General features: G+C 55.0%; 112 protein-coding genes and 1 tRNA gene (1 of these 113 running past the window's edge). 45 read left to right on the plus strand and 68 right to left on the minus strand.

Translation table 11 applies throughout. From position 1 onward, the window contains the following. The coding region (locus WW58_RS13650; RefSeq protein ID WP_288143460.1) for a hypothetical protein at nt 1-289 on the plus strand (289 nt) is incomplete at its 5' end. Between the two features lie 26 nt (nt 290-315). On the opposite strand, the gene WW58_RS11415 is transcribed toward WW58_RS13650, so the two are convergent. Then, complete coding sequence (locus tag WW58_RS11415; RefSeq protein WP_046437814.1) at nt 316-2508, minus strand: redoxin domain-containing protein; 2193 nt, start codon at nt 2506-2508, stop codon at nt 316-318. Nucleotides 2509-2719: 211 nt separating this feature from the next. Between WW58_RS11415 and WW58_RS11425 the strand changes: the two genes are divergently transcribed. Continuing rightward, the gene (locus tag WW58_RS11425) at nt 2720-3166 is read left to right on the plus strand and encodes a hypothetical protein (protein WP_012419319.1); all 447 of its coding nucleotides are present in this window, start codon (nt 2720-2722) and stop codon (nt 3164-3166) included. A gap of 101 nt (nt 3167-3267) precedes the next feature. Continuing rightward, nucleotides 3268-3894 carry a helix-turn-helix domain-containing protein gene (locus tag WW58_RS11430; protein WP_012419320.1) on the plus strand — a complete coding sequence of 209 codons (627 nt, stop codon included), beginning with the start codon at nt 3268-3270 and terminating at the stop codon, nt 3892-3894. A gap of 437 nt (nt 3895-4331) precedes the next feature. Here WW58_RS11430 and WW58_RS11435 read toward each other — a convergent pair. The 8 genes from WW58_RS11435 to WW58_RS11470 all read right to left on the minus strand — a co-directional run bounded on the left by WW58_RS11435 (nt 4332) and on the right by WW58_RS11470 (nt 10184). After that, nucleotides 4332-4408 (minus strand) — tRNA-Arg (locus WW58_RS11435). Nucleotides 4409-4475: 67 nt separating this feature from the next. Beyond that, a complete protein-coding gene (gene ybeY, locus WW58_RS11440) occupies nt 4476-4973 on the minus strand; it encodes an rRNA maturation RNase YbeY (protein WP_161994078.1) in 498 nt (165 codons plus the stop codon). Continuing rightward, complete coding sequence (locus WW58_RS11445) at nt 4957-6717, minus strand: HD family phosphohydrolase (RefSeq protein ID WP_012419322.1); 1761 nt, start codon at nt 6715-6717, stop codon at nt 4957-4959. The genes ybeY and WW58_RS11445 overlap by 17 nt, the downstream gene beginning before the upstream one ends. A 5-nt stretch (nt 6718-6722) precedes the next feature. Then, nucleotides 6723-7772: a phosphate acyltransferase PlsX gene (plsX, locus tag WW58_RS11450; protein ID WP_012419323.1), complete on the minus strand. Its 1050-nt coding sequence runs from the start codon at nt 7770-7772 to the stop codon at nt 6723-6725. Between the two features lie 148 nt (nt 7773-7920). Further along, nucleotides 7921-8112, minus strand: a complete 192-nt coding sequence (gene rpmF / locus WW58_RS11455) for a 50S ribosomal protein L32 (RefSeq protein ID WP_012419324.1) — start codon at nt 8110-8112, stop codon at nt 7921-7923. A gap of 23 nt (nt 8113-8135) precedes the next feature. Continuing rightward, entirely contained in the window at nt 8136-8627 is a 492-nt protein-coding gene (locus tag WW58_RS11460) for a YceD family protein (RefSeq protein ID WP_022198325.1), read from the minus strand. Between the two features lie 110 nt (nt 8628-8737). Continuing rightward, nucleotides 8738-9082 (minus strand): histidine triad nucleotide-binding protein, encoded by a 345-nt coding sequence (locus WW58_RS11465; protein ID WP_022198326.1) that lies wholly within the window; start codon nt 9080-9082, stop codon nt 8738-8740. A 55-nt stretch (nt 9083-9137) separates the two neighbouring features. After that, on the minus strand, nt 9138-10184 hold the full coding sequence (locus tag WW58_RS11470; protein WP_102739202.1) for an L-threonylcarbamoyladenylate synthase: 1047 nt from the start codon (nt 10182-10184) through the stop codon (nt 9138-9140). Between the two features lie 261 nt (nt 10185-10445). Here WW58_RS11470 and WW58_RS11475 point away from each other — a divergent pair, with 261 nt between their 5' ends. Then, nucleotides 10446-10976 carry a shikimate kinase gene (locus tag WW58_RS11475; protein WP_180974312.1) on the plus strand — a complete coding sequence of 177 codons (531 nt, stop codon included), beginning with the start codon at nt 10446-10448 and terminating at the stop codon, nt 10974-10976. 164 nt (nt 10977-11140) lie between these two features. Here the strand turns inward: WW58_RS11475 and rpsP are convergent, their stop codons facing one another. The 8 genes from rpsP to WW58_RS11515 form a co-directional block, all read right to left on the minus strand. Then, entirely contained in the window at nt 11141-11383 is a 243-nt protein-coding gene (gene rpsP / locus WW58_RS11480) for a 30S ribosomal protein S16 (protein WP_012419329.1), read from the minus strand. Nucleotides 11384-11548: 165 nt separating this feature from the next. Continuing rightward, nucleotides 11549-11920, minus strand: a complete 372-nt coding sequence (locus WW58_RS11485) for a LysE family transporter (RefSeq protein WP_306670392.1) — start codon at nt 11918-11920, stop codon at nt 11549-11551. Nucleotides 11921-12190: 270 nt separating this feature from the next. Then, nucleotides 12191-13093, minus strand: a complete 903-nt coding sequence (locus tag WW58_RS11490; RefSeq protein WP_102739019.1) for a tyrosine recombinase XerC — start codon at nt 13091-13093, stop codon at nt 12191-12193. Nucleotides 13094-13103: 10 nt separating this feature from the next. Continuing rightward, nucleotides 13104-13955 (minus strand): EF-hand domain-containing protein, encoded by an 852-nt coding sequence (locus tag WW58_RS13655; RefSeq protein WP_180975832.1) that lies wholly within the window; start codon nt 13953-13955, stop codon nt 13104-13106. A 124-nt stretch (nt 13956-14079) separates the two neighbouring features. After that, nucleotides 14080-14400, minus strand: coding sequence for a preprotein translocase subunit YajC (yajC, locus tag WW58_RS11500; protein WP_157738216.1), 321 nt, complete (start codon nt 14398-14400; stop codon nt 14080-14082). An 8-nt stretch (nt 14401-14408) separates the two neighbouring features. Next, complete coding sequence (gene tgt / locus WW58_RS11505; RefSeq protein WP_046437824.1) at nt 14409-15542, minus strand: tRNA guanosine(34) transglycosylase Tgt; 1134 nt, start codon at nt 15540-15542, stop codon at nt 14409-14411. A gap of 5 nt (nt 15543-15547) precedes the next feature. Then, on the minus strand, nt 15548-16144 hold the full coding sequence (gene trmB, locus WW58_RS11510) for a tRNA (guanosine(46)-N7)-methyltransferase TrmB (protein ID WP_022198333.1): 597 nt from the start codon (nt 16142-16144) through the stop codon (nt 15548-15550). A gap of 128 nt (nt 16145-16272) precedes the next feature. Beyond that, a complete protein-coding gene (locus tag WW58_RS11515) occupies nt 16273-16995 on the minus strand; it encodes an NUDIX hydrolase (RefSeq protein ID WP_022198334.1) in 723 nt (240 codons plus the stop codon). A 216-nt stretch (nt 16996-17211) separates the two neighbouring features. Between WW58_RS11515 and WW58_RS11520 the strand changes: the two genes are divergently transcribed. After that, entirely contained in the window at nt 17212-17730 is a 519-nt protein-coding gene (locus WW58_RS11520) for a septal ring lytic transglycosylase RlpA family protein (protein WP_180975833.1), read from the plus strand. Nucleotides 17731-17734: 4 nt separating this feature from the next. On the opposite strand, the gene rnhC is transcribed toward WW58_RS11520, so the two are convergent. Continuing rightward, nucleotides 17735-18751 carry a ribonuclease HIII gene (rnhC, locus tag WW58_RS11525; protein WP_237970136.1) on the minus strand — a complete coding sequence of 339 codons (1017 nt, stop codon included), beginning with the start codon at nt 18749-18751 and terminating at the stop codon, nt 17735-17737. Nucleotides 18752-18808: 57 nt separating this feature from the next. Here rnhC and WW58_RS11530 point away from each other — a divergent pair, with 57 nt between their 5' ends. The 4 genes from WW58_RS11530 (at nt 18809) to WW58_RS11545 (ending at nt 20680) form a co-directional block, all read left to right on the plus strand. Further along, the gene (locus WW58_RS11530; RefSeq protein WP_256150996.1) at nt 18809-19141 is read left to right on the plus strand and encodes an HU family DNA-binding protein; all 333 of its coding nucleotides are present in this window, start codon (nt 18809-18811) and stop codon (nt 19139-19141) included. Nucleotides 19142-19247: 106 nt separating this feature from the next. Continuing rightward, nucleotides 19248-19880, plus strand: coding sequence for a hypothetical protein (locus WW58_RS11535; protein WP_046437828.1), 633 nt, complete (start codon nt 19248-19250; stop codon nt 19878-19880). A gap of 79 nt (nt 19881-19959) precedes the next feature. Next, nucleotides 19960-20223, plus strand: a complete 264-nt coding sequence (locus tag WW58_RS11540; RefSeq protein ID WP_012419340.1) for a hypothetical protein — start codon at nt 19960-19962, stop codon at nt 20221-20223. A gap of 13 nt (nt 20224-20236) precedes the next feature. Next, nucleotides 20237-20680 (plus strand): hypothetical protein, encoded by a 444-nt coding sequence (locus tag WW58_RS11545; protein WP_012419341.1) that lies wholly within the window; start codon nt 20237-20239, stop codon nt 20678-20680. Between the two features lie 263 nt (nt 20681-20943). Here the strand turns inward: WW58_RS11545 and WW58_RS11555 are convergent, their stop codons facing one another. From WW58_RS11555 to WW58_RS13660, 4 genes are read right to left on the minus strand one after another with little or no spacing between them, the layout of a single operon-like run. Then, a complete protein-coding gene (locus WW58_RS11555; protein WP_046437832.1) occupies nt 20944-21708 on the minus strand; it encodes an energy transducer TonB in 765 nt (254 codons plus the stop codon). Nucleotides 21709-21727: 19 nt separating this feature from the next. Continuing rightward, entirely contained in the window at nt 21728-22159 is a 432-nt protein-coding gene (locus WW58_RS11560; protein ID WP_012419343.1) for a hypothetical protein, read from the minus strand. Nucleotides 22160-22183: 24 nt separating this feature from the next. Beyond that, nucleotides 22184-22834 (minus strand): MotA/TolQ/ExbB proton channel family protein, encoded by a 651-nt coding sequence (locus WW58_RS11565; protein ID WP_012419344.1) that lies wholly within the window; start codon nt 22832-22834, stop codon nt 22184-22186. 55 nt (nt 22835-22889) lie between these two features. Then, the gene (locus tag WW58_RS13660; protein ID WP_180973519.1) at nt 22890-23615 is read right to left on the minus strand and encodes a UbiA family prenyltransferase; all 726 of its coding nucleotides are present in this window, start codon (nt 23613-23615) and stop codon (nt 22890-22892) included. A gap of 178 nt (nt 23616-23793) precedes the next feature. Here WW58_RS13660 and WW58_RS11575 point away from each other — a divergent pair, with 178 nt between their 5' ends. From WW58_RS11575 to WW58_RS11595, 4 genes are all read left to right on the plus strand, one after another. Beyond that, the gene (locus WW58_RS11575) at nt 23794-24912 is read left to right on the plus strand and encodes a peptidylprolyl isomerase (RefSeq protein ID WP_031930148.1); all 1119 of its coding nucleotides are present in this window, start codon (nt 23794-23796) and stop codon (nt 24910-24912) included. Nucleotides 24913-25208: 296 nt separating this feature from the next. Next, entirely contained in the window at nt 25209-28169 is a 2961-nt protein-coding gene (gene galB / locus WW58_RS11585; RefSeq protein ID WP_046437836.1) for a beta-galactosidase GalB, read from the plus strand. Nucleotides 28170-28323: 154 nt separating this feature from the next. Next, nucleotides 28324-30996, plus strand: a complete 2673-nt coding sequence (locus WW58_RS11590) for a valine--tRNA ligase (RefSeq protein WP_046437838.1) — start codon at nt 28324-28326, stop codon at nt 30994-30996. Between the two features lie 18 nt (nt 30997-31014). Then, nucleotides 31015-31857 (plus strand): DUF4332 domain-containing protein, encoded by an 843-nt coding sequence (locus tag WW58_RS11595; RefSeq protein WP_046437840.1) that lies wholly within the window; start codon nt 31015-31017, stop codon nt 31855-31857. A gap of 611 nt (nt 31858-32468) precedes the next feature. Here WW58_RS11595 and rplN read toward each other — a convergent pair. From rplN to WW58_RS13665, 18 genes are all read right to left on the minus strand, one after another. Then, nucleotides 32469-32834, minus strand: coding sequence for a 50S ribosomal protein L14 (gene rplN / locus WW58_RS11600; protein WP_012419350.1), 366 nt, complete (start codon nt 32832-32834; stop codon nt 32469-32471). A gap of 37 nt (nt 32835-32871) precedes the next feature. Next, nucleotides 32872-33144 carry a 30S ribosomal protein S17 gene (gene rpsQ, locus WW58_RS11605; RefSeq protein ID WP_012419351.1) on the minus strand — a complete coding sequence of 91 codons (273 nt, stop codon included), beginning with the start codon at nt 33142-33144 and terminating at the stop codon, nt 32872-32874. A gap of 48 nt (nt 33145-33192) precedes the next feature. Then, on the minus strand, nt 33193-33396 hold the full coding sequence (gene rpmC / locus WW58_RS11610) for a 50S ribosomal protein L29 (RefSeq protein WP_012419352.1): 204 nt from the start codon (nt 33394-33396) through the stop codon (nt 33193-33195). A gap of 14 nt (nt 33397-33410) precedes the next feature. Further along, nucleotides 33411-33833 (minus strand): 50S ribosomal protein L16, encoded by a 423-nt coding sequence (gene rplP / locus WW58_RS11615; protein ID WP_012419353.1) that lies wholly within the window; start codon nt 33831-33833, stop codon nt 33411-33413. Between the two features lie 52 nt (nt 33834-33885). Continuing rightward, a complete protein-coding gene (gene rpsC, locus WW58_RS11620; RefSeq protein WP_046437843.1) occupies nt 33886-34575 on the minus strand; it encodes a 30S ribosomal protein S3 in 690 nt (229 codons plus the stop codon). Between the two features lie 39 nt (nt 34576-34614). Then, on the minus strand, nt 34615-34953 hold the full coding sequence (rplV, locus tag WW58_RS11625; RefSeq protein ID WP_012419355.1) for a 50S ribosomal protein L22: 339 nt from the start codon (nt 34951-34953) through the stop codon (nt 34615-34617). Between the two features lie 38 nt (nt 34954-34991). After that, the gene (locus WW58_RS11630) at nt 34992-35702 is read right to left on the minus strand and encodes a hypothetical protein (protein WP_012419356.1); all 711 of its coding nucleotides are present in this window, start codon (nt 35700-35702) and stop codon (nt 34992-34994) included. A gap of 20 nt (nt 35703-35722) precedes the next feature. Next, on the minus strand, nt 35723-35992 hold the full coding sequence (gene rpsS / locus WW58_RS11635; RefSeq protein ID WP_012419357.1) for a 30S ribosomal protein S19: 270 nt from the start codon (nt 35990-35992) through the stop codon (nt 35723-35725). 35 nt (nt 35993-36027) lie between these two features. After that, nucleotides 36028-36864 carry a 50S ribosomal protein L2 gene (gene rplB, locus WW58_RS11640; protein WP_012419358.1) on the minus strand — a complete coding sequence of 279 codons (837 nt, stop codon included), beginning with the start codon at nt 36862-36864 and terminating at the stop codon, nt 36028-36030. Between the two features lie 26 nt (nt 36865-36890). After that, nucleotides 36891-37175, minus strand: coding sequence for a 50S ribosomal protein L23 (gene rplW / locus WW58_RS11645; protein WP_012419359.1), 285 nt, complete (start codon nt 37173-37175; stop codon nt 36891-36893). Between the two features lie 6 nt (nt 37176-37181). Beyond that, nucleotides 37182-37790, minus strand: coding sequence for a 50S ribosomal protein L4 (gene rplD / locus WW58_RS11650; protein ID WP_012419360.1), 609 nt, complete (start codon nt 37788-37790; stop codon nt 37182-37184). Nucleotides 37791-37831: 41 nt separating this feature from the next. Then, nucleotides 37832-38467, minus strand: coding sequence for a 50S ribosomal protein L3 (gene rplC, locus WW58_RS11655; RefSeq protein ID WP_022198349.1), 636 nt, complete (start codon nt 38465-38467; stop codon nt 37832-37834). Nucleotides 38468-38512: 45 nt separating this feature from the next. Beyond that, the gene (gene rpsJ / locus WW58_RS11660) at nt 38513-38821 is read right to left on the minus strand and encodes a 30S ribosomal protein S10 (RefSeq protein ID WP_012419362.1); all 309 of its coding nucleotides are present in this window, start codon (nt 38819-38821) and stop codon (nt 38513-38515) included. A 37-nt stretch (nt 38822-38858) separates the two neighbouring features. Then, complete coding sequence (gene fusA, locus WW58_RS11665) at nt 38859-41006, minus strand: elongation factor G (protein WP_012419363.1); 2148 nt, start codon at nt 41004-41006, stop codon at nt 38859-38861. Nucleotides 41007-41069: 63 nt separating this feature from the next. Then, nucleotides 41070-41543, minus strand: a complete 474-nt coding sequence (gene rpsG / locus WW58_RS11670; RefSeq protein ID WP_012419364.1) for a 30S ribosomal protein S7 — start codon at nt 41541-41543, stop codon at nt 41070-41072. Between the two features lie 26 nt (nt 41544-41569). Beyond that, on the minus strand, nt 41570-41953 hold the full coding sequence (gene rpsL / locus WW58_RS11675; RefSeq protein WP_012419365.1) for a 30S ribosomal protein S12: 384 nt from the start codon (nt 41951-41953) through the stop codon (nt 41570-41572). 574 nt (nt 41954-42527) lie between these two features. Then, a complete protein-coding gene (gene gpmI / locus WW58_RS11680) occupies nt 42528-44072 on the minus strand; it encodes a 2,3-bisphosphoglycerate-independent phosphoglycerate mutase (RefSeq protein WP_022198350.1) in 1545 nt (514 codons plus the stop codon). A gap of 5 nt (nt 44073-44077) precedes the next feature. Next, nucleotides 44078-44509, minus strand: a complete 432-nt coding sequence (locus tag WW58_RS13665; protein ID WP_065529601.1) for an acyl-CoA thioesterase — start codon at nt 44507-44509, stop codon at nt 44078-44080. 131 nt (nt 44510-44640) lie between these two features. On the opposite strand from WW58_RS13665, the gene WW58_RS11690 reads away from it, so the two are divergent. The 10 genes from WW58_RS11690 (at nt 44641) to WW58_RS11735 (ending at nt 56207) form a co-directional block, all read left to right on the plus strand. Further along, the gene (locus WW58_RS11690) at nt 44641-45792 is read left to right on the plus strand and encodes a two-component system sensor histidine kinase NtrB (RefSeq protein WP_046438004.1); all 1152 of its coding nucleotides are present in this window, start codon (nt 44641-44643) and stop codon (nt 45790-45792) included. After that, on the plus strand, nt 45789-47180 hold the full coding sequence (locus WW58_RS11695) for a sigma-54-dependent transcriptional regulator (protein WP_031930155.1): 1392 nt from the start codon (nt 45789-45791) through the stop codon (nt 47178-47180). Before WW58_RS11690 ends, WW58_RS11695 begins: the two co-directional genes overlap by 4 nt. Continuing rightward, nucleotides 47177-49054 carry an ArnT family glycosyltransferase gene (locus WW58_RS11700; RefSeq protein ID WP_046437847.1) on the plus strand — a complete coding sequence of 626 codons (1878 nt, stop codon included), beginning with the start codon at nt 47177-47179 and terminating at the stop codon, nt 49052-49054. The genes WW58_RS11695 and WW58_RS11700 overlap by 4 nt, the downstream gene beginning before the upstream one ends. An 8-nt stretch (nt 49055-49062) precedes the next feature. Next, complete coding sequence (xseB, locus tag WW58_RS11705; RefSeq protein ID WP_012419371.1) at nt 49063-49323, plus strand: exodeoxyribonuclease VII small subunit; 261 nt, start codon at nt 49063-49065, stop codon at nt 49321-49323. Then, a complete protein-coding gene (dxs, locus tag WW58_RS11710; RefSeq protein ID WP_046437849.1) occupies nt 49304-51190 on the plus strand; it encodes a 1-deoxy-D-xylulose-5-phosphate synthase in 1887 nt (628 codons plus the stop codon). The genes xseB and dxs overlap by 20 nt, the downstream gene beginning before the upstream one ends. Before the next feature lie 7 nt (nt 51191-51197). Then, a complete protein-coding gene (locus WW58_RS11715; RefSeq protein WP_046437850.1) occupies nt 51198-51971 on the plus strand; it encodes a tetratricopeptide repeat protein in 774 nt (257 codons plus the stop codon). Then, nucleotides 51971-52507 (plus strand): DNA repair protein RecO, encoded by a 537-nt coding sequence (gene recO, locus WW58_RS11720; protein ID WP_046437853.1) that lies wholly within the window; start codon nt 51971-51973, stop codon nt 52505-52507. Before WW58_RS11715 ends, recO begins: the two co-directional genes overlap by 1 nt. A 151-nt stretch (nt 52508-52658) precedes the next feature. Then, on the plus strand, nt 52659-53750 hold the full coding sequence (locus WW58_RS11725; RefSeq protein ID WP_046437855.1) for an LptF/LptG family permease: 1092 nt from the start codon (nt 52659-52661) through the stop codon (nt 53748-53750). Between the two features lie 75 nt (nt 53751-53825). Continuing rightward, nucleotides 53826-55220: a ribosome biogenesis GTPase Der gene (der, locus tag WW58_RS11730; protein WP_046438005.1), complete on the plus strand. Its 1395-nt coding sequence runs from the start codon at nt 53826-53828 to the stop codon at nt 55218-55220. An 18-nt stretch (nt 55221-55238) separates the two neighbouring features. Further along, nucleotides 55239-56207: an ABC transporter ATP-binding protein gene (locus WW58_RS11735; RefSeq protein WP_046437857.1), complete on the plus strand. Its 969-nt coding sequence runs from the start codon at nt 55239-55241 to the stop codon at nt 56205-56207. Between the two features lie 49 nt (nt 56208-56256). Here WW58_RS11735 and WW58_RS11740 read toward each other — a convergent pair whose 3' ends face one another. The 6 genes from WW58_RS11740 to WW58_RS11765 all read right to left on the minus strand — a co-directional run bounded on the left by WW58_RS11740 (nt 56257) and on the right by WW58_RS11765 (nt 64559). Beyond that, nucleotides 56257-56892, minus strand: coding sequence for a CatA-like O-acetyltransferase (locus tag WW58_RS11740; RefSeq protein ID WP_046437859.1), 636 nt, complete (start codon nt 56890-56892; stop codon nt 56257-56259). Nucleotides 56893-57104: 212 nt separating this feature from the next. Then, nucleotides 57105-59930, minus strand: coding sequence for an ABC transporter permease (locus WW58_RS11745; protein ID WP_046437860.1), 2826 nt, complete (start codon nt 59928-59930; stop codon nt 57105-57107). Then, nucleotides 59927-60673 (minus strand): ABC transporter ATP-binding protein, encoded by a 747-nt coding sequence (locus WW58_RS11750; RefSeq protein ID WP_046437862.1) that lies wholly within the window; start codon nt 60671-60673, stop codon nt 59927-59929. The genes WW58_RS11745 and WW58_RS11750 overlap by 4 nt, the downstream gene beginning before the upstream one ends. 15 nt (nt 60674-60688) lie before the next feature. After that, a complete protein-coding gene (locus WW58_RS11755; RefSeq protein ID WP_179219175.1) occupies nt 60689-62896 on the minus strand; it encodes a TonB-dependent receptor in 2208 nt (735 codons plus the stop codon). 134 nt (nt 62897-63030) lie between these two features. After that, nucleotides 63031-63918 (minus strand): prephenate dehydrogenase, encoded by an 888-nt coding sequence (locus WW58_RS11760; protein WP_046438006.1) that lies wholly within the window; start codon nt 63916-63918, stop codon nt 63031-63033. 80 nt (nt 63919-63998) lie between these two features. Beyond that, on the minus strand, nt 63999-64559 hold the full coding sequence (locus tag WW58_RS11765) for a hypothetical protein (protein WP_094139648.1): 561 nt from the start codon (nt 64557-64559) through the stop codon (nt 63999-64001). A gap of 476 nt (nt 64560-65035) precedes the next feature. Between WW58_RS11765 and WW58_RS11775 the strand changes: the two genes are divergently transcribed. Together WW58_RS11775 and WW58_RS11780 are read left to right on the plus strand one after the other, a co-directional pair. Next, the gene (locus tag WW58_RS11775; protein ID WP_046437870.1) at nt 65036-67702 is read left to right on the plus strand and encodes an MFS transporter; all 2667 of its coding nucleotides are present in this window, start codon (nt 65036-65038) and stop codon (nt 67700-67702) included. Next, nucleotides 67692-68159 carry a deoxycytidylate deaminase gene (locus tag WW58_RS11780; RefSeq protein ID WP_012419394.1) on the plus strand — a complete coding sequence of 156 codons (468 nt, stop codon included), beginning with the start codon at nt 67692-67694 and terminating at the stop codon, nt 68157-68159. The genes WW58_RS11775 and WW58_RS11780 overlap by 11 nt, the downstream gene beginning before the upstream one ends. Nucleotides 68160-68170: 11 nt before the next feature. On the opposite strand, the gene WW58_RS11785 is transcribed toward WW58_RS11780, so the two are convergent. Both WW58_RS11785 and WW58_RS11790 read right to left on the minus strand, forming a co-directional pair. Beyond that, the gene (locus WW58_RS11785) at nt 68171-68632 is read right to left on the minus strand and encodes a hypothetical protein (protein ID WP_128153726.1); all 462 of its coding nucleotides are present in this window, start codon (nt 68630-68632) and stop codon (nt 68171-68173) included. Between the two features lie 131 nt (nt 68633-68763). Continuing rightward, entirely contained in the window at nt 68764-69171 is a 408-nt protein-coding gene (locus tag WW58_RS11790) for an OsmC family protein (RefSeq protein ID WP_022198369.1), read from the minus strand. An 81-nt stretch (nt 69172-69252) separates the two neighbouring features. Here WW58_RS11790 and WW58_RS11795 point away from each other — a divergent pair, with 81 nt between their 5' ends. Further along, complete coding sequence (locus WW58_RS11795; RefSeq protein ID WP_046437874.1) at nt 69253-71568, plus strand: protein-disulfide reductase DsbD family protein; 2316 nt, start codon at nt 69253-69255, stop codon at nt 71566-71568. A 74-nt stretch (nt 71569-71642) separates the two neighbouring features. On the opposite strand, the gene WW58_RS11800 is transcribed toward WW58_RS11795, so the two are convergent. From WW58_RS11800 to WW58_RS11825, 5 genes are all read right to left on the minus strand, one after another. Continuing rightward, nucleotides 71643-72374 (minus strand): GDSL-type esterase/lipase family protein, encoded by a 732-nt coding sequence (locus tag WW58_RS11800; protein ID WP_022198371.1) that lies wholly within the window; start codon nt 72372-72374, stop codon nt 71643-71645. 51 nt (nt 72375-72425) lie between these two features. Further along, a complete protein-coding gene (locus WW58_RS11805; protein ID WP_022198372.1) occupies nt 72426-73019 on the minus strand; it encodes a 3'-5' exonuclease in 594 nt (197 codons plus the stop codon). A 1-nt stretch (nt 73020) separates the two neighbouring features. Further along, entirely contained in the window at nt 73021-75522 is a 2502-nt protein-coding gene (gene mutS / locus WW58_RS11810; protein ID WP_046437876.1) for a DNA mismatch repair protein MutS, read from the minus strand. Between the two features lie 120 nt (nt 75523-75642). Next, complete coding sequence (locus WW58_RS13670; RefSeq protein ID WP_094139653.1) at nt 75643-77202, minus strand: sigma 54-interacting transcriptional regulator; 1560 nt, start codon at nt 77200-77202, stop codon at nt 75643-75645. Nucleotides 77203-77665: 463 nt separating this feature from the next. Next, nucleotides 77666-77938: a helix-turn-helix domain-containing protein gene (locus WW58_RS11825; RefSeq protein WP_022198375.1), complete on the minus strand. Its 273-nt coding sequence runs from the start codon at nt 77936-77938 to the stop codon at nt 77666-77668. Between the two features lie 55 nt (nt 77939-77993). Here WW58_RS11825 and WW58_RS11830 point away from each other — a divergent pair, with 55 nt between their 5' ends. The 9 genes from WW58_RS11830 to WW58_RS11875 all read left to right on the plus strand — a co-directional run bounded on the left by WW58_RS11830 (nt 77994) and on the right by WW58_RS11875 (nt 87451). Next, entirely contained in the window at nt 77994-80057 is a 2064-nt protein-coding gene (locus tag WW58_RS11830) for an ankyrin repeat domain-containing protein (RefSeq protein WP_022198376.1), read from the plus strand. Nucleotides 80058-80151: 94 nt separating this feature from the next. Then, nucleotides 80152-82332: a DUF262 domain-containing protein gene (locus tag WW58_RS11835; RefSeq protein ID WP_094139655.1), complete on the plus strand. Its 2181-nt coding sequence runs from the start codon at nt 80152-80154 to the stop codon at nt 82330-82332. A gap of 316 nt (nt 82333-82648) precedes the next feature. Continuing rightward, a complete protein-coding gene (locus WW58_RS11845) occupies nt 82649-82876 on the plus strand; it encodes a DUF4236 domain-containing protein (RefSeq protein ID WP_046437885.1) in 228 nt (75 codons plus the stop codon). Nucleotides 82877-82899: 23 nt separating this feature from the next. Further along, on the plus strand, nt 82900-83868 hold the full coding sequence (locus tag WW58_RS11850; RefSeq protein ID WP_046437887.1) for a hypothetical protein: 969 nt from the start codon (nt 82900-82902) through the stop codon (nt 83866-83868). Nucleotides 83869-83878: 10 nt separating this feature from the next. After that, nucleotides 83879-84238, plus strand: a complete 360-nt coding sequence (locus WW58_RS11855) for a hypothetical protein (protein WP_143247021.1) — start codon at nt 83879-83881, stop codon at nt 84236-84238. A 258-nt stretch (nt 84239-84496) separates the two neighbouring features. Next, the gene (locus tag WW58_RS13675) at nt 84497-85012 is read left to right on the plus strand and encodes a hypothetical protein (RefSeq protein ID WP_143247023.1); all 516 of its coding nucleotides are present in this window, start codon (nt 84497-84499) and stop codon (nt 85010-85012) included. Nucleotides 85013-85267: 255 nt separating this feature from the next. Beyond that, nucleotides 85268-85969: a hypothetical protein gene (locus tag WW58_RS11865; RefSeq protein ID WP_046437892.1), complete on the plus strand. Its 702-nt coding sequence runs from the start codon at nt 85268-85270 to the stop codon at nt 85967-85969. A 204-nt stretch (nt 85970-86173) separates the two neighbouring features. Next, a complete protein-coding gene (locus tag WW58_RS11870) occupies nt 86174-86419 on the plus strand; it encodes a hypothetical protein (protein ID WP_094139657.1) in 246 nt (81 codons plus the stop codon). A gap of 21 nt (nt 86420-86440) precedes the next feature. After that, entirely contained in the window at nt 86441-87451 is a 1011-nt protein-coding gene (locus WW58_RS11875) for an FtsK/SpoIIIE domain-containing protein (protein ID WP_094139658.1), read from the plus strand. 106 nt (nt 87452-87557) lie between these two features. Here WW58_RS11875 and rsfS read toward each other — a convergent pair whose 3' ends face one another. The 4 genes from rsfS to WW58_RS11895 all read right to left on the minus strand — a co-directional run bounded on the left by rsfS (nt 87558) and on the right by WW58_RS11895 (nt 92408). Next, nucleotides 87558-87908 carry a ribosome silencing factor gene (rsfS, locus tag WW58_RS11880; protein ID WP_012419401.1) on the minus strand — a complete coding sequence of 117 codons (351 nt, stop codon included), beginning with the start codon at nt 87906-87908 and terminating at the stop codon, nt 87558-87560. Between the two features lie 21 nt (nt 87909-87929). Further along, on the minus strand, nt 87930-90380 hold the full coding sequence (gene ftsH, locus WW58_RS11885; protein WP_241652924.1) for an ATP-dependent zinc metalloprotease FtsH: 2451 nt from the start codon (nt 90378-90380) through the stop codon (nt 87930-87932). Nucleotides 90381-90544: 164 nt separating this feature from the next. Continuing rightward, nucleotides 90545-91342, minus strand: a complete 798-nt coding sequence (locus tag WW58_RS13680; protein WP_102734837.1) for a hypothetical protein — start codon at nt 91340-91342, stop codon at nt 90545-90547. Then, entirely contained in the window at nt 91332-92408 is a 1077-nt protein-coding gene (locus tag WW58_RS11895; RefSeq protein ID WP_046437896.1) for an AAA family ATPase, read from the minus strand. The genes WW58_RS13680 and WW58_RS11895 overlap by 11 nt, the downstream gene beginning before the upstream one ends. Nucleotides 92409-92618: 210 nt before the next feature. On the opposite strand from WW58_RS11895, the gene menB reads away from it, so the two are divergent. Further along, nucleotides 92619-93443: a 1,4-dihydroxy-2-naphthoyl-CoA synthase gene (gene menB, locus WW58_RS11900; RefSeq protein WP_046438010.1), complete on the plus strand. Its 825-nt coding sequence runs from the start codon at nt 92619-92621 to the stop codon at nt 93441-93443. A gap of 19 nt (nt 93444-93462) precedes the next feature. Further along, a complete protein-coding gene (locus tag WW58_RS11905; RefSeq protein ID WP_022198390.1) occupies nt 93463-94293 on the plus strand; it encodes a hypothetical protein in 831 nt (276 codons plus the stop codon). A 71-nt stretch (nt 94294-94364) separates the two neighbouring features. On the opposite strand, the gene WW58_RS11910 is transcribed toward WW58_RS11905, so the two are convergent. Then, on the minus strand, nt 94365-95294 hold the full coding sequence (locus tag WW58_RS11910) for a hypothetical protein (RefSeq protein WP_215836841.1): 930 nt from the start codon (nt 95292-95294) through the stop codon (nt 94365-94367). Between the two features lie 110 nt (nt 95295-95404). Further along, a complete protein-coding gene (locus WW58_RS11915) occupies nt 95405-96694 on the minus strand; it encodes a hypothetical protein (protein WP_215833604.1) in 1290 nt (429 codons plus the stop codon). 199 nt (nt 96695-96893) lie between these two features. On the opposite strand from WW58_RS11915, the gene WW58_RS11925 reads away from it, so the two are divergent. Further along, nucleotides 96894-97409, plus strand: coding sequence for a hypothetical protein (locus WW58_RS11925; RefSeq protein ID WP_046437903.1), 516 nt, complete (start codon nt 96894-96896; stop codon nt 97407-97409). Between the two features lie 28 nt (nt 97410-97437). Beyond that, nucleotides 97438-97920, plus strand: coding sequence for a hypothetical protein (locus tag WW58_RS11930; protein WP_046437905.1), 483 nt, complete (start codon nt 97438-97440; stop codon nt 97918-97920). 159 nt (nt 97921-98079) lie between these two features. Here the strand turns inward: WW58_RS11930 and WW58_RS11935 are convergent, their stop codons facing one another. The 4 genes from WW58_RS11935 to WW58_RS13685 are packed head-to-tail and all read right to left on the minus strand — an operon-like array spanning nt 98080 to nt 101363. Continuing rightward, complete coding sequence (locus tag WW58_RS11935; RefSeq protein ID WP_128804708.1) at nt 98080-99225, minus strand: ABC transporter permease; 1146 nt, start codon at nt 99223-99225, stop codon at nt 98080-98082. Beyond that, nucleotides 99188-99820: an ATP-binding cassette domain-containing protein gene (locus WW58_RS11940; protein WP_046437908.1), complete on the minus strand. Its 633-nt coding sequence runs from the start codon at nt 99818-99820 to the stop codon at nt 99188-99190. Before WW58_RS11940 ends, WW58_RS11935 begins: the two co-directional genes overlap by 38 nt. Further along, nucleotides 99817-100920 (minus strand): hypothetical protein, encoded by a 1104-nt coding sequence (locus WW58_RS11945; protein WP_128154952.1) that lies wholly within the window; start codon nt 100918-100920, stop codon nt 99817-99819. Before WW58_RS11945 ends, WW58_RS11940 begins: the two co-directional genes overlap by 4 nt. A 14-nt stretch (nt 100921-100934) precedes the next feature. Beyond that, nucleotides 100935-101363 (minus strand): hypothetical protein, encoded by a 429-nt coding sequence (locus WW58_RS13685; RefSeq protein WP_215833077.1) that lies wholly within the window; start codon nt 101361-101363, stop codon nt 100935-100937. Between WW58_RS13685 and WW58_RS13690 the strand changes: the two genes are divergently transcribed. Then, on the plus strand, nt 101362-101550 hold the full coding sequence (locus tag WW58_RS13690; RefSeq protein WP_215833076.1) for a hypothetical protein: 189 nt from the start codon (nt 101362-101364) through the stop codon (nt 101548-101550). The two genes, WW58_RS13685 and WW58_RS13690, sit on opposite strands and share 2 nt — an antisense overlap. A gap of 141 nt (nt 101551-101691) precedes the next feature. Here WW58_RS13690 and WW58_RS11955 read toward each other — a convergent pair whose 3' ends face one another. Continuing rightward, entirely contained in the window at nt 101692-105228 is a 3537-nt protein-coding gene (locus tag WW58_RS11955) for an ATP-binding cassette domain-containing protein (protein ID WP_046437915.1), read from the minus strand. A gap of 192 nt (nt 105229-105420) precedes the next feature. Here WW58_RS11955 and WW58_RS11960 point away from each other — a divergent pair, with 192 nt between their 5' ends. From WW58_RS11960 to WW58_RS11970, 3 genes are all read left to right on the plus strand, one after another. Next, nucleotides 105421-105843 (plus strand): DUF6941 family protein, encoded by a 423-nt coding sequence (locus tag WW58_RS11960; protein ID WP_012419416.1) that lies wholly within the window; start codon nt 105421-105423, stop codon nt 105841-105843. A gap of 233 nt (nt 105844-106076) precedes the next feature. Then, a complete protein-coding gene (locus WW58_RS11965; protein WP_046437917.1) occupies nt 106077-106922 on the plus strand; it encodes an SDR family NAD(P)-dependent oxidoreductase in 846 nt (281 codons plus the stop codon). Then, entirely contained in the window at nt 106919-108490 is a 1572-nt protein-coding gene (locus tag WW58_RS11970; RefSeq protein WP_046437919.1) for a glycoside hydrolase family 75 protein, read from the plus strand. Before WW58_RS11965 ends, WW58_RS11970 begins: the two co-directional genes overlap by 4 nt. A gap of 1 nt (nt 108491) precedes the next feature. Here WW58_RS11970 and WW58_RS11975 read toward each other — a convergent pair whose 3' ends face one another. Next, complete coding sequence (locus WW58_RS11975; protein WP_022198403.1) at nt 108492-109391, minus strand: phytoene/squalene synthase family protein; 900 nt, start codon at nt 109389-109391, stop codon at nt 108492-108494. Beyond that, entirely contained in the window at nt 109388-110914 is a 1527-nt protein-coding gene (locus WW58_RS11980; protein ID WP_022198404.1) for a sigma-54 interaction domain-containing protein, read from the minus strand. Before WW58_RS11980 ends, WW58_RS11975 begins: the two co-directional genes overlap by 4 nt. Between WW58_RS11980 and WW58_RS13695 the strand changes: the two genes are divergently transcribed. Further along, entirely contained in the window at nt 110913-111086 is a 174-nt protein-coding gene (locus tag WW58_RS13695; RefSeq protein WP_288143461.1) for a hypothetical protein, read from the plus strand. The genes WW58_RS11980 and WW58_RS13695 overlap by 2 nt on opposite strands. Before the next feature lie 25 nt (nt 111087-111111). Here WW58_RS13695 and WW58_RS11985 read toward each other — a convergent pair whose 3' ends face one another. Both WW58_RS11985 and WW58_RS11990 read right to left on the minus strand, forming a co-directional pair. Continuing rightward, on the minus strand, nt 111112-112899 hold the full coding sequence (locus tag WW58_RS11985) for a chloride channel protein (protein ID WP_022198405.1): 1788 nt from the start codon (nt 112897-112899) through the stop codon (nt 111112-111114). A gap of 169 nt (nt 112900-113068) precedes the next feature. Next, nucleotides 113069-113863, minus strand: coding sequence for a hypothetical protein (locus WW58_RS11990; RefSeq protein ID WP_022198406.1), 795 nt, complete (start codon nt 113861-113863; stop codon nt 113069-113071). A gap of 221 nt (nt 113864-114084) precedes the next feature. Between WW58_RS11990 and WW58_RS11995 the strand changes: the two genes are divergently transcribed. Continuing rightward, nucleotides 114085-115343: the 5' portion of a beta-N-acetylhexosaminidase gene (locus WW58_RS11995; RefSeq protein ID WP_102758705.1), read on the plus strand. 739 nt of this gene lie beyond the right edge of the window; the window shows 1259 of its 1998 coding nt (coding positions 1-1259); the start codon lies at nt 114085-114087; its stop codon lies off the right edge, out of view.

Consider the following 115343-nt stretch of genomic DNA (forward strand, 5'->3'; position numbering starts at 1 on the left):
AGTCATTCCCTTCAAATCTTCTTATCGCAACCCCTTCCGGGGGGTTCTCCGGGTGGCCGGCTCCAGCCGCCTCCAGCGCTCTTCCGAGCCCTTCAGCCGCCGGGCTTTTCATCCCGTCGCCGTGTTGGCGTGCCGAGAAATCTACCATACCACACCTTTTTGTCAATTTTTTTCGAGATGTTTTTTGCGATTTGTTGAGATCAAAATCAAAAAAATATCTGATTATCAACGTATTACATTTTTATTTTTTTCTAATAAAAAAGCCTCTTTCAGCACGAAAGAGGCCTAAACGTTTCAGAAGTCCTAAGTTTCTCTCTACTTTTTGCCTCCTCCACTCTTTTTCTTCATGACTGCGTATTGATGAACCAGAGGCAGTTCCCGGAGGGCGTTTGCAGCATCCTTCCTTGCCTGGTCATAATCTTTTTTCTCCATTGCCATATTCATCATCACTTCATAGCAGGCGGCATTGTATCCGCCATCATCCCTCGTATTAGAATCCCTCATAATCTGGAGAGCGCGCCGAGCCGCCTTATAGCTGTATTTACGCATTTCCTCCGAGCCGTTAAGGATTTTCAGGATATAGGAAGCAAGCGAATCTTCCCGGGGGAAACACTCCAAGACGTGGTCAAAGATATCAACCATTTTCCGATAATTTTTCTCCTTCCAAGCCTTTTCCGCCCGCACTTCCGCCACAGTAGACGCAAACCATCCGTTATCGGAAAACTGCCCTGCATTTTCCTCAATCAACTTCTGGTATTCATCAAATTTCTTTTCCCGCCTCAATTCAAAGGATTTTTTTATGACAGCATACATGGCCTGCTGGCGGGCCTTCCGTTTCGCATCTTCTTCCGCAAACCTGTTTTTGTCAAAAGAGTCCAATCTGGCAGTTTCCGCCACCCATTCGGGCATCTTCTTAATTTCTCCAGCCCACAGCAATGTTCCGTCACGAACGACGACCGCGGCGGGAAATGAGTCAAGTTTGAGCAAATCACAAAATTCAATGACCGAACGATCCGATGGAATACCGACAGGATAAGGAGTCCATCCTTCCGGCCCGGATAAATAGTCCCGCATCTGTTTTTCCGCCGACGGATTGAGTCCCAATACCACGGCTTTTACTCCCGGATGGTCTAAAAGCCCGTGTTTTTTAAGAACGGCATCAAGAGCTCTTCCAGGAGCTGTTTCTCCAAGTATATTATTGTGGCCTCTCCAGAAGCTGATGAATACGGTTTTGCCGACAGGAAGTCCTGTTAGACCGGGATGATTGAACCATTTTAATTTGCTGAACAGGGGAGTGTACTGTTTGTCTTCCTGCACTACTCCCATTTCCTGCATCTTCCTCGGAGGTTCCGGTTTTATTTCAGCAACCGCCTGATTTACAAGATTCTGAAAGGATTTCTTATTGCCTGAAAGCTGCTGCAACTTCGTCCAGGCTTTGCTGATGGACGTTAAGGAAAGCGCCTTTTCCATATCCTGCAACGCTTCTTCCATATTTCCCTGCCGTTCCCTAAGTTCCGCCATCAGTTTCCATGGCAAGGAAGCTTCCTTGTTATTCCTTCTGGAGATTTCAATACAACGGTTCAGACATCTTTCCACCAGGGCGGCATCCATTTTTCCGGCAGGCACGGATTTTCCATTTAGAAGCGTTCCCGCCACATCAATCTGTACACGGTAATTGTCCGGATACTCTTTGCACAGGTCATCCAGTACGGCCTGTGCTTCCTGGAATTTTTCCAATTCCGCCAAGACTCTGAATGGAACCATTTTCAGTTGAATGATCTGATCCTGCTGAAACTGTCCCGAATCCTGAATTTGCCTTAAAAAGGCCTGCGCTTCCCCCTTTCCTCCCTTCCGGGCAAGCTCTCCCGTTCTCTCAGAAACCTGGCGGTAGAGCTTCCATGCACGGGCGTTTGCGCCGGGATTATCCCCCGGAAGAGATGCTGCAGAAAAATCAGGCTTCAACATGGCCCGCATCATTTCTTCAGAAAGTTTTCCAGGATGCCCTCTCCAAATAAGCTTGCCGTTTTTAACGGCAAAAGCATGGGGGATGCCGTTAACCCCCATTGGAGACAGCCATTTATCCCTGGTTTTTTTCCCATCCACATCCACGGCCATGGCATAAGTAAGGGGCGATGGACGGTTTCTTAAAAATTCTTTCAGAGATTCCGGAGATTTCCTGTCCATGACGTTAACTCCGATAACCTGCATATGAGGATTATTCTTAAATGCCTGATGCAATTGTTCCATATGGGGCATAGCAGCCAGGCACGGGCCACACCAGGTAGCCCAAAATTCAAAAATGTACACTTTGTCCTTTTCCCATTCCTTTACCGGAGTTCCCTGTATCCATACATCCGGCAAACCATCCAGAGCAAGTGATGGAAGGGCATCCTCCGAAGCAACCGTTTTGTTTTCCTTTTTCTCAGAAGAAGCTGCGTGCAATGGCATTCCGGCAGACACCGCAAAGATCATGGAACACCCTAAAACCAACAGAGAGGAATTTAACATGGTAACACGGTACTATCGTAACCTTCTGTGTCAAGCCAATAGAAAAAGGAAAGGAAAGATAGAAAAGCCGTTATCGTGTTCTTTTCACCAGAACGAAATACAAAATATTCCCAAAAATAAAAAATATTAATCATGAAGTTTTTCATATGGAATAAGAAAACAAACACGCTCAGCATCCACACTTTTTTGAGTTTCATTGGATTTAGGAAAAATGATTTACCTTTTTGGATATACAAAGACAATATTATTTTCTAAAATAGAAAATATGCCAGAAATGGCTTGCCAGATTTTTCTGAATGCGAAAAATGCGCTCATGGATGAAATGAAGTCCAGTATCAGAAAGTTTCTCGCTCTTACGAAAATGACCCGGGACGAATTTGCCGACCTTTGCGGCGTCAGCAAAAGTCAGGTCGATAAATGGCTTTCCACTGTTCCAATTCCCCGTGCCAGACAACGCCTTATCATCAGAATCATGAAGGAAGAGTACGCCAAACAGGCACGCCTGGCTCAAACAAAAAATCCGAACAGCATCCACGTTCCCGTTACTCCTCAAAAGTATGAAAAGTTCAGGAATGAAGCTGAACGCCATGGCCTGACCGTTCCGGAATGGGCGAGTGAAGCACTGGATGCTCTTTCCAGCATCAAAAGCAGAAGCTGAAAAGAGGATGCGATATTCCGGATCGATTCCAGAGAAAGAGAAAATAGTGTTGTTATCGCCTCTTCCCTATCTTTTCTTTCATTACAAATCTGCACAAATTCATGTCTGACGACGATATACGCATTTTGGTGAAGGAGTGGCTACAAAGCCAAAACCGCAAGTCCTATCAATTGGCGGAGGAGATAGGCATCCGGCCGCAAACTTTTTACGCACAGATGAGCGTTCGTAAAATATCGGCCAATACCAAAAAAGCGCTTTCCCGCATCATTCCAGGCCTGGTTTCCGATTCAGATCTGAATCCACCTTCCAATACGGAAGAATGTGACCCGAAAAAACTCAGAATCAAGGAATGGCTCCGGGCTCACGGCAAAACACGCCGATGGCTTGCGGAACAATGCCGCGTTTCCGTCCGCACCGTACATACCTGGTTTACTGCACGCGGTAACATTCCTGTCACCCAATATCTCTTTATCGATAAGCTGATGAGTGAAGGCGAGTCGTGGAAAGTTCAGCTTCCCAATACCATTCCCGTGAATTTTCCTGAAACGGAAATGGAAATTGTTCACAAATTCCAGAAACTACATCCGGACATAGATCTTCCCATGTACGGCATGCATAAAATCCTGGAGTTATGCGTTAATGTACTCACTCAGGATGAATATTCAAAGACGTCTCCATACTCCCGTATTACCAATACCGGAGAGATTCGCCACCGCCGGATAAAATAAGAATTATTCAAAAGTTCAAATTTTCTTTTCCACGGGAGCATTTCTGAAAATGCACTGTTTGCATACCCATGCCGGTATTTTTCTAAAACATCGCAGGTTCTCCGCCAGCCTGGCCTTCCGGGCCATTCTTCTTAATCTTTCACGGAACCCTTTCATTTTTTTGTTCCTTTTATCACGACGGCCACAGACTATCCTATCTCTCAACACAGAGAAAAAATCTTCAGCCACATTACATCATCCCTCCAGTTTCAAAAATCAATCACTATTGATTGGAAAAACAGTCCGAACCATGCGTAATAGTGCTTCTATGCAGCCTGTTCACCAGAGTTAACCATACTTACCTTGCCTCTCCATTTTTAAGAAAGCCGGCTTTTGGTGAAAAAGCTCTTATCACATGAAAAACCCCGTATTCTTAAAAAGAATACGGGGTTAAAAAATGGCACGTCCAACTGGATTCGAACCAGTGACCCACTGCTTAGAAGGCAGTTGCTCTATCCAACTGAGCTATGGACGCATGATGCGGCAAAAGAGTAACAGAGTTCATCTCAACTTGGCAAGCCCGGATCTTTGAAAAGCGCGCTTTAAGCGCCGGAGCAGCGGTCATGCGTAAAAGGTATGTCCACCAGGGTCGCTCCAAACTTCCGCACCAGAGGCTCCTGACAGGAAAACATGCGTTCCCGTTCCTCCGGTTCCGTATCTATATATCCGTGCAGATGCAGAAGACCATGCACCATGTACCGGAAAAGTTCTCTGAAAACAGGTTCTCCGAATTCCGAAGCCTGCCGGATAGCGGTATCAAAGCTGACGATGATCTCTCCTATTCCGTCTCCATGCGGAAAAGTAATGACATCCGTCGCCGTCGGATCATTCAAAAAACGGGCATGCACATCCCGGATGACGTCATCGGAAACCACGCTGATTTCTACTTCATCCAATCCGGAAAGTACGGGGACAGGACCTTCAGGCAACGCCAACACGGACGGAAGACAACTCTCCAAGGCTCCAATCAGGGCATCCGTAACGGATGAACTGAGCCTCCCCTCCCCCAAATGATTGTAGAGTTCAAGATTCGGTTTCATTTTCCTCCGCATCCGCTCCGTTCTTCATCTCCGTTTCCGTGGATTTTCCCTCTTGAAGGGTTCCGGCATCGGGCAACTCCATGATTTCAGGAACGGCTTTGCCTTCACCTTCCTTTTTCACCGCTTTCTCTTCTTTTTCCCTGACGGACACATCAGAGAAAGCATTTTTTTCAATTTTTGCCTCCGGATTGTGGGAAGGATAGGCAATGCGGTTGTGGTGGATGCTTTTCAGCGTCTTAATGAAACTGTTGCGAATCTTTTTGAGATCTCCGAAGGTAAGGCCGCAATCGTCCAAATGGCCGTCCACCACCCGTTGCTTCAAAAGTTCATCCACCCTTTTCTGCATTTCCTCACAGGAAATTTTACCCATGGAGCGCGTGGCGCTTTCCACGATGTCCGCCAGGCTGACGATTCCCGTTTCCTTGCTCTGCGGGTTGGGCCCCTTGTAACGGAAGTTGGATTCCACCACCTCCGGGACGTCATCCGGAGACGCCAGGCCGCTTTCCACGCGGCTCAGAATCTCATCACGGTATTGAAGGGCTTTCCGGTAAAAGAAGTAAGCCAGTGACGTGCCGTGATGCTGCTCTATAACGTCCACCAAAGGACGCGGAAGGTTGTTCTCCCTGGCCAATGCCACCCCGTCCTGAACGTGGTCGATGATGATACGGGCGCTCATGCTGGGCGTCAGCTCATCATGGGGATTGGGGCCGTCCATGATATTTTCAATGAAATAAAGGGGGTTTTGCATCTTGCCAATGTCATGGTAGTAGGCCTCCACCCGGCATTCAATGGGATTGGCCCCAATGGCTTCCGCCGCAGCTTCCGCCAGCTGGGCAACCATCAGGCAATGGTGAAAGGTTCCCGGAGCTTCCATTTGCAGCCTTTTCATGAGAGGGCGGTTCATATCCGCCATTTCCAGCCAGGAAATGGGCGTAATGATTTTAAAAGCTCCTTCTATGATAGGCAGGACACCGCTGATCAGCACGCTGGTCAGCATGCTTACGCCAAAAGCCACGGCCAGGCAAACCAGAACTCCAGTAAGGTTGTAGTCCCATGCCTGGAGATTGATGACACCCATGATGCAACACAGCACCATGACAAGCAGCCCCACAAAGAAGCCCGCTCGCAGCAACTGAGCACGATTCCGCAGGTTATGGGTAAGCAACACGGTAAGCATGCCGGAGAGAGAGCTCAGAATCCAGAACTGGACCTGCTTTTCCGGAGCATATTGCTCCGGCAGAATGAAAAATCCGCCAAGCATGCAGATGGAAATAGTGGCAAACATGCCCAGAAGAGGTCCCAGCAGCACCGTGACAACCAACGGAGCCATCATATAGGGAAGGTACAAAAGTTCATTGCCTATGTCGGAAGTAATGTCAGCCGTTACATGCCGGATGAGACCAAAAAACAGGAGCTGGACCAGAACCGCCCCCCACGTGACGACAAAGGTTTTGTTTTTCCTGCGCAGGGAACCGGCGCATAACCAGTACATAGGCATCAGCGCCAGCGTCACGGAAAAAAGCAGAAAAGCTTCCGACACATGATGCCATATGGATTTTCCCCAGTGGGGACTGTAACTGCCCATCCATTGAAGCACGATGAAAACCAGCACGCACAACCCGACGGATACCGCCAGGCTGGAATCCAAACGGTCACCGGCTGAACGGGACACGGAGGCAGCCCCTTCCGGGGAGGCACTTTCTTTTGCCGCTGCGGCGGCATGCTTTTTCAGAAAATGAAACATGATAATTATTTGGGGTACACTTCGGCAACCTCCGGAATAGTGCCCAGCCGGGCCATCTCCTCTTCTATTAGGGGGTTGACGCCCTGCTGCACCATTTCCATGGAAACTCTCAGGGCATTGCGAATGGCTACAGGGGTAGAACTGCCATGCGCAATGATGGTCACGCCCCTGACGCCCAGAAGAGGGCTTCCCCCTACGGAGTCCGCAGAAAGGCGCGCTTTCATGGCACGGAATGCTCCGGAGGCGCAGGCAGCTCCAACCATACGGAACGGGTTTGCCTTAAGTTCCTCTTTCAGCCATTTGCTGAAAGCCTTGGCGGTAGCCTCGCATGTTTTCAACAGGACGTTTCCGGTAAAACCGTCTGTCAGAGCCACATCTATTTCATGTTCAAAAAGATCGTGGCCTTCCACATTTCCTACGAATTTAAAAGGGAGCGCACCGCGCTCCTCCAAATGCTTCAACAGACAAAAAGTTCCCTTGGTAAAATCTGTTCCCTTTTCATCTTCAGAGCCATTGCTCATAACTCCCACCTTAGGCATTTGTTTGCCGTAAACAGAACGCGCCAGAATGCTGGCCATAACGGCATACCCTACCAAATGCCGGGGCTTGGCATCCGGGTTGGCTCCGGTATCAGTCACATTGCAGACTCCGAATTCATTCGGAAGCTGGGTCACAATGCCCGCACGTTCCACACCATCCAGCAACCTCAGTTTGACGGTGGCAGCCGCTACAGCCGCCCCCGTATTGCCCGCGCTGACCACGGCATCCGCATCTCCGGACTTGACCAGATCCACGGAAATGGACATGGATGAATTTTTTTTCTTTCTCACCGCCAGCAATCCGGATTCATTCATTTCCACAACTTCCGCAGCCGGAACGATCTCCACGCGCGGGCCGGAAAGCCCCCAGCGGTCACAAGAGCTGCGCACCGTTTCTTCCCTTCCCACAAGATAAATTTTTTCAATGAGAGGAAAATCCTGCAGGGCCCGCTTCGCCCCGTCCACGTTAATATCGGGCGCGTTGTCGCCGCCCATCACATCCAGTGCAATCTTCATATTATTTGTTGAAGAAATGTGTTAGCAGAAAAAACAGTCCGCTTCAAGCAAGTTCAGCCGCTTTGCGAAGCAAAAGCGGCTGGAAAGTCTATATGATAGCGCCGCAATACGGCGATAATTTTCAAGGCAAATGCGGCGCCCGCGGAACTTACGCTTCCGCTTTCACCACAATTTCCTTGCCGGAACGGGTCGTGTACGTACCGCAATTGGGGCAGGCGGTATGGCCGGGGGTGCTGCTGCCGCAATTCTGGCACTTGCGGAGCTTCGGCGCGCGCCATGCCTGAGCGGCAAGGCGGGTACGCTGCTTCATCTTGGACGTTCTGCGCTTAGGTGCTGCCATAACTTTAGTTGGTAAAAAGGTGATTAATGATGATCTCCCAGTTCATTGAGGGCGTCCCACACGCCGCTATTCCTGATCGGGGCAGAACTGTTTACACCCGTTCCCCCCTCTTTGTCCACTCCAAAATACGGAGTTTTCGCCATACAGTCGTTTTCCATGCCTCCGTCAGCACACTTCGGGTATGCCGGAAAATCCAGAACTATTTCTTCCCTCAAGGAATCTGAAACATCCACAACATTCTGTGAATCAATCTGGAAAGAAGTCGCGAAATCACAAACTTCCACCACGTAGTCAAAGTAGCCCAGGCAACGCACACAGCGGAATTTAAAGGGGGCGGAAATATTGCCTCTTACAAACAATTCATTTTCAAATCTCTGCACATGCAGATCAAAAGCAAGAGGCCCAATGGAAGTAACCTCTTCATCATCAATGCCGAAAATTTCAGAATCCAGTTCACCGCTGTATTTTTTCCCTGCCTCCGGCAAGTTCTCCAGTTCTACCAGCAATCTTTTCATGAGTATATCTTACAGGCATACTTAATGCCTGACAAGCAGGCAGGGCGGCACCATTCATGGAAAATGACACATCCGTCCCTCTTTCAGGCAATGCCCGAATTCGCTCCGGCCTAACCGGGAGGCCATTCCAGCTTGCGGCCTGCCAACAGATGCATGTGCAAATGGGGGACAGCTTCCCCGGCGTCATGCCCATTGTTGATGACCAGGCGAAAGCCACCTTCATCCAGATGAAGAGTCCGGGCAATCCGCCCGACTGCCAGCATCATGTGTCCCAGAAGGGCGGCATCTTCCTCCCCGGCCTCGGAAAGGCGGGGAATGGGCTTGCGCGGAACAAGCAGCAAATGTTCCGGTGCTTGTGGACTAATGTCCCGGAAGCAAACACACAGGTCATCCTGATATACGATGTCCGCGGGGATTTCCCCTGAACAGATTTTTTCAAATAACGTAGCGGCCATAAAATCAAAAAGGAATCTGCAATGACTTTAACATGTTTTGCAAACCGTGGGCAAGTTATTCCCTGACGGCTGAAGCGCGTCGCAGGCGATCCATAATAGCGCGGCCCAGGCCGGATTCCGGAACGGATTCCGCCACAATGACGTCAATAGCTTCATTTTCATCCATCTGTCTCATCAGGGCAAACAGGCGCACGGCAGCTTCTGCCAGCCGCCCGCTGCCGGGACTCATGGCTACCACTTCCGCCCAATCCCCTTCCCGGGCAAGAGCGGACGTTCCTTCATAGGAAAGCAAGCCGTACCTCACCCCCTCCACCGGGGCAAAATTTTCCCCCGGTTCCAGCAGCAGCATAGGTTTGCGCGGGGCGTAATGGCTGGTGAGCTGCCCCGGCGCATCCGCCGGAGATTCTTCCGAAACAGGACGGCAGGAAGGCTTGCGGCGCACCACCTTAACCAAGTTGCGAAATTGTTCCCGGGTCACCGGCCCCTCACGCAGCAATTCCAGAGAGGGCTTGCCCTTCTCGTCAAGCACAGGACGCACAATCGTGCTTTCCAGCCCCTCGGAACAGGCTCCGGCATCCAGAATCATTTCAATACTGCCCCCCAATTCCTTTTGCACGGCAGAGGCGGAAGTAGGGCTGATATGGCCGAAGCGATTGGCGCTGGGCGCAGCTATAGGACGCCCCAGCGCTTTCGCCACCCCCCGCATGGCAGGATGAGCGCTTACGCGAACGGCCACCGTAGGAAGGCCGCTGGTTACAATATCCGGAATGATATCCGCCTTTGGCAACACCAGGGTCAGCGGCCCCGGCCAGAATCTGGAGGCAAGCGTATGCACCAGATCTTTCAGCCCCTCCGGAACGGCGGTATATTTTTCCACCTCACACCCATGATGCACATGAATAATCAGCGGATCAAAAGAAGGCCTTCCCTTGGCTTCAAAAATCCTTGCTACCGCTTCCGGGTTCAAGGCATCTGCCCCCAGGCCGTATACAGTCTCCGTGGGAATCCCTACCAGCGCTCCCGCACCCAGAGCTTCCGCCGCACGGGCATACAGTTTGCGGTTGTCTGACAGGGGATCTACCTCGAACAATTCGGTTTGCATGGCTTTATCCTTGCCTGAAGAAGCTCCTGCGTCAAGCAAGACCTCCTTCCCCTGAAAGGAGAAAACAGACAAATGAATAAGAGCACGTCCTACGGCCTCATACTTCCCTTCTCTTTTTCCAACTGCCTTTACTTCACTCCACCCTTACGGACTTCCCCGAGTGAAAGCTGGCGCAGGAAAAGGCCATTCCGCTAAAAAGTTGTTTTCTCACGCTACCGGATTGAGTACAATCAAGCCATGAATAGGGCCGCATCAACATCCTTGCCAAACATCATCCTGATCGGGCTGATGGGATGCGGCAAAACTACCATCGGAAAGGAACTGCACCGGGAAACGAACCTTGGTTTTATGGATACGGACCAGTTAATTGAACGCCAGACGGGAATGCACATTCCGCAGATTTTCAAAATTCATGGGGAATCACATTTTCGAGACCTGGAAACCGGAATCCTGCAACAGCTTCAGATGGCCGCCGCACAAAGCCGCATTATTTCCACAGGAGGAGGCATCATTATCAGACCGGAAAACCGGCTGCTACTGAAAAAACTGGGCTTCGTCGTCTGGCTCCATACAGACGTAAACATCCTGTACCAGCGTATTTCCAGATGCACCAACCGCCCCCTGCTCCAACAACCCAATCCCAAGGCCGTGCTGGAACATCTCATGAATGAACGGCATGATTTTTACCAGGAAACGGCGCACTTGACCATTGATACGGCCAATCTCCACATCCATGAAATCGCATTCGGCATTCTGGAATCCGCCAGAGTATTCCGGTCCCGACGGCAATAATGCCGACCCGTTTTTCCGTGAGCGGGAAATTTTCTCTTTCTGATTCATCCTAACGCAAGCGCTTCCGGGGAAGCCCTTTTTCCCGCTCCACGCACAAGAAACAACAAAAGGCGATCCCCATTAAAGGAACGCCTTCAGGAAAATAATAATGCACCGGAAAAGGCTTAAGCCTTACGGGCCTTACGGATCATTGAATTCACCGTTTCAGAGGGCTGTGCTCCGTTGGCAAGCCATTTGTCAACCTTTTCCAGATTGATGGTATAGTTGACGCCTTCCTTCATGGGGTCATAGGAGCCCACTTGCTCAATGTAACGGCCGTCACGACGCGCGCGGCTGTCGACAACGACGATTTTGTAGTAAGGACGGTCCTTGGAACCCTGACGGTTGAGTCTGATTGCTACTGCCATATCAATTATAAATAAAAGGTGTTAATGGAAAACTTGCGCGCCTTGCCACTCACATGCGTGCGCGTTCGGCTTTCCACAGCGGGTGCAGATGTATGCGATATAATGGAGTCATTGTCAATACCAGAGTTATTTTTACAGGAAAAAAGCCTCTCCTCCATTTCTGCATCAGGAAAAATTTTCCACCGCCATGCGGCCAAAAGAATACAGCATGCTGAATCCGAACCCCGCCAGCACAAGGGACAATATTCCATCCAGTATTCCGGCATACCGTCCGTAAAAGGAACGAATGGGCTGCCAGCGGAAAACAAGAGCCCACAAAATCCAGCCCGCCGTTCCCGTCGCCACGATTAAAAAACCGATAAAAAGAGCATAGGAAGGATCATGATTTTTTTCCAACAGCGGAGCGGAAAGAGCCACAAAGAAAAACGTGGCCTTGGGATTCATCAGGTTAGTCACCAGAGCATCACGGTAAATACAGGAAGCCGGGGAAATATCCCCGCACCCGGCAAGGAAAGCATTCCTCCCCCTCGGCCATATTTTCTATGCCAAATACAGCATCCAGCAGGAAGCGGCGCAAAACAGCCCCACCCCCAGGAAACTGTGAAAAACGGATGCTCCTACTGTACAAGCCAGTGCAGCATGGGCAACTATTCCGGTACCAATGCCCAAAGCAGCCATCACTCCCGCGCCAAAGCCGTAAGCCAGCGTGCTCCGGGTAACAAAAGCCTGGTCGGGCCCCGGAGATGCCTAGGAAAGAAGCAGAATACCTGCGAACATAAGTTCTTCCTTCATGAAACAAAAAAATCCTTATGCCCTGGGATGCGCCTGTCTGTAAACTTCCGCCATTCTGGCACGCGTCACATGCGTGTAAATCTGGGTAGTGGATAAGGAAGCATGGCCCAGCAGTTCCTGGACGGAACGGAGATCCGCCCCAGCCTCCAGAATGTGCGTGGCGAATGTATGCCTGATCTTATGGGGAGAAATGGTAAAAGGAATGGAAGACAGCTTCACATATTTGTTCAGCATCATCTGCACGGAGCGAGCGCTTAACCGGGTTCCTATACGGGAGACAAACAAGGGGGAATTCTTCGGCAGACAGGCCATGGAAACATAAGTTTCCAGAGCAGCCAGAGCAGGAGTTCCCACAGGCAGGATGCGCTCCTTGCGCCCCTTCCCCATTACCTTCACGCCCCGGAAACGGTGGTCCACACTGCCGACATCCAGCCCTACTAATTCACTCAGGCGCATCCCGCAGGAATAAAAAAGTTCCAATATGGCGGCATCACGGTAGGGAAGCCATGCGGGAGCATTGGCGGGAACGGCCGTCTTGTAGGGAAGCTCCAACAATTCCAACATCTGGTTGAGTGTCAGGAAAACGGGAAGCGTTTTTTTCCTTCTGGGAAGGGAAACGCCCGTCATCGGATTCGTCTCCAGCCCGTGCCTCCGCATCATGAAACGGTAAAAACTGCGCAGGGCGGCAAACCTCAGCCGGATGGAAGACGTGGCGGCTTCATCCTTCAGCTCCTGGAAAAGCCAGTCCCTCATCTGGTCCGGCGTACAATTCTCCCACCCTGGGAATGAATCAGCCGCCCAGGCCCTGAACTGGCGCAAGGCGCGGGCGTACACCTCCACCGTATGAGGAGAAGCCTGCTTTTCCACCTCCAGATATTGAAGAAAGTCCTGTTCCGGTTCCAGAGGAATCCCCATCATGAAGAATAAATTACTCCGTACCTTTATCCTTGTCATCCCCGGCATCCACCGGCGACTCCTTCAGCAGCACTTCACTAATATTGGCCCGGATGAACAAATCAATATCGTCCGGTTCTTCCATGGCATACAAAGGGCTGTCTTTATGGCTGTCCGCCAGAGCCTGCTCTCTCTCCACCGGGCTGAGCACACCGTCCTGGTCCAAATCGTAAAGCTCCATCATTTCCTTCATTTTGGCCTGGTACAGAGCCGCGGCATCTTTCATGACAACGGCATGTTCCTCCGGATCAATGCGGCCGTTCCCGTTGGCATCATAATTCTGCAGCAACATGTTACGAGTCAGCAGAAACAATCCAGGAGCAACCATGAAGCGCTTCCGTCCCACCGTGCGAATTTCCACCATGGGCATTTCCACCCCCTCTGCCGGAGGGGGCGGCGGAGGAATTTCCTTCCTCTCGGCGGGAGGGTAAAACGGAATTCCATCTCTCTTGTCCGGCCCGGCATCCGGCCTGCGCACCCCGCGCCGTTTCTCTACATGTTCCCGGAAAGCCCTGTACTCTTCCAGGGAAAGCCTTCCGTCCCCATCCTTATCAAACTTCCTCAGGAAGGCTTTTCTGGCCTCCCTCCGCGCAGAGCGGGCATCCTCCACCAACCGGGCCTTGTCCTGTTCGGACAAAATTCCCGTACCCGTGGTGTCATAGCGGTCCAAAACCATTTGGCGGATGAGCAAAGTCACCTGAAGGCATTCCAGTCCGGGCCTGGGGGCAGTTTCCATTTTCCCGCGGTCGCCGGAAGCCACGGATTGCCCTGCCGCAAACGGGAACAGACCGAACGCCAGCGCTGCGGAACATGACAAGATAAACATGTGGGGCAATCTCATAACCACTTTTACTAACCCCGCCGGAAAAAGACGGTTTCAAAAATAAACATCCGCCCCTGCCGGCGGGCGACACGGGCGGATGCAGGAAACGTACGGAAAGCGGAAAAACTTACTTCTCCACTTGAACGATCGCGTTCTTTTCCAATTCAATCACCACGCCTTCCGCAATCTTGAGAGAAACGGTGCGCTCATTCACCTTCTCCACAAAACCGTGCAGCCCTGCGTTTGTAATCACCTTGTCCCCGCGCTGCAGGGCTGCGATGCGCGCCTGCTGCTCCTTCTGCGCCTTCCTCTGGGGACGGATCAGCATCACCCAGAACAGGACGATGATAATCACAAACATGAACATGGGGCTGGCGAGAATCTGCTGAAACATATTTGCGGGTTCCTGCCCGGCGGCGCCCGCCGCATCCTGAGCCTGTGCTAACATAAAGATATTCATAAAATGTCGTTTGCTTTATACCGCGCGATAAACGAATCCTTGAAGGAACCGAACGTGCCGGCGGCTATGGCCTCGCGCGCCTGGGCCATCAGCCGGAGATAGAATTCCAGATTCTGAAAAGAAAGCAATCTTAAAGCGAGTATTTCACCGGCTTTAAACAAATGCCGCACGTAAGCGCGGGAAAATTGCGTGACATGCGGATGTCCCTCCGGGTCAATTGGGCGGGAATCCGTCGCCCAGCGCTGATTCTTGATATGCATGGGGCCGTCCGGAGTCAGCGCCACGCCGTGGCGAGCCAGGCGGGTAGGCATTACGCAGTCAAACATATCCACGCCGCGGGCAATCATTTCCAGCAATTGGGGGGGGGTGCCCAGCCCCATGGCGTACCGGGGCTTCTCCTCCGGCAGCCAGGGAGCGGAATGATCAATGGCGCGGAGCATTTCATCCTCCGGCTCTCCCACGGAAACGCCGCCGATGGCGTACCCGTCAAAATCCATGGCGGCCAGTTCTTCCGCGCACTTCTTTCTTAAATCCGCATACACGGAACCCTGCACAATACCGAAATGGTGCTGACGCCCTTCCCCGGAACGGGGCCGATGTTCCTGCACCCACGCCTTGCAGCGGCGGGCCCAACGAAGCGTGTACCCCAGGGAGGCTTCCGCGTACTTCCTGTCGCAGGGATAAGGGGGGCACTCGTCAAACAGCATGGCGATATCACTGCCCAAGTCCGCCTGGATCTCCATGGACCGCTCCGGGCTCAGCATCATGTACGCCCCGTCCAAATGGTTCTGGAAACGCACCCCTTCTTCCGTAATTTTACGGAGCTTGGCAAGGGACCAGACCTGGAACCCGCCGGAATCCGTCAAAATAGGGCGGTTCCAGGAGGAAAATTTGTGTAATCCGCCCATTTGCCTAATTAAAGCGGAACCGGGGCGCAGGGACAAATGATAGGTATTTCCCAGAATAATCTCAGCTCCCAGCATCTCCAAATCCTGCGGATGCATGGTTTTCACGGAACCCTGCGTTCCCACCGGCATGAAAATGGGGGTGGGAACCCGTCCATGCGGCAACTCAAGCGACCCCAGGCGCGCAGCCGTGGTGGAATCTTTCTGATGAAGTATAAAAGGCATTGGAATCAGACTTTCTGCAATTTGATAAAGCGGGCGCGGTAAATCGGCTTTCCCATGGCCTCCCATTGAAGCTGGAAATCCGTACGGGGATAAAAAAATTCGTCCTCATCCCAACTGGCACGGCTAAACAGACCGCTGCGCGCCACATGGTCCAGCACCCACAGAAAATATCCTTCATGATCCGTCTTGAACAGGAACTCCCCGCCATCGGACAGGGAACGGTGAAGCACGGGAAGAAAATCCTCCTGCACCAGCCGGTTCTTATGATGCCTCTCCTTGGGCCAAGGATCCGGACATAAATAATGCAGCCGGGAAATGCAGCCGGGCTGCATCATCCATTCCAGAAAGTAACGGCTTTCCACGCGAAACACCTTCACGTTATCCAACCCGCGGACGGCCGCCCGGGAACAAACCCCCCGTACGCGGCCCAAAAGCCGTTCTATTCCCAGAAAACGGCGTTCCGGATAATGGGCCGCCATCTGGAGCAGGAACCCTCCGTCCCCACACCCCAAATCAACCTCAAACGGACCATCCGCTCCAAAAATATCAGAAGGCGCCAGCACCTTGAAAAAATCGTCTGGAATAAAGGCCGGATTTATCATGGGAATCAACGTGCGGATAAGATGCGTTACAAAACGGACTCTGTCAAACGAGAAGACCCTCTCCCCGCAAGCATGGCGGGAAGAGGCCCGAAAAAACGGAAAAAATAAGCCAGAACGGCCCGGAACCGTCAGCTCCGGCAATAAAGGCGATTATAAATTTTACGGTCAAAACGGTAATAGCGTGCGGCGCGGTGGGGAACCCCCTCCTCCTTCTCATCCAGCGGCACAATGTAGGGGCGGGAAGCGATTTTTTTGTGGAAATTACGCACATCCATGGGCTTGCCGTGAATCTCCTCATTCAACCGCCGGAGCTGAAGAGCCGTAAACTTGGCAGGCAACATGTCATAAATCAGCGCAGGCTCCTTCTTCACGGAAGAACGCACTCTCTCCAGCGCCAGGTCAATAATATCCCGGTGATCAAACGCCAGTTCCGGCAAATCATCTACAGGAACCCAGCGGGTCTTATGGCTTTCCATCAGTTTGCGCAGCTTGGTGGAAATCCTGAGCATGGCCATGTAGGCCACCGTCACCAGGCGTCCTATCTTCTGGCCGGAAACAGCCTCCACCCATGCCCTGTCCTCCGGATTCTTGATGCGCGATGGAGCGCCGAAAGTATGGAACTGTTCCAAATGGGGGGAAGACATGCCGGTCATGTCAAACAAAACGCGGCGGGCAGCGGCATCCAATTCTTCCTCCTCATAAATCAAATCGCCGGGCAATTTGGAAATGGCGCCGGTATGGCCGGGTTCAAATTGCGTCTTCTCAACCAGAAGGACTTTCAGACCTTCTTCATCGAACCCGATCAACACACAATCCACTGAGAGATGCGGATAAAATGCCTGCCTGCTCATTATGTTATCTATTATTGTAGTAAGTTCCCAGAATCGCATCAACGCTACGCAAGCGAACCAGCCAAGTCAACCAAAATCAAAATAGAAACGGCAATGAAAAACCGTTCCCCTTGCCCCCGGGAAACATCACGCCACTTCCGGAATACTGCTTCTCACGGGCGGAAAAACGCGCCTGCGTCTTGCATTTCATCATCTCCCCATCCATATAATAAAATCATGCAGACAGGTATCCTCAGGGGAATGTCCGTGCTGGCCGGGCTGCTATGGCTGGCATCCTGCTCGTCCTCTCCCAAAAGCCGGGATTATCCGGGCTACATGACCCGCCCCTATACCATCCGGGGGCACCGCTACCATCCCATGAACGTGGAACAGGCGCTGACGTATGAACAAACGGGAATTGCCTCCTATTACAATGAATGCGCCCTTTGGGGGCTCGTCAGCGGAAAAACGGCGATCGGAGAAAACGTGCGCCCCTGGCACCTGCACGCAGCGCATCCCACCCTTCCCCTCCCGTGCGAAGTGCTCGTTCAATCCCTTCGAACAGGCAAAACCGTAAAAGTCCGCGTAAACGACCGGGGCCCCTTCATCAAAAACAGAATCATAGATCTTAGTGAAGAAGCCGCAGAACGGCTGGACATGAAGCACCACGGACTGGACAAAGTCAGAATCACCGTCCTTTCCGTAGGAGACGGGAAATGGAAAAAAGAAGCGTCCCCTTGCGCCACTCCGGCCTGATTCCCTACTTCAACACATTCCGTGTGGTCTTAAAATGCATCTTGGCCACCTTGGGCAGCATTTCTTCCCCATGCAGGGCCACCAACTGGCGCGCAGCTTTCACCACTTGGCCGGAAGCTCCCAGCGGCAACTTCATGCCGGCGCCCTCTCCCGCCGCATCCATCCAATTCACAAAACGTTCGCGCGCCAGAATAGATGCCGCAGCCACAGCAACATCGCTCTCCGCCCGGACACGCTGTTCCAGCCGGACAGACACCTTTTTGGCGGCAAGCGCCCTCTTCAGAACAAACGGATTGGCGAACTGGTCGCTCAATGCCATGGGACAATCCGGAACCTTGGCCGCCAGCCCCTCAATCACCGTAGCATGCCCCCAGGCCAGAAAACGGTTCAAATTCCCGAACGCCGGATAAAGCTGGTTATACCGTTCCGGGCCAATGCTTACCAGATGAAACCGGATGCCCGGCACCCTGCGGATCCCCTCCGCCAGGCAGCGGATTCTGGATGAAGACCCTACCAGCTTGCTGTCACAAACACCCAGCTTGCGCAATGCGGCGCCGATGCCCCCGTCCACATAAACACCAGCCACCACCAGCGGGCCGAAGTAATCTCCCTTTCCGCTTTCGTCTATCCCGAAGTGAGGAACAAAATCGACTCCTTCTTCCATCTCTTCCGGCTGGGACAAAACTCCGGTCACCTGCGGTTCCAGCGTAAACTCTATAAAATCATCCGTTCCCTTTCCCTGCAGAAGAAGCTTGTTCTTCTTCTCGTAAACCGTCGCCAGCAGGGAAGGCCCGGCAAAGGAAAAACGCGCATAGGGCACCTCTCTTCTTTCAAACCCCTTTTCCTCAAGAATGGACTCAAGCCTTCCGGCTTGGGCGTCAGTCAGCATGGTTGTAAACGTGGTTCGCATATATCCTTCCCGGAGCCGGAACACTCCGGCGGCAAGCAATGGAAGCATCCCAACCATTCCGGTCAAGCAAAATTCCTGCATCACGCAGTTGAGAACGTAAAAATCAAGCATGCCACGGATTATGTGATTTTTTAGGAGACAAATCATGCACGCTGAACTATAAAACTCATACATTCATATCATTCTGCACTCCATATGGCTAAAACATTAACAAAACGAGACCTCGTTAACAAAATCAGCGCCGAAACCAACTTCACTCAGATTGAAGTGTTCGACATCGTACAGCGTGCCGTGGACATTATCTCCAGCACCCTTGCTGAAGGCGACCGTGTGGTGATTCGCAATTTCGGAACCTTCCAGGTGAAGGAAGTGAAGCCCAAAGTAGGCCGCAACCCCAAAAACCCTGACCAGGATGTGCCGATTCCGGCCCGCTCCGTTGTCAAATTCAAGGTCGGCAAAGAATTGAAGGATCAGGTCGCCAAGCTGACCGCCTCCAAATAATCCCCACAGGGATCAGACAGATTACTCCGGGCGCCTCCATCAAGCAATGGAGGCGCCTTTTTGTTTGCAATTTGCGCGGCATTCGGGAATATAAGGGAACGTGAGCATGTTCCGGATACAGTACCTTCTTCTGATTGCCGCAGCAGCACTTTGCTCCTGTGCTACAGAACGCACGGTAGCTACAAACTTTCAGCCCCGGCAACGCCCTGATTCGGAAAAAACGGACGCAGAGCTGATGGATGCCTTGGAAGCGAAATTCGCCGGCGGCTTCGGCCAGCAGACGGACAAGGAAGGAAACACCAGGATGGTGTCCCAAAAACGGAGTTCCTTTGAAGGACTCCGGTACAGCGGCAACACGTCTCAAATCGAAAAAAAGGCTTTTGAAACCGCATCCTTTGAAAAAAAGAAATTTGACGGCGCCTCTACCCGGTTTGAAACGAAGAAATGGGATGGCATCAAATCCTTCACGGATGACAAGCTGGAAACGCCGGACTTCATCGCCCGCGCCAAGGGAGTAAATACCCACTCCTGGCAGGATGCCTCCAAACAATACGCCACGCAGCAATCCGACTTTCATGGACGCTCCTGGAAAGAGGCGGACAAACGCTTCGACCGCACTGTCAACCGGGACATTGAGGCCAAGAGACAAAGCTTTGGACAGCCAACTATCATGAGTGCGCGGCAAGCCCAGGCGCATACTATTCAGGAAACGCGGGAAATGATGGGACGCACGGACTGATGTGCCGATGTTTCGGACGTGATCCCATGCCACATTTCAGATTCGACATTGTTTTCAGCCGCCATCTATAATTCTGCCCGTGAGTGCCAAAGACGTTCCTCCTTCCATCACCCTGCCTACCAGCGACTACTATACCATTGTCAAAATGAGCAATCATGCCGTCGTGGGAGTATTCCGCCAGCATGTCTTTGCGCGCCGCAGCACGCGCCGTTATGCGCCCCCCATCCCTGAAGAACACGACTCCTATTGCGTTAAAAGAACTCCGGAGCGTGTCATGGTCCAAATCTTTCATGACGGCAACGAAGTTTACCGTTGCATTTTTGTGCCGCCTGCCGATTATTGACGGCAGGACAACCATGAAAGCTCCTTTTTTCAGTCCGGCCTTCTGCCTCATTACAAGCCTGATTACAGCCTGCTCTTCTCCCTCCGGCCCCAATGCGTGGACGCCGGTCACTTCCGGTCCTCCGCGTGCGCCCATCCCCCAGAACGAAGTTCTGGTCATTGACGAATACCCCATGGGGGAATACACCAACGTGGGGCATTTTAACGGGCCGGAAGGGCGCATTGTCCATGTCTCTATGGAAGACAAGGAACTAATCGACTACTTCACCAAGGAAGCTGCGGCCATGGGGGGCAATACCGTCGTCATCAGGGAACCGCGCATCCGCTACCGTTCCGGCGAAGGCAAGAGCAGCCGGGTGGACGTCATCTATGTTCGGGAAGAAATGGGAACACACGGTGCGGAAGACCTGGGCATGGACTCGCTCCCCATTGATGAAGAATCTCTGCGGATTTATTAGAGCCGCCGGAAACGTCCCAGGTGCCATTTCCTGCCCGGAGTTTTTTCAGCTCTTTTTATTGGCCGCACCGCAATGCGGGCACTCCGCACGGGAATTCCCCTTCTCCATATAAAACCGGAATCCGCATATCCGGCACTGGAACTTGCGCCTCCGATCCAGGAAAGATCGTATCCATCCCACAGCCAGGCAAACAGACACCACAGCGCAAAAACCGCCGGCGCCCAGTAAAAACAGGCGCATCAAAAAATCTTGGAGGGTCATATTCACGGCTCTTCCTCCTTCCATTCGATGGACATGGTGCCGCTCCGCGGCTCCCGGGACGGAACCCAGCGCAAAGACCGGGCGAACCTCATTGCGGACTCATCCGCTCCATTACTTCCGGAAGACTCCAGTAACAAAACTTGAGAAGGAACGCCCCATACATCCACCACCACAAAAAAATCACTCCTCAGCCCCGTGTGATCTTCACTTCTGGAAAAACCGGACAGGGAGCCGGCTGTAACAATCCGTCCATCCAGCCCCGGGGAACAAAAAGACAAATAGGGAATGCATGTTCCGGAAATCTCCAAGGAAGGATTCATCATGGCGCGTATATGAAAATCCGGATGCTGCCACATACGCCAGACCTGATCCGCCACAGTGGGCACGGACACGGGGGGGAGAGGGGCCAGAGGCGTATCTGCGGAACGCGGAGAAGGCAAAGTCACACCCATTTCCCCGGTCGGGCCGGCCGTCACCGGATCAGCCCAAACGGGGCCTCTCACAGGCAGAGGAGTATTGCGCAGCACATACTGATGCAGGCGCGGATTATCTGCAGGCAGCACCACCACGGCACCCGGCTGATCTCCCCTGCTGCGGATTTCCGGCACCTCCACATGGACAAAAAGGCCGGCGGCAAAAGCGCAAACGCCAAAAAAAAGCATCCACAGAAAAATACGCCAGCGCAACAGGCCGGTTTCCCTCCAGTCAAACGTCAATCCCAAATGAAGGTCGAAAATTTTATCCCGGCTCTTTTTATTCAGCTTCATGAGGTAACAAGGGAAAAAATCAATCCGCGGGCTCGGCGGCAATATAACACGTCATCCCCTTGGCAAGCACCATATCCACCAGCTGCTGTTCCAGGGCCCGTGAAACGGAATCATCCAAACGCAGGGCAATCCCCATACGGCTCCCATTCTCCCCATGCTCCCGGGAAATCCGGTCCAATTCTGAGGAAACGCCGGGCAGCCCGCCTTCAATCAGGCGGTTTCCGATATAAAAAGCGGGCTGGTCGCCAGCCGTAACTGAAATAAACTCAACATCCCCCACAATATTCATCAGAAAATGGGAAGAAGGAGCCTTTACCTCATACCCGTACGCCATTCCCACACGGGAAGTCATGATCGTCAGCACGCAGACAAGAACAACCAAATCCAGCAGGACGACCACCTGAATGAAAAACGCCCCGGCGGGCAATGTTGAACGGGTCTTGATCTGCATGCCTTTCCTCCTTCCCTGTTGCACTCACACGCCCCGGCCATTCATGCTCTCTCCGGCCTCGCGCCTCTGCCGGGCATCACACACCAGGCAAACGGCCTCCGTGCCGGCCCGTTCCAGGGAATGTACAATCTGGCGGGAGCGGGAGGCCAGGTAGGAATAAAACAAATAAGCGGGAATAGCAATGCTCAGCCCCAGGGCGGAACTAAGCAGGGCCTGGTAAACGGCATCCGACATGGCAAGAGAGGGAGCCTTCCCTTCCAGAACCCCCGGCTGGGAATAAAATCCCACCAGCCCCTGGATCGTCCCCAGCACGCCGACTAGCGGGCTCACCGTAGCCACTACCAGCAATCCGCGGATATTCTTTTCAATCTGAAACACTTCCATCTGAACGGAATCCTCTGCCACAGTCCGTAGTTCTTCACGCCTCAATCCGGCATGCGCCAGCACGGAAGAAACCACGCGGGCCGCAGGTCCCGGTAAAATGGAAGCCTCATGCCGGGCTTCATCCGTCTTTCCGGCATTTACCAGCTTGGAAATACCTCTTAAAAAATCTCCAGTATTAATTTGAATCCTGTGAAAATACAAAATCCGCTCCGCGACAACCGCCAGCGCATAAACGGCCAGAACGCTCAAAACCCAGAACAACGGACCTATCTTGATGATCAATTCATTCATAACCCTCTTTCTCGCGTTAGATCATGCACACTTCCCATGTAAATTCAACTCAAACCTATGTGGCCCGGCAACCGAGCTTCTGCAGCAGCCGCGTTCCCGCCCATAATAAGACGGAACCAAGCCACAGCAGGGAACCGAAACTCAGGAGCCATACCGCATCAAACAGGCACATGCCGGAAAGCAGCACCGTCACAGCCCTTTGAACCCGGGGCCTGCCCGCCTCACGCCGTGCTACGGCGGAAATCACGCAGGTAAACAAAAACAGGCCGAAAGCATACCACAGCAAGGCCGGAGGAGGAACGGACTCTCCACCCGAACGGGCAAATGCCAGGCCGGCGGCCAGCACCCACACCCCGCGGCACAACCCCATCAAAACAATGGAGCCGCTCCACAGTTTATGGAACACATTATACAGGGAAATCACAATCAGCAGCAAAGCCCCCACGGCAAATTCCCCGCCCAGCGCCATGTTCAGCACCAGGCCGGACAACCCGGCCGCCAAAGACAACAGCCTCAGTACGGAAACGCTCACCGCGCCGCACGGCACGGGGCGGTCCGGATAACGGGCGGCATCCCACCTGGCGTCCACACGGTCATTCTCCCACATGCCATACAAATAAAAGCACAGCCCCATCAGCACTACGCCCCCATACAGGGCGAGAGGCGGTAGCTCCGCCCCACGGACGGAAGCCCACGCCGCCGCCGCGTTGGTAAACAGCGTGGGAATATTGGCCGGACGGGAGGAACGGAGCACTCCTCTCAATAAACGGCAATCATGCATCGCCGCATACTGTACAGGGAAAAACGGCGATGACCAAGCACATCCACAGTCAGCAAAAATGCAGGAACCGGCATCCCGCCCATGCCGGGCAGCATCCATACATACCCAGAAATAGATTGTCTTTGCAGGACTGTCCCCTATCATGCCGGAGGCATTAAAAATACTCTTCTCTCCCCCCATGAATATCAGGACCCACATCCAGGCGCTTCTCATCTGTACCATGCCCCTGTCCGCACAGGGGCAAAGCATCGTGGATTCACGGGCCTCCCTTCCACGAGCCGTCCAGCTTCACGGGGATGAAGGCAGGGAAACGGTGCGGCCAGACGAATCCAAGCGCATCTCTCCGAACGAAGCGCCGGCATCCCGTGTTCAGCCCCAGCGGATCGTCAACCGGATTGCCGCCACAGTCAACGGCCGTCCCATCACGGCCAATGAGGTCAGCGTGCGTCTCATGCCCATCGGAGCACAGCTCGCGGCCCAGTATCCCAAACAGGGGCCCGAATTCTACAAGCAACTGGCCCTGGCGAAAAAAAACATCATTGAAGACCTGGTGGAGCGAGAACTGCTCCGCAATGAATTTGAAGGCATGGGCGGCGTCATTAGGGACTCTCTCATTGACCAGGAAGTCAACCGCACCATCCTGACCACCTTTAACGGAGATCGTTCCGCCTTCCTGAAAAACCTGAGCCTCTCCGGCATGACCATCCGCGCTTTCCGGGAAATGACGAAAAAACAGCTCCAGGTTCAAATCATGCGGGCTTCCAAATACGACCAGGAAATACCGCCTACTCCGGAGGAAATACAGCAGGAATACGAATCTACCAAAGAACAATACCGGGACCTGACCAAAGACAAAATCAAATTCAAGAAAATCTTCATTCCCATGCTGGGGGATGACTCCGCCTCCACGCCGGAAGTACAGCTGAACCTAGCGGAACTCATCGCCAAGGAAATCAAATCCAAAAACGCCACCTTTGAGGAAATGGCCAAACGCTACTCCAAGGATCTATATGCGGAAAAAGGCGGTGACTGGCCCGTTACGGAACGCTCCACGCTCTCCCCGGAATCCGCCGCCATCATCTTTGGCGCACAGCCCGGCGAAATCATCGGACCGTTGGTGGACTCCACCGGCTTCACCATCGTATTGGTGGAGAAAAAGGAACTGGCGCCGCCGCCCCCCCTCTCCGCCATCAAGGAGCAGATTGACATCATGGCGCGCAACAAGCGCAGCAATGAACGTTATAAAAAATGGGTGGAACGCCTCCGGAAAAAAGCCATCGTCAAAATATACATCTGATTTTTCTCCTTTCCCCATTGCCGGACCGGCCCATTCAACAAGGCCGGTCCGGCGTTCTCTCTTTCATTCCCCCTGTTTTTCTTTCCGCCAACCGTTCCGTCCGCTCTCCTTCTCCTGCCGGGGGCATCTTCCTCTCGCCCATATCTCTGGAAGACGCCTTCATACATAACTGGACGGCGGCCGCAAGTCATCCCGCCTGACGCGTGGAACCCTGCTGACGTAATCCGGGCAGAAACCATATCCTGCTGAATAAAAATCTTGCAAGATGGCAGATTTCCAGTCGTAATATCACAGATATGTTCACCAATATTACACGCACGACCCTCTGCATTACTGCGTTCAGTATCGCCAGCCTCATGGCGGCGCCTCTGAATGCAACCAAAACGGAGAGCCTGGATTGGAACTGGAAATTCGCCCGTTTCGGGAAAATGCCGGATGGCAGTACGCAACCGGAACCGGGAAAAGCCATGGGATTCGCCACTGCCACCAGTGAAGAATCCGGCAATCCGGCGGACAATGCCGTGGACGGGGACAAGTCCACCCGCTGGTGTGCCGCCAGTGGCAAAAGCGGAGAAAAAATCACCGTGGACATGGGACGCCCCGTAGATGTAAAAACCGTTAACATCCTGTGGGAAAAACAAAGCAACCATCTTTTCAAGCTGGAAGGCTCCGGTGACGGAAAACGCTGGGCAACTATTGAAGACAAAACTTCCGGGCAAAACGACTCCAAGGAAGACACGGTAGAAAACAAAACCGGCAAACCGCGATACTTCCGCATCACCGTCACGGGCAATAACCAGAGCAACTGGGCCAGCATCCGTGAAATCACCTTTAAAAACGACAAGGGGGAAATTATCCGCCCTCAGGCCGCCGCCGGAACCAGTAAGTCGGACAATCCCTCCAGCCCCTCTTTCAACGACAAAAACTGGCGTTCCTTGAACCTGCCGCACGACTGGGGCGTGGAAGGCCCCTTCCGGATGGAAATTGAAAACAGAACCGGAAAACTCCCCTGGGTCGGCATTGGCTGGTACCGCAAAACGCTGGAAATCCCGGCGGACGCCAAGGGCAACCAATTCTATCTGGACTTTGACGGCGTTATGTCCCGCCCCAAAATTTATGTGAACGGACACCTGGCCGGCGAATGGAAATACGGTTACAGCTCCTTCCGCGTGGACATCACGCCCTTCCTGAAATTCGGGCAGCAAAATACCATTGCCGTCAGAGTGGACAATCCCCCCAGCACCTCCCGCTGGTATCCGGGCGGCGGCATCTACCGCCATGTGTGGCTCACGGAATCCAACCCTGTGCACATCGAACACTGGGGCGTTTTCGTCAAAACTCCGGAAATCACCAAATCCGCCGCCAAGGTGGAAGTGGACACCACGGTAAAAAACACCACGGACAAAGCCGTCATCCCCACTGTTACTGAAGAAATCCTGGACGGAGGTAAAATCGTAGCCTCCACAACCACCAAAGGGGAAGAAATTCCCGCCGGGGAAAAGGGCAAAATCACCAGCACGCTGACGCTCAAAAACCCCACTCTGTGGACCCTAAACGCTCCCCATCTGTATAAGATGAAAACCACGGTCAGGATGGGAGACAAAGTCATCGACCAAAAATTCACCAACTTCGGCGTAAGAACCGTTGAATGGAAACCCACGGGATTCTACCTTAACGGGGAGCGCGTGCAGCTCAAGGGCGTTTGCCAGCACCATGACCTGGGACCGCTCGGCTCCGCCGCCCACACTCGAGGCTATGAGCGCCAGATTGAAATCCTGAAGGAATTCGGCGTCAACTCCATCCGCACGTCCCACAACCCGCCTGCGCCGGAAGTGCTGGACCTGTGCGATAAAATGGGCATCCTAGTCATTGACGAACTTTTCGACGTATGGCAATGCTCCAAAGAAGGCGTCAACAACGAATCCTTTAACGAATGGCATGAACGGGACGTGGTTAACCTCTGCCACCGGGACCGCAACCACCCCTGTGTCATTGCATGGAGTTCGGGAAATGAAGTTCCGGAACAGGGAATGAAAAATCTGCACCATATCTCCCAAACCCTGACGGATCTTTTCCACCGGGAAGACCCCACGCGCAAAGTGACTTCCGGCTGCAACAACGCCAATGCCGCACGCAACGGCTTTGGGGACACCCTGGATGTTTACGGCTACAACTACAAGCCCTGGGCCTACAAGGACTTCGCCAAGGACCGCCCCCACCAGCCGTTCTATGGTGCGGAAACCGCCTCCTGCGTCAGCTCCCGCGGAGAATACTTCTTCCCCGTGGACTGGAACAAGGGCAAGGGATTCTACCTCTACCAGGTCAGTTCCTATGACCTGTACGCCCCCGGCTGGGCCAACCGTCCGGATGTGGAATTCGCCGCTCAGGAAGACAATCCCAACAGCGCGGGAGAATATGTATGGACGGGCTTTGACTACATTGGGGAACCCACCCCGTACAATCTGGACGCCACCAACGCCCTGAACGTGCCGGAAGGGCCGGAACGCGAAAAGCTGATGGCGGAACTCAAAAAACTGGGAGACCGCGCCCCCTCCCGCAGCTCCTACTTCGGCATCGTGGACCTGTGCGGCTTCAAAAAGGACCGCTTCTACATCTACCAAGCCCACTGGAGGCCGGATCTCAAGATGGCGCACATCCTGCCGCACTGGAACTGGCCGGAACGCAAGGGGCAGGTAACACCCGTGCATGTCTACACCAGCGGGGATGAAGCGGAACTCTTCCTGAATGGGAAATCCCAGGGCGTCCGCAAAAAGGGCACCGGGGAAAAGGACCGCTACCGCCTCGTGTGGGAAGACGTCAAATACACGCCCGGCACCCTCAAAGTAGTCGCCAAAAAGGACGGTAAAATCTGGGCTACGGACACGGTAACCACTACCGGAAAACCTGCGGCACTCACCCTCAAGCCGGACCGCAATGAAATCAAGGGAGACGGCTATGACCTGTCTTATGTCACCGTAGCCGTCCGCGACGCCCAGGGCCGTATGGTGCCCCGAAGCAAAAACCAGCTCACCTTCAGGGTAAGCGGCCCTGCGGACATCGCCGGCATCTGCAATGGTGATCCCACGGACTTCACCACCATGGCGAATCCGGAAAACAAGAAAATCATGAAAATCAAGGCCTTCAATGGTCTTGCCCAGGTCATTCTGCGCTCCCGCAAGGGAGAATCCGGAAAAGTGACGCTCCAAGTCATCTCCAACGGACTCAAGCCGGCTCAGACAACTGTGACGGTCAAATAAAAAAACAGGAAAAACTCCGTTCCAGCCGCCGGGCTCCATCAGGAAACCCGGCGGCTTTTTCATCACATTATTCCGGGGAAAAAGAGCCATCTTTCCACCCTCTCCCGGACAGGTAGGGATTGAAAGAAAAAAACTTTATGCTACCCTTTTGCCCATGTCTGATCTGCCCAAAGCATACGATCCCTCCCTGGTGGAAGAAAAATGGCAATCCCGCTGGATTGAAGAAGGTTGTTTCAAGGCTGACCCGGCTTCTGAAAAGCCTGCCTACTCTGTCGTCATCCCTCCCCCCAACGTCACGGGAGTGCTGCATCTGGGCCATGTGCTGAACAACACCATTCAGGACATCCTGGTGCGCCGCGCGCGCCAAAAAGGATACGAAGCCCTCTGGCTGCCCGGAACAGACCATGCCGGAATCGCCACGCAGGTAAGGGTGGAAAAAGACCTCAAACAGACAACGGGCCGGAGCCGCCACGATCTGGGCCGTGAAGCCTTCCTGGAAAAAGTCTGGGAATGGAAAGAAAAACACGGAGGCATCATCATCAACCAGCTCCATAAGCTGGGTTGTTCCTGCGACTGGGACCGCGAACGCTTCACGATGGATGAGGAATACACCAAAGCCGTTGGACAGGTCTTCATTGAACTCTTTAAGGAAGGACTCATCTACCGGGGCCGCCGCATGGTCAACTGGTGCCCTGTATCCCTCACGGCCCTCTCTGATGAAGAAGTCATCATGACTGAGCAGAAAAGCAAGCTCTACACCGTTCTTTACAAACTGGAAGACGGGTCCGGAGCCCTCCATGTAGCCACCACCCGCCCGGAAACCATCATGGCGGACGTGGCTGTGGCCGTCAACCCGAAGGATCCGCGGTACGCCCACCTCATCGGGAAAAACGTCATGCGCCCGCTCAATCCCACCCCCATTCCTATCATCGGAGATGAATATGTAGAAATAGAATTCGGCACGGGCGCTCTGAAAATCACTCCGGCCCATGATAAGGCCGACTTTGAAATAGGCCGGAAATTCAACCTGGAAATTATCGACATCCTTACCCCCGACGGTCATATCAACTGCCCGGAAGTGCCCGAACTCCACGGCATGGACCGCTTTGACGCACGCCGCAAATCCGTGGAAATGCTGGAAGCCTCCGGCCTCATGGTCAACATTGAAGACTATGATAACAAAGTCGGGTTCTCCGAACGCGCCAATGTCCCGATTGAACCGCGCCTCTCCATGCAGTGGTTCCTCAAATACCCCTGCGTGAAAGAAGCCGCGGACGCCGTAGCGGGAGGGGATATCACTTTTCGCCCCGCGCGCTGGGCGAAAACCTACGCCCACTGGCTGGAAAACATTCAGGACTGGTGCATCTCCCGACAGCTCTGGTGGGGCCATCGCATCCCGGTCTGGTACCGCAAAGACAAGGCGGAAGAACTCAGGAACGCCCCGGCGCTGGACGCCTCCGCACTGGAACAGGGCTTCCTCTACGTGGGAACCGAACCGCCCCAGGACCCGGACAACTGGATTCAGGACAACGACGTAATGGACACATGGTTCTCCTCCTGGCTGTGGCCTTTCTCCACCATGGATGAGGAAACCCGCGCCAAATTCTATCCCACTACGGATCTTGTCACGGGACCGGACATCATCTTCTTCTGGGTGGCGCGCATGATTATGGCCGGATACCGTTTCCAGCATGACAAACCGTTCAGCAACGTCTTTTTCACGTCTATCATCCGTGACAAAATCGGGCGTAAAATGAGCAAATCCCTGGGCAACTCCCCGGATCCTCTGGACCTGATCGCCAACTACGGAGCGGACGGCCTCCGCTTCGGACTCATGCGCATCGCCCCCACAGGAACGGACGTGCGCTTTGATGAAAACCAGATCAGCGAAGGCCGCAACTTTGCCAACAAGCTGTACAATGCCACGCGCTTCCGGCTGATGCAGGGAGATGCCAGGGGAGAAACGGCCCCTCACTACTCATCCGTACATATCTCCATTATCTCCAAGCTCAAGCAACTGCATGCAGATGTAGAAAAAGCGCTGGCGGACTACGAATTCAACGCCCTCATCCAAACCCTGTACCAATTCTTCTGGAACGAATACTGCGACCGCTTCCTGGAAGCCGTCAAGGGTGACCTGAAGGACGGGGCGGACCCAGCGGCACGGGCAGCCACGCTCACCACGATGGACACGGTGCTCAGGCACTACCTGGCCCTTCTGCATCCGGTCATGCCTCATATCACGGAAGAACTCTGGGCCTCCCTGGGCTTTGCGGAAAGCAACGGCGGCCTGCCGCTCATGCGCACTCCTCTCCCCTCTGCCGAAAACCTCCTGGCAGGACTTGATGAAAGCCGCATCACCTTGGCGAATACCCAGGCCGCAGCCCTTTATGAAACGGCCAACAAGGCCCGCAACCTGAAAGCGGAATACGACCTTTCCAACAATAAAAACGTCAGCTTCATCCTGAAAACTCCCCACGACGTACCCCAGGATATCCTCTCCCGTCTGGCCATTTTGGCGAACGCCAAATCCGTCATCCGGGACGCAGCTTACTCCTCCCCCAAGGGAACGCCTGCGGCCCTCACGCCGCTTGGGGAACTCTTCCTGCCCCTGGAAGGCCTTATTGACGTGGAAGCGGAAAAGGAACGCCTGGGCAGGGAACTGGACAAAATAGCTAGGGAAATCGCCAAATCCGCGGCCAAGCTGGGTAATGCGGGCTTTGTGGAAAGAGCTCCGGCAGAAGTCGTGAATCAGGAAAAAGCCCGTCTGGCGGACTGGGAGGCAAAACAATCCCAGTTAAAAGGGATGCTTGATTCCCTTTCCTAACCATCTATCATTCCGGGAATGAATAATATTCAAAAGTACTTTGCCGGCCGCGAGCAATTCATTGAATTGCTTGAAGCGGTGGGTATACGTACTCTTGAACAATTCGCTTCCGCGGACCCCTCCACCGTTTTGCCTGAACTTCACCAGGCAAAACGGATGCTGAAACTGCAGACGGAAATTCCTTCCGCTCCCGTTTTCAGGGAATGGGTGAATCAGGCTCTTTCTTCTCCTACTGCGCCGGAACCGGAGCTTCTTCCCATCCATGAGGGCGACGGCCTCCCCCTTGCCACTCCCGTTGACCCTTCGATTACTGATTCTTCAGAAAACAGAAGGGAACGTGGGCGTTCCCATACGGACGGACCTCCAAAACATCTCTCCGCCAAGGCCAGGCTGCAGGAAGAACACAGCTACCAGCCCGCAAAACATGTTCACACCCACAAGGAGCCGAAAACCTACCTTCGCAAAAAAGGCATCAAGCACATGACCTCCTTCCGGACATGGATGGGAGCCGTTATCGTCCTGCTCCTGTTCATCTGCATCCTCTTCTCCATTTCGGTCACCACCCTTGTGCTTCTCAATGGAGAACGAGGCTGGCCGTTAATCAGCCTCTGCTTCGGCCCCTGGATTCTGGCGCTGGTTCTCTATCTTTCCCTGGCGCTTCCCCGGAAATGCAGCGTGTGCAGGGCCCATGTCTTTTCCTTTAAAAAATACACCCGCAATAAGGCGGCCCACCATATTCCCCTGTTCGGCTACGTATTCGCCACGGCACTGCATATATTCCTCTTCCGCTGGTTCCGTTGCCCGGCCTGCGGTTCCTCCCAGCAACTGGGAAAACCCCGTACCGAACCGCACAGGCATTAACGAAGCTTAATTCCTGCGCCAGGCTTCACGGTATCCCGGCCTCCTGCCTCCTTTCTTCCCCTTACCTGGCATTCGGAAGGCGGTTCCTCCATCTGTCCGTCCCTTCCATTATCTGCCCCTATTCCCCGCACTTCAACCCCACGCTCTGACGGGACAGGAAGCCCCTGCCCGCTTCCGTATCTCATGGAACGGCTCCCGGCAACGCCCCCTTCCGGTAACTTATTCTATAAAAAGCCACCATGAGGAACCGCCTCAAAACCGGCTCGGAAAAATCCGGCAAGAAGGCCGTTTCTCCGTCTCTTCCGGATAAATACGTTTCCTCCTTCCTCCGGATATCCTAGCAACTCAAACATGCGTTCAACGTCATGGAAAAGCATATCCCTGAAAACGGCAGTCCAGAAAAACAACCGGACATTTCAACAACCGGAATTCCCCCCTCATAACCTATTCCGGATTTGCCGGCCTCCTGCGCCAGGCAAGGGCTGCGCTCCGGCAACCTTCTCCCTATATGGGAAGCACACCGTAATGAAAACTTATCAGAAAAACGGGGACAATAAAAAACGCCATCCTCCTTTTCGGAGGATGGCGTCCAAAATCCTGAGACGTCTCGGTTAGAGCACTTCCGGAGCAAGGGAAACAATCTTCATGAACTTCTTTTCACGGAGTTCACGAGCGACCGGCCCGAAAATACGGGTGCCGCGCGGGTTGTTGTCCTTGTCGATGATGACGACGGCATTGCCGTCAAAACGGAGCACGGAACCGTCATCACGGCGAATCGGGGCGGCGGTGCGCACTACCACGGCCTTCACCACGGTTCCTTTCTTCACGGAAGCGGTGGGAATGGATTCGCGGATGTGGCAGGTAATAATGTCGCCAATGTGAGCCTGACGGGTGCGCTTGCCGATAACGCCAATCATCTTGGCGGAGCGGGCGCCGGTATTGTCGGCTACCTGGACTAGGGATTCCATCTGGATCATGGTATCAAATCTCCTTTACTTAATGGTTGATTCCTGATTAATGGGTAAGCACTTCCACCAGTTCCCAGCACTTCAGCTTGGAAAGCGGGCGGGTTTCAACGATACGTACCTTATCGCCTACCTTGGCCGTGGAATTTTCGTCATGGGCATAGAACTTCTTGCTCTTCTTGACGATCTTCTTGAACTTGGGGTGCGGAACGCGGGCAACGTATTCCACAACGATGGTCTTGTCCATCTTGGTGGAAGTCACCACGCCGACGCGCGTCTTGCGAAGGCCGGGCTTCTTGGTTGTTTCGGTTTGTTCGGACATTGGATTCTAAAAGTGTTAGAATATTCTGTAATTACCGGAAATCCTCAATTAAACCTCCCCGGTTTCACCCTTAATGGTAAGGGCGCGGGCAAGGTCCTTGCGGACGGTGCGGATTCTCTGGTTGTTTTCCAACTGGCCGGTGGCCTGCTGGAGGCGGAGATTGAAAAGTTCTTCACGAAGGCTGCGCACCAGAGCGGAAAGCTCCTTGGCGGACATAGCACGAAGTTCTTTGGCGGAGTTCTTATCGGACATGGTGATGAGTAGCTTTAGTGTTGAACGCCTTGACGATAGACGAAGCGGGTTGATACGCCCAGCTTGTTGGAAGCCAGTCGAAGGGCTTCACGCGCCTGGGATTCGGTCACGCCGCCTACTTCAAACAGAATGTTGCCGGGGCGAACCACGGCTACCCAGCCTTCCACGGCGCCCTTACCCTTACCCATACGAGTATCCGGGGGACGGGACGTAAAGGATTTCTGCGGGAAAATGCGGATGAACACCTTACCTTTACGTTTCAGGTAACGGTTGATCGCAATACGGCAGGCTTCAATCTGGTTGTTGGTGATCCAACCGCGGTCGAGCACCTGAAGGCCGAAGTCACCAAAAGCAACATAGGTACCGCTGGTGGCATTGCCGGAACGGCTGCCGCGGTGCATCTTGCGGTGCTTCACTCTCTTGGGCATTAAAGGCATATCTTATTCCTCCTTGTGTTAAGTGTGATGAACAAATGTGGTAGCGGCTTTCTTAGGCGCGCGGACGACGGGGTCCGCGAGGGCCGGACGGACGGGAATTCTGCTGGGAGACGACTTCATCGCGCTTGTTGACCCAGCACTTCACACCGATGATGCCGTACAGGGTACGGGCTTCGGCAAAGCCGTAGTCAATCGGAGTGCGGAGCGTTTGCAACGGCACCTTGCCTTCGCGGTACCATTCGGCACGGGCAATGTCAGCCCCGCCAAGACGGCCGGCGCAGCGGATGCGGATGCCGTCGGCCCCGCGTTCCATGGCAACCTGCACGGCGCGCTTCATGGCGCGGCGGAAGGAAACGCGGCGTTCCAGCTGGACGGCCACGTTTTCTGCAATAAGCTGGGCGTCCGTTTCAGGGGAACGGATTTCCACAATGTCAATGTTGACCTGGGTGGAAGCGCCGCACAGGCTCTGGAGGTACTGGCGGATCTTTTCAATTTCCTCACCCTTGCGGCCAATGACAAGCCCCGGGCGGGCAGTGTGGACGGTGATGCGGACACTGTTCCAGGCACGCTCAATCACGATGCTGGAAACGGCGGCGGACATCAACTGTTCCTTGATGTACTTGCGCATCACCAAGTCTTCATGCAGCTTGGTGGCGTAATCCTGGCCCGTGGCGTACCACTTGGAGCGCCAGTCCTTGTTGACGGCGAGGCGGAACCCGATTGGATTTACTTTCTGACCCATGATATTAGTTCAGCTATATGTGTGTTAGATTGGTATGGCCTAGCCTTCTTGATCGGCCAGGATAACGGTGATATGGGATGTACGCTTGCGGATCATGTTGGCGGATCCGCGGGCGCGGGGCATCGTGCGGCGCATCGTGGGCCCTTCATCGACCATGACGGACTTGACCACCAGCGTATCAACGGACAGTTCCGCATTATTCTCGGCGTTGGCCAACGCGGACTTGAGCGTCTTATTCAGCAGGTAGGCACCTTTCTTGGGGGTGTAGGACAGGATGTCGGTCGCCTGGGAGACGGACAAGCCTTGGATTTCTTGAGCAACATCGCGCATCTTCTTGGCGGAGATGCGGGCGTATTTGTAAACAGCTTTCACTTCCATGGGTTTTTCCTCGTAGTGCAGGTTATTATGAAGATGATTTAGTCGTTGGTTTTTACTGAGGCAGAATCTCCGACGCGCACCGGATCGGCTGGCGTCTCAAGTTTCTGAACAAGCGCGCCACATACTTCCTTGCGGACGTCCGTGACTACGGCTTCTCCGATGGTTTGAGCTCCCCGGGTTAACCGAACCGGCATCCCGACTTGCATTCCTGCCGTTCTGCCGGTATTCAGCACCACCACTCCGGATTCGGAATCAATGCTGAGCACCTTGGCTTCCGCCAGGGTTCCCGCGCCATCTCGCACGGGCTGTTGCCTGTATCCCAGAACGGATTCCAGCAGGCGCAGAGAACTCTCCACAGCCGTCCTGGCGTTCGCATCTTCGGATATGGCTTGTTTCATGTAGGCAAGGATGGCTCCGGAGAGCTTGACGGATGCCTGCTCCAACCGCTGGACGCGGTCATTAAAAGCTTCGATGTCCGCCATCGCCTGAATCAGGCGTTCCTCGCTGTTACCTAGCGCAGCGCCCCCCAAAGCTTCCAGCCTGGAACGGATGTCCACCAGCTGTGCGGCCGCCTTGTCGGCGTCGCTGCGGGCCTGGACATAGGATGCCTTGAGGGCCGCATTCTGCTTTTCGAGGCGCTCGATTCTGCGCGTCAGTGCCGCCGTATCCTCTTCCGCTCCCTGCAACGCCCCGCCCAGCCCTACCAAGGTGGTAAGAGAGTATGCAAGGATGGAAGAAGAATTCGACATGTTGATTGTTAACTTACTGATTACTTCTTACCGATACCGCCGTGCTGTTTGAAGACACGAGTCGGGGCAAATTCACCAAGCTTGTGGCCTACCATGTTTTCCGTGACGTACACGGTGGCAAAGTTCTTGCCAGCGTGCACCAGGAAAGTCAGGCCGACGAAGTCAGGCGTAATCATGGATGCGCGGCTCCAGGTCTTGATCGGCTTGCGGTCGCCGGATTCAAGCTGAGCGTCGATCTTGGCGAGAAGCTTTTGGCTGACAAAAGGGCCTTTTTTGAGAGAACGTCCCATGTTATATAATCCTAGTTAAAGTTATAATATATTGATTACTTGGCATTGCGGCGCTGTACGATGACGGAGTCGCTGGGCTTGCGGAGACGGCGGGTCTTCTGGCCCTTGACGTGGCCCCACGGAGATTTGAGGTGCTGGCGACCGCCACCGGACTTGGACTTGCCTTCACCGCCACCGTTCGGGTGGTCGACGGGGTTCATCGTCATACCGCGCACGGTAGGACGAACGCCCATCCAGCGGGTACGGCCGGCCTTGCCGGACATTTCGTTCATGTGCTGGGTATTGCCTACCTGGCCGATCGTGCAGTAGCAATCTTCATTGAAACGGCGGATTTCACCGGAAGGCATCTTGATCAGCGCGTAACCCGCTTCACGGTTGGAAACGATGGCCTGCTGGCCGGCAGCGCGGGCTACCTTGCCGCCGGAACCCGGACGAATTTCAATGTTGTGAACGGAAGTACCCAGAGGAACGTTTTTCAAGGGCATGGCATTGCCTACCTTGGGAGCAACCTTCTGGCCGCTTTCCACCTTCATGCCCACCTGCAGCCCCGTGGGGGCCAGAATGTAGGATTTTTCACCATCCTTGTACTCAATCAGAGCAATGCGGCAGGTACGGTTGGGATCGTATTCGATAGTAAGGACAGTAGCGGGCACGTCAAACTTGTTGCGTTTGAAGTCCACCAGGCGATATTTGCGCTTATGGCCACCGCCAATGTGGCGGGTGGTGATGCGGCCATTATTATTGCGGCCGCCGGATTTCTTGAGGGGTCTGCAGAGACTCTTTTCCGGGGTAGAGGTGGTGATTTCGTCAAAGGACGGCCACACCTTGTAACGGTTAGAGGGAGTAACTGGCTTGAATGACTTGAGGGACATGATAGCTTTCCTTCCTAATAGGGGCTTTAAACGAGGTCAAGGGTTTCACCGTTGGCAAGCTTGACGTAAGCCTTTTTCCAATGAGCGGTGCGACCTGCATCAGAGCGGCGCTGGCGCTTGAGCTTGCCGTCATAGTTGGCGGTACGCACGGATGCGACCTTCTTGCCGAAAGCAACTTCGACAGCCTTCTTGATTTCGATTTTGTTGGCGTCACGATCAACTTCGAAGACCAGCTCGCCGGTAGTTTCCTGGAGCATGGTGGCCTTTTCGCTGATGCGCACCTTCTTGATGACTTGGTAAATGTCTTTCATGGCTTCTTAAGCAGTACGGCTGGCGAGGGTTTCTAAAGCGTTGTCAACGAGGATCACTGCATCAGCATTCATGAGCTGTTCAATGTTCACTTCCGCAGCGGTCATCAGGAGAACTTCCTGAACGTTGCGGGCGGCACGGTAGGTGGTTTCGTCAAAGGAAGCTGCCACAATGAGCACCTTCTTGGCATCCGTCAGGTCTTTGACGGCTTTGATGAAAGATTTGGTCTTGCCGTCAGCCACGGAAAATTCGGAAACGGTGCTGACCTTGGAAGCGGCAATCAGGTCACCCAGTACGCGGCGCAGAGCCAGGCGTCGGGTGCTCTTGTTCACCTTCTTGCTGTAGTCGCAGGGGCGGGGACCGAAGACCACGCCGCCGCCCACAAAGATGGGAGCGCGCTTATCGCCGTGACGGGCATTACCGGTGCCCTTCTGGCGGAAGATCTTTTTGTTATTGCCGCTGACTTCTGCGCGGGTCTTGGAATTGGCGGAACCGGTGCGGCGGTTCGCCTGGTAAGCCACGATCAGGTCATGCACAGCCTGGGAGCCCTTGTCACTGCCTACAACCTGGATGTTGGCGGCGGCGGCGGCTTCTAATGTAAAGGTATTTGCGGACATAGATAGGTTTTCCTATAATCAATGTGAGGTTAACTAAAGCCTTACTTCTTCTTGGCGGGGCGAATCACGAGGTAGGAACCGCGCGCGCCGGGCACAGCACCGGAGATAAGGATGACATTATCTTCCGGACGAACGGCGACGACCTTCAGGTTCTGCACCGTGCGCTTGGCATTGCCCATCTGTCCGGGCATCTTCTGGTTCTTCCAGACGCGGCCGGGGGTGGAACAGCCGCCTACGCCGCCGGTACGGCGGTGCATCATGGAGCCGTGGGCGGCGGGAGAACCGTGGAAGTTGTGGCGGCGCATCGCGCCCTGGAACCCCTTGCCTTTGGAAGTGCCGATCACATCGACCCACTGTCCGGCGGAAAAGAGATCCACGCCGGGATCTTCAGCGCCTTCAGCAGGCAATTCAGACGCTTCTACGCGGAATTCCTTGAGGAGTTTGGTGGGCTGGATGCCCAGTTTCTTGAAGTGGCCGGCCTGAGGCTTGGCCACGCGACTTTCCTTCTGCGCATCAAAGGCGACCTGGATAGCATTGTAGCCGTCCTTTTCTTCCGTTTTAATCTGAGCGAAGGTGTTGCCTTTGACGTCAATGACGGTCACGGGCACCATAGCGCCGGATTCCTGGTCAAACAGGCGGGTCATACCGACCTTTTTTCCGATAAGTCCTAGAGCCATTGTAGTGTGTCTTTCTGTTTTTTAATTACTTATCCGGGTACCAAACTAGATGCGGATCGTGATGTCCACCCCGGCCGGAAGATTAAGCTTCTTGAGCTCATCAATCGTGCGCGCGGTCGGATCAACGATGTCGAGCAGACGCTTGTGGGTGCGGATTTCAAACTGTTCGGCCGATTTTTTGTTGACGTGAACGGAGCGGTTCACAGAAAACTTTTCAATGCGGGTCGGCAACGGAATCGGGCCGTGAACTTTGGCTCCGGTGCGCTTGGCGGTTTCAACGATCTCCTGGGAGGAGCGGTCGATAGCGCGGTAGTCAAATGCGCGGAGTCGAATGCGGATTTTTGGACTTTGCATGGACGTGCGGTCTATTGGTTATACTTCAAAGGTTTGTTTATTTAGCCTTCTCGCTGACAATCTGGTCAACGAGGTTCTGGGGCACCTGTTCAAAGTGGGAGGGCTCCATGGAATAGGAAGCGCGGCCACTGGAAAGGGTTCGGATGGCGGTGGAATAACCGAACATTTCGGACAAGGGGACCATAGCCTTCAAAATGCAGGCGTTGGCCTTGTTTTCCATGTTGCTGATCTGGCCGCGGCGGCGGTTCAGGTCGCCCATGATGTCGCCCTGGTAATCGGTCGGGGTGGAAGCTTCAACGGACATGATGGGTTCCAGCATGATCGGCTTGGCTTTCTTGAAAGCGTCCTTCATGGCGAAGATGGCAGCCATCTTGAAAGCGTTTTCATTGGAGTCCACTTCGTGGTAGGAACCGTCCACCACTTCAACGTGCACGTCCACCACCGGATAACCGGCGACGACGCCCGTGGTCATGGCTTCATTAAGACCGGCATAAACGGCGTTCATGTATTCCTTGGGAATGGCGCCGCCTACGATCTTGTTTTCAATGGTAAGCCCCTTGCCACGTTCGTTCGGCTTCACATCGATGACCACGTGGCCGTACTGGCCGCGGCCGCCGGACTGCTTGACCAGTTTGCCGTCGCCATGGGCAGGGGCAGTAATGGTTTCGCGATAGGCAATCTGGGGCTTGCCGATGTCGGCTTCCACCTTGAATTCGCGCATCAGGCGGTCAATAATGATTTCCAGGTGAAGCTCACCCATGCCGGAAATCAGGGTCTGGCCGGTTTCTTCATCAGTCTTCACCCGGAAAGTCGGGTCTTCTTCAGACAGACGGCCCAGAGCATTGGACATTTTTTCCTGGTCAGCCTTGGTCTTGGGCTCTACCGCCATGGAAATAACGGTTTCCGGGAAGGTGGGGGGTTCCAGGCAGATATCATTGTCCGGGCTGGTGATGGTGTCGCCCGTGGTCACGTTGCGCAGCCCCACGATGGCGGCAATGTCACCGGAGTACACGGCATCAATATCCGTATGCTGGTCAGCCTGAATCTGAATGATGCGGCCCACGCGTTCCGTCTTGCGGGTGCGGGGATTGTACACGGTGTCACCCTTCTTGAGAACACCGGAGTACACGCGGATGAACACCAGCTTGCCGACGAATTTGTCAGCCCAGAGCTTGAACGCCAGCACCATGGGCTTGGCATCGTCCGTAGCGGTGATTTCGAAGGTCTTTTCCGGATCCAGCGTGCTTTCCGCGTGGGCGGGAACGGTTTCTACCGGGGAGGGGAGGTAATCCACCACGGCGTCAAGCAGGAACTGAACGCCTTTGTTCTTGAAAGCGGAGCCACCGGCAACAGGCACAAATTTGTTGGCGATGGTGGCGCGGCGGATAGCTTCCTTAAGCTCTTTGGGCGTGAAGGGTTCTTCCATGAGCACCTTTTCAGCAAGCTCATCGTCCACGTCAGCCACACGGCTCACGAGTTCATGGTAGGCCAGTTCGGCTTCTTCCTTGAGTTCGGCGGGAATATCCTCAATCGTGTAGGTGGAGCCCAAGCGGTCGTTGTCGGCGTAAATAACGGCCTTCTGGTTCACCACGTCAATCTGGCCGCGGAGCTGGTCTTCAGCGCCGATGGGGATCAGAATGGCAGCGGCATTCGCGCCCAGCTTGTTGTGGATATCGTCCAGCACGTTGTTGAAGTTGGCGCCGGTACGGTCCATCTTGTTGACAAAGCACATGCGGGGCACGCTGTACTTGGTGGCCTGGCGCCACACGGTTTCCGTCTGGGGCTGCACGCCTGCCACGCCGCAGAACACCACGATGGCGCCGTCAAGCACACGAAGGGAACGTTCCACTTCAGCGGTGAAGTCAACGTGTCCGGGAGTGTCGATGATGTTCAGCTGGAAATTTTCGCCTTCGAACACTTTGCTGATACCTTCATTCTTCACCTGCTTCCAGTTGGTGGTGACAGCAGCGGAGGTAATGGTGATACCGCGTTCGCGTTCCTGCTCCATCCAGTCGGTCGTGGTGGAACCGTCGTGGGTTTCACCAATCTTGTGAATCATGCCGGTGTAGAAAAGAATACGCTCGGACAACGTGGTTTTGCCGGCGTCAATGTGAGCGGAAATACCGATATTGCGGTAACGCTCAAGGGGAGCCTTGCGATTGGGATTATTTACGTGATCGGACATAGTGTCTGGAAAGTATCTGTAGTGATCGAAAGTGAATGATTCGGCTGACAGTCGCAGAAGGAATTACCAGCGGAAATGGGCAAAGGCGCGGTTGGCCTGAGCCATTTTATGAACGTCGTCGCGCTTGCGAACGGAAGAACCCTGATTGTTGGCGGCTTCCTTGATTTCGTTGGCGAGAGCCTTGTGCATCGGCACACCCTTGCGGTTGCGGGCGTAGTTCACAATCCAGCGCATGGCCAGGGATTCGGAACGGGCCGGATCCACTTCAAGCGGGACCTGGTAAGTAGCGCCACCGACGCGGCGGCTCTTTACTTCCACACGGGGTTTGGCATTTTCAATAGCGCGGGTGATTACTTCCAGAGGATCAATGCTGTCCGTGCCTTCGTTAGCCATGTCAATAGCGGCATAAACAATGCGTTCCGCAAGGGAGCGCTTGCCATCCAGCATAACCTTGCTGATCAGTTTGCCAACAAGAGCGCTGTCGTAACGAGGGTCACGACGTTCGATTTTTCTATAAACGCGTTTACGGCGAGCCATAATATATAGTAGGTAAGATGTTTGGTTTACTTGGCAGCAGCCTTCGGACGCTTGGCGCCATACTTGGAGCGGCCCTGGCGGCGCTTGTCGACACCGAGGCAGTCAAGAGCGCCGCGGACGATATGGTAGCGAACACCCGGCAAGTCCTTCACACGACCGCCGCGAACAAGCACGATGGAGTGTTCCTGAAGGTTATGACCTTCGCCGCCAATGTAGGCGATCACTTCTTCACCATTGGTAAGACGGACTTTAGCCACTTTACGAAGAGCCGAGTTCGGCTTTTTGGGCGTACGGGTCATCACCTGGAGACAAACACCGCGGCGTTGCGGGCAGCTATGAAGAGCGCGTGATTTGGACTTCTCTTCCGGAGTAATACGTCCCTTGCGGACGAGCTGATTAATGGTCGGCATGTTTTCCTGCTTTGGTTGTGGTTCGTCGGTCTGATCCGATATTCAAGGCGAACATTCCTTTTTATAAGCAGGAAGCGCGCCTTTTTTCCGGAGGCAAACCCGATAGAAAACGTATTTCTTGTGCCTTTCGGCACGTTTGGGGACGGCCAATATAACGTGATTTTATATCATGACAAGTCTTTTATTCATCTTTTCCTAAATATTTTATCCGTTCCATTTTCCCCGCTCCTTTTAAAACTCCATTTCGGGCTCCCGGGATCTCTTTTCCTCCCCGTCCAGCAGTTCTCCACCTATGGAGGATGAAACAAAAAATCTTCTTCACAGGCAAAAAAACCATTTCTTCATGTCCGGTATGTTACCGCAGAAAAAAATGCATGAAGTGCCGAAGAGACACAAAAAACAAGCTTTCCATCAGAATTCACGAAAAATTTTTTCATAAAAACGGCAGCTGGTCTATTATTTATTGTTAACCTGCCTGCTTTCCCATTTTGCCCCGTCCGGAAAGCATGACATAGAAAAATCCGTTTCCGGAACGCATCCGGAAACGGATTTCATCAATGAACTCAGCAGCCCGCTATTTCCCAGGGGTCACCAGGGAATGTCCGGACATTTCGGCAGGCTGTTTCAACCCCATCAGGCTCAGCAGCGTGGGAGCGACATCCGCCAGAATGCCATCGGAGAGAGTTACCTGATCCTTGTCGTCCGCCACGTAAATGAGATCCACAAGGTTGGTCGTGTGGGCTGTATTCGGAGAACCATCCTCATTGCGCATGTGTTCGGCATTGCCATGATCCGCCGTAATAAGCAGCTTGCCGCCAAGTTCCAACACCTTCTTCACACATTTTTCCAAGGCGCTGTCCACTGCTTCGCAGGCGGCGATGCCGGCTTCCACAAATCCGGTATGGCCAACCATGTCCCCATTGGCGAAATTCATGATTACCACATCATACTTGTCCACAGCGTCCACAAATTTATCCGCCACTTCCGCCGCGCTCATCTGGGGCTTCAGGTCATAAGTAGCCACTTCCCGGGGGGAAGGAACAAGGATGCGGTCTTCTCCGGGGAACTGGGTCTCCACACCTCCGTTAAAGAAGAAAGTAACGTGGGCGTACTTTTCCGTTTCCGCTATGCGGAGCTGGGTTTTCCCGGCTTCCGACACAATCTGCCCGAAAATATTGTTCAGCTGTTCCTGTTCAAAAACAATGGGAGAGGGATACTTGGCATCGTATTCCGTCAACGTCACATAGTGCACTTTGGGCGTTACTTCACGGTCAAATCCGTCAAATTCGGGGTAAAGGAAAGCGTCGCTCATCTGCCGGGCGCGGTCCGCACGGAAATTAAAGAAGAACACCACATCGTTGTCCCTCACGCGCTGTTCGTTGCCATAGGCAAAAATGCCGGGCTTCAGGAACTCATCCGTCTCCCCCTTCGCATAACACTGCTCCACATATTCGGCAGGGGAGCAGGAGCACTGTTCGCCGCGCCCCAGAACGATGGCATCCCATGCCAGCTTGTTGCGGTCCCAGCGCTTATCCCGGTCCATCGCATAGAAACGGCCGACAACCGTGGCAATTTTGGCGCCGTACGGCCTGACGGCTTCCTCCAGCTGGCGAATAAAGCCGGCCCCGCTGGTTGGCGAGCAGTCACGGCCGTCCGTAATGGCATGGATGCAAATATCGCGGACACCCGCTTCATAAGCATATTTGACGATGCCGATCAAATGGTTGATATGGCTGTGCACGCCGCCGTCACTCACCAGGCCAAGCAGGTGCAGACGGGAAGAAGCGGCCTGGGAAAAAGCGGTCTTCAGCACGGCGTTTTCCCCCATGGACCCATCTTTGATGGCATTATCCACCCGGCAGAGGTCCTGAAAGACAACGCGGCCCGCACCCAGGTTCAAGTGTCCTACTTCGGAATTACCCATCTGGCCGTCCGGAAGGCCCACGTCCTCCCCGGAAGCGCCCAGCAGGCTGTGGGGATAGTTGGCAAGGAGGTAATCAGTAAAGGGGGTATCAGCCAGAACAGTGGCGTCACCGTACTCTTTCGCGACATCAGGCCCCAACGGATTGCGGCCCCAGCCGTCGCGAATAACAAGAACGACAGGCTTTTTAGAAGACATAGGCTTTATTTACAGGCATCCCCTCCTTTTGAAAAGCCTGAAATCAGGCATTCCCTCTCCGATTCCGGAATTGCCTGAGGTTTGCCGCCCTTCCCCACACGGACGACTACATATCTTCCCCTCATCACCGGACGCTCGGAATGAAATACGGCAAATTTCCATTCCAGAGAACTGGTTCCCACCGTTCCCAGGCTTAATTCTATGCTCAGCCAATCTCCCAGCCCCGCAGAGCTGGAGTAATCTGCCTCCACATGCACGCGGGGCCATCCGCAGTCTGGGGAAAGAACCTCCACCCCCCGGGAACGCAGGTACTCGTGCTCCACTTCTTCCACCAAACAAAGCAGCCGGGAGAAGTGGGCCACCCCGGAAGCATCCGTATCATGAAAAGCTACCTGGCGCGTTCTGACAAAGGGAATGCAGGGAAAATCTTCAGGCATGCCATCATCCTGCCTCCTCCCCCGGAACCATGTCCAGCCGCAAATGCGCGACAATATGTCACATCAGCTTGATTTGTGACATGCCGCTCTTTATATATAAGAGCAAGCCGCACGGCAACGGACCCGCCGCCATGAAAAAAGACACCATTGACAAGCTGATCGGCCGCATTGACCACATCAAGGAGGAGGATCTCCAGCGCTTTTTTGTCAAGCTGGCGGAACAGCAGGGTTTTTTCCAGCAGGTATTTGAAGCCATTCAGGAAGGCCTGATCCTGCTGGATAACAAGGGAAAAATTCTGTTCGTCAACAAGGCTGCCCTTAAACTCTTTGACAAGGAACGCGGGCAAATAACCCCGGATGACTTCTGTATTTTCCTGGGCAGGGACTGCTCATGGGACACGATCCAGCAGAGCCAGACCGCCGTCTCCCGGGACACGGAAATCTTTTACCCGGAACACAGATTCCTGAACATTTTCATTTCCCCCATCGGCAGCAAAAACCAGGGCCACCTGGTCCTGATACGGGATGAAACGCCCCGGCATAAAAAAAACGCGGAAAACCTTGAGGCAGAACGCCTGAATACCTTGACGCTGCTGGCCGCAGGAGTGGCTCATGAAATAGGCAACCCCCTCAATTCCATAGGCCTCCATCTCCAGCTCCTGGCCAGGAAGGCAAAGCAGCTGCCTCCAAAGTACCGGACGGACATGGAGGAATTGCTGAAAACAGCGGAGAGCGAAACCACGCGGCTGGACGTTATCCTGAAGCAATTCCTCCAGGCCATCCGCCCCACCAGGCCCATCCGGGAACCCTACAACATTGAAACCATCCTCATGGAAGTGCTGAAACTGCTGGAACCGGAAATCCAGCAGCGCGGCATCCAAATCAACACGGACCTCCAGCCCAGTCTTCCCATCCTCAGCCTGGACCCCGTCCAAATCAAACAGGTCTTTTACAACCTGATCAAGAATGCCTACCAGTCCATCCCTCCGGAGGGAGGCACCATTCTGCTCAAAAGCGGTTATACGGATGACAGCGTATTCGTTACTGTGGCGGATACCGGCTGCGGTATTTCACCGGAGGTCATGGGCAGCATTTATGAACCTTTCCTGACCACCAAGTCCACCGGCTCCGGACTGGGGCTGCTTATCGTTCGCCGCATCGTGAAGGAACACGGCGGGTCCATCACGCTGGCCAGCCAGCCGGGTCAGGGAACTACCATCACGGTCTTCCTGCCGCGCGTGGAACGCACCATCAGGCTCCTGCCATCCTCCATTCCCTCATGAAGATGCCTGTTCTGCTGATTGTAGATGATGAAAAACCCACGCGCGACGCTCTGCGCATGGGTTTTCAGGATGATTATGAAGTGTACACCGCCGCCAATCTCTCCCAGGCTTCCGCCCTCCTGCAGGAAGAATCTCCGGACCTGGTTCTGACGGATCTGAGACTGGGCGGGGAAAGCGGCATGGATGTGCTGAAAGCCGCTGCATCCCTGCCTCACCCTCCGCAAAGCATCATGATGACTGCCTACGGCTCCGTGGATGCCGCCGTAGCAGCTATGAAAGAGGGAGCGTACGACTTCGTCACCAAACCTCTGAATCTGGACGCCGTGGAGCTGGTGCTCAAACGGGCGCTCCATACCCGGAACCTGGAAACGGCCAACCAGGAACTCACCACCCGCATCCAGGCGGACTCCGGACTGCAAAAACTCCTGGGCAGATCCGCCGCCATGGAACACGTATTCTCCATTATTCGTCAGGTGGCCCCCAGCAAAACGACTGTGCTGATTGAGGGGGAAAGCGGCACCGGAAAAGAACTCGTAGCCCAGGCCATCCATTCCCTTTCCGGAAGGCCGGAAAATAAATTCGTGGCCGTCAACTGTGCGGCCCTTTCCCCCCAATTATTGGAAAGCGAGTTGTTCGGCCATGAAAAAGGCTCCTTCACCGGAGCCGGACAACGCCGCATCGGCCGCTTTGAGCAGGCGGACGGCGGCACCATCTTTCTGGATGAAATCGGGGAAATAGACGCCGGAACACAAGTCCGGCTGCTGCGGGTGCTGTCTGAACGGACCATTGAACGCGTAGGTTCCAATGCATCCATTCCCGTCAATGTGCGCGTTATCGCGGCCACCAACAAATCATTGAAAAAGCTCGTGCAGGAAGGAAAATTCCGGGAAGACCTCTACTTCCGCCTCAATGTGGTGCATATCCAGATGCCCCCCCTCCGGGACCGCCGTGAAGACATCCCCCTACTTGCCACCGCCTTTCTGAAGGAATTCGCCAGGGAAAACAACAAGGAATTCAAACCCCTCTCCCGGGACGCCCTTGAAGCCGTCCGGAATTACCAGTGGCCGGGAAACGTTCGTGAACTCCGCACGGCCATGGAACATGGCGTCGTCATGAGCAATTCCGCCAGCATAGGCCTCCATCATCTTCCCCCGCAACTGCAGGATACTTCTCCGGAAGCCGCTCCACAGGAACGGCCGGAGGACAATGCACCCAACACGCAGAATGGGCTTGTCCCGGCCGGGGTTTTGAATTTATCCTTGCTGGAACGGAATGCCATCCAACAAGCGCTGGCCCAGTCAAACGGCAATAAAACGGCAGCAGCCCACCTGCTGGGCATCAGCCGGCGCACTCTTCAACGCAAACTACAAGACATCCTCCATTCATGAATGAGCCCTCCTCGGCATCCCGCACCCCTTTTATCATTATCCTTATCCTGCTGCTGGCAATCACGGGGGTGCAGTACTTTTTCAACTTTAACGGGCTGGGCACTGATGCCGCCATGGACCACGCCCAAATCGCCCGCAACGTAGCCAGGGGGCAGGGGATGACCACCAACTGGCTGAGACCCATCCAGATGGTCTCCGGAAGCACACGCGCCGGCCTCAACCCTTTTCTTTCAGACGCCCAGATACACGAACAGGAAGCCATCCGGGCCGGACAAGGCGAAACCCTCGTCGATCCGGAAAAATTCAATCCCTATGCCCTCCGGGACACACGCAACGCTCCGCTGAACATCCTGACGGAAGCAGCTGTCTTCAGGATGGCCGGCGTCCACAAATTTGACCTGTGGAGCATGACGGGCTCATCCATGATTTACCTGCCTGACCGGATTGTGGCGGGCATTTCCTGCATGTTCTTCATCCTGTCCGTCCTGAGCTGCTATTACATCCTCCTCCGGATGTTTGACGTCACCATCGCCTGCTTCACCTGCCTGACGATGATACTCAGCAATCTTTTCCTGCAGTACGCTACCAGCGGCCTCCCGCAGATGATGATGCTCTTTTTCTTTGCCTGGGGCATCCACTTTTTGTACACGGCCCTGCAAAACAAGGAGGAAAACCGCGCATTCCTGTGGCCTCTCATCGGCAGCTCCATCTGTTTTTCATGCGTCTGCCTTACCGGATGGATCGGGCTGTGGCCCATGGCCGGTTTTCTGATTTTTGCAGGCATCCGGTTCAAACCGCACGGCCTGTACTGCATTCCGGGTCTTATCACTCTCCTTCTTTTCCTGGCCTACCCCATTTACATTAACCGCTCCCTCAGCGGAGGCTTCTTCGGAACGGCTTATTACACCATCTTCACGGGGCTGACCGGCAATGAAGAAATAGCGATGAACGCCCTGGTTTCCGGGAGCATTCCCATCGCTGCCCAAAAAGTAGTCACTTCCGTCATCAACAACATTCTGACACAGGGTGACCTGCTCTACGAAAACCTCGGCAATCTCCCCCTGGCCATGGTATTTCTGCTGGCCCTCCTGCATAAATTCAAACGTCCGGAAGTCAACCAGTCCAAATGGGGCATTTTTGCCATGTGGGTCCCTGCCGTCATCGGCATGGCCATTTATACCTCCAATAAAACCGGCATTTCCTTAGGGCAAATTCAAATCCTCTTCGCTCCCTTTTTCACGGCCTATGGCACGGCATTTGTTCTCAACCTGATAGCCAGGCATTCCAACAAAGAGCTAATCTCCATCCTTCGGGGAGGCGTCCTGCTGATCTCCCTGCTCATCACTTCCCTTCCGCTTCTGCTCAACCTTCCGCACATTGTGCGGGTGGGCATCCTGACGGCCAGCCGCGGTATTCCGGCATGGCCTCCCTACTATCCCCAGGGCCTTAACCGGGATCTTCGCTCCCAGACGGCGGAAAAGGATTTCATTCTCACGGACCAGCCGGCCGCCGTCGGCTGGTATGCAGACAGAAAAGCCATCGGCATCCCCAAAATGGTGGAACAATTCATGGTGCTGGAGCGCATTCTGAAATTCCACGGCGGCAAGGTGGGCAGCATCCTGGTGACCCCCTCGTCCACATCAAAAATGAACCTCCGCACCATTGCCTCCTCCTACGGAGAATTCACTCCCCTCGTACTGGAAGGCACGGTTCTGTTCCAGACCAAGGATAAAAATCCCGTGTACCTCTTTGACCACAGTCAGGCGCTTGCTCCCCTGGCGCAGCGCTTCGGAACGCCCGATTCCCGCCAATTCATCCAGGGAGCGGAAATGATTCTTTACAAAGACCTTCAGGAAACCGCCCCTCAACCTTAATCCCCCATATGGCCAAACAACGGAAAAACGCTCCCGGATTTGAAGAATCCGTAGCACGCCTGGAAGAAATCATACGCCTGACGGAAGCACCCGTCACCGAGCTGGAAGACATGATAGCCCTGGTGGAAGAAGGCAATAAGCTCATCCGTCACTGCCGCAGCATCCTGCATGATGCGGAACTGCGCATTCAAACTCTCAGCAACCCGGAAACCGTTCAGGATAAAACGGATACTGATGAACCAGACAGCAATGAATTCTCCCTCACCTGAACTTCCGGAACTGCTGGCAAGCATCCGCAGCCACGCAGACCTGATGAAAATCCCTGAGCCGGAACTGCCCAGGCTTGCGGAAGAAATCCGGAATACCCTCATTCACTCCCTTTCCCTCACCGGAGGCCACCTGGGACCCAACCTGGGCGTGGTAGAACTGAGCATTGCCCTTCACCGCGTCTTTGAAACGCCGCGGGATAAAATCATCTTTGATGTCTCCCACCAGGCCTATGTCCATAAAATGCTGACGGGGCGCGCTCCCCTGATCCACACCATCCGCCAGCACGGAGGGCTTTCCGGATTTGCCAAAATGTCCGAATCCCCTCATGACTCCTACGGAGCGGGGCATGCGGGCACGGCGCTTTCCGCCGCCCTAGGCATGTGCGCGGCCAGGGACCTGAAAGGGGAAGACTACCATGTGGTGGCCGTGGCCGGGGATGCGGCATTCACCTGCGGCACTACTCTGGAAGCTCTGAACAATATCAGCCAGACTACCAAACGGTACATCACCATTCTGAATGACAACGAATGGGCCATCGACAAAAACGTAGGAGCGCTGGCAAAATACTTCAACTCCCTGCAAACATCGGAAACGTTTTCCTGGTTAAGGGATAAAACGGCCTCCTTCATTGAAAAGCTGGGCGGCACGCAGGCCAGAGACTTTGCTTTCAAGCTGGAAGGCACCACCAAAAACCTTATCTTCCCGTCCCTGCTGTTCAACAAATTCGGGCTGCGCTATTTCGGTCCCCTGGACGGACACGACATTCCCACCCTGATACGCACCCTTGCCTACATCAAGGACCTCAACGAACCCGTTATTTTGCATGTGGTCACCCAGAAGGGCAAGGGCTACCAGCCCGCTCTGGACAACCCCACCAAATTCCACGGCCTGGGCTCCTATTGCGTGAGGGACGGGGAAACGCAGGCCGCCCCCACCCCCACATTCTCCCATATCTTCGGCTCCACGCTGGTGGAAATGGCGCGCGAGGATGAATCCATCACAGCCATCACGGCCGCCATGGCCAGCGGCACCAAGCTGGACTTATTCAAGGAAGCCTTCCCCAAACGCTATTTCGACGTAGGGATCGCGGAAGAGCACGGCGCCCTCTTCGCCTGCGGGCTGGCGGCGGAGGGCATGAAACCCTACATCGCCATTTACTCCACTTTCATGCAGCGCTGTATTGACATGATTCAACATGACGCCGCGCTGCAAAAACTGCCCGTGCGTTTCTGCATGGACCGCGCCGGGCTTTCCCCGGACGACGGCCCCACACACCACGGGCTGTTTGACATTGCCATGATTCGCAGTATCCCGAACATTGTCTTCATGCAGCCCAAGGATGAAGCCGAATTCGTCCACATGCTCCGAACCATGAACCATTACCAGAACGGCCCCACCGTTATCCGTTACCCTAGGGGATGCGGAGCCGGAACCCCCGTCCCCGCCAAGGCGGAAATCCTCCCCATCGGCAAGGCGGAAGTACTTCAGACGGGACGGGATGTAACCCTCGTTTCCCTGGGCACCATGATCGGCATCGCCCGGGAAACCGCCTCGCTGCTGGAAGCCCGCGGCTACACCGTCACCCTGATCAATGCCCGTTTCATCAAACCTCTGGATGATGAATGCATCCGCCGTCACGCAGCACGCAGCCGTGTGGTCTGCACCTTTGAAGACCACTCCATCAGCGGCGGCTTCAACTCAGCCGTTCTCGAATCCCTGGAAACCGGAGATGTCAAAACGCCCGTGGAAGCCATCGCTTGGCCGGACCAATTCATTGAGCATGGTTCGGAATCCATCCTCAGAAAAAAATATGGACTCACAGCGGAAGCCGCGCTACAAAAAATCATTACCCACCTGAACTCCTGATCTGTTTATGAAAACACGCACCTTCCTGCTGGCAGCCCTTGCGCTCGCCCTTCTTCCCGTCTCCGCGCGACAATCCCTGCCGGACTCCTCCACCCCTGCCTGGATTCAGGAATTCAACAACCTGCCGGAAACAACCAGAAAAAGCTATATAGCCCAATTCCGCAAAGCGGAACAGCTCTTTGCCCAGAAAAGAATCATGGAATGTCTTTTTTCCCTCATGGAGCTGGAAAAACTTTATGCCGGGAATCCGGGCTTATACAACCTCCGCGGCGCATGCTACATTGAAATCCGCAATATCGAAAAGGCCCTGGAAAATTTTGAAAAAGCCCAGAAACTGGATCCCTCCAACCTCACCATCCAGTTCAACCTGGCGGAAGCGCATTACGTCAATCACGACTATTCCAGGGCTCTGAAAGCTTTCACGGAACTCCTTCTCCCCTTCAAGGACAATCCCGGCATGACGCCCCTGCTGCAATTCAAGCGTTATATCTGCGCCCGCAAACTGGATAACCAGCCTCTTGCCGCGGAATTGGAAAAGCTGTACGGCCCGATGGATGATACGCCGTACTACTACTGCACCCAGGCCATCCTCAAACTGATGGCAGGAAACAAGGAAGCCGCCCAGGAACAGCTTCTTTCCGCCATCCGCATCTACGGAGGCACCAGCGCCATCCAGGCCTTTACGGACGCCATGACGGAGGCAGGCATCCTTCCCTCCCCCTATGGGCAAACCGTCCCAACCGAACAGCCGGTAAAAACCGGACTGGAAAAACGCCGTTAATGAATGCGGAAGCGACGGTCCTGAAGCTTTATCCCCTGGGAGAAAACGGCCTGATTGCCGTCTGGTGCACGGAAGAAGGCCTTATCAGGACGGCGGCAAAAAGCGCCAGAAAACCCGGCAGCCCCTTTGCCGGGCGTCTGGACATTTTCTATCAGTGCCGCATGCAGTGGACGCAGGCAAAGAAGGGGGATCTGCACACCCTGACCTCCGCAGACCTGCTTTCGCCGCGCCTGGCCCTCCGGAAAAGCTACCTCCGGCTCAGTGCGGCAGGCTATTTCGCGCGCCTTTTTCTCCAAATGCTGGAACCGGACACGCCCATCCCGGAATTTTACGACTTGCTGCAAAGGGCCTACACCTACCTGGAAAACAATGATCCCACGCTACGCGCCGTCCTGCACTTCGAACAGGAACTCGCCCGGCTGCATGGAATAGCCCACCCAGGCATCCCGGCGCACGTCATTCTGAAATCCCACTTCGGCAAGCTTCCCTCGCAGCGGGAAAAACTGCTCGGAAGCCTGGAACAAAAAGAAAGTTGAGCAACATGCCTGCCCCGCTTCCATCCTCAGCAGGGGATGTTCCCTGCCCTGCTCAACACGTCTTTCCTCCGGGACGGGATGCGCATTGTTCCGTGCGCGAGATTGACTTGTCCGCAGCCTTCAGGCACAATATCCGGCACGGTTTTACTGCATGAAGATCCTTGACAGATACATTGCCCGCCAGCTGCTGGGTGTCACGGCCCTGGGGGTAATGGCCCTGAGCGCCCTGCTCCTTCTGGGCAACCTGTTCAAGGAACTGCGTCCCCTCCTGGTGGAAAACAAGGCTCCCATCAGCATCGTTCTGGAATTCATCTTCCAGGTCATCCCCTTTTCGCTGATGTTCTCCATTCCGTGGGGATTCCTGACGGCCATTCTTCTGGTGTACGGTCGTCTGGCCTCGGACAACGAACTCACCTCCATGCGCATGTCCGGCATGAGCCTGTGGCGTCTGAGCGCCCCCGCCATCTCCATCGGCATCGCCCTTTCCGGCCTTTGCTACTGGATTAACATAGACATCGCACCGCGTGCCAAGCAGTCCATTTCCGAGCTGCTCATCAAAGCCGCTTCCATCAACCCGAAGGGGCTTCTCAATGAAGGCCAGGCCATTACCAAATTCGACAACCTGGAAATCTACATCGACAAACGCGTGGACGACGTCATCCACGGCATGCATATCTACCAGAAAGCGGACGAAAAATCCCCGTCTGTGGCCATGCACTCGGAACGCGTGACCATGGATTTCTCTCCCGAGAAAAAAATCCTCACCCTGAATCTCATCAATCCCCTCATCACCACGCAGGAAGAAGGCTCCATCTCCCAAAGCGTGACCATGGACGAGATGCCTCTGAGCATCAACCTGGACAAATCCCGTTCCCGGCGCATCAAGGCCAACCGCTTCACCAACCGGGAAATCCGGGAAGCTCTGGACACGCCCGGCTATCTGGATAAAAAGCAGACCACGGAATTCGCCACGGAACTTCCCAGGCGCGCCTCCTTCTCCCTGGCCTGCATCGTCTTTGCCCTCATCGGCGTGCCACTGGCCATCAACACCCGCAGAAAAGACACTTCCACAGGATTTGCCCTGGGCATCCTGATCGCCTCACTCTACTTTCTGGCCCTGATCTTTGCAGACTTGTCCCGGAAAAACGACACGATGCTCCCCTATATTCTGCTGTGGCTTCCCAACATCATCACGGTTGCCGTGGCGTTGCACCTTCACAAACGGGCCAGGCACAAGGGATAAGCCCCCTGCGGAAGCCCTTCCCGCTGGCGTGGAATTAGCTTTCACAGTATGGGAGCTTCGGGTAACATGATGTGCATGCAGCACGTCCCCACCATCGCCATCGTAGGCAGGCCCAATGTCGGGAAATCCGCCATTTTCAACAGAATGGCAGGCAGGCGCATCGCCATCGTGCATGATGAACCCGGCGTCACCCGCGACCGCCTTTCCGCCCCCTGCAAGATTACGGACCGCGCCTGTAAAATCATGGATACGGGCGGTATCGGCGCGCGCCTGGGCGACGGCTTTGCAGAACAGGTAGAGGCAGAGGCGGACATTGCCATAAAAACGGCGGATCTCATCCTCTTCGTGCTGGACTGCCGGGATCACCTTACCCCTATCGACCAGAACATCGCGGACCACCTCCGTAAATCGGACATTCCCGTTATCCTCCTTCTTAACAAAGCCGACCACGAAAAACAGGACCTTAATCTGGGCGAATTTACCGGACTGGGTTTTGACGACCATATCTTTCTTTCCGCCGCCCACGGCAGAGGCTTTTCCGAATTAGCCTCCCGGCTGGACGGTTTTCTCAAGCAGAAAGGGGCTCCGCTTAAAGAAGAACTGGAGGAAGAACCGGAAAACGGAGAGGAAACGGCCCTTCCCATCAAGGTAGCCGTAGTGGGACGCCCCAACGCAGGCAAATCCTCCCTGGTCAACGCCATCCTCCGGGACAGGCGCACCATCGTCTCCAATGTGGCGGGCACTACCCGTGACGCCATTGACATCCCCTATCTGCACGACGGCCAGCCCTACGTGCTGATTGACACCGCCGGCATACGTCCCCGCTCCCGTCGGGACACCTCCGTAGAAGTTTTCTCCGCCATGCGCAGTGAAAAAGCCATCCGCCGGGCGGATATCTGCCTGCTGGTCATTGACATTGCGGCGGGCATCACGCAGCAGGACCGCCGCATTGCCGGCATCATTGCGGAAGAAGGAAAACCCTGTATCATCATCGTCAACAAATTCGACCTCTTCCATCCGAATGCCTCCCGCAAGGACCGCATGGCGGAAGTGGAAGAACAGGTGCGCAGGGAACTATTCTTCATCAGCTACGCGCCTTTCATCGCCACCTCCGCCAAAAAAGCGGAAGGCGTGGAAATCATCTTCAAAGTCATCACGCGCATCCGCCGGGAATCCCATAACCTGCCCACTACCGGCCAGCTCAACCGCCTGATCCAGCTTGCCCAGCAGATGAATCCTCCCGGCGCCGCCAGCGGCTCTGCCAGAAGGTTGAAAATATATTACGCCACCACAGCGGTGGACCCCAAGTACAATACTATTCCCGTCCCGCGCTACGTTCTTTTCGTCAATGACAAAAGCCTGCTCACGGACAGCTATTCCCAGTACCTGCGCAACAAAATAAGGGAAGCCTACCCCGCTCCCGGCATTCCGGTCATCTTCTCCGCCCGTTCACGCGTGCGCAACGACTGATCATCCCTCCTTCTCCGCATGCTCTCCGTCAGGAACCTCAGCGCCTCCTTCCACACCAGGGCCGGCATTGTCCGGGCGGTAAGGAACGTGTCCTTTGATGTAGCCCCGGGGGAAACGCTTGGCATCGTGGGTGAATCCGGATCAGGAAAATCCGTCACCTGCTACTCCATAATGGGGCTCATTCCGATGCCTCCGGGCCGCATTGAAAGCGGTTCAGCCATGCTGGACGGCACAGATCTGCTCCGTTGCCCGGAAAAGGAACTCCGGGCCATCCGCGGCAAACGCATCTCCATGATCTTCCAGGACCCCATGACCTCCCTCAACCCGTACCTGACCATCGGGGAGCAGGTGGCGGAACCCCTTGTCATTCACGAAGGGGCCGGCAAAAAGGAAGCGCGGACACGCGCGCTGGAACAGCTTGCCCTGGCAGGCATACCGGATGCGGAACAACGCATGGACGCATACCCCCACCAATTCTCCGGCGGCATGCGCCAGCGCGTGATGATTGCCATGGCCCTCATCACCAGACCGGAAATACTCATCGCGGATGAACCCACCACCGCCCTTGACGTCACTGTCCAGAAGCAGGTGCTGGATCTCATCAAAAAACTTCAGCAGGACATGGGCACCTCCGTCATCCTCATCACGCATGACCTCGGCGTGGTGCGCCAATACGCGGACCGCATCAACGTCATGTATGCAGGCCGCATCGTGGAAAGCGCCCCGGCGAAGGAGCTTCTGGAACATCCCCGGCATGCCTACACCAGAGCCCTGATGAAATCCATTCCCGGGCTGCATGCGAAAGGCACCCCCCTCTATACCATTCCCGGACTGCCTCCCAACATGACTCAGGAGCCATGCGGATGCAGCTTCCGCCCCAGGAACACCCTCGGAAACCCGGCGCTCTGCCTCACGGACCGGGAACCGGAGCTGGTGGAAATATCTCCGGGGCACTCAGTCCAGAACTGTCCGGGCTGTCTGGCTTAGTTTCCTTTCCTGTTTGCTCGCAGATAATGCTGCGTACAGGAAAATCCTTTTAACTGAATTGATTTCCGCACAATTCTTCCAGAATGCCGTAAAAACGGCCCACATGCACTCCGTCCACCAGCACATGGTTCGCCTGAATGGCTACGGGCATCACCATCCTGCCGGAAACATCCTCCTCCACCTTCCCCCAATGGATAAGGGGAAAGTATTGGTCCCGGAACACCCTGTAGGCGCTGGCCACCTGTGTGAATGGAATCCACGGCAGGCAGCTGAATACGGCGATATCCGCCCTATGGTACGGATTCGCCTGGGCGGGAGCAAGTTTGGCCGCCTGCACAAGGGGAACGGCATGTTCCAGAAAATCAGGCAGCTCCATCCGGTATTCCACTAAAATCTGAGTGAATTCTCCATCCGCAGCCAGCACCGGAACCAGGGCATTCACGGACTCATACTCCCACACCTCCCCTTCCTCCACCCGCTGGCGCAGCTGGGGAACCCTGTTCAACGCCTTCAGCAGCACAAACAGGCACAAAATGAAAAAGGAAACTCCCTCCCGTTTCGCATAACGGTACAGGGCATCCACCCGGACCGGGGACGTAATGGAAAACATGGGGCAGTCAAACGTCCGGAAATACTCATAATGGGACCTTCGAGGCCAGGAAGCGATTTCTATTTTCTTTTTCATGCACTTATTTTCTATTCAGGGAAGGCTCCCCGTACACGTTTTTGCGTTTTTGCTCCGGAAGCAAAAAAACAGGACAGAAGCAGTCAAAGCAACAATATTCCCCGGCTCTCCCGGAAATTCCAGCATGGCTGTTCCCAGCGCCAACGCATTAATTAATGCCTTTATTTATCCAATCATCAACTATGTTGCAATAAAGAACATCCTGAATGCCCCTACCCCTCGCGAACGGAAAGCAAATCCGTTACGGACGCATGCTTCATGCGCCACGAAGGCAGAAGGCACGCCAGGGATGAGAGGGCAAGCACCAGAAGCACAGCACAGGCCAGATGCGCCCAGGGCATTGTGACAGGAGGAGTAACGATGCCGAAGTGATAGCCGTATTCCAGAATCTGGATGGAGCACCAGGCGCCCAGGACTCCCAGCGCAAGACTCATGACAACGGCGCACAGGGAAACCATCAGCGTTTCCGCCCAGAGCATCCGCATCACCATGCCGCCCGGCACGCCCACCGCACGCATCAATCCAAATTCCCGGCGGCGGGACTGCACGGAAGCCAGGACGGTGTTAAGTACGGCCAGAACGGCGATCACCATCATGATGATGGGAAGCTTGCTCATCGTAAAAATCACATCGTCCCCACGGCTGGTAACGCTTTCCCCCAGGCTTTCCCGGGTCAGGGCCTTCACCAGAGGCTTGGCGCCTTCCCCTCCGTTTCCCTGCTCTCGCACCTTCATCAGGGCGTATTCCCCCAGGTCGTTCTGAAGTTCCACGTTGCTAATCCCCGGAGCAGTATCCCCCCAGATAAACTGGAATCCCTGATGAGCGTATTCCTCTTTGAGCCAGCGTTCATCGGCAATCGCCAAAGCGGCAACAAAACCCCCGCGGCGCACGCGCATTCCGCTGGTCTTGGTCAACCAGTGCCAGCCGGGGAAGGAAATTATTCCCGCCACCTTCCAGGGTTCTCCCCGTACGGCGGCCCCCCTGCCCCGGCCGCGAATACCAACAGAGGGTTCATTTCCGGAACGACGTTCCCGGGAAGACGGATTAACCAGCATCAAGTCATCCCCGACCTTCAACCCCACCGTCCGTGCAAACGTGTCCGGAATCAGGAGAGAACGGGTGGATTCCAGCATGGCATAAGCCTCCTGCGGGTTTCCGGAAACAAACACGGGGTTGAACAGCGGATGGCTCCCCCCGGCCATCTCCGCCACGGGAATGCCGGCCAGTACGATGGAACGGTTGCGCATTCCGGAAAAACCGGGGGTTTTCATCTGTGCCGGAGCAATATCCGGTTCATCCACGTAGATGGGATACATTCGGGAATTCCGCAGGCTGGGGCGCGCCATCAGCTCTGGAACATCCGGAGATTTGAACTCCGTATGCAGGAAGGAAACCAGGGTTCCGGGTGTTGACGTATCCGGGGAAAAAGGAACCAGCATGGAATAGCCCCATGTCTGCACCCCCACAAAGAGAGAGAGGCCCACAGACATGGATACGGCAGTTCCCACGGAACGGCTGAGGTTGCGGCTGAGCTGCATTTTCAGGAAAGAATGCGGAACGCGCAGCAGAAATCCGGTAATCCATGCCCCGGCCCACTCCGTCACGCGCACGAAGGTGGGGGCCAGAAATAGCGCACCGGCTACCAGGCCGGGGTAACCCAGCCAGAAAAATATCCATTTGCGCGTTTCTACCTCCAGGCCCGGCAACAGCAGGGCTGCAGGCTGAAGACACACGCATGCGAGGCCCGCCACAACAGACCACACAGGAACACGGCTCACCTTCCCGATGAATCCGGAGGAAGGAACGGCCGCTTCCAGCGGAGACTGGCGGGAAGCGCGCCACGCAGGAATGATGGAAGCCAGCAAGGCCCCGCCCACAGCGCATACGGCGGCGGTTAATACGGTGGACCAGGCCAGCACGGGTACAGAGGCAGAGCCTTCCTCCAGCAGGTACACCAGGAAAAAGCCTGCGGCCAACCCTCCCAGCAATGCCGGAATGCACAGGAAAATCCCCTCTCCTGCAATCAGCAGAGCAATTTGCACGCGCCCCAGCCCCAGAGCACGCATCAGGGCCAGTCTGCGGGCACGTTCGCTGACGCCAATGCTCAACGTTGTGAAAATAATGAAAATACAGGAGAACAGGACAAGCCAGACGGACATTTCCGCGCTATCCTTCTGTGAACAGACGGACCGGTCGCTGGAAAGCCGCTGGATGATGGAATCCGTATTCGCCACTGCAGCGGAAGCCTGTACCAGCTCCTGCCGGAAATTCTCCGCAAATTCCTTTTTGTCCACTCCTTCCTTGAGCTGAACGTAAATCAAATTAGGGGCAAAAGGCTGCCCCGTAATTTTCTCGCATACCTTCACGGGCACAAAAAGGGAGGAAAAAGCCGGGCCGGACATGCCGCCCGGCCCCATAATGACGCCGGGGGTGGCCTTGGCCTGCTTGACGATGCCCACAATCTTTACGTCGTACACATGCGTTCCCACGCGTACGTTCATGACAGTTCCCACTCCCGCGCTGAAATATTTGGCGCTTCCGCTGCCCAGTACCCCCTCCATGGCTGAGGAGGAAGCCATATCCGGCCAAACTCCCTCCTTCAATTCATAAGGACACTCCACAGCATGGTTTCCCACCAGGATGGGGCTCTGGGGAGGAATTCCCATGCGGTCGCGCGTCTGCTCGTCAAAGCTGCCCCGCTCATTTCCGCAGCCGATTTGGAGGCGCGGCACCTGGCACGCGGCGTTCACCGTTTCCACAAGGGGAGAGGCGGCCAGACGGGCGGGCAGCTCCGGGTCACGGAACTGCGGGTACTGTCCGGGAGGAAGGGGCCCTTTGGAAGGCTCCGGCACCAGGCAGAGGTCATAATTCCCCATATAGGCCTCCGCATCATTATCAAACTCCCTGACCAGCGTATCATAGCTCCCCATCATCCATACAATGAGGCTGACGGAGACAAGAATGGCGAACACGCTGACTGCCATCCGGCCGGGGTTGGCGCGCAGATCTCTCCAAATCAGTTTGAACAGCAACGTCATAAGGCGTCATTCAGCGTACGTTCATAGAAGGATGACAATTCCGCAGGACCGGCAAATTCCGCTGTGAACCTGTCGTCCACAATGCTGCCGTCCTTGAGCACGATTACACGATCCGCCCACATGGCTACGTCCGGCGCATGCGTCACCAGGACAAAAGCACAACCTTGCGCACGATGCAAATCCCGGAACAAATCTCCCATAAGCCGGGTATTTTCAGAATCCAGGTTGCCCGTAGGCTCATCCGCCAGCACCAGAGCGGGACCGGAGACCAATGCACGGGCAATCGCCACGCGCTGCTGCTCCCCGCCGCTGAGCGTATCCGGCATGGCATGCCGACGGTGAGACAGTCCAACCTTCTCAATCATGGCGTCCAGGACGGCGGGAGCCACCTTCCTGCCTCCCGCCAGGGACGGCAACAGAATGTTTTCTTCCACGTTCAAGGTGCCCACCAGGTTAAACATCTGGAAAATGAACCCTACACGGTCCCGCCGGTACACCGTCAGGGAGGCATCCGACATGGAACCGATATCCATCCCATCCACCGTCACCGTGCCGGAATCCGGAGCCAGCAGCCCTCCCAGCACATTCAGCAGAGTACTTTTTCCGGATCCGCTTGCGCCCATCACGGCAACGAACTCTCCCCGGTTCACGGTAAGGCTGATATCTTTCAGCACAGTGATATTCCCGGAACCGGATTTGAAACCGCGCTTGAGATGGCTGACGGAAATGACGGGGGAACTCATGGCGGAAACGCAAGGTTAAAACGTGGTCTTCAGGCCTACTTCAAACGTGCGCGGCTCTCCCACCGTGCACTGCACGGCATGGCGGGTGGACTGCACGTACTTTTTATCGAAGATATTATACACAGCCAGCCTCAGCGTGGCATCTTTCAGCCATTTGGATTCCGGCAGAGGGATTTCCACCGTAAAGTCGAATACGCTATAGGAGGGGATGGTGTAGTTGTCCGCAATTTTTGCGCCTCGGAACGTAGCGTAGTAGGAATCCTTGCAGCGGTAGCCCAGTCCCAACACCGTACCGTTCAGCAATCCTCCGTCAATGCGGTACTTCTGCCAGAGGGCCAGAGCATTTGGAGCAATCGTGGGATACACTTCCCCGGTGGTCCGGTTCTTGGTACGGGTGTAGGTGTAGGAAAGATAGGAACTCCAATTCTTGGTTATTTCCCCGTTCAGGGAAAGTTCCACGCCTTCCGCCCTCTTGGAGCCGTCCGAATAGTACCGGTTGGTATATCCGTCTATGGCAACAGGCGTATTATTCTGGATGATGTCAAACCAGGAAGCGGAAAACCACACCTTATCAACCGGGCTGACCCGGAACCCGAATTCCATCTGGTCCGTACGCCAGGAATCGGTCAATTCCTTTCCGTTTTCATCCAGATACCCGAAGTTGGGGGCGGAGGTACGGGCTGCGTTGGCGAACAACGCTACGCGTTCGCCGAACATGCGGGTAATTCCGAAGCGGGGGCTCCACGCAAACGCATAATTATTGTCCAGGCTGAAATGCGCGTCACCGCGAACGCCGGCCAGAAAACGCCACTGTCCATAACTGAGGACATCCTGCAGCAGAAAACCCGCCCTCTGCACCACGGTATCCGTCGCATTGGCGCCGGAATAATCGCGCCCTGCAGGGAAAAAAGGAGGAGGATTGTACAGGGAAAAATAGCCATTCGTGTTTGCGGTGGCATTTGTCACCAGGCTGGACCCGTCTCCATAAGTGCTGCTCCCCGTGTAAGAAACGCCCATAAGGGCTTCATGCTTCACCTGCCCGGTCTTAAATTCCGCCAGTGCGTTGGAATAAAAATTCCAGTTGATATTCCACTCGTCGCTCCAGGCGGCTTCATATTTAGCCTTTCCGGAAGCAATCATCTGGTTGTAATAATCCGCCGTGCTGGTTCCTCTCCCAGCGGAAGAGGAAATGCCCCAGACATTATAGTCCACATCGCTGTACCCAATACCGCCGCCAATGCGGATCGTCCATATCTTTTCCAGCTTGCGTTCGAAATCCAGCATCGCCAGCAGGGATTTGGAATTAAGCCTTCCGCTCGGAGAACCGTACCAGGCGTCATACGGCCCCACAAAATGGCCGCCCAACACAGGGATGCCCATAGTCGTCGGAGAATTTTGATACTGGAAACTGGTCGTCAGCACCGTCTTGGTGCGGGAATCATGCTGCCAGCGGAAAATGGGGGACACCGTGTACTTCTGGCCTCCGTTGGCTCCGTTGCTCAGCCAGAACGGGCGTTCATACTCGGCGGCTACCACCGTACGCAGGGCAAATCCATTCGTTTCATCCCCCCTGTACCGGGTATCGTCAATCGTTGCGCGGTATTTCTGCCCGTGATGGGAAAGGCGGGCGTAAGCCGTCAACTCCGTCCGTTCCAGAAAATCAGGCTCCTTCAGGATCAGATTGATGGAACCGCCGGCGCCGTATGCCCCGAGCGTACTGGTCTGACCGCCGGAAATGGAACCGATGGGGCCTTTGACAATCTCAATATTTTCTATCAGGGACGTATCCATGCCATACCCCATGCCTCGCGGAAGAGGCATGTTGCCGATCTGAACATCACTGCCGGCAAAGCCGCGAATGGTGTACTGGTCCGCCGTACGGGACAAAAGCATGTCCCCACCCGTATTGACGGAGGAATCCATACGCAACGCTTCCACCAGGGAATCGGACCCCTTGGAATCCATCAGGTCCCTCGTAATGACGTTTACCGTTTGCGGAACTTCCTCTGTCTTCATGTTCGTAAGAGTAGCGGAACTGACCGTTTCCGCCCGCAGGGACCTGGAACGGATGGTCATCACGCGTTCCGGCATTTCCTGCACGCTTTCCTCTGCTGCGGCGGGCTTTGTCTCGGCATAGGCAGATTGTCCGAAAACAAGCAGGCTCCCAATGGCGGCGGCACGGTGCAAGCCGCGCCCCTGGCGGCGATGGCGGGGGGTATTCATGTTGGATAAACGCATAGGGGCAAGTATAGGACGGAACAAAGAACCGTCCATTCCCGATTGTTAACAATTTGATAACAGACCGTTCCTTTTCCTTCCGGCAAAAGCGCATCTGATGGCAGAACGGCCCCGCCCTTTCACAAACCCAACGCCTGCGCCCGGCTCTCCGCCGCAGCCTTCAGCCATTCCCGCAATGCCTCCTTATCCCCTGCGGCCAGCCAATTCCTCACTTGTCCCAGCTGGGACAGGGCTTCATCCAGACGCTCCAGAACAGCAGGGGCATTTTCCGCCAGAATTTCAGCCCACATGGACGGTTCCCCCATGGAAACGCGGGTGGTATCGCGGAAACCTCCGGCGGATACCAGCCCCAGCAGCTTTGTATCCCCACCGTCCAGAGCGCTGTGGACGCACAGGGAGGACAAAGCATGAGGTATGTGGGAAATGCGTGCCACGGAAGAATCATGATCCGCCGCTTTCATCCGGATGCAGTGGCAGCCCACACGCTCCCAGAACCGCTGGAGCAACAGCAGCACATCTTCATGCACATGCTCGTCATTCGTCAGGATGCAGGTCGCATCCCGGAAGAGGTCCCCGGAAGCATGTTCCATACCCTGCTTTTCGGAACCGGCCATGGGATGGGAGCCGATAAACGCCACGCCGGCTTTCTTCAGCACGGAGCCCACGGCCTGGTGAACACACCCCTTCACGGAACCCACATCCGTTACCAGTACTCCCGGTTTCAATAAAGGAAGCATGTCGGAAACAAGGCGGGGCATCACGCCAACCGGGGTAGCCAGCACAACCAAATCCGCCCCTGCCACCACCTCCTCCATCCGGGTGGAAGCGGTATGGGCGGCTCCGGAAGAACGGGCATATTCCAATGGTTCTTCCCTCCTGCCCCACAAGCTCACGTGCACATGCGGCAACTGCTTCCTGACGGCCAGCGCCAGGGACCCGCCCAGAAGGCCGGGGCCGAGAATGGCGACGGAGGAGAAAAAAAGCTGCTTTCTGGAATATTCTCTCATGGATTTACAGGGGAATACATCAGCGCCCCGGAACATCGGCATGTTCAGGGGCGCGGCATGATCTCGTTGCGGCGGCCGCATCAGGGCACGCGGAACTTCTTAATCTCGTTGGGAAAGTTGGTGTCCCGCAATACCGTCCCGGAGGGATACGGCTTATTGGTGCTCCTGTTCAAAATCTTGATCTTCTTGGTGCGGTCATACGGGCTGACCACCACCGTGGGATCCGCCGTAGGCCACGCCACCGGTACGGAAGAAGAAGCGGGAGGTTCTACTGGCCTGGGGGCGGCAATGCCGGAACCGGCGGAACCACTCACGGGATTAGGAACGACGGGCTTGGGCACAACGGGAGCCGGAGGCGTGATATTGTTGGCCCCTCCCACCATATTGCCGATGGTCCCGGAATTGGTCCGGGCGGGGTCCGGGTTAAAACCGGAATTCTGCCCGGCCATCGGATCCAGAGAATTTTCACGCTGAATATCATTCAGCAGGCTATCGCCCTGGGCGCCCACAGCGCCGGACGGATAGACATTTTCCGTAGGATAAATGCCGATGGGGCGTTCATTCACGCGCTCCGTTTCACAGGAAGGCAGAAGAATTGCACCTGCGGCCAGCAGCACGCCTATCGTCGGGGAAGTATTCATATAATCTCTCTTCGGGTGATAGCTTTCTGCCAGCATCCTACGGTCCCGCAACCTCATGTCAACCATAAAGCCTGTTTGCCGAACCTCTTCATGACAAGGAATCTTCGGCTTCCGTCCCCGCACGCGGGCAAAGCCGCCCGAACAGACGCGCTCGCCGCATTTCTTTTACCCATCGGCAGCGCCGGAACAGCCCTGGACGGACTCAACAAAAGGAAGAGCCGGAAAACGGCACAAAGACGGAACAACCATCACTCTTTATCAACAAGCGCTCCAACAGGTACTCCTGCCGCAGCCTTATTCGGAAGAAGCCGGAGCTCCATTCCGTTCTCCAGCGGGAAGAGACGCTTCCCTCCCGAACATGCCGCGCCGACCTCCGGCCCTCCCCTGCCCGCCCTCTTCAAAAAACTGGAAAAAACGCTTCCCCCTCTTCCCGGGAACGCGCCTGTACGGGAACAGATTATCCTTCCCTACCCCCCATGATCTGCTACAATCCGCCCCACATGGATGACGTACAGACATCTAAGAAAAAAATGCCCTCAAAACAGGAATGGAGGGGATTTTATTCCCTGATTCTCATTCAAGCCCAGAACGCTTTCAATGAAAAAGCCGCCCAGTTCCTGCTGATTCCGCTGGGCGTCTGGCTGGCTTCCACCAACGCCGCATACGGGCCGGATTCCTGGGTCAACTCCCTCCAGTACATTCTGGCCTGCATCTTTGTTCTGCCCTACATTCTGTTCTCCCCTTTCGTCGGATGGCTGGCGGACTGTTTCTGCAAGGCCCGCATCATTCAATTCATGTCTTTCCTACAGATTCTGGTACTGGGGGCCATGCTTCTGTGCTACAAATACGAAAACATTGAAATGGCCGTTTTCTGGTTCTGCGTCTTCTCCGTCCAGGCGACCATCCTGAGCCCGGCCAAAAAGGGAGTGGTCAAGGACATGGTAGGCTCCCGGCAGCTGGGCTACGCTTCAGGGCTGATGGAGATGAGCCTCATCCTGTCCATGCTGGCGGCCCAGATAGGCATCTTCGCCTGGTTCGACATCCTGCAAGTCTCCTCCAACGACGGCTGGGAAGCAGCCGCTTTCCCCACATTCATCCTCACCTGCATCGCCGTTCCCGTAGCCATTGCGTCCCTTTACCTCCCGCGGTATCCGGCCAACCAGACCAGGAAATTCGAATGGAAGCTCTTTTACGAACATTTCGTGCAGCTCAAGTATCTCTGGAGCCAGCGGGACTTGAGGCTCAGCGAAATCGGCGTGTCCTACTTCTGGTTCCTGGCCGGCGCCCTGATGCTCATCTCCCTCCAAATCGCCCAGGAACACCCCATTGACGGTACCGGATTCAGCATGTCCGCGGCCATTCTCATGGCATGGCTCAGCGGCGGCACGGTGGTAGGCGGCGTCATCGCCTCCATCATCTGCCGTAAAAAAATTGAACTGGGGCTCATTCCCCTGGGCGCAATCGGCTTCACTATCGGGTGCATATTCATGTCCTTCTTCGCACCCGGCTCCCTCCCCAGCAACATCGGGTTCGGCATCACCGGAGCTTTCGCCGCCGCGTACCTGGTGCCGTTAAACGCCCACCTTCAGGACAACTGCGACCCCTCCAACCGCAGCACCGTCATCGCCGCCGGCAACCTGATGGACTGCCTGATGGGGCTGGTGGCCGTCGGCTTCCAGCTCATGCTCAGGAATATCTTCTCCATCCAGAACCAATTCTGGGTGCTGGCCGCCCTGGGCGTGGTCATTACCATTGTGGCCTTCCGGCTTATTCCCCGTGAATTCATCCGCATGATGGGCCTCTGGATCATGAGGATTGTCTACCGCTCCCGCATCATCCACCAGGACCGCATCCCGGAAGACGGCGGGGCCGTTATCGTCTCCAACCATGTCACCTACGGGGATGCGCTGTTCCTTTCTCTCATCTGCCCGCGCCCCATCCGATTTATCGTGGCGGAGGAATTCGTAGCCATCCGCTGGCTCGGCTGGATTCTGGAACTCTTCAACTGCCTGCCCATTTCCTCCCGTAATCCGCGGGAATCCCTGTCCAAGGCCATCCAGGCCCTGAAGGCCGGAGAAGTCATCTGCATCTTCCCGGAAGGCCAGCTCACCCGCACGGGAACCCTGTGCGCCGCGCGCCGGGGGCTGGAAATGCTGGCGAAAAAATCGCGCTGCCCCATCGTGCCCATTTACATGGACGAACTATGGGGCAGCATCTTCTCCTACTCAGGCAACCGCTTCTTCTCCAAGGCGCCTCTCCGCGTTCCCTACCGTTTCACCGCCGCCATCGGAGAGCCCATTGAGCCTGACGCCGTCAATCCCCGCATGGTCATCAACACGCTTCGGGAGCTATCCTCCACATGCCTGGAAATTGCAGCCAGCATCGGCAGGGATGCCATCCTGAACCATCTGGAGCGCATCGCCCACAAGCCGCTGGTCTTCTCTAAAAACGCGCGGCTCTCCGGGTATGAAATAGCGGAATGCCTGATGAACGATACCGTGGAAGCAGAGCATCCGGAACTCAGGAAATGGCTGTCCACCCTGCTGGACAGCACCCGCTCCCAAAGCCGCCTGTGCGACTTCTGGATGAACGCCCAGCAGCTGGAACGGGTGAACTCCCTCCAGCCCCGGGAATTGCTGCTCACCAGCATAGGACGCGAAGAAGTCCACGAAACGGTGGCCGCCGTCCTGTGGCCCATCCTCACCAGCACTCCCGTTTACCTCATCAGCGACGGGGACCACAGCATGCCGGAAGGCATCAGGCAGATAGCCGGTTCCGATTTCCTGCGCCGCAGGCTCTACAGCCTGGTTCCGAATACGCGCACGCCGTTTTATGACTTCAGCGGCTCGGGCGACCTGGTTCTCCCCAACATCGGCTGGCGGCCCTGCTTCGCCACGGACCGCGGCATTATCCTGGCCATGTCCATGAAGAGAAGCGTCTTCAAGCTGGATGACGGCACCGTTCAGCTCGGCATGAGGGCCAGGACAAGAGGACGCCTCCTCCCCGGCTTTTACCAGAATCCCCCTCTTTCCAACGTCATCGCCGGGGCCACCCTCTCCACCCCTTATTCCCTGCCGCCCAACCTGTACCTGGACGAGTCGGGCTTCCTGGCGGAACTCCAGTCTTCCAACCATGAACAATAACTCCTCGTCAACCCGCCTTCCCATCCCGCAGTATGTAATGACGCTGGCGCACGCGGCAGCCCTGCGGTCGGAGGACCCGTACCGCAAGGTGGGGGCCGCCGCCCTGGATGCGGACAACCGCGTCATCGGCACCGCTTACAACGGACTGTATCCCGGATTCAAGGCTCAGGACACCTTCTGGGCCAGCCGGGAAGAACGCCAGAAATACATGCTGCATGCGGAAATCAACCTGTGCAGCCTGTTCCGGAGGGGGGAAGCCAAGGTGGTGGCATGTACTACGATGCCCTGTACTTCATGCATGCAGGCGCTGTGCGCCCATGGCGTAAAGACCATTTATTACTGTGAGCCTTATGACAAATCCGAAGCTCCTGCCATCGCCAGCCTTTACGGCGTGGAACTGATCCAGGTTACGGACTATCCGCTCAGCCGACACTTCCCCCTTGTCCTGGACAGCTGATGCCCGGAAAATCAATCCCGGTGCACACGGCATGTCCAACCGGCCATGGGGCGGGGAACGCCGTCAATGGCAGGATCCAAATCAAGCCCGGTTTCCGTAATGGTGCCCGAAGTAATGACGCCCGCATTCCGCCCGGCGTCGTCAAAGGCAATGTTCACATTCGCCATGGTACAGGCGGAGCTGCTGTTGGCAGCCGGAGCAATATTCAATACGCCGGCATTCTCCCCGCTATTAAACCGGTACGTATAAACCCCGTCGTACACGGCTCTTGTATCCATTCTGATAACATCCACGTCCTGCCCGCTGAACTGGAGCTGGAATAAGATGCTTCCTCCCTCAAACAGGCTTACCTGCTGTCCGCTCAGGGAAGTGTTCCCGTCATCTCCGGACTTTCCCGACCCTCCTCCGCATCCGGACAACAATCCGCACACCGTCACAGGAATCAGCAACAAGACAGGGAACAACTTTTTCATCCCCGGAAAAATGCACAACATAAAACTATAAGTCAAGTATACTCAACTATTATTTCATTTTTCCAACATTTTTAACATCACAAAAAAAACCGCCTGTTTTCACAGGCGGTCTCAAGAAAACACGGAAGCGATTAGCCAACCCATTTCCAGGTAATGGGTATTTCAATATCAGGGTGCAGGCTGTGCTTGACCGGACAGCTCAGAGCAGCCTGTTCCAGCAGCTTCCTGTCCGGATAATCGGACGGAAGAGGAACGGTAATGACGACTTCCAGCTTGCCGATACGGCGGGGATCCGCATTCATATGCTTGGCCACTTCCACCGTCATGCCTTCCAGATGAATCCCCTTACGTTCGGCAACAATACCCATGATCGTGCTCATGCAGCCGGCAAGCGCCGCTCCTACCAGGTCCGTTGGGGAAAAGGACTCACCCTTGCCGTTGTTGTCCACGGGGGCATCCGTGGAAAGCGTGGCCCCGGAAGGTTCATGAACCATGGAACAATGGAGGCCGCCCTCGTACGTCGTTTTAGTTTTTACCATGGCCTTATTTTATACAAGGCTCCCCGCCATGCAACACACAAACATTGAATCCCCCCGTTCTTTATGGTAACCGCCTTTGCTATGAGAAACTTTTTGAAAGCAGCCGTCGGCTGCCTGGGCATGATCGCCGGGTGTTTCAGCACGGGGGAGGCCCAGGACTTCGGAGGAATGAGCTTCGGGGAAGCGGGAAACTTTGGTCCGCCCCAGACATCCGGTTCCTCCAAGGCCACTGTCACCTCCTATGGAGAAGCCTCCTTCGTCATCGTGACGGAGCTGGCGCTGCCGGACCACTGGCACGTTTACTACAAAAATCCGGGAACCGTGGGACTTCCCATGGAAGCCGCCTTCCAGCCTGTGCCCGGCTTCCGGGTGGAAGGCCCCTTCTGGCAAATCCCGGAACTGGGGAAAGGGCTTGTGGATTTTTACGGATACAGCGGGAAGGCTAAAATGGCGTTCCGGGTAACTCCGGAAAAGGATGCCCCCCCGGAAGCGATGTTCACCACCACCATGACGTGGCAGATGTGCGCGGAACAGTGCGCCGCCCCGGAAACCAGAAACTTCAGCGTCACACTGAAGCGCGGAGACGGGCAGACAGCCCCTGACGCGGCGGAATTGACCGGGAACATGGCAGGGCTTGCCGCCCCCGACTGGGCGGAAGGGCTGAAAGCCCGGATTTCCCAGGAAGGGAAAACCGTCACCCTGCACCTCAGGACAAACGGACGCCCCGTTCCGCAGGATTCCGTCTATTTTTTCTGCAATCAGGGGGAAATCAACCCTACCACTCCCCAAACCTTCAAAAAACTGGATGACTCCAATTATGAGCTGTCCATGCAATTCAATGACACCACGGACGGCCTTTATCCCAACAACCTGCCGGACGCGGACAAAGGGAAACCTCTGACCAGCCTTTCCGGCATCCTGCGCGCCGGCAGGGAAGGCATCATCATCACCGCGGACGACCGCCCCTTCTCCGGGGAATCTCAGGCAACAGCCGCCGGAACGGAATCCGCCCCGGAATCTTCCGCTTCCATCCCCGCTCCTCCGCTGATGGGCCTGGGGGAAATCATGTTCTTCATGTTCATCGGCGGCATCATCCTCAATGTCATGCCGTGCGTCTTCCCGGTAATCGGCCTCAAGATTATGGGATTCGTCCAGCTGGGAGGGGGGGAACGGAAAAAAGTGCTGGCCCACTCCCTTACCTTCGTACTGGGCATCCTGATTTCTTTCTGGATCATTACTGCCATTCTGATTGCGCTGAAAGCGAACATGTTTGACTGGAGCGCCCCAGCCGGCCCCGGCGTGTTCAGCGGAGACTTCTGGCTGGGCCGCGGCGCGGAGGGCGTTGTCAACTGGGCGTTCTGGTTTGAAAACCCCTGGGTGAATTTCTGTCTGCTGGGCCTGATGCTCGCCATGGGGCTGAGCATGTTCGGCGTCTTTGAAATAGGCGTCAAAGCCACGACCATGGGCAACGACCTCCAGCACCGGAAAGGTTATGCCGGCTCCTTTTGGTCCGGTGCCCTGGCTACGGTCATCTCCACCCCGTGCAGCGCTCCGTTCCTGGGCCAGGCTATCGGCGCGGCCATGCTCCAGCCGCCTCTGGGCATCGTACTCTGCCTGACCATGATGGGGCTTGGAATGTCCCTTCCCTACATCATTCTGGGCGCCTTTCCCGTCCTGACCAGATACCTGCCCAAACCCGGCGCATGGATGGAATCCTTCAAGCAGGCCATGTCCTTCCTGATGTTCGGCACCGCCGCCTACTTCCTCTGGATTTACATAGCCTTCTTTGATGCTGAAAACCATCCTCAGGACATCCTGTTCCTCTTCTTCGGGCTGGTGCTGTTTTCCATGGCCTTTTGGGTATACGGCAGATGGTGCCCCATGTACCGCAGCAGAAAGTCCCGCATCACGGGAGGCATCTTCTCCGTAATCTTCCTGCTGGCCGGCTTGTACTACATGCTTCCGCCGGAAGGAGCAGCCTGGTTCGGCCGCGGTTCCGCTCCCGGGGCGGCGGAGTCCTCCGCTGCCGCAGCGCCCTCCCTCCAGGAGGAAGGGAACATCTGGATACCCTGGAGCCCGGAAGCCATGCAGGCCGCCCTGGACGGAGGGAAACCCGTTTATGTGGACTTTACGGCCCGCTGGTGCTCCACCTGCCAGGTCAACAAGGCCTCCTATACGGATGAAGTGCTGGCCGCTTTCAAAAAATATGGCATCGTCATGATGAAGGCGGACAAGACCCGCACGAACCCCGCCATTGACCGGGAACTTAAAAACCTGGGGCGCACGGCCGTTCCCGTCAATGCCCTGTATCTTCCCGGCAGAAAACCCGTCGTCACCAGGGAACTCCTGTCCCCGGCCTACCTGCTGGAATTCCTGGAAAAGGAAATGGAACGCTAGGACGTCTTGTCATGCGGGCGGCAATCCGCCGCCCTCCCCCCAGGCCATGCCGGGCAGCAGGAAACGGAGAGAACTTACCCTTCCCCGTTCAACAGCGGCAGCAACGCGTCCGCCCATGCCTGATAACCCTTCTCCGTTAAATGGACATGATCCCTGAACATGCCCTCCCTGAACGTCCCGTCCGGCTTCAGCAGACTGCCGTTAATGGATAAAATGGTGGTCCTCGGAAGCTCCAGCCTGCGCAGCAAACGGTTAATCTCCTCCTGCCTCCTGCGCAACGGGCTGCCGGGATCGGTGCCGTAGGGAGTCACCTCCATCAGGATCAAACGGGTCTCCGGAAACTTCTTCAACAGGCGTACGGCTATCTCCCGGATGCCCTTCACCGTCTGCGCTGCGGCTTGCCTCCCCTTCCAGCGGCCGATATTATTCGTCCCGGCCAGTAAAACGCAATAGCGGGGGGAAGTCTTGACCGCCAGTTTCGTATCCTCCATACGCCACAGCATGCTGTCCGTCCTGTCCCCGCTCACTCCGAAGTTGACCGCCTTCATCGGCAGAAACAGCCTCTTCCACAGCGCGGCACCTTCCCGTTCCCAGCATTCCGTAATGGAATCCCCCACGAACAGAATGCCGCATTCCTTCCCCAGCAAATTTTCCCGAACCGCCCTGTAACGGGCCGGAACCCACGGCTGGGTATTCAGTTTGGGAACATCGGGCGGATCCGGAGCCTCATCAGCAGGAGACGCATACACGGCAGAAGAAGCAAAGGAGAGCAATAAAAAAACGGCAGAGAAAACAGAAGCATTCATCTTTTTCCGAATACGCGGCCCGGAAAAGCATTCTTTCCCCTGCCGGGAAAATCATGTTCTCACCGCCTTGCCCAATACCTCCAGAGGCTGGCCGGACAAATTCAATTCCTTTACCAGAAAACGGACAATCAGCAGGCTTGCCAGCGCATCATACAAAGCGTCATGCCAGCGGCGCGCAGGAAGCAACGCCTCCACGGAACAGGTCAACCCCAGGGCGCCGCACAAAGAAGACAGGGAATAATCCTCCAGACCGGGGACACACATCCTGCCCAAAGCCAGCGTATCCAGCCACGGACCGAAGCCGTGGCCCGGAAACCGCCGCAGGAACTTCCGTTCCGTAGCCGGATTATGCCCCACCACCACGGCCTGCCCCAGCCGGGAACGTATCTCCGGCCACAGGGAAGGAAAAGACGGGGCATCCGCCAGCATCTCCGTAGTAATGCCGTGCACCTGGGAGGCGGACCATAAAACCGGCTTCTCCACCGCAATATAGGAAGTCCACAACTCAGGTTCGTCCTCCAGGCGGGAACATGCGGCTATGCCTATCTGGACAGGCTGGTCCGTCTCCCCCCGGGCCGCGCCGGCGGATTCAAAATCAATGGCGGCGAAACGCAGGCCGCCGATTGTATCCGAAAGCGGAGGCATATCAGAACAACTCCAGCTGAGCGTATTCCCCGACAGGCATATCGTCGTCCATGTCCGTATTCTTGGCTCTCGGTTCCGCCAGCCGGGAGCGCCCCTTTTTCCTGGGGCGCGTGGAATTCATCTCCAGATGGGACAGGATGGCCTTGGCGCGGTCCACAATGACGGCAGGCATGCCGGCCAGTCGGGCCACCTGAATGCCGTAGGACTTGTCCGCCGCTCCCGGCACAATCTTGCGCAGAAACACGATTTCCTCCTTCCACTCCCGCACGGCCACATTGTAATTCTGCACGCCCTGCCTGGAATTGGCCAAATCCGTCAGCTCATGATAATGCGTAGCGAACAGGGTGCGGGACTTCAGCTCGTCATGCAGGTATTCCGCCACGGCCCAGGCGATGGAAAGACCGTCAAAGGTGGCCGTGCCCCGCCCGATTTCATCCAGAATAATCAAGGAGCGCTCCGTAGCGTTATTCAGAATCAGGGAAGTTTCGCTCATCTCCACCATAAAGGTGGACTGGCCGCGCGCCAGGTCGTCGCTGGCTCCCACGTGGCAGAAAATGCGGTCCACCAAACCGATGTGGGCGGCTTCCGCCGGCACATACGCTCCAATCTGGGCCATCAGCGTAATCAGGGCCACCTGGCGGATATAGGTGCTCTTGCCCGCCATATTGGGCCCGGTCAGCAGAATAAGGCGGTTTTCCTCCGGTTCCAGAAAGGCGTCATTGGGAACGAACACATCGCCGGAAACATTCTGCTCAATAACGGGATGACGGCCATTGACAATGCGCAGGGTCATGGAATTGTCCAGAACGGGGCGGCAGTACCGGTACTGCTGCGCGCCCTCAGCCAGCCCCAGCAGCACATCCAGATCCGCCATGGCGTCCGCCGTCATCTGGATATCGTCAATGTGGCGGCCCACTTCTTCACGCAACAGGAGGAACTGCTCATACTCCACCTGGCGGGAACGCTCGTCCGCCCCCAGGATGGTATTCTCCATCTGCTTGAGCTCCGGGGTAATAAAGCGCTCCGCGTTCACCAGCGTCTGCTTGCGCTGGTAATCCGGGGGCACTTTATCGTAATGGCTCTTCGTTACTTCAATGTAATAACCGAAGACGTTATTAAAGCGAATTTTCAGGGAATCAATTCCCGTGCGCTTGCGCTCCTTCTCCTGCAGCCGTGCCAGCCACTCCTTCCCGTCGCGGGAAGCCAGCCGCAATTCATCCAGACCGGCGTGATACCCTTCCCTGATGATGCCGCCCTCCTTGATGGTCACGGGCGGTTCCTCCACCAGGGCGCGCTGGAGCAAATCCACCAGCTCATCAAAACAGCCCATGCGGGAACGGATGCTCTCCAGCATCTCCCCGCCGCCGGGCAGGGATTCCAAATCATCCCTGAGCGCGGGGATGCGCGACAGGGAGGAAGCCAGCGCCTGAAGGTCGCGGGCATTCCCGGCACCCTGGGAAATGCGCCCCGTCAGCCGCTCCATGTCCCGCACATTCTTCAGGCTCTCCCTCAGCTTGCTCATCAGGTAGGGCTCCTGCAGCAGAACGGCGATCACCTCCTGCCTCGCCAGGAGCTTTTCCAGATCGCACAGGGGGTGGAGCAGCCAGTCCCGGAGTTTGCGTGCGCCCATGGGTGTGCTCGTCCTGTCCAGGGTCCCCAGCAGGGAAAGCTTCACGCCGCCGCGGGAATCCACCAGGTCCAGATTCCTCTGGCTGGCCTGGTCAATCAGCACGGCGTTCTCCGTGGCGCGCACGGAAATGCGGCGCAAGTGGTCCGTGGGGCGGCGGAGCTGGTAGCCCAGATAATGGAGCACCGCGCCGGACGCCCCCAGGGCGGCGGTCATCTCCCCGCAGCCGAAGCCGTCCAGGGAATGCACCCGGAAATGGCTCAGCAAATTGGGAATGGCCGTGGAAGGCAGAAAAGTATATCCGTCGTAATAAAGCGTGGGGTGGGTTCCGGGGAAGCAGTCCGTCTGCTCGTCGCTGACCAGGAGTTCGGAGGGATTGATGCGGGACAGCTCGTCCAGAAGCAAATCCATGTGTTCGAACTGGGCCACGGAAAATTCCCCCGTGGTATGGTCCACGCATGCCAGGCCGAAGCGCTTCTTGTCCCTGTACAACGCCACAATGTAATTATGGCGGGAGGAATCCAGCAAATTCATGTCCGCCAGGGTTCCGGCGGAAATCACGCGGGTCAGTTCCCGCTCCACCAGTTTGCCAGGCTGCGGAATGGTGGTCTGCTCCGCAATAGCCACCCGCTTACCTCCCTTCACCAGCCGTCCGATATACCCTTCCGCGCTGTGGTGGGGCACCCCGCACATCGGAATGCCGTGGCGCTTGGTCAGCGTCAGGCCCAAAATGGCGGAGGCCTCCTTGGCGTCCTCAAAAAACATTTCGTAAAAATCCCCCAGCCGGAAAAACAGCAGCACGTCTTCCGGCAAGCCCTTCTTCATGCGAAGGTACTGATCCATCATCGGGGTTGAGGCAGGTCCGGAACTACTCATAAATAACGGTGAAAGAGTAATCCGATTGCGGCTTCAAAGCAAGGTTGGAATCCGGTCAAGACAGGATGAGAATATCCTGCAAACACCTATTTCTTGAAACAGGATTAGTTCCTTCCCCAGCTACTCCGCCTTACTGCCCCTCTTCAGCAAATGCCTGCGAAGCGTCGCCCTCTGAATCCCCAGCAGTTCAGCGGCGCGGCTGATGCTGCCGCATTGCTGATAAACTCTCTCGCAATGCCAGGCCGCCACCTCATCCAGCCGGACAGGCATCACTCCGGGAATATCCTCACCCCCCGTTTTTTCTTCTGTTCCGCGATTCTCCAAATACCGGCTCAGCACATCCCGCCAGTTTCCATGCCCCATGACGTCGGCATATTTCAAAAAATTGGACAACTCCCTCACGTTTCCCGGCCAGGAATAAGTCATTAACACTTCATCCGCGCCATCAGGCAAAGGGACGCCCTTTCTCCCTCTCCACAAAGCATCCGCTATTTCCGCAACATCCTCCATCATCTCCCTGAGAGGAACGGTCGTAACCGTAAATTCCTGAAGGCGAAACAGCAAATCTTCACGGAATGTCCCTTCCTTCGCCATTTTCCAGAGATTTTTATTGGTGGCAGTAATCAAGCGCACATTTACCTCTACCTCGCTGGTTCCGCCCAGAGGCAGCAGGCGCTTCTCTTCAAGAATGCGCAGCAGAACACCTTGAGACTCCAAAGGCAAATCCCCGATTTCATCAAGAAACAGGGTACCGCTGCAGGCCAGCTCAAAAACCCCCTTCTTATCTCCGGAAGCTCCCGTAAAAGCACCCTTGCGATACCCCAGAAAAGTTGCCTCCAGCAACCCGGGATTGGACGAGGCGCAATTAAAAGAAAGGAAAGTCTGATTCCAACGGGGCGAATTGAGATGCAGGTGCACAGCCACACTCTCCTTGCCCGTCCCGGATTCGCCAAGAATCATGACGCGTACGTCATCCACGGGAGCGGCCTTGATAATCATCTCTTTTAATCGTTGAACAGCTCTGCTCCTTCCCTTGATCTCCCGGTGCCCATACAACCGGAACAAATCCATATAACGGCGCATGGCGGCAGACTCGCCTCCCGTTCTCCGGCTCAGCAAATCGTTTAAATACAGGGCCAGAACTTTCCTGCCATGATCATCGCCCGACCGCATTACCCGGTTGACAAATCCGGCTGTTTGGGCCAATTCCAACATCCGGCCATAATCCGGATCTTCCTGACGCCCGACTTTCGCCAGGTATTTCGCCAACTCCCCCTGTTTTCCCCAAGGGGCGCACAAGCGATACACCATCTCCGTAAAGTAAAGGTCGCAGTCGCCTATTCTTTCTTCCAGCAATCCGGACAAACAGGCCTTTTCCTGTTCCCCCATTTCCTGGTTGCTCAACCATACCACACGCACTCCCGACCTTCCCAGCGACTCGATTTTTTCCGCCAGCAATCGGCTGTTCCTGCCCAGGCCAATTCCTACCAGATAAATGACTCCGGGCCGCTTCTCCTGAAGCAGAACTCCCGCCAACACTCCCGCCAGCCCGTTCATGGAAGAAAACCTCAACTCCGTCCCCCTTCCTTCCTCCTTCTCTTTCAGCGCCACAATCGCGCCTCCAAGCAGGCAATCCGCATATCCGTATCCAACAATAATCAATGATTGTTCCCTGCTCATGACATCTTCTTCCTAAAACCGTTCCTGTCTGAATCCGCATCCCGGTGCATGCCGGCCGCTTTCTCAGACACCCGGAGCTTCCTGCAAACAACTTCATACGGACACCCCGGAAAGATAAAGCCCTTTTCCTGTCCCTCTCCCCGTAAAAAACGGCAATTCCAGAGGATAGAGAACGCCGCGGCACAACAGCACGTTTCCATATCAAAAGCGGCTATCTTCATCTTTATTCCCATTTTCAGATCTTCAGCAAATAACGTGCCATATGAAAACGGTTCCGTTTCCGCACCAATAAAGGAACAAAAACGGGACACGCCGGTCAATATAAAACCACCGTCTGGTCAAAAATAATCCTTCCCTTTTAAGCCAGCCCCCCTTCCCGGAATATAACGGCAGCCTTCTTTGGGCTGGCACACTTTTTGCTAAAAAGAAAACGATGCGCTTTCCCTGCCCAATAAAACGGCTCTCATCGCCTCGTTCCTTTCCATCCTCCGTTCCTGTCCAGCAAAGGATGGAGCCTGCGAGCGATTTCACAGGGATCAGCATCCAGCAAATGGCAAATCAACACCACCTCCGTAAAAGTAAGATAGCGTTCCCCGGCCTCATATTTGGAAACAAACGTCCTGGTATTGTCCAGCATCAGAGACAGCTGGAGCTGGGAATATCCCTTCTCAAGGCGCTTTTTTCTCAAAAACGCTCTCAGAGATTCTTCCTGAACGCTGTTGCGATCTCTTTGCATGATAACATTCTAGCTGATTTTCATAAAATCCCCCAAATTAGGGGAATAATTCAACATGCCGCTCAAAACACGCCGATTGATGAAAAACAATAACTCGCAGCACCCCCTTCGGAAAAACTCCGGGAGGAGGAAACGCCTCCCGGAGGAACAAGCCTGGGAGTCCCTTTCCGAGCATCTGAAAAATTCCATCATTGCCTCGGCCAAGGCTTTATCCGCGGAACTGGACGCGGAAAACCACCCGGGAACGATTGCCATTGATGCAAACAAACGCCTTGTTCTTCTCCCCTTCCGGGAAACGCCGGAACCGGGGATAGAAGAACATTTTGATCAAGTCTGCACGCTGGATAAACCGGAAAAAACGGGAATCAAACGTAACCGGCGCTATATTGTCGATTGGCACAAGCTGTTTTTCCCCTGCAAAAAAGTCAGTCCGCTTCGTAAAAAAATCTTTCGTGAACTTTTCACCGCCTCCGGGGAAGAACTATCCTCCCGGAACATCTTTCTCACGACAGGAAAAGGCGGGGAACATCAATTCATGGACTATGGAGAAATTGCCGTAGAGTTCTTTATCTTTGACCACAGCAGGGAAAACTCATCCATTCGGTATTTATCCGCCCTGGAACGGTGCGGAGCCAACTTGCACGGCAGATACCATCATGGCCTGACTCTCTTAGCCTTCGCCGCCATGTCCAAAAAATGGGGAGCCGTCCGTTACATGCTCCGGGCCGGCGTCAGGGGGGATATCCCCGGCGCCCCTTTTGATAAGGGCGACGCGTTATCCATGTACAGGGCCTCATTCCTGCACATCCTGGCTGAGGGCGACTGCCCGGGCAGACTGGCCCGGGAATTCATGGGAATGCTGATGAGCAAACACCCGGATACCAACCTGGACGTTCAACATCCCGATACGGGAGCTTCTCCGCTGATGGAAGCCTGTCAATCCGGGAATTTAGTCATAGCCCGGGAACTTATCAGACATGGGGCCGACGTTAACCTTCCGGACAAAAATGGGCAAACTCCGTTAATGTGCTGTTGCGGGGAACCGGCCACATTCCATGCCTCCCTGACCCAAGCGGGCGCGAATCCCTGGCAGCGTGACAAACTGGGCCGCTCCGCCATTGTTCATGAACTGGTTGACGCTCCACATCCTTACTCGGGACTCTTCGCCATGTTATCCCGCTATCCCGTTATCCCGGAGGAGCAGCAACTCATCACCTTGTTCGCCGCCATGCACGCCGGATGGGATTGTCTGGGCATCCTCGCCGCAGCGGGCCTGCGCCTGGATATGCAGGCGCGCTATCATGGAAGAACGCTGCTTCACGAACTGGCGAGATGCTCCTCCCCCTGGATCTTGATTTCCCTTGATAGCGAACAATTCCTGATGAACTTCTTTCAACCGGAGGTCATGGACGAAAGGGGAAATACCCCTTTTCTGGAAGCCTGCCGCTATGGAAACTTTTATGCCGCGGAAAGGCTTCTCAGGCTGGGAGCGGATCCGCTTGCCTGCAACCGGGCTGGCCTCAATGCCTGGGATGTGCTGGCGGAAGCGTTGGCCGGGATCAAACAACAAAAAAGAAAAAAGCTGTGCTCCTCTCGTTTTTCGGATCTTCCGCAGGAATATGGGCTGCGGGAACCGGAAGAAGTCCCCCAGGATGATGACGGCTTGTATGAACTGGCCCGGCTCCTTCACGCACACTCCATCCCGGCGCGCCACCCGGAAAAGACCATCGCCCATATCCTGGCGGCCGCGGAAAGACATACGCTGGAAAACTTCCCCTTCCGCACCCTCACCTATCTATGGTTGGAGGCGGGCTTCCCCATGGAAAAACCGGAATTGCAGCAGGACTTCAGTTCTTTAATTCTCCGGCAGCACGTTATGTATGCAACTCTTAGAAAATATTCACTTCTCAAGGACGAGGCCGGCCTCCGGGAACGCGGCGAGCGAATGGCCTCCATCCTCTCCTCCTATCGCCATGCGGGAGGCAAACTCCTGTTCCCGGAAACAATGGAAAGGAAAATGCATCTTTGGAAAGAAATAAGCATGACGGTGAAGCCCCCGCTGGAGGTAAGGACCTATCCGCAACATAATATCAAAAATAAAAAAGTAAAACACAATTAAATTCCAACAAAATCCCCTGTTTCGGGAGAACGCAGACTTGACTTTCATTGGAGAAAATTTATCATAAAAAAACTAAAACCATTAGATCAAAACAATGTGTTCAGAAAAAAATGTATGGAAAGTTGGTTCTAACTGGGGAAACAACGGAGAATCCATTCTTCATTTGTTCTTAAATTACGGTTGCGTCTTTTTTGGAGGAGCATCAGACAATGCGAAAAAAGGAGATTGGCGTAAAGTAAAAAAGGGGGATCTTCTGATCATTACAGAAGGAGAGACCTCAATAGCCATAGGAGAATGTCTGAGTTCGTTTTCCTCTTACGAAGAAAGCAAAATTCATTTTTGTTCGAATGATCGGAAATATATTAATGAGAACGATGTAGTTATCTGCAAAGCCAACCTCTTTTTGTTGCCCGAAAAGAATCGATTTCTGGCTAAATATGGAAATGATACACAAGAACATTTTTGTAGACACGCTAACGCTGCACCAGTGATCGAATCCTGGATGGAATTAAAAAATGAAAGCTCCAAAAACAGCTTTAAGCTGGATTGTAAAACAGAAGACCTTTCCAAATTATTTTCCGGAGAAGTCCGCTATCATGTCCCCATTTACCAACGCCCCTATTCATGGGGAAATGGCGAATTAAGATCCCTGATAGAAAATCTATCCGATGCCTTTAAGAAACAGGAACCCGTATTCATGGGTACGATCCAGTTTTCGGCGCCTGTTCTTTTAGATCCCGATGGCAAGAAACGTTCTTATGACATCATCGACGGACAACAACGTCTGACCACGTTTCTTATTCTCCAATGTGTTCTGGACGTTTTGACAGGAAACGATTTCAATAAAAAATTCAAAACTATCCTATATACTCATGTTAACAGAGGTTCCGCTCAAGAGGATCTGGATGAATTCTTTTCTGATTTAAAAAGTGTAAAAGATGTAGAAAGATTGGGTGAAAAAACTCACAATAAATATTCACAAAACGCAAAAGAACTCTACCGCCTTATTGAGGAATTCTTCTCAAACAAAGACGAATATGATTCCATTCCCAAAGATACATTAAATAAATTATCAAATTTCATCACGAAAAATATTCAATTCATCGTCATCGAAACACACGCGAATCTTTCAAAAACGTTAAAAATTTTTGATACAATCAACACAACAGGGCTTGATCTTGGAACTTCTGACTTGTTCAAAATCCGTTTTTACGATTACCGGACACATATCTGCGGAGATGATGATGATATTTTCAATAGAATCTCAGAAATTTATCAATCCATAGACAATCGAAAAAGGGATCATCCGGAGAAGCCTTCATTTAGTATGGATGATCTTTTATCGACTTATCAGCGTGTACTCATCGCAAAAAACGGCCTTGATAGTGAAGCATATCGTATGGGACATCAGATTTTCTTTGAACGACTCTTTGGTACGACCCTTCAGACAAATCCATATAAAGAATTTAACAAGTATAAATTTTCCCTGAACAAAAATTTGCTCACATTGGATGATCTCAGAAAACTGAATGCCTGTTATACAATTTCATGTAATTTAATTGAGGAAAATGAAACGTATAAAATACTTAATCATTTTATCTGGAAAACTCGCTATGGAAAGTTTGTTCATGATTATGCTATTATCGCTCTTTTCTTTGAACGAATAACTCCTCAACAACTACAAAATTTCACAGAAACACTATTCAAAATGCTCATACCGCCAAGTCTGTTCTGGGCAAAACAAGTTAACATGGTTATTAAAGATTTGTACGATATATTATTGCGAATCTCTTCTCCTTCCGGAGCTGATATATTTTTCGTTCTGAACGAATATACAAAAAAATACCGAGATTTATTCGAAAAGGCCTGCGATCAAGAAATCGCTGGCTACAATACATGGAAGCGTTTAGTTTGCCTCCTGTGTGAATATCTCCAGAATCCGGAAATCTCCTCTGCACAACTTTTCAATCAAGGAACAGATATCGAACATATTCAATGTTTTACAGATCAAGAAGACCCAGAAAAAATTAAAAATGAATGGAAAGAAGAGCTAAACAGGCTCGGCAATCTGGTTCTGCTGGAATCCAATCTGAATAGGTCCATCAATAACAAGCATAATAAAAAAGAGGAATGCTATAGACAAAGTGTCTACAAAACTGTACAGGCACTAGCGCATTGCGTTTCCTCCTGGAATAAAGAAGCTGCTGAAAACAGGAGAAGAGAACTCACCGACAAAATGGCAGCCTATATATTCTCCACAGGAACAGGACATTAATAATTCTTTCTGAAAAGCAATTCATTAAGAGTCACAGTGCCTCTGCCCGCTCCGATCAATAATTTGCCGGGGCGGGCATTTTTTATCCATTTCGGAAACATATCTTTTGCCTTTCAGCGTCCGGGCTCCCTTCATTTCCAATACTTCCGCGCTTTCCGGAAAAGCTGGCACGGGATTTGCCCATAGAAGAATATCGTTCAAAATAACAGAGCCCAATATGCCGGCAAGCTCAAATCCCCCAAAACAGGGGACTTTAATCTTGACGCGGAAGAATTGCAAAACTATATAACCTCCATATCAACTTTTACGTTTCCCAATGTTCATCAGATTTTACCGGCGTATTCCCCTTATTCCCGGAATCCTCTGGCTCAACATTTCCAAGGGAGGATTCTCTCTGACCACAGGAACAACCGGACGCAAAATAACCGTAAACAAACATGGAATCAGACTTCATCTGGGCTGGCCCAGAACGGAACTGGGCATCGGGCATTTCATCTCCTATGACGCCATCCAGAAATTGATCACGTCACTCAAAAACAAATAAACAACACCATCACCACCGCAACTATGGCAAACAAACAAGAAACAGACTGGATAGCCAGAATTATCAGCGCCATTATTTTTGCTATTGCAGTTTACCTCATTTTCCGGCCTATTTGTTATCTGTTCAAATCCTGGAAAATCCAAAAAGGAAATAAAACAATCATCCAAAACCTTCACCATAACCTGGGAGACTTCTGGTTAACCGAACAGGAAAAACAACAATTCCTTTTTCACACGGCCCAATGCGATCTGGCCGATAAAAAGATTAAAGAATTTTCCAGCTATTCTCTGCTTGTCCGTAAGGACGGTCAATACGACGAACGAAATCGAGACGGCAAAGAAGCCAACTACTACGCCGAACAAAAGGATAAATCTGAAAAGATAATCAAACAGCTTTCCCGCTCCCCTCTGAAAAAATGGAATCAATTCAATGATTCCCTGAAGGAGGAATACAGTTTGTGTACGGCCAATCTCCTCCTGTGGGCTTATATTCCGTTCCTCCTCGTCATCCGGCAATCAGATGATGGAGCAGGAATCTTTATTCTATCCATGATCTTTCTGGGATTGCTGCAGCTGATCGTTTACAAGCTCACCCTCTCGCTCGTCAAAAATCCGGCCTTTCCATTTACTCCAAAACCCGGACAAGTCACTCTGGATAACCTGAACGAACATACCCGCGGGGAAAAAAACAATCCTGCTCCATTTCCGGTTCAACCTCCCGCCGAGCATCTCGAATTGCGCGGAGGGTACATCTTCGGCAGTCTGGCCCTCATCATCTCTCTGCCCCTCGTCTTCATGTTCAGCCATCAATCCCCCGGCTCCCCTCAACAGATAAGTGCCCTACAAAACAAACAAACCAATTTAGAGAAAGGAATACGGAACGACTTTCAAAAACTGGAAAAAATGCAAAAAACAATCATCCGGAAAAAAGAATATCTTCTGACTTCTCCCTCCCTGCAGCCTGCGTCAAACACGAATATTTCCGCTTTTTAACATGCCGAAAATGAAAACAGCCAAACATATCAAATGGATCTTCTGGGGCCTGTTTTTCCTGTCCCTGGGGATTGCCTTAACCACAACCAAACAACACGCCCCCAGGCGGCAGCATACTCTCTCCGGGAAATATGAGAAGCTGGTAAAAGAACGCAGCCATATCCGATATTTCATAATGATGTCGGATGCCATCAATTCCGAATTGGACAACCTGATCACAAGAGGGAAAAGATGCACCGGGCGCCATCTTGACGAATATATTCAAAAAAACTGCATCACTCCCATTTCCTGGAAAAATCCCTCTTCCCCGCAATTCCACAGCCTTGATGATTTTCTAAAAAGCGCCGACGAGCTGCTTCAATCAGACTAGTTCTCTTACATCCGAAACTCCTGCCTGCGGATTCCAGTGGAAACCACATTTTAATCACTTCCAGCATCTTTTTCGCCATTGCTTACTAAAATCATTGATGACGCCGTCTTTATTCGTCAACAACGGTATTGAAACGGCATCCATCAAGGATTGGCTGTTCCGTAATGATTGAAAAGGAAGGCTCAAAGCGATTGATCCCGTCAACGCCAAAAGAAATAATCCAAGAATTTATTATATCAACAATACCTCAAAAGCAATATGAAAAAAATAATCATCTCACTCATTGCATTTACTGCATCTCTTCTTAATTTAGGATATTCCCAATTCGCAGTTCATTCCATAATAGATTCTTCAGGAGCTTATTCATTCAACTATTACGAAAATAAAAGTTGGTCAGTATTTCCACCTAATTTACTTATTGATCCTAAAAATAATAAAAATTGCACAATAGTATCTAAATTATGGGGAATGGGCGATGAATACAAAACTATCAAAATCACTTCAGAGTCAATAAAAGTAATAATAATGATAACAAAAGCTAAAACCGATACTAGACTGACTCATAAATATCAAGCAACCATCAGGATTCCTAAAATTAATTTTACTCTTCCTGGAGTATATATTCATGCGGTTGAATATAAGAATGCAAATAAAAAATTAGGAGAATCGTATGCTATTGGAGTCACAGAAAAATATGGATCTGATGATCTTAATATGATTTTTTCTAAATATCCTATTGAAATTATTTGCCCTGCATTGAAATATGGCCTGTGACGGCAGAGCCAACTCTAACTTCAAAAACAAAAAAATTAAAATAAATATAATTCAATCAGGATTCAACCTATGCACAACAAAAGATTGGGATATAATGAACTTAATGTTCATTCCACATTAAACCATCTGGAGAGGGAATTTCCATTTGGACGTCATCCAATAATTATGCGGGGAATTTTCTGATAAAAAATATTGGCTTTCCGCATCCGGCAAAAAATTCCCCTCCGCCTTATTCATTAGAAAACGCTAACTGAAATGAAACCATACATTACCATTCTATTCATTGCGATCGCATCTCTACTGATGCTGCAAGCAACGGACGCTTCCCAGGAATCCTTCGACTGGAAAGCGGCATTAAAAGAAGTTGATCCTTCCGATTTTGACAACTATCAGCAGTATTACGTGGATTTGATAGCCAATCCATATACTTACGAGGTGACCTGCAAATCAGGTGAACGCGTCATCAAGCATTCCTGTGCGGCGTTCGGATATGACTTTGAAAATAAAAATGAAGTCATTCTTATCAAATCTATTGAAATGGGGAAATACGGGAAATTCCATTCTATTGATTCAACAACAATTCCGCTGAAGAGCATTATTTCGATAACCAGGGCGAAACGCCTTCCCGATAAAGACCGGGAGCTCGGATTAAATGACGATTACAAAAATTATGACGATCCCAATACATATTATCAGGAGGTGCTCGACTCCATCAATGAAAGCGAGCTCTACCGGATAAAAGCCCAAATTGTCAACAAGGAGGGAATTAAAGTAACGAGAGTGTTTTATGCTTTTGCCTATTGCAAATCCTATGCGAATCCGGATAAGGCAGCCATTTTCCTGGATATCAGCGATGACTCCGTCGACCAAAAAGTGGCTGACAGAATAGGGATTCACATGGTCATTCCAATTGAAGATATTATTGAAATTCAATGTCAAATCGTAGGCAATCCTTAAATGAACAGATAATTTTCCCAACCAAACCATCTGGCAGCCCCGTTCTTCAATGAAGAAAACGGAAAATAAACAGCGCCCCATCCTTCTACCCCGTATCACCAGCCTCTCGTGTTTCCCCGCAAAGAAACACGGCTTTCCATCTACTCTGATAGAAAACATCCTCAAAAAGAGGTACAAACATAAAAATACATACTGATTACAACTATGAGTGACTATTATTGCGAATACTGCGGACGCCGCTATTCCAGCGTCCGGGAACTGACCGGCAACAAATGCCCCCGCCATCCGGAAGGAACAAATAAAGGATTCCATTCCCTTTACGAAGGTTCTGAAAAATCCAGCTATGCCTGCAAGTACTGCGGCAGAACCTATAAATCCATTCACGATATGTCCCAAAATCCCTGCTCCCGGAATCCCCAGCGGGGCGGCTACCATCTCCCGGCCCTTTAACTCTTGAATCATCTCCCGTCGATGAGAGCAAACCAACCCTGCCAGCTGCCCATCCACCGGGCCGGTTCTCTTTTGAGAAGCTCTCGTATAGACTGGCACCGCCATAAAACAGCCCCTATTCAGGACATACTGAAATCTCCGGATTTTCTGGCGGCAGATAAGAAGCTCCCCCTGGCTCTGGGGATAGATGACAACGGGCATCCTGTCATCGGCGATCTGGCCGTCATGCCGCACCTGCTGGTAGCCGGAGCCATCGGAAACGGCAAGTCCATGTGCATGAACAGCATCATATCTTCCATGCTCATGAAGTTTCGCCCTGATGAACTGAAGCTCATCCTGATAGATCCGAAAATGATGAACATGCCGCTTTACTCCAGACTGCCCCATTTGATGGCGCCCGTGGTAACGGATCCCGGGAAAGTTCCGCGCGTCCTGCGCTGGTGCGTAAATGAGATGAAGCGCCGCTACTACTGCTTCGCCAAAACAGGCGTACGCAACTTTGATGCCTTCAACAAACGTCCGCCGGACGTACCTGCGAGAAAGGAGGAAGAACAGGAAAACAGAGCCATCCCTGAACGCTTCCCCTACCTCGTCATCATCATTGACGAACTCGCGAATTTGATGCAACCGGCGAGCCAGGATATGGAAACGGACATCGGCATCCTGACCCGGGGAGCGCGTGCCGCCGGCATCCACCTCATTACAGCGACACAGACGCCCAAAAAGCAGGTGGTAACGAGGACGATCAAGGCCAATATTCCGACGCGCATCGCCTTCCAGGTGGCAAGCGGTACGGATAGCCGCGTGATTCTGGACAGGCAAGGAGCGGAAAAACTGGTGGGCAAGGGAGACCTTCTGTATTTGCCGCCGGGTTCCGCCCAGGTAAAGCGAGTGCAGGGTGCTTTTATCTCTGACGTCGCAGTGAAAGCCCTGGTGGCCCACTGCGCTTCCCAGGCCAGGCAGGAATTCGATGAAGGCCTTCAGAAATCCCTGGATAACCCTTCCCCGGAAACCTCGGACACACCCGCCTGATGGCGCAGCTCTTCCCCCGCCCCGGTATTCCTTCGCAGACAATACTACAGGGCCGCGTCCGGGAAAATTCCGGCGCGGCCCCAAATTTCAGGCATGGAAAGACAGGTTAATACTCCACCACGGGGGCATCCTTCCACAGGGTGTCCATACCGTAGAATTCGCGCGTTTCCTGCCCCATGATGTGAACCATCACGTCAATGTAGTCCACTACGGACCACAATGCCACAGGCGTATCTTCCACATAGGTGGGGAGGGCTCCCGCCTTTTCCCGAACGGCTTCTTCCAGCTCCCGGATGACGGCTCGCAGATGGGGGACGGACAACCCCGTGCACACTACCATGAAATCCGTCAGGGAAGACATGCCCCGCAAGTCGTACACCCGCACATTTTCGGCCTTGGCGTCATCCGCGGCGCGGGCGCACATCCTGGCCAGTTCCATCGCATCGTTGGCTACCATATTCGATTCGTTTCTATTGAATTATTTCTTTTCTCCGCCGTCCTTGCCGAACTCATCAACGGGATTGTAGGAGAAGGGGTCCCGTTCCGCCTGTTCCAGTTCCCCTTCCATCTTCCGTTCTTCAGCGCCGTCCGCGCGGGTCTCTTCAGCTTCTTTCTTCTCGGTATGGCCGGAATCATCCTTCCCGGGCTGTTCCTCCACTTCGGAAGGCATGGGGGGCGGAGTCACCCTGGAGGGAGGGTTTTTCATTTCCCCGTATTCCAGAATATCCATGACCTGGGAACCTTCCAGCGTTTCAAACTCCATCAGGGCCTCCGTCAGAATGTCCAGCTTGTCCCGGTTTTCCGTCAGGATGGCCATGGCGCGTTCATAAGCGCTGTCCACCAGGAAGCGGACTTCCGAGTCAATCAGCTCCGCCGTGGATTCGGAATAATTGCGGGAACGCGTCCCCAGGTCGCGGGCAATATAAACTTCTCCCTGGTGTTCTCCGTACTCAATCAGCCCCAGTTTTTCGCTCATGCCGAATTCGCACACCATGCGCCGCGCCAGGTTGGTGGCGCTCTTGATGTCTCCGGTAGCACCGCTGGTCACATCACCAAAAACGATTTGTTCGGCGCAGCGCCCGCCCATCGCCACGACGAGCTGGTCCAGCATTTCGGACCGGAGCTGGTGCATCTTGTCGTCGGAAGGAAGCCACATGGTCATGCCGAGGGCCCCGCCGCGGGGAACAATGGTCACCCGGTGCAGCGGCTCGCTGTGCGGTGTTTTCAACAGGCAGATGGCATGCCCCGCCTCATGCACGGCGGTAATGCGGCGCCCCCGTTCGTTAATCGCCAGGCTGCGGCGTTCACGCCCCCAGCTGACCTTGTCGCGGGCTTCTTCCAATTCGGCCTCCGTAATCTCCTTCAGCCCCTTGCGGGCGGTCAGCAGGGCGGCTTCATTGACCAGGTTGGCCAGCTGGGCACCGGAAAAGCCGGACGTGCCGCGGGCAATCCGCTCAAAGCTGACTCCGGGCGCCATCTTCACTTTTCTGGCATGCACCTGCAGGATCTGTTCGCGCCCCCGGACGTCCGGCAGGTTCACCACCACCTGCCGGTCGAAGCGGCCGGGACGCAGCAGGGCTGGGTCCAGGATGTCCGCACGGTTGGTGGCGGCAATCACGATTACATTGGAGTTGTTTTCAAAACCGTCCATCTCCACCAGCAGGGCGTTCAGCGTTTGTTCCCGCTCGTCATTGCCGCCGCCCATGCCGTAACCGCGCTGGCGGCCCACGGCGTCAATTTCATCAATGAAAATCAGGCTGGGCGCCGTCCTTTTGGCCTGTTCAAACATATCGCGGACACGGCTTGCACCCACCCCCACGAACATTTCCACAAAGTCCGAGCCGCTGATAGAATAGAAGGAAGCGTTGGACTCCCCGGCAATGGCACGCGCCAGCAGAGTCTTGCCCGTACCGGGCGCCCCGACCATCAGCACGCCGCGGGGAATGGTGGCGCCCAGATCGCGGAATTTTTCCGGATTGCGCAGGAACTCCACCAGTTCCCACACTTCTTCCTTGGCTTCGCTGATGCCGGCCACATCCTTGAACGTCACCTTGTTCTTATCCGGGGAGATGAGGCGCGCCCGGCTTTTGCCGAAGCTCATGGCCCCCCGGGCCCCGCCGCTCTGCGCGCGGAACATGAAGAACAGAATCACCAGAATGAGCACGATGGGCAGCAGATTCAGCAGAATGCCGCCCCAGGAACCGGATTCACGCTTGAACTTCGTATCCGGCCCCAGCAGCTGCTTGACGCGGTCTCCCTGGAACTCCAGGGTAAAAGGCACTTCCACACGTTCAAAACGCTGTTTGTCCACGGAGGCGTCTCCCGTAGCCGCGGGCCAGATGCGGGTGACAATCTGTCCGACCAGCACGTTCTGGTTGCCGTCTTCCGCCAGGATGATGCCGTCCTTTCCTCCGGCGATGCGGCCTTCCAGGGCCAGACGGTTGAATTCAGGCACGGAAAGCTTCTGAGCTCCCTCAGGAATGAGGGAAACATTCTTTCCCTCTTCCGTCCGGTACGGGCTCTCCACCACCCTGTAGCCGGAAAGTTCATTCAGCAAAGGCTTGTCGCGGTCCGGAAGGGACATGGAATAAGTCAGCGCAAAGGGGGTCATTTCCACCTTCGGCTGAATTTCCTTCCTGTACACCAGCGCGTGAATAACGCCTTCGGAACCGTTCTCGCTCAGCACCACTTCCACGGGGGCCTTGGGGTCGTTCAGCACCACGCGCCCCGCTTTATACTGGGCTTCAAAGGATTCCAGATTTTCCTTGCGGGGGCCCAACCCGAAAGATTCAGGGGTGAAAAAGCCAAACGCAAGGACGCCTACAATGAGAAGTACCATGACCCACACGCCCCAGTTGGGGGATTCGGGCCTGCCGGAGCCGGGAAATTTGGGAGGACGGGGAGGACTGGGTGGCATTCTGTCAGACATAATGTGGTTAGCACACAGAAGTTAATGAATAGGGCGGCATGATACGCGAGTCCTTGTAAAATAAAACTTTTTTCCGAGACATGCCATACAGCCGCCGCAGGACGGGCCCGCACCGTTCCGGGCCGGGGCTCTTCCCGGCAATAAGGCCTTAACTGGAGCAGGCCTCATTCCCGCTTTCTTTTTCTGCGCCGCCCCTCATGGTTCGCGCTTTCTCCGTTCATGCGCTGCCGGAGACGCCGCTTCCACTGGGGCATCCTTTCTTCCGCCGGAGCCGCACGGGAACCGGCATTTTCCCGGCTCTTTTCCTGCCAGGCCCCCTCTTCCTGCGCGTTCAGCCGCTCCCGCCGCCTCTGCTCCTGGATTTCCGCCAATTTTCTGGCGCGGCGGATTTCCACCCGCTTGCTCACCTCCCCGTGGGCGGAGGTCACGCGCCAAGGGCCGATGCGGCGGGGATAGGTAATGGGCGCGCAAACCAGTTCCGCATCCAGAAAACGCATGGCCCCCACCAGCAGGTTCTTGACATTCGCCAGCAGGCCGCCGTCCGTCCAGACGCCGCCCATGCCCATTTCCAGCAAAAAAGCCAGATGAAGCGTTTCCGCCCCCGAAGCCTGAATGGAAAAATCCCTCAGGGAAATGCCCTCCGCCGGCTCCTCGTCCGGAGCGGCTACGGAAGCGGCCCGGAGGAGGAACATCGTATCCCGGACCTTGCGACTCAGGGCACAGACCAGTTCCCCCACTTTGGGCCGGGCATCAAAACGGTAATCCTTTACTTCCACCAGCCACAGATCCCGGCGTTCCGGATGATACAGCAGAAAATCCATTTCCTTGCATCCCCCGCAGAAATTCTGCGCCTGCCGGGCATAATAATCCGAACATTCAATGCGGCACACCACGTAGCCTTCATCGATCCAGAAACGGTGGACGCCCTCCACGTAATAAGCTTTTGACGGCTTATGACTCATAACTCAGCTTCAAATACCTGTCCGCCTGTTCGATTTCCGCTTCAAGAGACTCGATAGGCCCCACGTCCTCCAGGGATTCCCCCCAGGACACCCTTACCCCGGAACGTTCCCCCCGCGGCACGCTCATCCCGAAAAACTTTCTCTGCACCATGGCATTGCGGGGTTCGGAAAGCTGAATCATCAGTTCCCGCAGCAGGAACAGGCTGTGGGAGGACAACATAACCTGCACCCCCGTCTTGGCAAGCCCCGTCAGGGTTTTCACCAGCACGGGCAGGTGGGAGGCGTTCAGATTCATTTCCGGTTCATCCCAAAACAGGACGGAACCTTTTTTCACGGAACCGTTCCGGATCAGGTAGCTCAGCGTTCCCAGCCTTTTGAATCCTTCCGCCACCAGGCTCATTTCTATCGGCTGCTGTCCGGGACGCTGCAAAAAGAACCGCCCGTCACGCTTCACCACCTTCCCCCCGATGATTTTTTCCAGCCTGGCAACCACGCGCCCGGCATCCGTACTGATGGGCTCCGCTTCCGCCTCCATGTCCAGATAACGGCAGAGGTCCCAGCTGCCGCCGTCCAGAAATTCGGGGAATCTGCTTCCCACCTGCACAAAACTCGGATAAATGGTCAGAACCTCCCGCGCCGCCAGGAACACCACCGGCACGTTCAGAAAACGCCGGGGCATTTCCCGGATGCTCAGCCCCTCCTCTTCATGCCCCGCCTGGAAATCAAACACCAGGTTCCCCATGCCCTCCGGCACGCCGTCCCCCTCCATGGAGGCCTCCACGCGCGCATGGGCGTTTCCCCGGTTCCGGGCCGTCAGCCCGGCCAGCCCGCGGGACGCAAACACCCGCATCAGGTCTTTTCTGAGCCGCTGTTCCTCCGCCCATTTCTCCGGCAGGGATTTTCTCCCCCCGTCAGCGCTCCACTTGGCCACGGTATAGCATAATTTCAGCAAATGGCTTTTGCCGGAATCATTGCCTCCCACCACCACATTGATTCCCGGAACAAACTCAAAATGCTCTCTCCCGGGAAACACCGTCACGCCGCTCACCAGTAGGTCATGTATCATACCGTTCCCAATGTAGCACAGAAGCGCAGGCCGTAAATGACAAAAGCCGCCAGCTTCCGGCCACCGGGGAGCCTGCCGGAAAACACCGGAAACAACGGGGAAAACGCCTGCGGCCGCAGCGCCGCCCCATCCCCCGCAGGTTCCGGGCATACCCGGAAGGCGGCGCATTTTAGGCTTCCCATTGCCGGGAGCCTTATTAAAGTAATCCATATGAGCGCACAATGGACCACCGCCAGGGAATACACGGACATCAAGTATGAAACAACGGACGACGGCAGCATCGCAAAAATCACGATCAACCGCCCCCACGTCCGCAATGCGTTCCGTCCCCTGACCGTGCATGAAATGCTCAACGCCCTGAACGCCGCCCATGAAGACCCCAAGGTGGGCGTGGTCATCCTGACCGGGGAAGGCCCGGACGCATTCTGCTCCGGAGGCGACCAGAAAGTGCGCGGAAATGCCGGCTACATTGGTGAAGACGGCGTGCCGCGCCTGAACATTCTGGACGTGCAGCGCACCATCCGCACCATGCCCAAGCCCGTCGTCGCCATGGTGGCCGGATACGCCATCGGCGGAGGTCACGTCCTCCACGTCGTCTGCGACCTCACCATTGCCGCGGACAACGCCAAATTCGGACAGACAGGGCCCAAAGTGGGCTCCTTTGACGGGGGCCTCGGCTCCTCCTACCTGGCGCGCATCGTGGGCCAGAAAAAAGCGCGGGAAATCTGGTACCTGTGCAGGCAGTACGACGCCCGGCAGGCGCTGGACATGGGCCTGGTCAACACCGTGGTTCCCCTGGAGGACCTGGAGGAGGAAACGCTCTCCTGGTGCCGCCAGATGCTCCGCCACAGCCCTCTGGCCCTGCGCTGCCTGAAAGCCTCCCTGAACGCCGACTGCGACGGGCAGATGGGCCTGCTGGACCTGGCCGGCAACGCCACCCTGCTCTATTATATGAGCGAGGAAGCGAAGGAAGGCAAAAGCGCCTTCGTTGAAAAACGCGCTCCGGATTTTTCCAAATTCCCCAGACTTCCGTAACCTCCCCCACCTCCGCACCATGACACCCAGCTCCGACAACGAAGGCGCCCCCAGGAACGGCACCGCCGGCAGGGAATCCCTGCGCAATCTGCCGGAACATGAAAACATCGTGGAACATTTTTACGATCCGGAAGATCAGGGCTCCCGGGAAAAACCCATTCGTGAAAAAACGCCTTTCTCCCTGATAGGCAATCTCATCTTCCTGCTAACCATAGCCATTTTGGCCGCTATTGCCTGGCTGGTTTACTCCTCCTGGTGCCCGCAGCAAACGGACGACCTGCCCGGCTTCCGCCAAAGGGAAAACGCCCCGGATATCCCCAGAATCCTGAAACAGGCCATCAACAGGGACGCCTCCGTCTCGTTCTCGGAAGAAGACATCAACCGCTACCTGGCTTCCTCCATCCATCCCCAGCAGCACGGCGCTCTGGCAATCTTCGCCACCAACCCGGCGGCTGGCATCCGTCTGCACGGCGGCAAGGAACGGCCGGACGGAACCATCGGGGAAGGATACATGGAAATCATCATCGAACGCTATACGGGCATCGATTCCCGCCAGACGATTTCCCTGTTCCTGACGCCCTTCCAATCCCTGGACCCGCACAATTACATGGCGGTGCAGACCCGTTTCGAATTCTACAATGACGAAACGCTGCCGGGAGGAATCCACGTGGGGGGCACCATAGGCAGCCTTTCCGTTCCTCAGGGTTACATGATTTTTCTCCTGCCCGCGTTTGAAAACCTGCTTCAGGCCTACCTGCCGCTTATCCACATGATTGAAGAAAGCGGCATGGGCATCCATATCAGTGAAGGCAGGCTGAACCTGACGCCTCCGCAAAAGCGCACGCTGTAGCGGAAGGCCGCAGGGCCTTCCGCAATCACCGGATGCCCTGTCGGGCAATGAGCCCTTTCCAACCCCGGCATTCAATTTTTCTCCAAATCCCTGACCATCAAAGTCATATACTCCTCAGGCCAGGAATGGGTAATCTGCCCTGCATCATTGAAAACCGCCACCAGGCGGATGGAATCCCTCCCATCTGAAAGCACCAGCACGGTTTCATCCTTTTCAAAATCGTAACGGGGCTTGCCCAATTTGAATGCCGCACTCCTGCGGTCCGTCCTCAGCCACGCGCGCGCCTGCTCCATCGTCAGCCCGCGCAGAGCCCGGGCATCCCTGAAAACGCGCCGCGCCGCATTCATCGCCGATGGGCTGGAAACCACCATGCCGTCCCGGAACGGACGGGTCCCCCACATGCGGTCAATATCCCGGTCCAGCGCGCCGCCCATCCCCCCGGAAAGGAAAAACACGGCTGCGGGCCAAGCCAGGAAAATACCCGCCGCCCATATTGCCAGCCGTTTGCGGCTTCTGGAAAGAGCCGCTATTCCCTGGGCTATTTTTCCCCATTTTTCCACCAGTTCCCGGTCTGCATGCCCGAACAGGAAATTCACCTGTCTGCGTTCTATGCCGCCCCGCAGTTCAGCCACCGTCTTTCCCTTTTCGGGTGCCAGATCCTCCAGCGTAGGGCTTCCTTCCACGAAGTGGCGGAAAATCCTGGGCCACAGCACGGGAATAACCGCAAACCGGATTGTAAGCAAAACCAGGCTGCCCACCAGGCAGCCGCTTATCAACAGAATGTCAAACGAACGGCTGAAAAAATAGTCCGGATTCCACATCCAGATAAAAGGAGCCGCCAGATACATCCCCAGGGAAAACAGGCACCATGACCAGACTATGGCGGAAAAACGGCTGGCCGCAACAACCACCCCCAGCAGGAACAAAAAGGCCCCCAGGGCAATTCCCCACGGAAACGCCCCGTAAATGGCGGCCGGAAAAGCCAGAATCATCAATGCCATACCCGCGGACTGCCGAACTTTTTGCATATCCGGAACATAGCACAAGCCCTTGAAAGCATCAAGAAAGGAAGCCCCCGCAGTCACACAGGGCCTGTTCATCCTCCCCCGCCTTATTTCAGCCAGCCATATTCCATGATGAGGGCCGCTTCCACCTCCGCATTCTTGGAAGCCTCATTATCCAGGTCAGCATACATTTTCCTGATATCCTTCCTCTGTTCCAGATATTCATCTCCGGAAACGGATAATCTGGACTCCTTGAACGCAATTTCCTTCATCAGCACCCCCTGCCAGAGCTCAAACCTCCTGCGGCTCTCCAGCAACGCGGCTATCTTGATGCGCCGCCGCTGCAGTTCCATCACCACTTCGCGCTGCAGCAGTTCGTGGCTTTCTTTGGCCGACTTATACTGGAACCAGGATGTCAGGCGCGTATCCAGCTCTTCCCGCAGGCTCATGTTCACCTTCATATCGCCCGCTCCCGCAAAAAAACCGCCGTACGTCCCGCCCGTGCTGGAAAACAGGGTTGGGCTGTAAAAATTAATATCCACGGACGGGAAGAACTTCAATTTGGCATTCAACACCTGGAGGCGGGAAGCTTCCAGCTCCATGGCCACCATCGTCACCACCAGCAGATCCAACTGGCGGGACGCCGCCCTGTACCTGCCCCAGTCCAGCCTGGGCATCGTTTCAGGTTTCACCAGCCACCGGGCGTCCATATTCCCCAGCAGCACGGCAAAACCCTGGGAAATCTCATTCAAATTCCGTTCCCGTTCCAGGTCCAGCTTCTTTTTCTGGACGCCATCATCGTCATAAGGCAGGGAGCTCAGCTGGTTATTGTAGCTGAGCTGCGCATTCCGGTAGGAAAGCACCTGCTGGTACAATCTGGCCACCAGCTCCCTTTTTTTCATCTCCAGCGTCTTTTCCGCCGTATAAACAGCCGCCTTGGCGGAATAATAATCGAACGGGATCTGGGTGAGGGACGGCATGTTGAACAGGATGTTCGTGTTGTATTCCACATCGCTGGCCGTCACCTTGGCCAGGTCGCTCAATTCCTTGGTCAGCATCCAATCCAGATTGACGCCGGGGATTATCTGGGTAAAAACATTGATGACGGAACGTTTCGTCGTCTTGAGGGACTGCTCCGATTTTTTCAAGTCGATGTTCCGCTCCATCATCATCGCCAGGGCCTGGTGCCATGAAATTTCCTTCCGCGGCAGCTGCCGCCAATCGGGAACGGCATCCATCCTGGCCATCAATTCCCCCCGCCTTTTTTCCATGTGCCTGTCCACGGAGCAGGAGGCGCATACCGTCGCACAGAGGCAGAAGCACAACGCAGTCCTCAGCCATGCCCTTTCAAACAGGGAAAACAGGAAAGAACGGACAACAGGAGGAAACGGGAACATACAGGCCCCTTGTTATATAGCTTCTGCCCTTGAAAAGTCAAGCATCAACACGGCAGGCGGAGAAAGAAGGAAAAAAGAAGTCCTGGAGCGCAGGGAATTCGGTTTTTCCTTTCCCCGTGTAAAAAATACCTCCCTCCTGATTCCTATCTTGACAAATCATGTGTGATATCACAGTTTATCGGAAAATTATTATCCTTTTATGATGCGTCCTTTTTTTACCTCTTTGTCCGCGGCCTGCTGCTCCCTCGGCATTCTTACGCTGGCCCAATGCGGCGGAAGCAGTTCCGATGCCGAAGGCCTGGCGCCCTCCACCATCGGCAGCAAAGTGTTAAACATGCAGGTAACAGGCATTACGGATGCCGCCATAACGCTTCCCGCCATTTTTGACATGACCACCGGTGACAACGGGATGTTCATCATCCAGACGCAAGGGGAAGACATGAACATGTGGAACGGGGCAGGCATTTATTCCTACACCAAAACCGGGAGAAACACCGCGGAACTGAGTCTGAGCTACAACAGAAACAACGGTTCATCCTCGGAACCCAACACCCTCATGAGCACCATCCGGATTCCCCAGTTAACCTTTGAGAACGCCACCCACGCTTCTTCCGGGGAAGGCGGCGCCAGCGTTTCCTATATGAGAGCGCAAGATAGAGAAATCGTCCCTATCGACGGCATCACCATCAGCGTCAACATTATATCCCAGTCATAAATAAATTCTTTCCTTTATCCATCAAATCATGAATTCCCGCCTTTACATTCCCGCTTTAATTACTCTCGGGCTTGGGATCCTCTCCGGCTGCGGCGGATCCAGTTCCAGCGAACAGGCCTATCTTCCCACCGGCCTTCAGCGCACGTTGGACATTACTCTTCCGAACGGTCAGCCTTACGTCTTCTCGTTCATCATCGCCTCAGAAAGTACCGCTACTATCTACACCGGAACCAGTCCGACCGCCTCAACGGCATCCATTCATGTCGTCAACTACAAGCCTTCCTCTGATTCTGCGGAACAAATAGGCTTTTACTGGTCGTCCAATGACGGGGAAACAACCAACAATCTGAACGCCCTTGTCGTCCTGTATAATCCCGACAACATTTCCAAAGGCCTCGGTTCAGCCACTTGCAGTGTCAAAGACGCCGAATATCCCTCAACGATAACCCAGCAGGATAACTGCCAAGCTGTCATCAGGGACTTCATAACACCCAATTCCAGTTCCCAATAGGCCCCTTTTTTCGCACCTCCCTTCCCGCTCCCATTGTGGGAAGGGATTTTTTTACCCTGATCTCTCCTGCCGGAATAAAATCCACCTTTTCCCCAAACCGGCAAAGGCGGGCCGGACGGAACGCAAACAAAACCGGGAGCAGCCCCAAAGCTCCATCACTTACTTGAGCACTTTCCCTATGGGGCGGCAGGCGGAAAAGGCGACCGGAATGGAGGAAAGCAGAACACACCCCGCCAGGGAAATTCCCAGCAGCCACAAATCCTGCCGTATATCGGCATAAGTCAGGACGGAGTTTCCCAGCTTAAAGAATTCCCCCAATACGATTTTCTGGGTTTTCATGAACGCCCAGACGGCTCCCGCAAAGGAAACGCCAATCAGAAACGCGTTTTCCACGATAAACGCCATAATCAGCAGTACAGGGCGCACCCCGAAGCTCTTCATCAGCGTATAGACATATTCATTCTGACGGAATTCCATGGATGCCAGGGCTGTAAGCAGAATGCCGACGATCACCGCAATGCCGAGGGAAAAACCCGTCCTGCACTCCGTCTGGTTGCCCATCAGCACTTCCAGCCTGTCAAGCAGCCCTACGTGAGTCTGAACCATGGTCATGCTGCCGTCATAACGCACCATGTTGTTCAGCACTTCTTCTATGCTCCGAATGCGGGCCGCCGTCATTTCATGCACCCGGATGATGTAGCGGCAATTTTCCACGGGAACCTCCTGTCCGGAACTGAAGGTTCCTTCCGGGGCCAAAATGACTCCGGAAGGATACAGCCTGCCCAGCAAATGCCCCTCCGGCAGAGGGGAGGCATTCAGGGAAAAATCAAAATCCGCTATGGTAACCGTACAAGGCCCCGCCTGCAACGGGCTCCGGGAGGGGTTGTACAGGAGGACGGTAGCCACATCCTCCAACCCAAGCGCGGAAAGAAAGGAACAGGACTCCATGTTGTATTCCAGGATGGGGAATACTGTCTTGCCCACGCGCGCCACGCCCGCACGGGCATCATTCAGCACCAGGACGTCGCAGCCATACAGGGAAGGCAGTTCATGCTGCAGCAGATTTTTCTTGGAAGGGTCCTCGTCGCGCACTGTATCAAAAACAATAATCAGGTCCGCCCCGTTCTTCCTGATTTCATCATGCAGCATTTTGGCGGAGAGGACATAATTGGCAAGAAAAGAGAGCGCGCACAGGGAAAGGAAGAAGGCCACCAGAATCCGTGAAAGGGGGCTGGCCGGGCGTTCCTTCCAACGGTGGAGAGTATCTTTAAAGAGATACAGACAGGTTAAAATCAATGATTTCATGGGTCAGGTCAAACAGCCGGGAATCATGCGTGCTCAAAATGCAAATTTTGTCAGCAGGGTACTCCTTGATCAAATTTTTAATGATTTCCGTATTGCCGTCATCCAGGCCGGAAGTAGGTTCGTCCAGCAGCAGCACATCGGAATCCTTCATCATCGTGCGGGCAAGAGCCGCCCGCTGGGCCTGGCCGCCGGACAAGCTCCCCGCCTTTTTATGCCTCAGAGATTCCAGGCCCAGGCGGGTAATCAAATCATCCGCCCTCCGCGTCCACTGCTTTTTAGGCAGCATGGCCATTTCCGCGCACAATTGAAGGTTTCTCTCCACCGTAGCGAGGGGAAGGAGATTGAGCCCCTGGAACATGTAACTCACCTCCTTGCGCCGGTAGAGGGAATCCGCCTGAACCTTCCGGCGGGGGGTAATCACGCGCCCGCTCTGCGGCTTCAGATACCCCGCCAGAATTTTTAACAGAGTCGTTTTCCCGCATCCGGAATACCCTTTCAAAATGGTGATTCCGGAGGTGAACACTCTGTTATAATCTTCAAAAATCCACTGCTTGCCTGAATAACTGAAACAGACTGATTCGCACAGCAATTTCATTTTTTTCGAACGATCAATTCCGTTTCCCCATTCACCACCAGCTCCAGGTCCGGATGCACTTTTTCAAGAAGTTCCTGCCAGGACGAACATTTTTTCCCTTCCGGCAGGGAAGCCAGCCTCACCTTGTTGAGATGAAACACTTCTCCCTGCGGCATGTAATAAAGACGGGCCGTGCAGTTGGAACCCAGCATCGAATGGGCGCGCGCATGCTCCTGACGGGGCAGACGGAAAAAATACGCCAGCAATTCCCCGCCGCCGGAAACATTCTTCTCCACCCGCTTGAAGGCAAACTCCCCCTTCAGGGCGGAACCGTCGCCCAGAGGGACGGACAGGGAAAGGGATTCCGGCGGCAGATTCGTCAAATCAGGGTCCGAAATGGAAATGGTCAGATAATAAGAGGAGTCATCGCACACGGTCGCAATCGGGGACGCGGCATCCATGTACAGGGCTACGCTGTTATCCGGAGGAATGGAAAACTGGTACTGCAGCTTTCCGTCAAAAGGCATTCTGAGGATATATTTTTCCTCCTTCTTGCGAAAATCCAGACGCGGCTTGTCCTCCACCAGGGACAACTCCTTTTTGGAAAGCTCAATCTTGTCTTTCAATGCCCGGATGGCCCTTTCCCCGCCTTCCGCCTGCTTGCTGGCATATTGCCGTTCCACCCTCGTCAGGGAAGAGTAAAACTCTATCTCTTCAAGCTGTTTTTCCAGCTTTGACAACTCTTCCTCCTTAGCGATACGGTCCTTCAGAATTTTTACTTCCAGCTCCTTGCGCTCCAGTTCAATTTCATCTTCATTGACTGTTGCAATAATAGTATCCTTCTGAACGCGCCCGTCCGCAGGAATCCAGTTGCTGACAATTCCATCCGCCGGCATGACAAAGGAGCGCAGCCTTTCCGGGACGATCTTGGCGCGGAAAGTCTTGATAAAGCAGGCATCTTCCGATGCCGCCATACCAGTCCCCCCGCCGGCCGATTCCGCATTCCAGACACAAAGAGCCAGCCCCGAGCACAGCCAGATGCCCCAAAGACATTTCTTTGCCCTTCCGACCATAATTTCAAACAGTCCTGCCCCCGTTTCACGGCAGCGAAGCCCCGTCATAAATGATCAGAACTTCAGGATACCGTGTAACTCACCGTTCCTTCCGTAGCGGTCCAGTCCTGCGCTTCTTCAACGCCTTCATCATTTAAAACGGGAACCTGGTAAGTGATGGAACCGGTAAACGTTCCGCCGCAGCTCTCACGTTCATTGGAGGAGTTGAAGGAAATATTAGCATCTATAAAGGCCTTGTCCCTGTTTGTCACGACAATCGGGCCCGGAGCCGTCCACTGCCCGGAAGTAATCGTGAAATTCCCCCTCAGAATAGCGGATGATCCCGTCCTGCGGTACACTACGGAAGCAATATTCATAGGAGCGCTTTCACTGCTGCTTGCCGCGTTAATGCTTACCAGGGGCAAATCCGAACCGTTGCCCGTCAATTTGACGACAATGTTCCACGGCCCAACCCCGCCTTCCGTGGAAAGAGAAGCTGTCAAGTCCAGCATGGCGCCGGAAGGAAGGCTTTCCCCGTCACCGCTGCTGCCGCTACCTCCGCAGGAAAAAAGTCCAAGGGTCAAAGCTGCCGCGGAAAGGGAAGATAATACGCACCTGTTCGTCAATCGGGAAAACATAAACATAAAGAAAAAGATTTTCTTCAAGGATAGTGATTCCGTCCGGCGCGTCAACACATAAATAAAAGAATATTTGGAGGGGCCTTCCGTTTTTTCGCGGGATGCACCGGGGCTTACGGTCCTCTGCCATTCCCCGGACGCGCGCCGGATTTTCCGCTTTGCGGCGGAAAATCCAGACGCCAATCCCCGCAGGCAGCAAACGTCATCCGGCCCTTTCCAGCCTGCGCTTGAGGACGCGGCCCGTGACCAGCAGGGGGGCAGCCCCCATCAGGAACAGGAACAGGGAATCCTTCCATGGGGTGGGGACCGTTCCGTCATCCGCGCTGTATCCGGAATCCACCGGGGACAGGCCGGAGCCTCCCCAGGGCAGAGGCTGGCGGCGGGCCAGGAAAATTTCCGGCCTGTCCAGGGCATCCCGGCTGACGCGCTGGATTTCGGCAGATTCATCCAGCATTACAACACGGTCATTGACATAGAAGGATTTGACGGACGGACGGCCCTTGCCCAGGAGTTCCAATTCCGCAATGGTCTGCTTGTAGCTTTTTTCCGAACCGCCAAGGGCGGCCCTCCGCACCTGCCGGACGGCGGCTTTAGCCTGTTCCGGCCCCTCCGCTCCAATAGCGGCAATGTGGAGCAGCGCCATCTTGAGCAGCTTGAATTCTTCAAATTCCCTGTCGTCCAGATGAGGACGTTCCTTCAGGTCGTCCACTTTCTCCTGGATGGTTTCACGCTCCCTCTCCCATACATTTTTGGACGCCTGATCCACCACCATCGTTTCAAAGGAGTAGCGCAAAGGGCAGAATTCCGCCACCAGCGGCACACGCCCCGGCTTGAGGCGCCCGTGTTCATCCGTACGGTGGGCGGACCATGGGATGAACTGGTTCATTTCATCAAAGCGGACAATGGCTCCAGCCATCAATATCTGGGGAATCAGAAGCAGAGGCACCATGTTAAGCGCCGCCCTCTCCGTTCTGGCGAAGACGGAAACCAGCAGGGACAGGCTCACGCCGACAAAAGCCGTCAAGGTCATCGTCCCCAGGTAAATCAGGAACATTCCATGGATTTCCAGAATGGAGTTCCCCACCCACAGGAACAGGGCGGACTGCACGGCGGAGAGCCCCGTCAGCACCAGCGCCTTCGCCAGAACATAACCGGTCACGAATACCTTGGCATTGCTCTCCCTCTTGAGCAGGGCACGGTCCTTGAGCACTTCGCTGGCCGCCCCGGTCAGGCCGAAGAACATGGCCACAATGGTCGCCAGGAACAGGTAGGAAGGGATGTGGAGGGCCGTGGCAAACGTGTATTCCGGGCTGGAAGAGGCGCGCAGGGTCACGGAAATCAGCAGGGCCAGCACCGGCCCTTCCAGCAGCATGGTGTACAGCCCCATACGGCTCCGCACGCGCCCCAGGAAGGTGCGCACGGCCCAGATGCGGAAAAGCCGCCAGAGCTGTATGACGCTGCGCCTGGGGGCGGGGGGAAATTCCAGCGAGCCTTCATACAGCGTTCTGGGGGCGCCCCCTTCATGATGATGCCCCATCACGTTGCGGAACCGGTAGCCTTCAAAGCGCTCCTGCCACAAGCGGGGGTGCTGCCGCCTGCGGCGGTCGTGCCAGGAGAGGGGGGCTTCCAGCACCTCAAATACGTAGTCCGCGCCTCCGGCCGTCCGCGCCTCCTCGGAGACGTCAATGGCCATGTCCGCAGCCGCCTTCCGGAAATACCGCATCATGCCCGGCACGTCCCCCCAGTAAGCCATCTGACCGCCGTGGTCCAGCACCAGCACTTTGTGGAACTGGTTCAGAATAGCCGTGCTGGGCCGGTGCATGGTGGCGATTACCATTTTGTCGCGGCTCATGTTCTGCATGGTCTGCATGACCAGCTTGGCATCTGACGTGGACAGGCCGCTGATAGGTTCGTCCAGCAGGAAAACATCCGCAATGCCTGCCAGGTCAAGCCCCAGGTTCAGGCGCGTTCGCTCCCCGTCGGAAATGGTGCGGGCGTTCATCTCACCCACGCGGCGGGAGGCAATGTGCGTCAGGCCCAGGAATTTCAAAATAGCGTTCACGCGCCTGACGCGTTCCGACCGGTTCAGCCGCGGACGGCGTATCATGGTGGCCTGAGAGATGTGCTCGGAAACGCTCATGGCCGCATCCAGAATATCTTCCCGGGGAATGAAGGCGATGTAGGGCCGGATAAGATCCGGGGCGCTGTACAGAAGCTGGTTGTTGTAACGGATGCAGCCCCGGGTGGGCGGCAGCTGGCCGGCCAGCATGGAGAGCAGCGTGCTTTTCCCGGATCCGCTGGGCCCCAGGATGCACACCATTTCCCCGCGTTTCACGGCCAGGTCAATATTGTCCAGCACGCGTCCGGAGCGCAGGAATTCCTTGGTCACCCCTTCCACGCTGAGGGTTCTGATCGCATGGTATTCTTCATCCAGCACCCCGGCGGAAAAACGGCAGCGCAGCGCGTGGTAGGCATTCAGGTGCACCACGTCCCCATCCCTCAGGGAAACCCTTCCCCGAACAGGCCGGCCATTGAGCAGCAGAGGCATGGAGGCCTCCACCACTTCCAGCCAGCCGGAATTGGTGGCGCTGGAAAAAGAAACCTCCAGCACCGCTCCGGGGGCCAGCCCGGGAGTCAGCAGCATGTCTCCCTTGCGCGCCTTTTCCGGCAGGTTGGTCACCCGCAGCTTGCGGTTTCCGGGATCCAGGCGGAAACGGCGCCCGATGTCCGACATGGAATTCTGCACCTCCCCCATGGAGAAAGGCCCTTCCCCGTCCAGCGTGAAGGATGAGTAATAGGCCATGCGCACGCTTTCACCGGGGTACAGCCGTTTCCCGTCAACCGCGAATTCCACTTCCGGCCTCAGCACCTCCACCTCGCACGCCAGCCCCATGTTCACGCGCACCTCGCTGGCGCGGGAACGCACCCGGCTGATTTGCAGGGAGCCTCCGTCCAGGGAAATATAGCATACATCCTGCTTGCCTGAACGCTTGCAATCCAGAAAAAACGCAAAGTCTTCAAAACTCAGCGGACCGGACGGCAGAAGCACCACCTGCCCGTTGGTCAGCGGCATCACCCCGCCGGGCTGCAAATGGCGCCCGCGCACCACAATGGGACGGGTGCCGTCATTCACCACCAGCACCAAGCGGGAACACCGGATCAGGCGGAAGGAAATGCCCTTGTCCTGCTCCGGGAGGGATACCTCCGCACCGATGCCGGAGGAAAAACCGACGCTGTACGCCGGTTCCTGGGCCTCCACGTCCGGTGTCATCAGCAGCTGCCTCAGGTGGTTTGCCGTGCCCGGCAGTTCCAGACCGTACGTCACCTGGTCAAACAGATCCCCTGTCATGCGGGCATCTCCCGTATTGATCAGCAGGGAGAGCACTTCCAGAGCTATCGCCATGCGTTCCGTCTCATCCCTGCCGGAAGCTGCGGAGGCCAGGACATCCGCAACCGTCAGGCTGGCCCTCATGGACCGCTCAAAACGGTTAGAAAGCCAGCGGTGCTCCACTTCCGGGAAAGTATAGCGCAGAATATCCAGAGCGGCGTCCGCATCACGGGCGCTCAAATGGCGGCGTCCGCTTAAAATAGTGGCGAACAAGTCCACCAGCGTTCCGGCATGCACCTTCATGGAGCCGTCGTCACGGCGCAGCCACGGCACGTAGGCGCCCAGCGTCCTGACCAGATTCAGCCTCCAGTGAATCAGCTTGGAAGGAATGTCAAAAAACCATTGGATCATGCCTGGAAACGCGTTGCCGGAACCAGTAGTACAGGGATTCCCGCCCCATCTCAAGCGCAACCGGAATTTCACGGAGAAATGACAATATTTTCTACAGCTTTATCTTGCAATAGGTCCGGAGGAAGTATAGTTCTGTCCAATGTTCATGCTTTCCGCGTGAAAGCTAGCCAAATACATCAACATTATCACAACATGGATATTTTAGTTTCTACTCTTTGTGACTTCGCCGCCGACTATCAGGGCAAGCTCTGCATCCAGGGCGGTTTTGACTCCCTGGTTGCCCGCCAGTTCCCAGTCGTGCATCCCGTCTGCGCCGTTGCCCTGCGCATCTGCCTCACTCCTGAAGACGAAGGCACGCACGAACTGGGCCTGAGCATCGTTGATGCCGACGGCACGCCGCTGGACAAGGAACGCATGCCCATCAAGATCAATTTCCCGGTTCCCGCTTTCCCGGAAGGAGCCTCTTTCTTCACCCGCAATCTGATCATGAACTTCCAGGGCCTGCGTTTTGAAAAACCGGGCAACTACTCCATCGACCTGACGGTTGACGGCGAACTCGCCTCCCGCGTGCCCTTCCGCGTAGTGCAGGTGCAGGAAGAAGCTGCCCAGGCCTAAGAAACATCCCTCTTCCATCAAACCGCCTCCCGTTCATCCGGCAGGCGGTTTTTTATTGGAGCGGCCGTCCTCCCGGAAGTGCGGAACAGGCCGGCCCCGGTTCCATGCACCTGAAGACCTCTGCGCCTGGCCCCGGCCTAAAAAAGGGAGGCCGGCTTTTTGCGTCCTCCTTCCCCCTTTTTCATTGCGGTTCCGCACCGGATTGACCATGATACGGGCTGCTCCAACCCGCCATGCACACCGCACGCCTCCAATACGACAGGATTATCATTACGGGCGCATCATCCGGCTTCGGGGAAGCGTTTGCCGGAACGCTGGCCCCCCATACGGAGGAACTGGTGCTCATCGCCCGGAATGAAGCAGCCCTGCGCCAGCTTGCCGCCGCCCTGGAAAAACGCCATCCCGGCCTTCACGCCTCCGTCCTTCCCTGCGACCTGGCGGACGAAACCTCCCTGAATACGCTCATTTCACGCCTGGACAGCCTTCCTCCGGGAAGAACCCTTCTGATTAACAACGCCGGAGCCGGTGATTACGGAGATTTTGCGGACGGCCGCTGGGAAAAAATACGTTCCTTGCTGCGCCTGAACGTGGAAAGCCTCACCCGCCTGTGCCATGCGCTGATCCCCGTCATGAAGAGGAACGGAGGGGATATCATCAACCTCAGTTCCCTGGGAGCCCTCCTGCCCATTCCGGATTTTGCCGTTTATGCGGCCACCAAGGCTTATGTTTCCAGCCTGTCGGAAGCGCTGCGGCTGGAACTGCGCGAACACGGCATCCGCGTGATGGCCGTCTGCCCCGGCCCGGTTTCCACAGGCTTCGGGAAAGCGGCGCGCCGCCCCGGCTTCACCGGAAACATGATGCCGGGGCGCAATGCTTTTGACACGTCCGTTGAAACCGTCGTGAAAGACAGCCTCCGCGCCCTGGCCCGCGGACGAGCCCGGGTCTTTCCCGGCATGAAAATACGGCTGGCCGCCATGCTGCTGGCTGCCGCCCCGCTGGGGCTGATACGCCTTTTCATGGGCAGACGTCCCCGGAAAGTCCTGCCGGCATCCAATGATTCTCCTTCTTCAGCATCATGAAAGCGCACCGCCGCGGAATACCCCGCCTCACCTGGTTCAAGCTCGCAGTCTGCCTCTGCCTGGCAGCCATGGCTGCCTCCCTGTTCACGCCGTACCCCGCCCAGATCATACGCGCCCTGAAAGGGGAGCCGGAACAGGCGCCGCCGGATTCCGGAACCTGTCCGCCCCAGGAATCCCCCCCCGCGGAACAGCCCGGGCAGGAAGAACAGCCAATAACCGCTGCGCCATCCGCCTCCGGAAAGGAACCCGGGGATGAACGGCTGTACACTCCATGGACGCCGGAGCGCACAATCGCCCTTCCCCCGGTGCAGTACCCCCCATTTCCCCCCGTGCTTCCCACAAGGCCCGCGGAAGGGGCCATGACCCATATTTATGAACTGGCCCGCGGCCTGAACCTGAAAACGCAGGTTAATTTCCAACCCGGCACCCTGGCCTCTAGGGACAGGGAAACCAAAAGCAATTACCAGATGACCCTTTCCCTGAACGTCAAACAGCCCAAAGCATTGACGAAAAAGGAAGACATTCTGAAGCTCAATCCGAAACTGGAACCCATGCTTCCCGGCCTGTCCACCCTGTTCAGGCATACGCGCGTCTCCCCTTATTACGGGCAGGTTTACGTCCGCAAACAGACGGAAATTCGTAAAAACCTGGCCTCCCTGCTCAAACTTCTGGACCGCCATAATTATTACGATACGGAGACCATTCTGGAAACCGCCTATCCGGACACGGGAAGGAAGCTTCTCTGGCTGCAAAGTGAAATGGATGTTGTTTCCGACGGCTCGGACGGGGACCGGCTGGCCGCCATGCCGGATAAAATCCTGAAAAGCTCCTTCTATCAGCCCAGCACTTCCTACCGCTGGAAAAAGCGCACAGACAAGCCCAATCCCCTGCTCAACCCCTGGCAGCAGAGGCTGGCCTCCTACAAGAAGACGCTGGAAAAAGCCCCCGCCGCGGAAAAAACGGCTCTGCGCCGCAAAATAGACCATGCGGAACGGGTCATTGAGGAACTGAAGCGGTACAGCTTCCTGATCTCGGAATACGATCCGTTCATCGTGGTACCGCTGGGAGTCGTCAACCAGTCCTCTCCCTTCTCCCCGCAGTTCGGGGACTATGCCGTCGTCATCGTGGGAGACAAGTTGTACCCGGCCCTGGTGGGAGACGCCGGGCCGCGCTACAAAACTGGGGAGGGGTCCCTGCGCCTGAGCCGTGAAATCAACCCCAAGGCGGGCCCTTACAGCCGCCCCGTCTCCGACCTGAAGGTAAGTTACCTGATTTTCCCCGGTTCCGCAGAGCCTGAGGCCGGCCCACCCGACTATGAAAAACTTACGGACAGATGCCGGGAACTTCTCAACGAAATAGGCGGCATGGGGAAAGGATTCAAACTCCACCAATGGGAAGACCTGCTGGCGCCCAAGCCGCCGCCCGCCCCAAAACCGGAAAGCGGCGGCACAGCGGAAACATCCGCGGATAAGCGGAAAAAGGAGGAAGCCCCCGGGAACAAGCCCGCGCCGGCCTCGGCTTCCCCGCAAACTGCACCGGCTTCATCAGCCGCAAAAAGCGCCGCATAAGCTACAGAGCCTCCTTCCAGGAAAAAAGAAAGGCTTTCCACATCCGGAAATAAACGTCTCCGCGCGCAATCTTCACCTTCCCGGAAGACGGATGCCGCCGATCCGCCCGCTGGAGCAATTCCAGCGTGTCCAGCCCCAGCCAAGCGGGCAGGACAGTGGAAAAACGCAGCCGCCCGTTCCGCAGAGATTCCGCGTAAAACACCCCTTCCTTCAGCCAGCGTTCCGCACGGTCCAGCCATGGACGGTCATCGGGGGCAGGCAAGTAGCTTCTTCCGCGGGCGAGGTCTTCCTCCCGGTCACGCAGAATATTCACCAACTGCAGCCCCATGCCGTAGTGCCTGCCCCAGCGCAAAAGCTGCTCCTCCGGCTGCGTGCTAAAGCCCGGCCCCTGAGCCAGCAAACCCAGCCTGGTCCAGAATTCCCCTACGCAGCCGGCCACCATGTAAGTATAATGTTCCAGCTGTTCCGGACATGAGACGGCAGCATGGCTTTCAAAATACATCAAATCCCACGCCTGTCCCTCCACGATGGAGGCCAGCACCTGCCGCACCAGCGTCCGTTCATGCGGGGAAAGGTTTTCCAGCAGCGCCAGGCATTCGGGGAAACGGGCCAGCAATTCCGCCTCTCCCCGGTGCGTCTGGATTGTGGAAAGAACGCCCAGACGGCCAAAACAGGTGGCGGCGACCTCCCGGGAGGCGGCGCCGGCCACCGTCTCTCCCATCATCCTCAAAAGCGCCAGGCGCTCCCGGCAATCCATATCCACGGCATCCGCCACCGTATCCGTGGCACGCGCCAGCAGATAGCCCACGGCCACGCCGGAGCGCATTTCCCGGGGCAGGAAGCGCATGCTCAGATAAAAGGACCGGGAGACGGCCGATAGAAGATGGTCAAGGCCTTTCATGATTTCTGCAGGCCCAGCCTGTGCATCTTATAATGGAGTACCCGCGGGGAAATGCCCAGTTCCCGGGCCGCGGCGGACATATTGCCCGGAGAACGTTTCAATGCGGCTACAATCAATTCCCGTTCAAAGGAATCTACCATGGTCGGCAAATCGGCAGGAGCCTCCCCGTCACGGGAATAAGGGACGTCATGGCTGGGCATCTGGAGGGAGGCGGGAAGGTTGTAACCGTAAATGCAGTCGTCCTGCGCCGTAATGACGGCACGTTCCATGCAGTTTTCCAGCTCCCGGACGTTGCCGGGCCAGTGGTAAGCCATGAGCATGTTGATGGCGGGAGTGGACAGCCGTTTGATATCCTTTCCGTATTTCAGGTTGAACTTGGAAAGAAAATGTTCCGCCAGCAGCATGACGTCCCCCTTGCGTTTGGAGAGGTCCGGCATAACGATGGGGAAAATGTTCAGCCGGTAGTACAAGTCTTCCCGGAACTTGTTCGCCGCCATCAATTCCTCCAGATTGCGGCTGGTGGCGGCGATGAAGCGCACGTCTGCATGAAGCTCCCTGTTGCTTCCCACGCGGGAAAAGGTTTTTTCCTGAAGAAAGCGCAGCAGCTTCACCTGCATCTGAAGGCTTAAATCCCCGATTTCATCCAGAAACAGGGTGCCGCCGTCCGCCGCCTCCGCCCGACCGATGCGGCGGCTGGTGGCCCCGGTAAAAGAACCCTTTTCATGACCGAACAGCTCGCTTTCCAGCAGGTTCTCCGGCATGGCCGCACAATTCAGCGTGACCAGCGGCTTATCCTTTCTGCCGCTCAGATTCACCACGGCGCGCGCCACCAGTTCCTTCCCCGTTCCGGAACTTCCCCGTATCAGCACCGTGGCATCGCTGGGCGCCACCTGGCGGATCTGTTCATACACCTGGAGCATAGTGCTGCAATTGCCAATCAATTCGCCCGGATTAGTCGTCAAAAGCTCCCTCAGTTTTTCATTTTCCGCGACCAGGGCGGCACGTTCCTCATGCGCCTGGAGGCTGGCAGCCAGAGCATCCCCAACAATATTGCCTACAATCTCCAACAGTTTCTGATCCCGTTCCAGGTCGGTGTCCCGGTCCACGGCACGGTCAATGCTCAACGTGCCGATGACCTGCTGCAAATGAATGATGGGAACGCAGATGAAGGCTACTTTTTCACCGCTTTTGCGCGTGCGGGTACGGTTCAGGAACCTGGAATCCCGGGAAATATCCTCAATCACATGGGGCCTGCCCGTTTCTGCCACATGCCCCGTAATGCCTTCCCCCACATGGTAATGGCCGCGTTTCATTTCCTGCTCGTCCAGGCCGTGGGAGGCTTCAATCATCAAATCGTTCCCGCGGCGGATGGTGAACGTGCCGCGCAGCATTTTCATGCGGCGGTAAAGCACATCCAGAATATGCCGGAGCAAAGCCGTGCCGTTGCGTTCATTGACAATGGCGGAGCTGATTTCTTTCAGCACGACCATCTCCAAATCCGGTGACCTGTTTATTTCATTCATGCAATCCGGGGCTGGGCGAATATTAACCGCACGCCCCCGCCATACCAACTACTTTTTCTTCCACCGCCATGCAGCCGGGCAAAAAAACGGTACGGGGAATATGGATAACATCCCAGCAATTAATTTTGATGATATTACGAACGGGGAACAAAAGATTTTTACAAAAATGTAATATACATCCCTTGTTTCGTTCCGTTTTACATGCCCACGTCTCCGCCGGACTCCCGTTTCATCATCTCCGTGATAACCTGGAACAACGCGTTGCGGTACAGCACGCCGTCCAGCCGACCGGTATTCTTCCAGACCACGGGAAAGGCTGGCAGATGGGTTTGTTCAAACAGCTTCAAGGCATCCGTCAGATGGGTGCCGGCGTCCAGCACGGGAGCGCCCGTACGGACCAGGGACCCGGCATCGGCCGGGGCCGCCCCCTTCCGCTCCTCCATCTGCCGGCGAACCGCCAGAAAGTCCTCCGGATAGATGGCCCCTTCATAAGTTCCATCCTTATTCACCACAAAAACCAGATCTCCGGGATTCCGCAGCATCAGGGAAGAGACATCATCCAGGGAAGCATCCGGGGCCACCTGGGGCACCACGTGCCGCGCCAGGTCATGCACATGGACTTGCGCCATGGGCAGACTGACGACGGACGCCGGACTGCCGGCCAGGCTGGCGGCATACATGGAACGCGCGCGAATCAGTTTTCCCGTGCCATAAGCGCTTACGACACCGATCAGCAAGGGATAAATCATCTGTCCGCTCATGGAAAACTCCACCACCATCACCAGAGCCGTCAGGGGGGCCTGGGCAGCTACGGCGAAAAAGGACGCCATACCCACCATCGCATACGCCACCGTATGGTTGCCCTCCATTCCCAGAGACGTCAGAACCGTACTGAAGATAAAACCCACCATGCTCCCCACGTACAGGGTGGGCGTCATGGCTCCCCCCACCGTGCCGCAGCCGAACACCACCGCCACGGCAGACACCTTCACCAGAAGCAGGACGAGCGCCTCCCGCGTGCCGTAATCCTCATGGACCAGCCCGGTAATGAGAGCCTGACCGTTGCCCACCACTTCCGGATAAAAAACGGCCAGAATCCCCACGACCAGCCCGGCGGCCGCCAATCGCAGCGGCAGAAGGGACTGGCGGCCATTCAAATATCTGGCGGCCGCATCCAGCAAACTGACCCATCCCCTGGCCGCCACGGCCGCCGCCGCCCCCAAGGCGATGCACCAGAGAGACTGGGAAAAGACAGTAAAGCTTTCAAACGGGGAACTGTACAAAGGGGAGGGATCCCCCAGCAGATGCAGCATCACGAACCCGGTACAGGATGCAATGAGCAGGGGGGCCAGAATATCCATGCTCACGGTGCCGATGATGATTTCACTCACGAACAGGCAGCCGGAAAAAGGGGCATGGAACGCCGTCGTGAACCCGGCTGCCGCTCCGCAGCCAACCAGCAGACGGAGCCGCGGAATGGATACGTGCAGACGCTGCCCCACGGTAGACGCAATCAGGGCGGAAGACTGGATGATAGGCCCTTCCTTGCCGATGGCCGCGCCGGAAGCGATGCTCCATGCCGCGGAAAAAACTTTCAGGGCGGAGGCCCGGAACTTGATCAGCCCGTTCCCGATGGACATGGCCTCCATGTATTCCGTAGCCTGCCCCGGCATCCTTTTCTTCAGGAACAGCAGAATGCAGCCGGCCACCAGGCCGCCCGCCACCGGAATAAACATGCGCCATTCCGGCTCCACCAGGGAAAAGGTTCCTACGCGGGAATCCGACCAGATGCCGGTGAGCATCCACTGGATCACTTCCACCATCCACTCGAAAAACAGAGACATGCAGGAGCCCACCATGCCGACAAGAACGGCCCATACATAAGTAACCTGCCTTTCCCCCACCTTCCAATGATGGAACAGTTTTAAAATCCATCCGTACCAGACGGAATCCGGCGGCTGGGACTGGGGGAGTGGAGAATTCATAGAAAAGAAGGCAATACTATTCCATTGTGACAAAAAAATACCTCCGGCTGTTCGATACGGAAGAAAAAACTGCCCAGCCCCATGCCCCTCCGGAGCCAGAGAAGATTTTCAACGGATCCGCAGACGGCTCTTACGGGCCCCCTTCGGGGCCTGGCCCCCGCGCCGGTAGTCAGAACGTATATTTCAAATTGACGCCGTAATAGAAATCATCCCCCAGCCCCTTTTGCTTTACCACGGTCAGCGCCTGGCTGTAATTGGTGAACAATTCCACAGTCAGGCGCCCGGTAGCACGGAAGGTAACGCTCAGATTATAATCCAGAGCATTGGAACCATGGTGCACCACCGGGCCTACATACCCCCCATTGTAACCGTAGCGCACTACGGCATCCACCCGCACGCAATCAGCTATTTCTTCATGCATCCCCGCAAATACGGCGTAATAACCGCGAAACGTATGGTTGTTATATTGCCAGTACAGGTCCGCGCCGCCAAACCAGCGGTCGGAAAAATGGTAGGTCGTCTTCAATCCGGGACGCGGGATTCCCTTATCTCCCGGAAAAACAAAGCTGTGCTCATACCAAGGCATGACCGTCCAGTTGCCCAGTTCCCTGACGTAGTCCAGCCGGTATTTCAGCTCCGCATGATTCCGGTGATCCGTGGAAACACCGTACCATATTTTCCCCACCCACTCTTTATACTGTATTTCAGGAACAAACATGCAGAGAGAACCGTCCCACAAGTTCAAGCCCTCGCACTCGTATTTGCTGGCCCACCCCGCCTGAAATCGCAAATAAACACGCTCATCCGCAGGACCGGCCAGGGAAAGGGGGTGGGGGCATGCCGTCTTCAGGTGGTAGGACTGTTCTTGGCAGACCGCCGTCGCCCAGGCTCCGGGACACGCCAGCATGCCGGTGCAGGCCGCCAGCGACAACAGAATTACGGTATTCATCTTCATATTGGTCATGGCTGGAAATTTTTCTAAAACGGCATATCCGGAGGCGACGCCATCCACCCATGCGTACCCGCACACCGCTTTAGCCGTAAACGGATACTACGCCCTCACCCGGACAAAGACCTTCTAAAGATGAGACCAGCATGAAAAAACAATATTCAGTTCCAAGAGCCAAAAAAACGAATTCCCCATGAAAGATTGTGTCAGCAGTCTTTGTACTTATAACCGTGTCCATGAAATTCATTATCCCCGCACTCGCCCTGTCCACCTTCCTTCCCGCAGCCTTCTCACAAGAACAAATCATCCCGAAACCGGCGGAAATCACATTGTTCACAGGAAGTCCGGCCCGTCTCACACCGGATTCCCTCATCATCACGGAAACACAGGACAAGTCTTTCCTGGATCAGGCAGGGCAATTGCAGCAGATGCTCAGCGAAGGGACAGGACTCCCCCTTCCCCTTAAACCGGCCGGGCAAGCGTCGAAAAAAGCCGCCTGCATCGTCATCAAAAAAGACCCAACCCTTGCCGCCAGAGGAGAAGAAGCCTACTCCATCCAATCATCCCCAAACGGAATCATCCTTTCCGCAGCCGATGCCAGGGGCATCTTTTACGCGGGGCAAAGCCTGGTCCAGATGATGCCCTTCGTCTTCCACGACCGGACGGCAGATAAATCCGCCGTCCGGTGGAATATTTCTGAAACTCCGTTCCGCATAACGGACTACCCGCGGTTCTCTTGGCGGGCGCTGATGATTGATGAAGCACGCCACTTCTTTGGCGAGAAAACCATTAAACAGATCATCGACCAAATGGCTCTGCTGAAAATGAACATCCTGCACTGGCACCTGACGGACGACACAGGATGGCGCATTGAAATCAAGAAGTATCCGCGCCTGACCTCCATTGGCTCCAAACGCAGAGAATCAGAAATCGGCACATGGAACAGCGGTAAATCAGACGGAACGCCGCATGAAGGCTTTTATACCCAGGCACAGATCAGAGATATCGTACAATACGCAGCCCGCCGAAACATCACCATCGTTCCGGAAATTGAAATGCCGGGCCATGCCAGTGCCGCCGCCGTAGCATACCCCTTCCTGAGCCTGAAAACTCCCGGGGAAGTGCCCACCACATTCATCGTCAATACGGCCTTCGATCCCACCTCGGAAAAAACTTATGCCTTCCTGTCCGATGTTTTGGATGAAATCACGGCGCTCTTCCCCGGCAGAATCATCCACATTGGCGGAGATGAGGTGCGCTATGACAAGCAATGGAAGGGTGTTCCGGAAATTGAGGAATTCATGAAAAAAAACGGCATGAGAAGTTATGCGGACGTCCAGATGCATTTCACCAACCGCATGTCCGGCATTATTGCCCAAAAAGGGCGCCGCATGATGGGATGGAATGAAATTTACGGACATGACGTCAATGGGGACGGAGGAGGAAAAGCCGGCGCCAAACTGGATACAAACGCCGTCATCCAGTTCTGGAAGGG

The sequence above is a fragment of the Akkermansia sp. UNK.MGS-1 genome (assembly GCF_000980515.1).
Lineage (GTDB): Bacteria > Verrucomicrobiota > Verrucomicrobiia > Verrucomicrobiales > Akkermansiaceae > Akkermansia > Akkermansia muciniphila.

Coding starts and splice junctions, on each gene's coding strand:
- WW58_RS11760 (WP_046438006.1), bottom strand. CDS start 63,918: ATGAGAGAATATTCCAGAAAGCAGCTTTTTTTCTCCTCCGTCGCCATT.
- WW58_RS11915 (WP_215833604.1), bottom strand. CDS start 96,694: ATGTTCCCGTTTCCTCCTGTTGTCCGTTCTTTCCTGTTTTCCCTGTTT.
- gpmI (WP_022198350.1), bottom strand. CDS start 44,072: ATGTCTTCTAAAAAGCCTGTCGTTCTTGTTATTCGCGACGGCTGGGGC.
- WW58_RS11750 (WP_046437862.1), bottom strand. CDS start 60,673: ATGAGTTCCCCCGTCATTTCCGTCAGCCATCTCAAGCGCGGTTTCAAA.
- WW58_RS11825 (WP_022198375.1), bottom strand. CDS start 77,938: ATGCAAAGAGATCGCAACAGCGTTCAGGAAGAATCTCTGAGAGCGTTT.
- WW58_RS11695 (WP_031930155.1), top strand. CDS start 45,789: ATGAAGATGCCTGTTCTGCTGATTGTAGATGATGAAAAACCCACGCGC.
- WW58_RS11925 (WP_046437903.1), top strand. CDS start 96,894: ATGATGCGTCCTTTTTTTACCTCTTTGTCCGCGGCCTGCTGCTCCCTC.
- rsfS (WP_012419401.1), bottom strand. CDS start 87,908: ATGGTAGCCAACGATGCGATGGAACTGGCCAGGATGTGCGCCCGCGCC.
- der (WP_046438005.1), top strand. CDS start 53,826: ATGCAGCACGTCCCCACCATCGCCATCGTAGGCAGGCCCAATGTCGGG.
- WW58_RS11980 (WP_022198404.1), bottom strand. CDS start 110,914: ATGAATGAAATAAACAGGTCACCGGATTTGGAGATGGTCGTGCTGAAA.
- WW58_RS11515 (WP_022198334.1), bottom strand. CDS start 16,995: ATGAGCAGGCAGGCATTTTATCCGCATCTCTCAGTGGATTGTGTGTTG.
- WW58_RS11755 (WP_179219175.1), bottom strand. CDS start 62,896: ATGAATACCCCCCGCCATCGCCGCCAGGGGCGCGGCTTGCACCGTGCC.
- WW58_RS11555 (WP_046437832.1), bottom strand. CDS start 21,708: ATGAAGCTGAATAAAAAGAGCCGGGATAAAATTTTCGACCTTCATTTG.
- rpsC (WP_046437843.1), bottom strand. CDS start 34,575: ATGGGTCAGAAAGTAAATCCAATCGGGTTCCGCCTCGCCGTCAACAAG.
- WW58_RS11850 (WP_046437887.1), top strand. CDS start 82,900: ATGGCAAACAAACAAGAAACAGACTGGATAGCCAGAATTATCAGCGCC.
- mutS (WP_046437876.1), bottom strand. CDS start 75,522: ATGAGTAGTTCCGGACCTGCCTCAACCCCGATGATGGATCAGTACCTT.
- rpsJ (WP_012419362.1), bottom strand. CDS start 38,821: ATGCAAAGTCCAAAAATCCGCATTCGACTCCGCGCATTTGACTACCGC.
- WW58_RS11430 (WP_012419320.1), top strand. CDS start 3,268: ATGTCTGACGACGATATACGCATTTTGGTGAAGGAGTGGCTACAAAGC.
- WW58_RS11830 (WP_022198376.1), top strand. CDS start 77,994: ATGCCGCTCAAAACACGCCGATTGATGAAAAACAATAACTCGCAGCAC.
- WW58_RS13675 (WP_143247023.1), top strand. CDS start 84,497: ATGAAAAAAATAATCATCTCACTCATTGCATTTACTGCATCTCTTCTT.
- WW58_RS11910 (WP_215836841.1), bottom strand. CDS start 95,294: ATGGCATTGATGATTCTGGCTTTTCCGGCCGCCATTTACGGGGCGTTT.
- WW58_RS11800 (WP_022198371.1), bottom strand. CDS start 72,374: ATGAATGCTTCTGTTTTCTCTGCCGTTTTTTTATTGCTCTCCTTTGCT.
- WW58_RS11845 (WP_046437885.1), top strand. CDS start 82,649: ATGTTCATCAGATTTTACCGGCGTATTCCCCTTATTCCCGGAATCCTC.
- WW58_RS11790 (WP_022198369.1), bottom strand. CDS start 69,171: ATGGTAAAAACTAAAACGACGTACGAGGGCGGCCTCCATTGTTCCATG.
- WW58_RS11590 (WP_046437838.1), top strand. CDS start 28,324: ATGTCTGATCTGCCCAAAGCATACGATCCCTCCCTGGTGGAAGAAAAA.
- WW58_RS11795 (WP_046437874.1), top strand. CDS start 69,253: ATGAGAAACTTTTTGAAAGCAGCCGTCGGCTGCCTGGGCATGATCGCC.
- rpsP (WP_012419329.1), bottom strand. CDS start 11,383: ATGGCAGTAGCAATCAGACTCAACCGTCAGGGTTCCAAGGACCGTCCT.
- WW58_RS13685 (WP_215833077.1), bottom strand. CDS start 101,363: ATGCTGGACTTGACAGCTTCTCTTTCCACGGAAGGCGGGGTTGGGCCG.
- WW58_RS11725 (WP_046437855.1), top strand. CDS start 52,659: ATGAAGATCCTTGACAGATACATTGCCCGCCAGCTGCTGGGTGTCACG.
- trmB (WP_022198333.1), bottom strand. CDS start 16,144: ATGATAAATCCGGCCTTTATTCCAGACGATTTTTTCAAGGTGCTGGCG.
- rplB (WP_012419358.1), bottom strand. CDS start 36,864: ATGTCCCTCAAGTCATTCAAGCCAGTTACTCCCTCTAACCGTTACAAG.
- WW58_RS11715 (WP_046437850.1), top strand. CDS start 51,198: ATGAAAACACGCACCTTCCTGCTGGCAGCCCTTGCGCTCGCCCTTCTT.
- WW58_RS11940 (WP_046437908.1), bottom strand. CDS start 99,820: ATGAAATTGCTGTGCGAATCAGTCTGTTTCAGTTATTCAGGCAAGCAG.
- WW58_RS13690 (WP_215833076.1), top strand. CDS start 101,362: ATGGCGCCGGAAGGAAGGCTTTCCCCGTCACCGCTGCTGCCGCTACCT.
- WW58_RS11965 (WP_046437917.1), top strand. CDS start 106,077: ATGCACACCGCACGCCTCCAATACGACAGGATTATCATTACGGGCGCA.
- WW58_RS11460 (WP_022198325.1), bottom strand. CDS start 8,627: ATGAAAAGATTGCTGGTAGAACTGGAGAACTTGCCGGAGGCAGGGAAA.
- WW58_RS11545 (WP_012419341.1), top strand. CDS start 20,237: ATGAAAGCTCCTTTTTTCAGTCCGGCCTTCTGCCTCATTACAAGCCTG.
- WW58_RS13660 (WP_180973519.1), bottom strand. CDS start 23,615: ATGCATGATTGCCGTTTATTGAGAGGAGTGCTCCGTTCCTCCCGTCCG.
- WW58_RS11780 (WP_012419394.1), top strand. CDS start 67,692: ATGAACAATAACTCCTCGTCAACCCGCCTTCCCATCCCGCAGTATGTA.
- WW58_RS13665 (WP_065529601.1), bottom strand. CDS start 44,509: ATGCCTGAAGATTTTCCCTGCATTCCCTTTGTCAGAACGCGCCAGGTA.
- rpsG (WP_012419364.1), bottom strand. CDS start 41,543: ATGGCTCGCCGTAAACGCGTTTATAGAAAAATCGAACGTCGTGACCCT.
- rplP (WP_012419353.1), bottom strand. CDS start 33,833: ATGCCTTTAATGCCCAAGAGAGTGAAGCACCGCAAGATGCACCGCGGC.
- galB (WP_046437836.1), top strand. CDS start 25,209: ATGTTCACCAATATTACACGCACGACCCTCTGCATTACTGCGTTCAGT.
- WW58_RS11935 (WP_128804708.1), bottom strand. CDS start 99,225: ATGAAATCATTGATTTTAACCTGTCTGTATCTCTTTAAAGATACTCTC.
- WW58_RS11975 (WP_022198403.1), bottom strand. CDS start 109,391: ATGAAAGGCCTTGACCATCTTCTATCGGCCGTCTCCCGGTCCTTTTAT.
- rpsQ (WP_012419351.1), bottom strand. CDS start 33,144: ATGTCCGAACAAACCGAAACAACCAAGAAGCCCGGCCTTCGCAAGACG.
- WW58_RS11865 (WP_046437892.1), top strand. CDS start 85,268: ATGAAACCATACATTACCATTCTATTCATTGCGATCGCATCTCTACTG.
- WW58_RS11700 (WP_046437847.1), top strand. CDS start 47,177: ATGAATGAGCCCTCCTCGGCATCCCGCACCCCTTTTATCATTATCCTT.
- WW58_RS11745 (WP_046437860.1), bottom strand. CDS start 59,930: ATGACGTTGCTGTTCAAACTGATTTGGAGAGATCTGCGCGCCAACCCC.
- WW58_RS11520 (WP_180975833.1), top strand. CDS start 17,212: ATGCAGACAGGTATCCTCAGGGGAATGTCCGTGCTGGCCGGGCTGCTA.
- WW58_RS11740 (WP_046437859.1), bottom strand. CDS start 56,892: ATGAAAAAGAAAATAGAAATCGCTTCCTGGCCTCGAAGGTCCCATTAT.
- tgt (WP_046437824.1), bottom strand. CDS start 15,542: ATGCCTTTTATACTTCATCAGAAAGATTCCACCACGGCTGCGCGCCTG.
- WW58_RS11535 (WP_046437828.1), top strand. CDS start 19,248: ATGTTCCGGATACAGTACCTTCTTCTGATTGCCGCAGCAGCACTTTGC.
- WW58_RS11930 (WP_046437905.1), top strand. CDS start 97,438: ATGAATTCCCGCCTTTACATTCCCGCTTTAATTACTCTCGGGCTTGGG.
- WW58_RS11595 (WP_046437840.1), top strand. CDS start 31,015: ATGAATAATATTCAAAAGTACTTTGCCGGCCGCGAGCAATTCATTGAA.
- WW58_RS11805 (WP_022198372.1), bottom strand. CDS start 73,019: ATGCCTCCGCTTTCGGATACAATCGGCGGCCTGCGTTTCGCCGCCATT.
- yajC (WP_157738216.1), bottom strand. CDS start 14,400: ATGTTAGCACAGGCTCAGGATGCGGCGGGCGCCGCCGGGCAGGAACCC.
- WW58_RS13655 (WP_180975832.1), bottom strand. CDS start 13,955: ATGTTTATCTTGTCATGTTCCGCAGCGCTGGCGTTCGGTCTGTTCCCG.
- WW58_RS11575 (WP_031930148.1), top strand. CDS start 23,794: ATGAATATCAGGACCCACATCCAGGCGCTTCTCATCTGTACCATGCCC.
- WW58_RS11490 (WP_102739019.1), bottom strand. CDS start 13,093: ATGATGGGGATTCCTCTGGAACCGGAACAGGACTTTCTTCAATATCTG.
- WW58_RS11425 (WP_012419319.1), top strand. CDS start 2,720: ATGATTTACCTTTTTGGATATACAAAGACAATATTATTTTCTAAAATA.
- WW58_RS11955 (WP_046437915.1), bottom strand. CDS start 105,228: ATGATCCAATGGTTTTTTGACATTCCTTCCAAGCTGATTCACTGGAGG.
- WW58_RS11690 (WP_046438004.1), top strand. CDS start 44,641: ATGAAAAAAGACACCATTGACAAGCTGATCGGCCGCATTGACCACATC.
- rplV (WP_012419355.1), bottom strand. CDS start 34,953: ATGGAAGTGAAAGCTGTTTACAAATACGCCCGCATCTCCGCCAAGAAG.
- WW58_RS11445 (WP_012419322.1), bottom strand. CDS start 6,717: ATGTTTCATTTTCTGAAAAAGCATGCCGCCGCAGCGGCAAAAGAAAGT.
- WW58_RS11775 (WP_046437870.1), top strand. CDS start 65,036: ATGATCTGCTACAATCCGCCCCACATGGATGACGTACAGACATCTAAG.
- ybeY (WP_161994078.1), bottom strand. CDS start 4,973: ATGAAACCGAATCTTGAACTCTACAATCATTTGGGGGAGGGGAGGCTC.
- WW58_RS11470 (WP_102739202.1), bottom strand. CDS start 10,184: ATGCAAACCGAATTGTTCGAGGTAGATCCCCTGTCAGACAACCGCAAA.
- WW58_RS13680 (WP_102734837.1), bottom strand. CDS start 91,342: ATGAGTCATAAGCCGTCAAAAGCTTATTACGTGGAGGGCGTCCACCGT.
- menB (WP_046438010.1), top strand. CDS start 92,619: ATGAGCGCACAATGGACCACCGCCAGGGAATACACGGACATCAAGTAT.
- WW58_RS11985 (WP_022198405.1), bottom strand. CDS start 112,899: ATGAATTCTCCACTCCCCCAGTCCCAGCCGCCGGATTCCGTCTGGTAC.
- dxs (WP_046437849.1), top strand. CDS start 49,304: ATGAATTCTCCCTCACCTGAACTTCCGGAACTGCTGGCAAGCATCCGC.
- WW58_RS11905 (WP_022198390.1), top strand. CDS start 93,463: ATGACACCCAGCTCCGACAACGAAGGCGCCCCCAGGAACGGCACCGCC.
- rpmF (WP_012419324.1), bottom strand. CDS start 8,112: ATGGCAGCACCTAAGCGCAGAACGTCCAAGATGAAGCAGCGTACCCGC.
- xseB (WP_012419371.1), top strand. CDS start 49,063: ATGGCCAAACAACGGAAAAACGCTCCCGGATTTGAAGAATCCGTAGCA.
- rpsL (WP_012419365.1), bottom strand. CDS start 41,953: ATGCCGACCATTAATCAGCTCGTCCGCAAGGGACGTATTACTCCGGAA.
- rplC (WP_022198349.1), bottom strand. CDS start 38,467: ATGGCTCTAGGACTTATCGGAAAAAAGGTCGGTATGACCCGCCTGTTT.
- plsX (WP_012419323.1), bottom strand. CDS start 7,772: ATGAAGATTGCACTGGATGTGATGGGCGGCGACAACGCGCCCGATATT.
- WW58_RS11855 (WP_143247021.1), top strand. CDS start 83,879: ATGAAAACAGCCAAACATATCAAATGGATCTTCTGGGGCCTGTTTTTC.
- WW58_RS13670 (WP_094139653.1), bottom strand. CDS start 77,202: ATGAGCAGGGAACAATCATTGATTATTGTTGGATACGGATATGCGGAT.
- rplN (WP_012419350.1), bottom strand. CDS start 32,834: ATGATCCAGATGGAATCCCTAGTCCAGGTAGCCGACAATACCGGCGCC.
- WW58_RS11990 (WP_022198406.1), bottom strand. CDS start 113,863: ATGACCAATATGAAGATGAATACCGTAATTCTGTTGTCGCTGGCGGCC.
- WW58_RS11630 (WP_012419356.1), bottom strand. CDS start 35,702: ATGTCGAATTCTTCTTCCATCCTTGCATACTCTCTTACCACCTTGGTA.
- rplW (WP_012419359.1), bottom strand. CDS start 37,175: ATGAAAGACATTTACCAAGTCATCAAGAAGGTGCGCATCAGCGAAAAG.
- WW58_RS13695 (WP_288143461.1), top strand. CDS start 110,913: ATGCAATCCGGGGCTGGGCGAATATTAACCGCACGCCCCCGCCATACC.
- WW58_RS11960 (WP_012419416.1), top strand. CDS start 105,421: ATGGATATTTTAGTTTCTACTCTTTGTGACTTCGCCGCCGACTATCAG.
- WW58_RS11560 (WP_012419343.1), bottom strand. CDS start 22,159: ATGCAGATCAAGACCCGTTCAACATTGCCCGCCGGGGCGTTTTTCATT.
- WW58_RS11870 (WP_094139657.1), top strand. CDS start 86,174: ATGAGTGACTATTATTGCGAATACTGCGGACGCCGCTATTCCAGCGTC.
- rnhC (WP_237970136.1), bottom strand. CDS start 18,751: ATGCTTGATTTTTACGTTCTCAACTGCGTGATGCAGGAATTTTGCTTG.
- WW58_RS11765 (WP_094139648.1), bottom strand. CDS start 64,559: ATGAATACTTCCCCGACGATAGGCGTGCTGCTGGCCGCAGGTGCAATT.
- WW58_RS11465 (WP_022198326.1), bottom strand. CDS start 9,082: ATGGCCGCTACGTTATTTGAAAAAATCTGTTCAGGGGAAATCCCCGCG.
- ftsH (WP_241652924.1), bottom strand. CDS start 90,380: ATGTCTGACAGAATGCCACCCAGTCCTCCCCGTCCTCCCAAATTTCCC.
- fusA (WP_012419363.1), bottom strand. CDS start 41,006: ATGTCCGATCACGTAAATAATCCCAATCGCAAGGCTCCCCTTGAGCGT.
- WW58_RS11565 (WP_012419344.1), bottom strand. CDS start 22,834: ATGAATGAATTGATCATCAAGATAGGTCCGTTGTTCTGGGTTTTGAGC.
- WW58_RS11835 (WP_094139655.1), top strand. CDS start 80,152: ATGTGTTCAGAAAAAAATGTATGGAAAGTTGGTTCTAACTGGGGAAAC.
- WW58_RS11415 (WP_046437814.1), bottom strand. CDS start 2,508: ATGTTAAATTCCTCTCTGTTGGTTTTAGGGTGTTCCATGATCTTTGCG.
- WW58_RS11945 (WP_128154952.1), bottom strand. CDS start 100,920: ATGACGGGGCTTCGCTGCCGTGAAACGGGGGCAGGACTGTTTGAAATT.
- rpmC (WP_012419352.1), bottom strand. CDS start 33,396: ATGTCCGATAAGAACTCCGCCAAAGAACTTCGTGCTATGTCCGCCAAG.
- WW58_RS11875 (WP_094139658.1), top strand. CDS start 86,441: ATGAGAGCAAACCAACCCTGCCAGCTGCCCATCCACCGGGCCGGTTCT.
- rplD (WP_012419360.1), bottom strand. CDS start 37,790: ATGTCCGCAAATACCTTTACATTAGAAGCCGCCGCCGCCGCCAACATC.
- WW58_RS11895 (WP_046437896.1), bottom strand. CDS start 92,408: ATGATACATGACCTACTGGTGAGCGGCGTGACGGTGTTTCCCGGGAGA.
- WW58_RS11970 (WP_046437919.1), top strand. CDS start 106,919: ATGAAAGCGCACCGCCGCGGAATACCCCGCCTCACCTGGTTCAAGCTC.
- WW58_RS11785 (WP_128153726.1), bottom strand. CDS start 68,632: ATGAAAAAGTTGTTCCCTGTCTTGTTGCTGATTCCTGTGACGGTGTGC.
- recO (WP_046437853.1), top strand. CDS start 51,971: ATGAATGCGGAAGCGACGGTCCTGAAGCTTTATCCCCTGGGAGAAAAC.
- WW58_RS11735 (WP_046437857.1), top strand. CDS start 55,239: ATGCTCTCCGTCAGGAACCTCAGCGCCTCCTTCCACACCAGGGCCGGC.
- rpsS (WP_012419357.1), bottom strand. CDS start 35,992: ATGGGACGTTCTCTCAAAAAAGGCCCTTTTGTCAGCCAAAAGCTTCTC.